We start from the raw sequence: 115,343 nt of genomic DNA on the forward strand, positions 1-115,343 counted from the left end.
CACAGGAGCGCCAGTATGACGGCGGCGCTGACGGCGGCGAACCACTGGTGGCCCGCGATGCCGGGCTTCGCGTACAGCCCGACCAGTACGCCGTTGCCGAGCCGCCCGTTGTCCGTGCCGTAGAACTTCCCGATCAGTCCCATGACTCCGTGGTCACGCACCTGGGGGAGGAAGCACCAGTCGTCCGCGCTGGGGCGGACATGGCGGCCGAGCCAGGCCGCCATGGCCAGGAGGGCGAGGGGCAGCGCCGCGAGCGCGGGCGGTCCGTACGCCGTCCACCCGCGTACGGACCGCCCGTTCGCCCCCTCGGGCCCGGGGACGGATCGCTCGGCGGGCTCTCCGGGGAGGGTGACGCCGGGTGCGCCCGTGGCCATGCGCACCACCGCCTTTCGGGGCTGTAGGGGAGCGGGAACGATGCCGTGCCGTCCAGGGGACTTTCGAAACACGCCTTAGAGGGCGGCCCTGTTCCTCGGTCCGACACCCGTACGGGACTGCTCACCGATACGGGACTGTTCCGTTTCGCGGACCACGTAATGCGGACGGTGTTTCGCCTCGTGGTAGATCCGGCCCACGTATTCGCCGATGATGCCGAGCGTCGCGAGCTGGATTCCGCTGAGCGCAACGACGGAGGTGATCAGCGTGGTGTAACCGGGCGCGTCCACCCCGTTCAGCGCCACATTCGCGATGATCCACAGGGCGTATCCCAGCGCGGAGAGGAAGAGCCACAGCCCGGTGTGGATCGCCAGCCGCAGAGGGCGGCTGTTGAAGGAGAGCAGCCCGTCGATTCCGTAGTTGAGCAGATTCCGCCCGCCCCATTTCGACTTTCCGGCGGCCCGCCGCACATTCCGGTAGGTGAAGCTCGCCGTGTCGAAGCCGATCCACGAGAAGATCCCCTTGGAGAACCGGTTGGACTCGGGCAGCGAGAGCACACTGTCCACCGCGCGGCGCGAGAGCAGCCGGAAGTCACCCGCCCCGTCGACGACTTCGACCTCCATGCAGCGGCGCACCAGCCGGTAGTAGGCGAGGCTGAGCGCGGTGCGCAGGGCGCCCTCGCCCGCGCGGTCGCGCTGGGCGACGACCTGGTCGTAGCCGTGGCGGTGCAGGTCCAGCATCCGGGGGACGAGGTCGGGAGGGTGCTGGAGGTCGGCGTCCATCAGGACCACCGCGTCGCCCCGGGACATCCGCAGCCCCGCGAGCATGGCCGCCTCCTTGCCGAAGTTGCGGCTGAAGGAGGTGTAGCGGACCCGGGGGTCGGCGCCGGCGAGTCCGCTCAGCAGCAGCCTGGTCCCGTCGGTGCTGCCGTCGTCCACGTAACAGATCTCGAAGGTCTGCCGGGTCGGTTCGAGGGCGGCGAGCAGAGCGCTGTGAAAAGACCCGAGCACTTCGCTCTCGTTGAAACACGGTACGACAATGGAAACCTGAAGCATGGTCATCCCACTTCACATGGCTGATTCGGCAGGCGCGCCCGGGAAGGGCGGGGCGGAGGAATCAGCCGGATATGCTGCCGTGGAAAGCGTGGGAATTCACCGTGCGCTACCCGGCTTTCCGGTCGCCGGAATGCTGTCGCCGCATCGTGCCCACGCCGCTTCCTCCGGTCCGTTCCGTATGTCCGTTGCCGGTGGCAACCATAGGATTAATCTATCTTCAGCTCAATGGGACATGCCGGACGGCGCGGAGCTTTCGCACCGCGCCGTCCCGGGAAGCCGTACCGCATTCCGTCAGGTCGGTGTCTCCGGTGTCTCCCGTATCTTCCGCGGGGCGGGGAGGTGGATCGCGGTGACCACCAGGCCGCGCCCCGCGATCCAGCGGCCGGGGAATTCCCCGACCCGCCGGCCACCGACCAGCGGGCCCGGCACCAGCAGTTCGGCGCGGAAGGTCCGTTCGACCGGGTCGATGTCGATCCGCGCCTCGGAGAAGTCCAGTTCGATCCCGGTGAGCGGGTACCAGACCTTGAAGACGCTCTCCTTGGCGCTGAAGAGCATCCGGTCCCAGCTCGTCCCCGGGTGTTGTTCCGTCAGAAACTTGATCCGCTCCGTCTCGTCGGGCAGCCCGATGAGGTCCAGCACCCCGTCCGGCAGCGGCGCGTCAGGCTCCGCGTCGATGCCCACCGACGCCGTCCCGTCCGCCCGCGCCACGGCGGCGGCGCGGTACCCGTCGCAGTGCGTCATGCTGCCGACGATCCCGTCGGGCCACCGGGGCGCGCCCCGGGGGCCCGGCAGCAGCGGTACGGGTGGCTGTCCGATCCGCAGCAGCGCGCGGCGGGCCAGCAGCCGTACGGTCGTGAACTCCCGCTGCCGTTTCGGCACGGCTCTCGCGACCCGCTCCGTCTCCTGCGGGTACATCAGCTCGCCGGGCCCCGGCCCGGGGTCGTCGTACGCCGCCTCGCAGGCGACCGCGGCGGGCAGTACGTCCTCGATCACCACGCGTTCCGGTTGTCCGGGACGGGCAGGATCTCCCGCAGCGGGATCCTCGGCGGCCGTTTGCGCCACTCGCGCGGATAGCCGACCGAGACCTCCTCGAAGCGCACCCCGTCGTGCCAGGTGACCCGGGGGATGTGCAGATGGCCGTAGACGACGGCGGCGGCGCGGAACCGCGTGTGCCAGTCGGCGGTCCGCTCGGTGCCGCACCACTGCGCGAACTCCGGGTGGTGCAGGATGCGGGTGGGGTCCCGTACCAGCGGGAAGTGGTTGACGAGGATCGTTCGCAGCCCGGGATCGACGGCGGACAGCCGCCGCTCGGTCTCCTCGACACGTGCCCAGCACCACGCGTCCCTGCCCGGATACGGGTCCGGGTGCAGGAAGTACTCGTCGGTGCAGACGACGCCCGCCTCGTGGGCCACGCGCAGCGAATCCTCCGTGGTGGAGGTGCCAGGGGCCCGGAACGAGTAGTCGTAGAGCACGAACAGCGGTGCGACGGCGACCGGGCCGCCCGCGCCGCGCCACACCGGGTACGGGTCCTCGGGCGTCGCGATGCCCAACTCCCCGCACAGCTCGACCAGACGCAGATAGCGCTTCTCGCCGCGCAGATCACACGGGTCCTGCGGGTGCGTCCACAGCTCGTGATTGCCGGGCGCCCACACCACCTTGGCGAACCGCTCGCTGAGCAGCCGCAGGGCCCAGGCCACATCGGCGTACTTCTCGGCCACATCGCCCGCGACGATCAGCCAGTCCTCGTCGGAGTCCGGGCGCATGTCCTCGACCAGCGCGCGGTTCTCCTCGTACACGACGTGCAGATCGCTGACGGCCAGGAGTTTTCCGTCGGGCACAGTGCTGTCCTTCCGGGTCGGGCTCGAACGCCGGTCGGGCGCCGGTGTGTTCACCCTTCGAGATTACGGGGAAGCCTGCCCAGAAGTGCGCGATCTCAGGCGCCCGATGCCCTGTCCCCCGTCCCTGGCCCCCGCCCCGGCCGGTGCTCCGCCGGGGCGAGGGGCGGGCCGATCGGCCCTGCTGACGGGCGGCGTACGCCCACAGTAGAGTGACGACGGCCCGGCCCCGCCGGGTGGCCCGGACCGTACGGTCCGTCCCCAGGTACCAGGAGGAGTGCGACACGATGGCGACGTCCACCGAGGAGAGCCTCTGGATCCGGTGCTTCCATCCGGCACCGGAGAGCCCGGGACAACTCTTCTGTTTTCCCCACGCGGGCGGCTCGGCCTCCTTCTACTTCCCGGTCTCCGCGCAACTCTCGTCCGTGACCGAGGTGTTCTCGGTGCAGTACCCGGGACGCCAGGACCGGCGCAAGGAGACCAGCCCCGATGACATCGGGGTGATGGCCGACCGGATCTACGCCGCGGTCCGCGAGCAGCTCAGCGCCCGGCCGACGACGTTCTTCGGGCACAGCATGGGCGCCGTCCTCGCCTTCGAGGTCGCACGGCGCTTCGAGGCCGACGGCGGCGAGATCTCCCGCCTCTTCGCCTCGGGACGGCGCGCCCCGTCGCGCCACCGGGACGAGGACGTGCACCGGCGCAGCGACGACGGGATCGTCGCCGAGCTGAAGTCGATGTCCGGGACGAACACGGCGCTGCTCGGGGACGAGGAGATACTCCGGATGATCCTGCCGGCCATACGCAGTGACTACCGGGCCATCGAGACATACCGGTGCGAACCGGGTATCACGCTCCGTGCCCCCATCTCCGCTCTCACCGGCGACAGCGATCCGAAGACCACACTGGAGGAGGCCGGGGACTGGCGCGGCCACACCACGGGCGGCTTCGACCTGAAGGTGTTCCCCGGCGGTCACTTCTATCTCAGCGCGCAGGCACCCGCGGTGCTCGCGGCGCTGCGGGAACACCTGACGTCCGTCTCCTGAACCGCTGGGCCGGGCCTGCGCGCCGGTACGCGCGGGCCCGGCCCGGACCGGTGGCCGCAAGCCGCCACCGGTCCGTCCAGGGGGCGTGGACGGGCGGACACCGGGTGTGACGCGGTGACCGTCAGGTGGTGGACGCCTGGTACAGACCGCGCCCGGCCCGATGGGCGCGCGAGGTGCCGACCAGCCGGTCGAGGGTGCTCCGTACCGCGTTGATGCTGCCGGGCGTACCGTCGCGCCCCAACTGCGCCGCCACATCACGGGCGCGCACCGGGTCGCCGCCCGCCGCGGCGAGGATGGCCAGGATCTGGTCCGTCAGTCCGGCGCCCTGCTGGTCCTCGGTGGTGGGAGCCGTCTTCTTCGCGGCGGCCTTCGTGGACTTGGCCGGTGAGGTCTTCTTCGCCGGGCGGCGCTTGGTCTCCTTCGGCGCCTTGGCGGCCGTCCCCGCCTTCGCCTTGGCCTCCGAACCGGCCGCGGCCTTCGTGGCCTTGGCGGCACCGCGCGTCTTCGCGCGGGCGGGGGCGGCGGTCTTCTCGGCGGGGGCCTGCTCCTCGGGAGCCTCCTCGACGGCGGTCTCCTCGATGGTGGCCTCATCGGCCGGCGCCGCCTCCGGCGCGGTCCGCTGGGCCACCAGTCGCGGCGCCGGCTCCGGCTCCACCGGCGCGGCCACCGGTGCCACCGCTTCGGCCGCCTCCTGGGCGGGGGAGAGCGCCTGGAGCGCGCCCAGTGCGGTACGCACCGACTCCAACCGCTCGGTGACCGTGGCCAGTTCCTTCTCCAGCGCCTGCTGGTGTGATTCCAACTGAGGGAGTTCCGAGCGGAGAAGCGCCGTGGTCGCCTCGATGGTGCCCGGTGTACGGGATGTGGATGTCATGGTGTCGCCCTCTCGTCCTGGCCGCCGCCGTTGCCCCCGTCGGCCGCCTCATGGGTGCAGCCTAGGCCCTGTGGTGTGTCGTGTTGTGGCGGGAACGTGTGAACGGTCTTCACTCATTTCTTCGGACGGCCCGAACTCGCCCTGTGCGCAGGCTAGTTCACGGACCCCTCGTCACACGGCCGCTGCCGGGCAACCGCAGGTGACAGCGCCGGTGGTGGGACCGGTGGGAGGTGTGTGGCGCGTTGTCGAGGCGAACGGCCGCGCGGACGGACATCTGCCCGTAACGGAACAGCGGCTCGAACGGTCAGGTGTGCTGTTACGGTCGGAGAGGTGCGGTCGTCGCTGCCCGCCGGTCCGCTCACCCGCCCCCGACCGGTCGCCCAGGAGACTTGTGATCGCCTTCCTCCCGCGCCGTCCCCGCTTCGCACGCCGTGCGGTGCCCGCCTGGCTCAGCCACCCGCTGGGCTGGCGCTCCGGCCCCGTTCCGCGGGCAGCCGTGGTCCGCGGCGCGCTGAGCGCCGGCCCGCTGCTCGCGCTCGGTGTGCTGACCGGCGAGGTCGGCCCGGGCGTTCTCGCCGCGCTCGGCGCGATGCTCGCCGGTGTCAACGACCGGCCCGGCACCCGCCGCACCGGAGTCGTCCACATCGGTCTGCCCGCCGCCGGAGCCTTCGGAGTGCTGTGCGGCGGTCTGCTCGCGGACACCGGCGGGCGGTGGGCCGCCGTGCCCGCCCTCTTCGTGGTGGGCTGGCTCTCCGGCGCGCTGAGCGTCGCCGGTCCGGTGTGGTCGGCCGCCGCGATGCAACTGCTCGTCACCGCGTCCATCGGAGCCGGGATGCCGCTGGCGGGCCCCGCCTGGCTCAAGGCGTCCTGCTACCTCGGCGGCGCCGCCTGGCTGCTGCTCCTGCGCTTCCTCCTGCGCGCCCCCAGCCGGCGCCGCGGCGCCCGGTGGGACGGCGAGCGGGAGGCCGTCGCCGCCGTCTTCGACGCGCTCGCCGACGTGCTGCGCGCCGTGGGCGGTCCCGACGCAGGGGCCGCCAGGCGCCGGCTGACCGCCGCGCAGCAGCGCGCGGACGAGTCGGTGCGCCTGATGCGGCTGCTGTCCTGGCCGGCCAGGACGGGCGGCTCGGCCGCGGCGCACCGGATCGTCACCCGCTTCGGCGCGGCGACCGCGCTGTGCGAGGCAGGGATAGCGCTGCTCTGGGAAGGCAGGCCGCTGCCCGCGCAGGTGGCGGAGGGCCCCCGCAGGCTGGCCGCGGCCGTACGCGCGGACGGAGCGCCCGGCGCGCTGCCGAGCCCGGCCTCCGACACCGTTCAGCGCAGTGCGTTCGACCGGGCGCTGCTGGACGCGGCGATCGCCTTCGACCGTACGGAGCCGGACGCCGAGCCCCCGCCGTACGCGACGACTCCCGTCCCGCCCCGCACACCGCGCACCGTCCGCCGGCTGCTGGGCCGTGTGTTCGCGCCCGCGCGGCGGGAGAACGGGCTGCGGGTGGCGCTGTGCGTCGCGGCGAGCACCGCCGTCGCCCTGAGCCTGCACCAGGACCACTGGTACTGGCTGCCCGCCACCGCCGCCTTCCTGGTCAAGCCCGACCTGGGACCGCTCTTCTCCCGGGTGGTGAACCGTGTCGCGGGCACCGCCGCGGGCGTGCTGGTCTTCATCCTGCTCACGGCGGCGACCGCGGGCCTCGGCGGCCCCTGGTGGGTGATCGCCGTGGTGGTGACCGGCGGGGCGCTGATCCCGGTGGCCACACGCCACTTCGGCTTCCAGACCGCCGTCGTCACCCTGCTCGTCCTGTCGTTCCTCTACGCGGCGGGGGACACCGAGGCGACCGTGGCGCGACTGCTGGACACCGCGCTCGCCTGCGCCATCGTGCTGCTCGTCGGGCACCTGCCGCACCTCACCGATCCGCGGCTGCGGGTCGGGCACCGCTTCGCGGTCGCGCTGCGCTGCACGGAGCGGTACCTGAGCCACGTACTGGACACACCGCCCGCCGACGACACGCCCCGGGCCACGGGGGCGCCGTACGGAACGGGGACACCGGCGCCGACGGGCGGCGACGCCGCCGGTGTCGCGCTGCGGCACGCCGCCTACCGCGCGCTCGCCGAGGCGCGGGCCGTTGCGGAGACGGCCGCCGCCGAGCTGCCGGGACCGCACCGTACCCACCGCCACGACTGGCTGGCGGTGGTGGCGCGTACGGAGCGGATCGTGGAGGCCGCGACCGTCTGCGCGGTACGGGTCGAGCAGGGCGTGCCGGCGCCGTCGGCCGCCGAGGCGCGGGAGGTCACCGAGGCGCTGGCCGCGATGGCCGACGCGCTGGAGGAGGGCCGCCCGCTGGCCGCCGCGGCCCTGCCGCCGGTCCCGAGCCGGTGCCGGTCCCTGGGGGACGTGATGACCCACCTCCACGGGATCCAGGCGCTGACCACGGCGGCCTGACCACGCCCTAAGGGGTCTTGCGGCGGGTGAGCGGCCGTTCGATCAGCCGGTACGAGGCGAGGGCCGCCACGAAACTGGCCGCCACCGTCGCGAGCCCCTGCCAGGCACCGAGGCCCAGGTCCGACATGAGCCGGGCCAGCGGATAGTGCCACAGATAGAGGCCGTAGCTGAGATTGCGTCCGATCCACACCAGCGGCGCCAGCGAGAGCGACCGGGACAGCCAGGTGTCGGGACGCAGCTCCAGCGCCGCGACCAGCGTCGCCGACAGGACGCCCGTCACCAGGAACCCGGTGGTGTACCAGGGCACGGTCCAGGCGGTGGCGCCGGTCATCGGCACCTGCCAGACGATCAGGGCGAGCAGCCCCAACGCGGGCCAGGCCAGCCGTCCCGCCCACCGCCCCAGCGCCGCGAGCCGCGGATCGCCCGCGGGCAGCAGGGCGACCAGTACGGCCAGCAGCGCGCCCGCGAGAAGCTGGTCGGCCCGGGTGTCCATGCCGTTGTAGATACGGTGTGCGGCGGTCGGATTCCACAGCACAACGCGCCACACCAGGGGCAGCAGACACACGACAGCGGTGCAGATCAGCACGGTACGGGCCCGGAAGCGGCGCAGGAGCAGCAGCAGGAGCGGCGGCCAGAAGAGGTAGAACTGCTCCTCGACACCGAGCGACCAGGTGTGCGACAGCAGGGAGGTGTCACTGGAGTAGACGCCGGGCTGGGAGGCCCTGACGATGTTGATGAGGAAGGTGGCGGCCAGCACGATCGCCGCCCACGCGCCGTCGAACGAGGGCAGCTCGGTGGTCAGCGCCAGTACGGCGCAGAACGCGCAGACGGCGAGCAGCGCCGGGACCAGCCGCAGCCAGCGCCGCCAGTAGAACGACCGCATCGCGACGTCGCCCGTCCTGGCGAACTCGGCGAGCAGCAGCCGGGTGATCACGAATCCGCTGATGGTGAAGAAGACATCCACCCCGAGCGCCCCGCCGGGCAGCAGATCGGGAGCGAGGTGGTAGACCATGACCAGCACCACGGCCAGCGCCCGCAGTCCGTCCACCCCGCGCACCCGGCCGCCCCGGCGCAGCGCTCCAGGGAAGCCGCGCCCGCCCCGGTCGGGCGCGCCGTTCGCCCGTACCGGAATGAGCCCCAGCGCGAGCACCGACGGCGCGCCGCCGTGACCGGTGCGCCGGGGCAGCTCCAGCGTGCCGCCGCCGGATCCGGCAGGTCTGTGCCGCGCCCGCTCCTCGGCGGCTCCGTCCGCTCGGCCCGTGCGCGTCGCTGTCTCGGTAGGTGTGCTGTCCATCCCGTGCCCGTGCCCGGAAAGTGAACGGCCACGCGGTTGTTCATCGAAATCTCATGAACGCGCGGCCGTTCGGGGGACGGAGGCTACGTGAGGGGAGCGGCGAACAGCGGGACGACCTTCTCCAGCGCGTACGCCACCGAGAGCACCGAGTCCGTCGCGAACGCGTTGCTGAGCGTGTCGTTGTCGAGCATCACCGAGCGGCCCGCCTTGACGGAGGGAACGGCCTGGTAGAGCGGGTCGTCGGTGATCTTCTTCGCGTCCACGCCGATGGGTGCCATCACCGTGAGGTCGGCGTCCAGCAGATCCAGGTTCTCGCGGCTGACGGGGATGGAGAACGACGCGCCGGCCTTGGCGTCGACGGCCGGGTTGTTCTTGAAACCGAGTCGTTCGACGAAGTCGACGCGGCCGGTGCCGTGGACGTACGCGCCGAACTCGGCGGCGGTCCGGGAGCCGAGGGTGATCGTCTTGCCCTTGAACTCGGGGTGGGCGGCGGCGGAGTCCTGGAACTTGCGCTCGGTCTCGGCGATGAGCCGCTCGCCCTTCTCGGGGATACCGAGCGCCGTGGAGATCATCTCGGTCTGCTTGCTCCACGAGATCTTGTACTGGTCGCCGCCCTTCGGTACCCCGATGGTCGGGGCGATCTTGCTCAGGGTGTCGTAACGCCCCTGGTCCCCACTGGACTTGGTGTCCAGGATGAGATCGGGCTGGAGCGCCGCGATCTTCTCGAACTGGGGCTCCAGCGTGCCGATGATCTGCGGGCTCTTCTTGTAGAGGCCCTTCGCCCAGGGGCCGACGCCGTCGCCGCCGAACGCCAGCCAGTCGCTGGCCCCGACGGGCTGCACCCCGAGCGCCAGGGCGGCCTCGGCGTCGCCCCAGCCCAGCGCCACGATGCGCTGGGGGCGCTCGGTGACGGTGACGTCGCCGAACTTGGTCGCGACCTTGGCGGGGAAGGCTCCGTCGCCCTTGGCGGACGAGGAGCCGCCGGAGGTGTCGTCGGACGAGGAGGAACCGCAGGCGGCCAGCGCTCCGACGAGCACCACGGTCAGAGCGGCCGACAGGGCGCCGGGAGCCGACCGCGACCGGCGTCTCGGGGCAGTATGAAGATTCTTTCGAAATGACATGAAATTAGGTTAGCCTAACCTCAGATTATTCCGTACGGGCGGGGGCCGACCGTTCTACCGCCGGTTCCCCGGCGGATTCCCCGGCGATGTGGTGACGGCCCATCGGGACGATCATCGGCGTCAGCGAGGCCGGGTCCTCGGCGACGGAACAGCGCATCCCGAACACCTCGGTCACCAACTCCGCCGACACGATGTCCGCGGGCGCCCCCTCCGCCACGATCCGCCCGTCCTTCATGGCGATGAGATGGTCGGCGTACCGGCAGGCCAGGTTCAGATCGTGCAGCACCACCGCGATGGTCGAGCCGTACGACCGGTTCAGATCGGTCAGCAGATCCAGCACGTCGAGCTGGTGGCTGATGTCGAGGAACGTCGTCGGCTCGTCCAGCAGCAGGATGTCCGTACGCTGCGACAGCGCCATGGCGATCCACACCCGCTGCCGCTGACCGCCCGAGAGTTCGTCCACCGGCCGCGACGCCAGCTCCAGCACGTCCGTCGCCAGCAGCGCCTGCGCCACCGCCGTGTCGTCCTCGGCCGTCCAGCGCCGGAACCACCCCTGGTGCGGATAGCGGCCCCGGCCCACCAGATCGCTCACCGTGATGCCGTCGGGGGCCACCGGGCTCTGCGGCAGGATCCCCAGCACCGAGGCGACCTCCTTGGTGGGCATCGCCTGGATGTCCTTCCCGTCGAGCAGCACACGTCCCGCGGTGGGCGCCAGGAGCCGGGCCATCGAGCGCAGCAGTGTCGACTTCCCGCAGGCGTTCGGGCCGACGATCATCGTGATCCGGCCCGGCGGTATGTCGACGCTCAGCCCGGCGACGACCTCACGCCCGTCGTACCCGAGACGGACGTCCCGCGCCTGGAGTGTGTGCTCCGCACTCATGTGCAGATCCTTCCCTCGTGTCACTCAGCCGCCCCTGCCCGCCCGGTTGGCGCGGGCCAGGAGCCACAGCAGATAGGGCGCGCCGATCACACCCGTCACCACACCCACCGGGAACTGGGTGGAACCCAGCAGATGCTGCGCGGCGAAATCCGCGACCAGCACGATCAGCGACCCGGTCAGCGCGGCGGGCAGCAGGGCGGCGCCCCGGCGCGGGACCAGCCGGCGGGCGATCGGCGCGGAGACGAACGCCACGAACGCCACCGGGCCCGCCGCGGCGGTCGCCACCCCGGCCAGCGCCACCGCGCAGACGATCAGCGCCAGCCGGGCGCGCTCCACCCGGGTGCCGAGCCCCACCGCGGTCTCGTCGCCCAGTTGCAGGGTACGGAGGGGGCGCGCGGCGAGGAACGTCGGTGGTACGAGGAGCGCCAGGGCCACGACGAGCGGCCAGAGCTGGTTCCAGGAACGGCCGTTGAGGCTGCCCGTCAGCCACGCGAGGGCGTTCTGCGCCTCGGACAGGTTCGAACTCGTCAGCAGGTGCGAGATCATGCTGGACAGCGCCGCGCCGATCCCGATGCCGACCAGGACGAGCCGGTACCCGGCGACGCCGCCGCGCCACGCGAGCGCGTAGATCGCCGCCGCGGTCACCAGCGCGCCCAGCAGGGCACTGGCGGAGAGAACGAAACCACTGGCACCGAAGGCCACGCTGGCCAGCACCCCGGCCGCGCCCGCCCCCGAACTGATCCCGATCACATCGGGACTGGCCAGCGGGTTGCGCAGCAGCGTCTGGAACACCGCGCCCGAGAGCCCGAAGGCCGCCCCGACCAGCAGGCCGATCAGCGCGCGCGGCAGCCGCAGTTCGACGATCACGAACCGGGCGCCCCCGTTCCCGCCACCGGCCAGCGTCGCGACGACCTCGTCCAGCGGGACGAACAGGTCGCCGACGGCCAGCGACACGCACAGCGCGGCCAGTACGGCGACGGCCAGCGTCCCGCAGACCACGGCGGACCGGGTCCTCCCGGAGCGCCGCGCCCGTACGACATCGGCGACGGCGGCGGTCAGCCGCGCGTCCGGCCGCTCCCCGGAACGGCCGTCGGAACGGCGGTCGGAACGGCCGCCGGAAGGGCCGTCCGGCACGGTCGGGCTCTCGACGGCTCCAGCGGTCAGGTCCTTCACAGCTCCACCAGATGACGACGGCGCACCAGGATCACGAAGGGGACGGCCCCGACGACCGCGGTCACGATCCCCACCTGCACCTCACCGGGCCGGGCGATCACCCGCCCCACGATGTCGGAGACCAGCATCAGCACGGGCGCCAGCAGCGCGCTGTACGGGAGGATCCAGCGGTAGTCGGGTCCGGTGAACATCCGGGCCGCGTGCGGTACGACCAGGCCGACGAAGCCGATGGGACCGACGACCGCGGTGGCCGTACCGCACAGCAGCATCACCGTCGCCGCCGACACCAGCCGCGCCGCACCCACCCGCTGTCCCAGCGCCCGCGCGATGTCGTCGCCCAGCGACAGGGCGTTGAGCCGCGGCCCCTGCGCCAGCGCGAGCACCACACCCACCGCGATGAACGGGAGGGCCTGCCAGAGCAGTTCGGCGTCCCGGCCGGCGAGCGAGCCGACCTTCCAGAACCGGAACCGGTCGAATACCTGACGATCCGTCAGGAGGATGGCGGTGGTCACCGATCCCAGAATGGCGGTGGTCGCCGCCCCGGCCAGCGCCAGCTTCACCGGTGTGGCGCCGTCCCGGCCCAGCGAGCCGACGCTGTAGACCAGTACGGTCGCGGCGAACGCGCCCAGGAGCGCGAACCAGATGTACGCGGAGGGCGAGCCGAGGCCGAGCAGGCCGATCGCGCCCACCACCGCCACCGAGGCACCGGCGTTGACACCGAGAATGCCCGGGTCGGCCAGTGGGTTACGCGCCACGCCCTGCATGACCGCCCCGGCGAGCCCCAGCGCGACGCCCGTCATCAGCCCGGCGACGGTACGCGGAACGCGCTCCTCCCAGATGATGAGCTGCCCCTTGTCGGACAGATCCCGGTCGAACAGGACCCCCAGCACATCGCCGGTCGCGGCATCGCCGGAACCGAACGCGAGGCTCGCCCAGACCGCCAGCGCCAGCAGCCCCGCGGTCACCAGCAGGCCGGTTCCGAGGAGCGGACGGCCCCTGCGCGCGCCGGGGCCCGCGCGGTCGGCGGGCTCATCGGCGGGCGGGGCGGCGGAGCCGGGCCCGGTCCGGGGCCCGGAGTGTGCCCTCACGCTGCGTGGACCTTCGCGCGGAGCGTCCCACCGTGCATCTGGCATGCCCTCACTGTGCTGCTCCGGGCACGGCCGACCGCACCGCGGAAGCTGGTCAGTTCATAAAGTAAGGTGAGCCTAACATTACCGAACGGCTGTCCTGCCCCGTCCCGCCCGGCCCGTACACGGGAGAAGAACCATGCCCCACCCCGCGACGACGGAACCCGGACCGCTCCCCTTCGACCGGCTCGACGACGACCGGTCGGCCGACCGCGCGGACCACCGCGAACTGCGGTCCGCCGACGAACTGCGCGCCCTGCTCGGCACCCCGCCCCCGATCGTGATCGACAAGGTCAGGGACCGGCTGATCCGCGAGGACCTGGAGCTGCTGGCGCGCTCGCCGTTCTGCCTGCTCTCCACCTCCGACGGCCGGGGCAACTGCGACGCCTCACCGCGCGGCGACGTCCCGGGCTTCGTCCGCGCCCTGGACTCCCGCACCCTGGTCCTGCCGGACCGGCCGGGCAACCGGCGGGCCGACAGCTTCCACAACATCCTGGAGAACCGGCACGTCGGCCTGGTCCATCTCGTGCCCGGCGGCACGGAGGTGCTGCGCGTCAACGGGCGGGCGCGCATCCTCACCGACGCGCCGTTCTTCGACGGGATGACCCTGAAGGGCCAACGCCCGCTGCTCGCCCTGCTGGTGGAGATCGACGAGATCTTCCGGCACTGCCCGGCCGCGCTGCACCGCTCCGGTCTCTGGCGCCCGGAGACCTGGCCGCAGGAGTGACAGCGCGGCCGTGCGCCCACCGCGCGGTGGCGGTCGTGCGCCCACCGTGCGGTGGCGGACCGGGCCCCTCCGCACGGTCTTCGGCGCCGACGGTACGAGGGCTTCACGCCACCGGGACGCGGCCGTAATGTAGAAACCGGTTGCTATCCGGGCGGACCCCGACGCAGCCGTTCCTGCACCACGACTCGACGGGCCGGGTACGGCATGAAGGGGCGGACCATGGCGCGCACCGGCGGCCCCACCGGACCGACCCTCGCGATCGTGGCCAGGGAGGCCCGGGTGTCGGTCCCCACCGCCTCGAAGGTGGTGAACGGGCGCGAGGACGTCGCACCCGAGACCCGGCGCCGCGTCACCGAGGCGCTCGACCGGCTCGGGTACGTGCGCAGGCCCCGGGCCGGCGCCGCCGGGCGGCCCTCCTCCCTGGTGGACGTCGTCCTGCACTCCCTGGACAGCTCCTGGTCGGGCGCGGTGCTGCACGGCGTCGAGGCCGCCGCGGCCGAGGCCGGTCTGGAGATCGTCGTGTCGGCCGGGCTCACCAGGACCCGGGGGTACGGGCCCGGACGCGGCCGGCTGCACCGGCTCGCCGCGCGCGGCTCGGCCGGGGCGCTGTTCAGCCGCGCGAACCTCACCCCGTCCCAGTACGCCTGGCTGGCGCAGCACCGCATCCCGTTCGTCCTGCTCGACCCGCTGGTGGAGCCCCCGCCGGGCGTGGCCTGGGTCGGCGCGGACGACCTCGGCGGCGGTGCCGCCGCGACGGGGCACCTCCTCGCCCTCGGCCACCGGCGGATCGCGGTCGTCGGCGGCCACCGCCACCGGCTCGGCACCGCCGCCCGGATCGCCGGACACCGCGCGGCGCTGGCGGCGGCGGGTCTCCCGTACCGACCCGAGTACGAGAGGTACGCCGGCTTCGCCCCGGCCCGCGCCCGCCGCCACGCGCTGGAACTCCTGGCGCTGCCCGAGCCGCCGACCGCCGTCTCCGTCTGCTCCGACGCGATGGCCCTCGCCGTCTACGAGGCCGCCGCCGAACGCGGTCTGCGCGTCCCCGGCGACCTGTGCGTGGTCGGCTTCGGCGATCTGCCGGAATCACGCTGGGCCGCCCCCGCGCTCACCACCGTCCGCCGGCCGCTCTCCGACATGGCGGGCACCGCGCTGCGCCTGCTGGTCGCGCTCACGGCGGGGGACCCGCCCGCGTCCCTCCGTACCGAACTCGCCACGCGTCTGGTGGTACGCGGCAGCACCGCGCCCGCGCCGAACTGAGCCCCGGGCGCGGGCTCCTCCCTACTCTCCCGCCAGACCGCGGAGACCGCGGAGACCGCGGAGACCGATTTCCGTCCGGTGCGGAAATTTCTGTTATCCCGCGCGGCCCGCGCCGTCTCCCAGGGGTAAGGCATCATCCAGCCGATTCGGAGCACACCCATGGGCCGTGACAACAAGCACAAGATGAGCCGCCGCAGCATGCTGCGGGTGGCGGGAGGACTCGCGGTGGCGGGGGCCGCCGGAGGCGTCGTCGCCTCGATGACCGGCGACCGGGCCGACGCCGCGCCCACGACCTTCGTCCACCCGGGGATGCTGCACGCGTACGGGGAGCTGAACCGGGCCAGGGTCCGGGTGAAGGCGGGCTCCCAGCCGTGGACGGCGGGGTGGGAGCGGCTGGTGGCCAATCCGCGCTCGCAGTCGGCCTGGGCGCCCCGCCCGGCCGCGTCCGTCATCCGCGGCGGCGCCGGGCAGAACTACCCGCAGCTCTACAACGACATCCACGCCGCCTACCAGAACGCGCTGCGCTGGAGGATCGCCGGTACCACCGCACACGGTGACACCGCCCGGGACATCCTCAACGCCTGGTCGGCCACGCTCACTTCGCTGACCGGCAACGCCGACCGTTTCCTGGCGGCCGGGCTCTACGGCTACCAGTTCGCCAACGCCGCCGAACTGATGCGGGACCACCCGGGGTTCGAGCTGAAGCGGTTCCAGGACATGATGGTCCGCGTCTTCCACCCGCTCAACGAGCAGTTCCTCACCGGTCACAACGACGCCTGCGTCACCAACTACTGGGCGAACTGGGACCTGTGCAACATGAACTCCGTCCTGGCGATCGGCATCCTCTGCGACGACCAGGCCATGTTCGACCGGGCGGTGGAGTACTTCAAGAACGGTGAGGGCAACGGCTCGATCAAGAACGCCGTCCCGTTCCTCCACCCCGGCGGACTCGGCCAGTGGCAGGAGAGCGGCCGGGACCAGGGCCACACCGTGATGGGCGTGGGGCAGTTGGGCGCCTTCTGCGAGATGGCCTGGAGCCAGGGCGTCGACCTGTACGGATACGACGACAACCGGCTCATGAAGGGCGCCGAGTACGTGGCCAGGTACAACCTCGGCCTGGACGTCCCCTTCACCCCGTACTCCTGGGGCACCGGCCAGAACTGCGCCCACCGGGAACAGACCGTCGTCTCCGACGCCGGGCGCGGTCAGCTCCGCCCGGTGTGGGAGGTGCTCCACCACCACTACGCGCGGCGCCGCCGGCTCTCCGTCCCCCACATCACGGCCATGGCCGAGAAGGTAAGGGCCGAGGGCGGCGGCGGTGACTACGGGCCGAACAGCGGCGGCTTCGACCAACTCGGCTTCGGCACGCTGCTGTACAGCCGCTGAGCCCCGACTCCCGTGTGCGGTCCGGGCCTTCGGCGGACGAGGCCCGGACCGCAGCGAAAGTTTCGTATTCCGCACCGGCGGGAGACACGGGTGTCATCTCCCCGCACCATAGGTACCGGTTTCCCTCCCCGCTGTGCGAAGCCGTACCCCCTCCCCGTTCCTTGTCCCCGTCCCCCCACCCTGGAGTGAGATCCCGATGAGCCGCACCCGCACCTCCGCGATCAGCCGCCGCGGCATGCTCAAGGCCGCCGGAGGACTCGCCCTCGCCGGCGCCGCGGGCGGTGCCGTACAGGCCACCACCGCGCCCACCGCGCAGGCCGCCCCGGCCGCCTTCGTCCACCCCGGCGCGCTGCACGCGTACGGCGAGCTGAACCGCGCGAAGGTACGGGTCGCCGCCGGCAACGACCCCTGGCTGGCCGGCTGGAACCGGCTGATCGCCAACGGGCACGCCCAGGCGGGCTGGCAGGCCCGTCCGCAGGCCACCGTCGTCCGCGGCGGCACCGGCGAGAACTACGGCACGCTGTACAACGACATCCACGCCGCCTATCAGAACGCGCTGCGCTGGAGGATCGCCGGTACCACCGCCCACGGAGACACCGCCCGGGACATCCTCAACGCCTGGTCGGCCACCCTCACCACCGTCACCGGCAACGCCGACCGGTTCCTCGCCGCCGGGATCTACGGCTACCAGTTCGCCAACGCCGCCGAACTGATGCGCGGCTACGCGGGGTTCGACCTCGACCGCTTCCGCCGGATGATGGCGAATGTGTTCTACCCGCTCAACAACCAGTTCCTCACCGGTCACAACGACGCCTGCATCACCAACTACTGGGCGAACTGGGACCTCTGCAACATGAACTCCATCCTCGCGATCGGCATCCTCAACGACGACGGGGCCAAGTACGACCAGGCCGTCAGCTACTTCAAGAACGGCGCGGGCAACGGAGCGATCGGCAAGGCCGTCCCCTTCGTGTACGAGAGCGAGGGGCTCGCCCAGTGGCAGGAGTCCGGCCGCGACCAGGGCCACACCATGATGGGCATGGGCCAGATGGGCGCCTTCTGCGAGATGGCCTGGAGCCAGGGCGAGGACCTGTACGGCTACGACAACAACCGCTTCATGAAGGCCGCCCAGTACGTCGCCAAGTACAACCTGGGCCAGAGCGTCCCGTTCACCACGTACTCCTGGGGCACCGGCCAGAACTGCGCCTACCGGGAACACACCGTCGTCTCCGACGCGAGCCGGGGCCAGATCCGCCCGGTGTGGGACCTCCTCCACTACCACTACGCGCGGCGCCGGGGCCTCTCCGTCCCGTACATCACGGCCATGGCCGAGAGCGTCCGCCCCGAGGGCGGCGGCGGTGACTACGGGCCGAACAGCGGAGGCTTCGACCAACTGGGCTTCGGCACCCTGCTGTACGCCAAGTAGACCCACCGTCCCGGCGGCTCAGCAGTGGCCCGGGCGGGCGTGGACCGTGATCCGGGCCCGGGTCACGGTCCGGCTGCCGCACTCCTCGAAGTACGTACGCAGCACCGCGCGTTTGACGGCCTCCGGGCCGGTCGTCTCCAGCGGCCGGCCGGGCGGATCGCCCACGGCCACGATCCGGCGCGCCGCCAGCATCCGGGCGCGCACCCGCTCCGCCGGGAGCTCCGTACCGCGCAGGGTGTGCGACGCGAGGGGGGAGCGGTCCAGGGCGAGATCCGTCAGCCCCCGGAACTCCCCGGGCCGCGCGAGCGTCCACGCCCGGCGCCGCGCCGGGACGAACAGCAGACCGTCACCGGGCCGCGCCGACTCCCTTACGGCGCGGGCGACGGCGGTGGCGTCGTTGAGACGGCTCTGCGGGGTCCGCAGATACGCGCCCACCGGGCACAGCGCGGCCAGCACCGCCGCCACCGCCAGCACCGCCACCGCCAGGCGCCGGGCGCGGTCCGCGCACCCCGGGACCCAGCACCGGTCGAGCGCGGCGCCGAGGAGCAGCGCCAGACCGACGGTGTACGAGAGGACGTACCGCTCGACGTAGAACGGCCGCAGCGGGGTGAGCGCCATCAGCAGCGCGGTCGGCAGGATCAGCAGCGGCAGCGCGAGCGCCTCCAGCCGGGGGACCGGTGGCGCGGCGCCGTCCGGGCGGTCGGCGGCGCCGGATCCGCGCGGCGCCGTACGGGCACACACCACACCCACCGCCGTCACCACGGCGAAGCCCAGGACATGCCGGGCGCCCGGGGCGCCGATCCAGTCGACCTGCGCCGACTGCGTCGTACTGAAGAGCGCGAGCGGCAGCAGCCCGGCGCCCACCGCGCACGCGGCGGCGCTCCACGCCCGTACCGTGTGCCGGGACACGGGGGAACACACCACCGTCACCCCGTGGGCGAGCAGCGTCAGCACCGCGAACTCGTGCAGCAGACAGGCGGTCAGCATCACCCCGGCGTACGCGGCCCACCGGCGCCGCCGGGGCCGGCCGAGCGCGCGCACCAGCAGCCAGCTCGCCCAGGTGACCAGGGCGCACACCAGCGCGTAGGACCGGCCCTCCTGCGCGTACCGCTGCACGGCGGGGAGTAGCGGCAGGACCAGTCCGGCCAGCAGCCCGGCGCGCGGACCGGCGAGTTCCCGGCCGAGCAGCGCGACCCCGGCGGACGCCGCCGCCACCGCGAGCACGGACGGCAGCCGCAGCGCCACGAGACCGCCGTCCCAGAGGGCGAAGACCCCGTGCATGACCAGGTAGTACAGGCCGTGGACCGCGTCGATGCGGCCCGCGGTGTGCCAGATCTGCCACGGGGCACGGTGTGCCACCGCGTACGTGACGGCCTCGTCGCCCCACAGCGTCCCGCCGCGCCGGATCCCCCACATCCCGAGCACCAGCGCCAGGGCGGCCGGGGCACACACCGCGAGCGCCCGCGAGGCCGGCAGCCGGGGGAACAGCGGCCGGGCGGGCCGCGGCGTGGGCGCCACCGGCGCCGGAGCGGGCCGCGAAGGCGGCGGGACGAGGGGGATGGCGGGCTCCGTTCCCTCCCGCGCGGGGCCGGTCGGCGTGGCGCGGCGCGTACGGGGTGACCGGCCGCACTATCCCCGATCCGCCCGCGAGGAGTCCGCCGACGCCCCGGGACCGGCCGGACGGTCCCACCGCCGGGCCCCGGTCCGTACGCCGTCCGGGGCTCCCGGCACGGGGTGCCCCGGCGCGTGGTGGCCCGGTGCTAAGCGTCGGGGCGTACGGGCAGGTCGCGGGTGCCGAGGCGAAGATGCTCGATGTGGTAGACGGCCTCGTCGAGCAGCCGCGCGACATGGTTGTCGTACAGGCTGTAGACGATCCGGCGGCCCTGCCGCACCCCGGTGACCAGCCCCAGCGCCCGCAGCAGGCGCAACTGGTGGGAGACGGCGGACTGCTCCATCTCGACGGCCTCGGCCAGCTCCGTCACCCCGCAGGGGCTCTGCCGCAGCCGGGTCAGGATCATCAGCCGGGAGGGGGTGGCCAGTGCCTGGAGTGTGGCGGCGATGGTGGCGGCGGAGTCCGCGTCGAGATGTCCGGTCGGTGTGGCGCGTTCGTCGACTCCGTGTCCCATGGGCTCATCGTATATCCGTCGACACGTGAAGATTTGTTCTTGTGTCGCGGCCGCGACGGCGTGCGCGCTCACCCGGACAGCGCCCGCCGGATGGCGGGCCCCGGCCCCGGCGGCGGACGATGACGGCACCCCTGTGACCGGACAGGGACGTCCACGCGGACGGGACGACGTCCACCGGACGGCACGGAGAGGCGGACGGCATGAGTGATCTGCGGGCGCTGGCGGCCGAGGCGTACGTCTACGGGTATCCGATGGTGTTCAACCTGGACCAGGCCGACCGCTTCACCCACGCCGGCCTCGGCCTGGTACCGCCGGCCCCCTTCAACACCCTCGCCCACGGCACCGAGCCCGCCGGGCCGTGGGACAGCTTCCCCGGCGTCACCGACGACACCGTCCACTCCGTGGCCCAGCTCGACCTCTCCGGCGGCCCGCTGCTGCTGAGCGTGCCCGACACGGCCGATCGCTACTACGTCCTGCGGTTCGTGGACGCCTGGACCAACAACTTCGCCTATGTCGGACGGCGCGCCACCGGCACCGCCGCCGGAAGCTTCCTGCTCACCGGGCCCGGGTGGGAAGGCGAGGTCCCGGCCGGGACCACCCGGATCGCCTGCCCCACCGCGGTGGCCTCGCTCGTCGGCCGCTGGGCGTGCGCGGGCCCCGAGGACCGCGCGGCCACCACCGCGCTCCAGCGGGCCACCCGCCTGGAGCCGTACGCGCCCGGCCCCGGCGGTGAGCGCGCCGCACCCCTCGCCGGTCTGCCGCTCTCGGACCCGGACGTCACCGACGGCACCCTGATGTTCTTCGAGAAACTGCGGGTGCGGATGGCCGCGTTCCCGCCGGCCCCCGTCGACGCCGCGTACCAGCGACGCTTCGCACCCCTCGGCCTGCTGGCCCCTTCGAGCCCCTACCGGTCACCGGAGCCCGAACTGGCCGACGCCCTGCGCGAGGGGTTCACCGAGGGCAGCGAGCGCGTCGAGTACGCCGCCACCCACGCCGAGGGCCCGGAACAGAACGGCTGGCGGCTCGCCTACCACGCCTTCGACCACAACGCGGACTTCTTCGGCACGGGCGTCCTGACCGGACCGGAGTGGACGGTCACCGACCGCGACGCCGCGCGGCTGCTGCGGGCCGCCGCGGCCCGCACCGACCTGTGGGGCGGCCACGGCTACGAGGCCGCCTACGCGATGATCTGGAACGACGCGGACGGCGAGCCGCTGGAGGGCCGCCACACCTACACACTGCGCTTCGAACAGCCGCCGCCCGTCGACGCGTTCTGGTCGCTCACCATGTACGACCTGCCCGAGTACCACCTCGTCGGCAACCCCCTCGACCGGTACGCGATCGGCGACCGCACCCCGGGGCTGCGCCGCGCCGCCGACGGCTCCCTCACCCTCCATCTGCGCACCGGCCGTCCGGAGAGCGAGGAGGCCGCCGCCAACTGGCTGCCCACCCCGCCCGGACGTTTCCGCCCCGTCCTGCGGCTGTACCAGCCGCGCCCCGCGCTTCTCGACGGCGGCTACGTTCTCCCGGCGATCCGCCGCGCGACCTGACGCGGGCGGGCCCTGTCCGAGCCCGTCACTATGATCGTGGGGCTGTCCACCGCACCACGTCTGGAGCCCCGTCGATGACGCCGCCCGCCACCGCCCGCGTCCTGGTCACCCTCGATGAACACCTCGCACGGGCCGCCGCGGACCGGCAGGGCGCGCTGTGGAAACTGGCCGAGCGCGGACGGGCCCTGGACGCGAATGTCGTACGGCTGCCACCGGGCGCGGGCGTCGCCGAGCACAGCGACGACGTGCTCGACGTCCTGCTCGTCGTCCTCGACGGCGAGGGGACACTCGGCACGCCCGCCGGGACCGAGCCGCTCGCCCCGCACGCGGTGGTGTGGCTGCCCAGGACCTCGCGCCGCTCGCTGACCGCGGGGGAACGCGGCCTGGTCTATCTGACCGCGCACCCGCGCCGCCCCGGGCTGACGGTCGCCGCAGCGGCGCCGGCCGCCGCCCCCGTACCGGCGCCGCCGGCCGAGGGCGGGGAGCCACCCTGCGCGCTGAACCGGGTCTGTGCGGGGTGCGGACGCCTCTGCGGGGAGCGCGACGCGCGGTTCTGCGCCCGCTGCGGGGACGCCCTGCCCGGCTGACCGCGGGCCGGGCGTCCGCTGACGCCCCCGGTATCAGGCCGAGTCGCGCCGGACCAGTTCGGTGGGGAGGATGACCGTGGAGGTGTCCTCCCCACCGATCTGGGCGAGCAGCACCCGTACCATCTCCGCGCTGATGCGGTCCCACGGCTGACGGATCGTGGTCAGCGCGGGCCGGCTGTCCAGGGCGGCGGGCGAGTCGTCGAAACCGCCCACCGCGACGTCCTCGGGCACCCGGCGCCCCGCGTCCCGCAGCGCCGTGAGCACGCCCTGCGCCATCAGGTCGGACGCGACGAACACCGCGTCCAGGTCGGGTGCCCGCCGCAGCAGTTCCACGGCGGCGGCCTCCCCGCTCGCCCGGCTGTAGTCACCGGCGGCGACGAGCCGGTCGTCGGCCTCGATACCGGCCTCGGCGAGGATCTCCCGGTAGCCGGCCAGCCGCTCCGTACCGCCGGGGGTGTCCGGCGGACCGGTCACCGTGGCGATCCGCCGGCGCCCGCCGCGCAGGAGATGGCGCACCATCTCGCGCGCGCCGTCCCGGTCGTCGGCCGCCACGTAGCTGACCTTCGAGCTCTGCCCGAGCGGTTTTCCGCAGGCCACCAACGGGACCCGGGCCGCCCGCAGTTGCTCGGCCACCCGGTCGCCGGAGTGGCTGGACACCAGCAGGACGCCGTCGACATGGCCCGAGGTGATGTAGCGGGCGATCCGGCGCCGTTCGTCCTTCGTCCCCGCGATCATCAGCAGCAGCGGGATGTCGTGCGCGGCCAGCGCCTGCGTACAACCCCGCAGCAGCACATTGAAGTTGGGGTCCTCGAAGAACCGCTCCTGCGGCTCGGTGAGCAGGAAGGCGACCGAGTCGGAACGGCCCGTGATGAGACTGCGGGCGTGCCGGTTGACGACGTAACCCGTCCTGCGGATCGCGGCGTTGACGGCTTCCTCCGCGGCCGGGCTCACATAGTGGCCGCCGTTGAGGACACGCGAGACGGTGCCCCGTGAGACTCCCGCCTCCCGTGCCACGTCGTGGATGGTCGGCGGCTTGCGCCGGCCGTTGCTGCCCGTGCGGCTCATACCTGTCGTTCTCTCGTGATCGTGCCTGTCGCGTCAGGACTTTACGGCCCCGGACAGCAGATCCAGGCTCCAGAACCGCTGGATGACCAGGAACAGCGCGATCAGTGGCACCACCGCGAGCAGCGCACCCGTGATGACCAGAGTGTAGAGCGAGGGGGTGTTGGAGCCCTGCTGGAGGAGGGTGTAGAGGCCGAGTGTGACGGGGAACTTCTGGTCGTCGCCGAGCATGATGTAGGGGAGGAGGAAGTTGTTCCAGATGGCCACGAACTGGAAGAGGAACACCGTCACCAGCCCCGGCAGCATCATCGGCAGCGCCACCGACCGGAAGATCCGCCACTCACCGCCGCCGTCCATCCGGCCGGCCTCCACCACATCGGGCGGTACGGACGCCGCCGCGTAGATCCGGGCGAGGTAGACCCCGTACGGGGAGAGGATCACCGGCAGCAGCACGGACAGGTAGCTGTCGGCCATGTCGGCCTTCGCCATCAGCAGGTACTGCGGTACGGCGAGGATGACCGGCGGCATCAGGACGCCGGCGAGCAGCACGTTGAAGATCGTCTCGCGGCCCCGGAAGCGGTAGACGGCGAGGGCGTAGCCGCTGAGCGCGGAGACCGCCGTCGAGAGCAGGGCGCCGGCCCCGGAGTAGAACAGGGAGTTGAGCATCCACCGCCAGTACACGCCCTCCCGGTACGCGGACAGTTCCGCGATGTTGTCCGTGAAGCCCGTGCCGGGCAGGAAGGTGAAGGTGGAGAAGAGCTCGCGGCCCGACTTGGTCGAGGCCACCACGATCCATGCCACGGGCATGAGGCAGTAGAGCGCGCCGGCGAACAGGGCGATCGTGGGCACCCAGGCGATCCGGCGCCGCTGCTTCGGCCGGGCCGGTGGCGGCCCCTGCGCGGTGCCCGGGGTGGTGCCGGCCGCGGGCGCGGTACGGCGGGTGGTGACAGCGTTCACGAGGTCTCTCCCTGGTTCGAACGGGAGTTCGCGGCCTTCAGGAAGCCGAAGGACAGGACGAGGGTGACGGCCGCGATGACCACGGAGGTGGCCGCCGCCGAGTAGATGTCCCCCTTGACGAAGGCGTCCTGATAGACCTTCATCAGCGGGGACCAGGTGGTGGAGAGCGAGTTGGTCAGGGGCTTGAGGGTGGTGGGTTCGCTGAACACCTGGAGGGTCGCGATGATCGAGAAGAAGAACGTCAGCACCAGCGCGGGCGCGACGATCGGGATCTTGATCCGCAGGGCTGTCTGGAGCTGTGAAGCGCCGTCCAGCCGGGCCGCCTCGTAGATCTCGACGGGGATCGAGCGCAGCGACGTATAGATGACGATCATGTTGAAGCCGGTGCCGCCCCACAGGGCGATGTTGGCCAGCGCGATGTACAGCGGCCCGCCGTCCAGCAGATTCGGCTGGGGGAGTCCCGCCTTGTCCAGCAGGTAGTAGAAGGGGCTCACGTCCGGCAGGTAGAGGAAGCCCCACATCAGCGCGGCGATCACACCGGGGACGGCGTACGGCAGGAAGATCGCGAGCCGGGAGAAGCCGCTGAGCCGGGTGCGCTCGGCGTCCAGCATCAGGGCCAGGACCAGCGCGAGGCCGAGCATCGTGGGGACCACGATCGCCCCGTACCCGAGCACGCGCAGCGCGGAGGAGAGCAGTACGGAGTCGGAGAGGGCGTCCGTGTAGTTGGAGAGCCCGGCCCAGACCTCCTGGCGGGCGCCCCTGCCGAGGCCGAGCCCCTTGACCTCGACCTTGCGCAGGCTCAGATAGAGGGCGTACCCGATGGGCAGCGCGAAGAACAGCGCGAACAGCGCGGCGGCGGGCAGCAGGAAGGCGAACGGCGCGTTGCGCACCTGCCGGCTCGCCCGGCTGCGCGGGCGGCGCCCGCCGCGACCGCGCGCGGCGGGCGCCACGGCGTCGGCGACGAGGGCGCCGGTGGCGGCGGTGGTGCCGGTGGTGGTGGCGGAAGCGGTGGCGGTGCCGCCCGGCGCGCGGCCCGGGCCGCCCGCCGGGCGTGGGGTGGCGGCCATCAGCCGGTGACCTCGAAGCCCTGCTTCTTCAGGTCGGCGACGGTGGACTCCTGCATGGTCGTCAGGGCCGCGCCGAAGTCCGACTTGTCCTTGGCCGCGGTGGCGAAGGAGTCACGGAAGGTGGTGTACGCGACGTTCACGTTCGGGCCCCACGCGGAGGGCGCGGTGCTCTTCGCGATCTCGGCGGCCGTGGTGTAGAAGTCCGGCTGGTTCGCGAAGAACCCGGGGGCCTGGCTCAGCGCGCCGCCCGTCTGCGCGGCGGTGGCGGCCGGGTAGATCCCGCCCTCCTTGACCAGCGCGGCCAGGGCGTCGCTGTCGGTGTTCAGCCAGGTGGCGAACTTCGCGGCGGCCTTCTTGTGCCGCGAGTCGTTGGTGACACCGGTGGACGAGCCGCCCCAGCTCCCGGTCGTCGGCTCGGCCGCGTCCCACTGCGGCAGCGGCGCCATGGCCCACTTGTCCTTGGTGTCGGGCGCGGCGGTCGTCAGGGTGCCCGGCGCCCAGACCGCGCTGACCCAGGCGATCTGCTTGCCCGTGTTGAGCGCCTTGTTCCAGGACGGGGTGTACATGGGCTGGTTGTCGATGGCGCCCTCCTTGACGAGACCGCCCCAGAAGTCCGCGACCTTCTTCGTAGCGGCGTCGTCGATCCCCACGTTCCAGGTGTCGCCCTTGGTCGTCCACCACTGGGCGCCGGCCTGCTGGGCGAGACCGGCGAAGAGTCCCGCGTCGTTGCTGGAGAACGTCGTCAGCGCCTTGGACGGGTCCTTCTTCTTCAGCGCGCGGGCCGTCTCGGCGAACGCGTCCCACGTGGTGGGCACGGTGAGCCCGTACTTCTTGAAGAGGTCCGCGCGGTAGTAGAACATCATCGGCCCGGAGTCCTGCGGGACCGCGTAGACGGCGTCCGTCCCGAGCGTGGTCTGCTGCCAGACGCCGGGGGCGAACTCGTCCTTCGCGTCCGCGACATCACCGGAGATGTCCGCGAGGACATCGTTGCTGACGAGCGTCGGCAGCGCCTGGTACTCCGCCTGCACCAGGTCGGGGGCCTTCTTCGCCTTGGCCGCGGTGATGATCTTGGTGACCAGGTCGTCGCCGGACGCCTGCTTCTTCACCGTGACCTTGATGCCGGACTTCTTGCCCTCCGTCGTGTTCCACAGCTCGGCGACCTTGTCCATGCCGGGTGCCCAGGCCCAGTAGGTGAGGTCGGCCGGCCCGTCGGCCCCCGCGTCGTCGTCGCCGGAGCCGGAGCCGCACGCGGCGAGCGCGGTGGCGCCGAGCGCGATGGTGAGGGACGTGGCCACGAGGCGTCTGCGCGTCGTGAATTGCATGGTGTTACTCCCCTGACGAACCCTGACGGAGGTCTCCGCCCCGCGGGCGGTGGACCGGCCCTGCTCTGTGAGCGTTCACAGTAGAGAAACGTCCCGGACACTTGTCAATGGTTGTTCCTGTGCGGTTATGTTGGATCTACTGGACCGTCGCGATGTGTGCACGTTCCCACACCCGACGCACATCATGGCCCGTCCGCTCGCCGGCCGTACCCGCACCACAGGAGGCAATCCATGCCGCACACCGCACCCGAGGGCCTGTCGGGGCTCGCGTTCGGCGGGGACTACAACCCCGAGCAGTGGCCGGAGGCCGTCTGGCAGGAGGACGTCCGCCTCATGCGCGAGGCCGGCGTCAACCTGGTGTCGATCGGTATCTTCTCGTGGGCCCTGCTCGAACCGGAGCCGGGCCGGTACGACTTCGGCTGGCTGGACCGGGTCGTCGACCTGCTCCACGAGAACGGCGTACGGGTGGACCTCGGCACCCCGACCGTCGCCCCGCCCGCCTGGTTCTACCGCGACCACCCCGACGCCCTCCCGGTCAGCCGCGAAGGCGTGCGGTACGCGTTCGGCTCACGCGGCGCGATCTGCCACAGCTCGCCGGCGTACCGCGAGGCCGCCGCCGCCATCACCGAACAGCTCGCCCTGCGCTACGGCTCCCACCCCGCGCTGGCGCTCTGGCACGTGCACAACGAGTACGGCGTCCCCGTCAGCGCCTGCTACTGCGACCACTGCGCCGTCCACTTCCGCGCCTGGCTGCGCGCCACCTACCAGGACCTCGACGCGGTCAACGACGCCTGGGGCACCGCCTTCTGGGGCCAGCGCTACGGCGCCTTCGACGAGATCCAGCCGCCCAGGGCCACCCCCACCGTGTGCAACCCCGCCCACCGCCTCGACTACGCGCGCTTCGCCGACGCGACCATGCGCGAGAACTTCGTACGGGAGCGCGACCTGCTGCACCGGCTCGCCCCCGGTATCCCCGTCACCACCAACTTCATGACCGCCCTCAGCCAGTGCGACTCCGTCGACTACTGGGCCTGGGGCCGCGAGGTCGACCTCGTCACCAACGACCACTACCTCATCACCGACGGCCGCCGCACCCATGTGAACCTCGCCATGGCCGCCGACCTCACCCGGTCCGTGGCCGGCGGCGCCCCCTGGCTGCTGCTCGAACACTCCACCAGCGGCGTCAACTGGCAGCCCCGCAACCCCGCGAAGGCCCCCGGCCAGATGGCCCGCAACAGCCTGGCCCACGTGGCACGCGGCTCGGAGGGCGCGCTGTTCTTCCAGTGGCGCCAGTCCCGGCGCGGCGCCGAGAAGTTCCACTCCTCGATGGTGCCGCACGCCGGCACCGACAGCCGCGTCTGGCGCGAGGTCGTCGGCCTCGGCGCCCACCTGGACAGCCTCGCCACCGTACGCTCCACCCGGACCGTCGCCGACGCCGCCGTCGTGTGGGACTGGCAGTCCTGGTGGGCGCAGCGCCTCGAATGGCGGCCGAGCGAGGACCACGACGCCCGCGAGCGCGCCGACTCCTTCTACGAGACGCTCTACGACCGCCACCTCACCGTGGACTTCGCCCACCCCGAGGCCGACCTCTCCCGCTACCCGCTCGTCGTGGTGCCCGCCCTCTACCTCGCCTCCGAGGAGACGGGCCGCAACCTCCGCGCCTATGTCGAGAACGGCGGCACCCTCGTCGTCTCGTACTTCTCCGGGATCGTCGACGAGCACGACGCCGTCCACCCCGGCGCCTACCCCGGCGTGCTGCGCGACGTCCTCGGCCTGACCGTCGAGGAGTTCTCCCCGCTCGGCGAGGGCGAGCGCGTACGGATCACCGCGGCCGACGGCTCGGAGCTGACCGCCGACGTGTGGAGCGAGTTCGTCGTCCCGCGCGGCGCCGAGACGGTCTGGACCTACGCCGACGGACTCGCCGCGGGCCACCCGGCCGTCACCCGCCACCGCCTCGGCCGCGGCACCGCCTGGTACATCTCCACGCGGCTCGCCCCCGGCGCGCTCGACACGGTCATCGGCGCCGCCGCCGACGACGCCGGGATCGCGCCGCGCTCCGAACTGCCGCACGACGTCGAGGTCGTACGCCGGTCAGGGGAGAGCGGGGAGTACCTGTTCGCCGTCAACCACACCGGTACGGACGCCAAGGTGCCGCTGCCCGGCGCGGGCACCGAACTCCTCACCGGGGAGCGCGCCTCGGGCGGGCTCGCCCTGCCGGCCGGATCCGTACGGGTCGTGAAGCTCGACGCCTGAGCGCCACCGCCCGGCTCCGGCCGCCGCACCCGTACCACCGAGCCGCACCCGCACCCGCACCACCGAGCACCATCCGCACCACAGAGCCGCACACGCACCGCCGAGCACCACCGGGACACACCCGCCTGTCCGTCCATCGGTCGAAGGGACATCGACGATGCACCTCGCACACCGCGCCTGGCGCACCCGACTCGGAGCCACCGCCACCGCCGCACTCGGCGCGCTGCTCCTGACCGCGCTGCCCGCGCAGCAGGCCCAGGCCGCCACGACCCTCACCAACCCCGGCTTCGAGTCCGACGCCACCGGGACCGCCACCCCCACCGGCTGGTCCACCTACTCGGCCGCCGGACAGAACGCCGCCTCGTTCACCGAGAACGGCGGCTCCGGTGGCAACCGCCGCCTCACCCACTGGTCGGCCTCCGCGTACAAGGTCGAGACCTACCAGTACCTGACCGGCCTGGCCGACGGTACGTACACACTCAGCGCCCGCGTCCGCTCCAGCGGCGGCCAGAACTCCACGTACATCGCCCTGCGCAACTGCGGCGGCGCCGAGCAGCGCACGGATCTGCCGACCACCGCCGACGGCGCCTGGATCCGCGTCGTGACCTCGGTCCGGGTGAGCGGTGGCAACTGCACCGTCAGCCTCAACTCCGACGCGCACGCGGGGGAGTGGGCCAACTTCGACGACCTGACGTTCGCGCCGGGCGCCACCGGCCTGAGCATCAAGGGCGGCGACCTCTCCACCCTCCCGAAGAACGAGGCGTTCGGCGCCACCTACAGCGGCGCCGCCGGACAGAGCGGCAACGCGCTGGGTTTGCTGCGCGGCGCGGGCATGAACTACGTACGGCTCAAGGTGTGGGTGAACCCGGCCGACGGCTACAACAACAAGGCACGTGTCCTCGCGATGGCCAAGCGGGCCAAGGCCGAGGGCATGAAGGTGCTGATCGACTTCCACTACTCCGACCGCTGGGCCGACCCGGGCCAGCAGAACAAGCCCGCCGCCTGGGCCTCGCACTCGTACAGCCAGCTCCGTACGGACGTCTACAACCACACCTACGACGTGCTGAACGCCCTCAAGGCGCAGGGCACCACCGCCGACATGGTCCAGATCGGCAACGAGATCAACGGCGGCATGCTCTGGCCCGAGGGCTCCACCGACAACTGGACCCAGCTCGCCGGTCTGCTGACCTCCGGCGCCCAGGCCGCGAAAGCCGTCTCCTCCTCCACCCAGATCGCGCTGCATCTCGCCAAGGGCGGCGACAACGGAGGCACCCGCTGGTGGTTCGACCAGGCGGTGGCCCGGCAGGTGCCCTTCGACGTGATCGCCCTGTCGTACTACGGGTACTGGCACGGCCCGCTCTCCGGGCTCCAGGCCAATCTGGACGATGTGTCCGCCCGCTACGGCAAGCCGGTGCTCGTCGCCGAGACGGCGTACGCCAGCACCCTCGCCAACGGCGACTTCCTGGAGAACAACATCGCGACCAGCGGCCAACTGGCGCCCGGCTACCCGGCGACCCCCGCCGGCCAGGCCGCCAACCTGCGGGACGTGATGAACGTCGTCGAGGCGGTCCCGGGCGGACGCGGACTGGGCATCGTCTACTGGGAACCGGCCTGGACCGCCGTGAAGGGCAGCGGCTGGGACCCGCAGGACCCGGCCTCGGGCAACGCCTGGGAGAACCAGGCGCTCTTCGGGTACGACAAGAAGCTCCTGCCCGCGGCGAGTTGGTTCGCGCACCGGTGACCGTCACGCACCGGTAGGTCCAGGGCGCGGGCCCGCCCCTGGCGTGTACGTGCGAGACGCGCGTACACGCCAGGGGCGCCCGTGCCACCGCGGACGATCACCGAAACGAGCCGAGACGAGCCGAGATGACGCCGACCGAGCTCGGACACATCGCCAACCGGACCGGCATGGCTGATTACTGACGGTGTGTGAGAAAGCAGACCCGAACCGGGCACAGCGGGAGGAGCCTTCGGGCGATCCCGCTGCTACGCTCACGAATCTCGGCGCCGTGACCCGGCCGGCGACCGAGCGGTAAGCAGACAAGGAGCGGCATCGTGGGCACTGTTGTCGACGACCCCACCGCCGCCGAATTCCACGAGTTCTTCGAGCGGCACTACGCTGAACTCTCCCGGCTGGCCTACCTGTTGACAGGTGAGGCCGACACTGCCGACGATCTCGCCTCGGACGCCCTGCTCGCCCTCTGGAACCGCTGGGACCGCGTCAGGGCGGCCGACCACCCCGTCGCGTACGCCCGCGGGGTGGTCACGAACCTGGCCAAGTCCCGTATCCGCAGCGCCGTTCGGGAGCGCCGCCGTGTCGCGCTGTTCTGGTCGCAGCGCGGCGAGCGGTTCGACGGCCCCGACGTGCCCGCCGTGCTCGACGTACGGACGGCGCTGCGCCGGTTACCCTTCCGCAAGCGCGCCTGTGTGGTGCTGCGCCACGCCCTCGACCTCTCCGAACGGGACACGGCGCTCGCCCTCGGCATCTCGGTGGGTACCGTCAAGAGCCAGACCTCCCGGGGTATGGCGGAGCTGCAACGGCTCCTCGGCCCGGGGGCGTCGGCGCAGCGGGTGCATGCCACGGTGGCGGCGGACCGCACCGAAGGAGGGAGGGGCTGATGGTGGACGACGACCTGCCCACGCGGTTGCGGGAGGCGGCGGGTGAACACCGCCCCGACCGGGAGCGCATGCTCGCGCGCGTGGAGCGCGGCATGGCGGACCCGAGGTCGGCGGGGCGGGCCCCGCAGCCGCTGCGCCCGGCGGGCTGGCTGCGGGTGGCCGTGGTGACGGCCGCGGCGGCCGGCGCGCTCGGCGTCGGGGCGCTCGCGCTCGTCTCCACCCAGGGCGCGTCGAACCAGACGGTGGCGGCCTCCCCGGAACCGGCGCGCCCGTCCCTGGAGCCGGGTGCCTCGCCCCCGCACGCCCCCGTGGAGCAGTCGCCGAGCCGGAGTCCGGGAGACCACGCCACGGCCGGGACGTCGCGCCCCGCGGCCCCGCCGGACGCGCACACCTCGCCCGCCGTCCCGGACGATCCCCCGGCCGGCTCCGCCGCGCCGTCCCTGACCCCGGAGAGCGGCTTTCTGCGGTCGGACGGTGTGGTGGACCCGCACAGCAACGCCTACTGGGCGCAGAGCAACATCACCCTCAGGACCGAGCGGCCGCTGACGTCGCTCACCGTGGAACTCCGGATCGCCGCCACCGGCGGGATCGGGGACGCCGGTTCCTGGCGGTCGCTGCCCGAAGAGGACTTCACCGTCTCCGTACGCCCGCGCGACGGCGCGCTGGTCTACCGGTGGACGCTGCGGGGCGGCGCGACCGTCCCGGCCGGCGAGCATGTCTTCGCGGGCCAGTACAACCACGACGAGGGCGGACGCAACGCCGAGGACGACCGCTACACGGTACGGGCGACCTCCTCCGGCGACACGGCCGAGGTGACGGGCGACTTCGCCCCCGGCGGCTGACCGGCCCCGGCGCGCGGCAAACGGGCGCGCGCGATGTCCGGTCATGCTTCGACGTTGTGTGTTCTGTGTCACATCGCGACCGCTTCCGCGTCGGAGGCGGGCTGTGGCGGCGTCCGGTGGAGTTGCCGCCGCGTGGGCATCGGTGCAGGCCGGAGCGGTGTCCGAGGGTGTTCGTACGGTAGCGCGGTGTTGTTGTGCGGGGGCGCGCGTGTGTCTGGATGTAAGGGGAGCGTCGCTTTCCGTATTTTTTCTTGGGGTTCGCGTTGCACGTTTGACCGTCCCGGTCGGAAATCCTGCCTCTTGAGGACACCCAAGTCCTCCGGCACCGGCGGGGGTTGACGGTGCTGTCCAGAAGAAGAAGGACAAGCCGTGACGACCGACGACGTCTTAGCTCTGCTGGTGTTCACCACCGCCGCGCGTGTCTTCGCCCCGGACCTGCGATGCCTGACACGGCGCCTGCTGCGCGCCGGGGTACGCGTGGGAGCCGCCGCGCTGGTGGAGGACCACCACCGCGCCGCGGCCCGGGGCGGGCCCCTCGCGCCCGCGGTCCGTGAAGAGGAGGTCCAGCCGTGAACGCCGAACTCCCCTCCCCGGACGACCGGGACGACCGCGGCGAGTACCTGGCCGAGGTGCAGTACAGCCTGCCTCCCGCCCTGGAGGCGTTCCACGACCTCTATGTGAAGGCATACCTCAACTACGCCCACACGATGCTCGGCGACAAGGAGGCCGCCAGGGCCGTGGTGCGGAGCTGCTTCACACACCTCGCGCTCAACTGGCAGCGCGTCACCCGGAGTCCGAGCCCCGAGGCGTACGCCTGGGCGCTGCTGAAGGCACGGGTGGACACCCATCTGCGGCTGGCCGGCCTGGACCCGCAGATGGTGGAGACCGCCGCGTTCCAGCGCGCCGCCCGCGATGTGCTCGAATCGGTGCGGAGCCGGTTCGAGGTGATGGAGACCGCCCTCGGCCTCTACACCGCCATAGCCTCCCTGCCCGAGCGGCAGTACGACGTGATCGTGCTGCTGTACGTGCTGGGCTACCCGTCCTGCCGGGTCGCCCGGATCATGGGCGTCGAGCGCGACACCGTCCGCTCCCACCGGCGCCTGGCCAAACGGCGGATATCGCAGCGGCTGGGCCTGCCCCGGCACCAGGCCACCGACGAGGAGAAGGAGTAGAGACATGCGGTCACAGTCCCCGCGCACCATCGACGACGTTCTGACGGACGCCGTGATCCCCGACGCGTTCGCCGACTACGACCTGGCCGTCTCCAAGCGGCAGATCGCCAGGACCGTCGCCGACACCCTGATGTACGACGGCGCCGTCGCCCGCAGGGCGGGCATCGCCCGGAGCCGGCCGGCCGCCCCCGGCGGGTTCTTCCCCACCGTCCACGACCAGGCCGGCACGGACCTCCACGCCCTCTCGGCCCGCGCCCTGCACGGCATCGACGCCGCCGGACAGCTCGCCAGGCTCGCCAACACCCGCCGTATCGAACCGGACGGCGCCCTGCACTTCGCCTGCCTGCTCAACCTGGCCGGATGGCACGAAGAGGCCCAGTTCTGGTGGCAGTTCGCGGCGGGCGCCGGCAACTCCACGGCCGCCTACTGCCTCCATCTGCTCCATCTCGCGCGCGGCGAGCGCCGGGACGCGGCGCACTGGGCGGACCAGGCCGCCGACCTCGAAGCCGGCCGGACCCTCCCGCCGGCCGGCCGGCTGACGGTCGGCCGGGCCGCGCCGGACCACCCGCGGCGCCCGCCGAGCCCCGCGCTGCGGGCGGCCGTCCAGCGGCTGACGATCGAGAGGGACGAGGAGTTCGGCAGCGTCCCGCACCCCGACCCTCATCTCGCCGAACACATAGCGGAGTTGGCCGACGCGGTGTGACGCGGGCGCGGGCGCGTCGGGGTCCCGCCGAGGGCCGGGACCCCGACGGTCAGGAGCCGGTGCGCGATTCCAGGTCGCGGCGGGTGTCGTCGCCGTAGACGCCCGTCTCGTCGCCGCGGATGCCGTACCAGAGCTGGAACCGGCCGACGGCCTCGGTGAGCGACGTGTCGTACGTGCCGCTCACACCGCCGCCCTCGTACACGTTGGGGATGCGCAGCAGCCGCTCCTGCAACTCGCTCACCTCCGGGCCGCTGTCGCCCTCCTGGAGTACGGGGGCGGTCCCGCCCGGGTCGGCGGGGCCGGCGGCGGGCGGGGTGCCGGGGGCCGGGCCCGTGGTGGGCTGCTCGGTCGGGGTCGGGGAAGGGGGCGGTTCGGCGGCCTCGCTCGTGTCACGCGTACCGCCCCAGGTGAGCAGCAGTGCGATCCCGAAGCCCACCACCCCGGCGACGGCCACGGCGAGGAAGGCGGTGAACCGGGCGCTGCGCGGCCGGCCCGTCGCGGTGGTCCACACGCCCTCGCCCGCTCGCCCGGGGACGGGCGGCAACTCCTCGGTGTCCGTGGTGTCCGTGGTGTCCTGGAAGGGGTGCGGGGCCGCCCGGCCCCTGCGCGCGTCCCGGGACGCGCCCGGCGGCTTCGGTGAACTCGGCGGCTTCGGCGGCCCGGACGACTTCGGCGGGCCGGACGGTTTCGCGCCCAGCGGGACGTGCTCCCAGCCCTCGCCCCGGCCGTCCTCGGGGCCCTCGGGCCCGGTCTCCTCCGGCCGGAAGAGCTCGGTGAAGTCGGAGAGGGCGCGGGGCCGCCGGCGGCGCATGACATGCGTCGGTTCCAGCACCGTACGACGCCCGGGCCGCGTGTGATCGGATGGCTCCGTCATGCCCGCCTCCTTCACCGCTCGCCTGACTGTCCGTTCGGATCGGGACGCTACCTCTATCGCACGGGGCATGTGTGCGAATGGCGGCAAGTGGCGGGTGAGGCGGGGCACATGGCCGGTGCCGTACGGCCGCAGGGGGTACGCGACAGGGGCGCCCCCGCCATGGCGGGGACGCCCCTGCGCGCTCTCGGCCGGTCAGTGCGTCAGCAGTACTGCGCCTGCTTGCCGATGGACCGGTACATGCAGTCCGCGTTCTCCAGGAGTTGCAGCACCGCGTCGCGGTTCCTGCTCGTCTCCCGGGTGATCACCTCGTCGGGCGGGTAGAAACCGCCGCCCGAACTCGACGACGGATACATCTCGAAGGTGTACGCGAAGACCTTGTGCGTCCCCCACAGCCAGTCGTCGATCGAGCCGTCCGTGATGTACAGATCGCTGGACTGCTCCGGTGTGTAGCCGTTGCTCGCGGCCATCTGCCGTCCCACGGTGGCGAACGCGTTGCGGTCGTCCGCGGTCATCCCGGTCGTGGTGTCCGCGGTGGTGTAGCCGAAGGGCCACAGCACCAGCTCGCTGTAGGTGTGGAAGTCGATGGCGGCCTTGATCTGCTGGGTGCCTCCGACGACCCGGCTCCGTACGAAGTCCGCCACGACCTTCACCTCGGGCGCGGACTCGGCGGCGGCGCCCCGGTAGGTCTCGGACGAGGCGGTGCCGGAGGAGCCCCCGCAGCAGCCCCACCGGTAGGCCCAGTTGCGGTTGAGGTCCGTACCGACCGCGCTGGACGAGGAGTTGGGCTGGCGGTTCTTGCGCCAGCTCCGGTACGCGCCGGTGGCGATGTCGTACTCCCCGCCGTCCGGGTTGAGGTCCGGCACGATCCAGATCTCGCGGCTGTTCAGGATGCTGGTGACGCGCGAGTCGGTGCCGTACCCGGAGGTCAGGTTCTTCAGCAGGTACAGCGCCATCTCGACGGTGAGGTGCTCACGCGCGTGCTGATGGTGGGTGAACAGGACCTCGGGCTCGTTCTCGTCGGTGGCGACATTGTCGCTGATCTTGATGGCGACGATGTTGCGGCCCTGGTACGAGGTGCCGATGACACGCTGGCTCACGAGGCCGGGGTTCGCCGCGATGACGGAGCTGATCTCGCTCGTCATCTCCGCGTAGTTGTGGTACGTCGAGTCGGCCGAGGGGAAGTCGAAGGGCACGGCGTCCCCGTCGGCCGAGCGGTCGGGCACGGCGCCCAGCGGAGTGGGGTCGTAGCCCAGGGCGCGCAGCTTCCGGAGCTCGGCGGCGCGGGCGGAGACGACCACGGTCTCGCTGTCCGCCTCGTCGATGGTCACCCCGGTCGCGGCGAGCGCCGTACGCGTCGCGGAGGTGGTGTGCGCCCGGATCTCGTACTGCTGGAGGTCCTCGGCGGCGGTGGCCCTGGCCGCGGCGGCCGTCGGGGTGTCGCCGGCGCCGCTGGCCGTGGCGCCGGCGCCGAGGGAGAGGGCGAGCGCGAGGGCGGTGAGGGTCACGGTCCGTCTGCGTCGGACGGCGCCGCTTCCGCGGATGCGCAGTCGCATGGGGGCTCCTGGGTGTGGAGGTGTGGGGGAGCGGAGCCGCGAGGCTCCTTGAGCGGTGGGGCGCACGGGCTCGGCCCGTGTGCGGGTCATCCTGGAGGTATGGCATGACCCGGTCAAGAGCGCGAATGAGGCAACCCCGGGAGGGCGCACCGCCGGTCCACCGGGTGCCGGCCCGTCGTCCACCGGATTCCGGCCCGTCCGTCAGGTCACCCCGTCAGTTCACCGGGTTCCAGCCGTCCGTCCCGGCCAGATACGTGGTGGCGGTGTACTCGGCGGCCTGCGCCGCCGTGAGCTGCGGGCGGTTGGCGTTGACCGTCGCACCGGGTCCGGTGTTCGCGTACTCGTGGAAGCGCGCCGACTTCCACGGGAAGCTGCCGAAGTCCGTCCACGGAGCGGCGATCCGCACCGCGGCCGGCAGCGCGGTGTCACGGATCACCAGTTGCCCCACGGCGTCGGCGGTGGGGTGCCAGGGGCGGCCGAGGGAGAAGGTGTTGGCCGCGGCCGAGCTGCTGATCGTCGAGCCGGTGATGAGGAAGCCGTACTTCTTCGCCGCGTTGGTGTTCGGCGCCGACAGATAGCCGTTGTTGCCGCCGGCCGCCGCGCCCCGGTCGCGCAGGGTGATGTTGACCCGGTCGTAGACGGCGGTCGCGTTGCCGAAGATGAAGTCGACGTCACCGCTGATGAAGGAGTTGCGGAAGTACTGACGGTACTGGCCGGTCGCGGACGGCGCCCAGTTGAGGACGGTGTCCTGGTGGGCGATGAACCGGTCGTTGCGGAAGATCTGCCGGTCGCCCTGCGCGTTGACGGCCACCGCCTGTGTGTCGGTGATCTCCGGGTGCTCGGACCGCAGCCAGGTGTTCTGGATCGTCACCCCGGTGACGGTGAGATCGCTCGCGGAGAAGGTCGCGGTGGCGCTGCCCGCCGTGCCGTACGTCGACCCGTCGGGCTTCTTGGTCCCCGAGGCGTTGTCGTAGGTGATCACGACATCCTCGGCGTTGCCGGTGGCGCCCTTGATCGTCAGGCCCTTCTTGCCGGTCGTGACATTGATGACCTCCCGGTACGTGCCCTTGGCGATCGACACCGTGTCACCGGCGGCGGAGGCGTCGACGGCGGCCTGCACGGTGCGGTACTGGGCGGAGCCGTCGGCGGCGACGGTACGTGTCGTGGCCGCCGCGAGGGCGGGCGGCGTCCGGTGCGCCGGATCGGTCGCCGCGCTCGCGGTCACCACCAGGGTGGAGGACCCGAGAGCGGCGGCGGCCACGGCCGTGGCGCAGAAGAGCGCCGTACGGCGCCACGGGCGTGACCCGCGGCGCACGGTGGGGGAGGGGGAAGTGAGGGGAGTGGGCACCGGTGACGTCCTTCGTCCGAGGGGGTTTCCCCTCAGTCGGCGCGGCGCGGGGAATGGTTGCCGCCGGACGGAGGTTTCGCGCGGCCCGGCTGTCAGTGGCCCCGTCTACGCTGACGCCTGTGATTGATTCCGACGATGTTCGCCGTATCGCGCTGTCCCTGCCGGAGACGGTGGAGAAGGAAGCCTGGTCCATGCCGACCTTCCGGGTCGCGGGAAAGATGTTCATCACCGTCCCGGACGACGAGACCTCCTTCGCGGTCCGCTGCCCCCGGTACGAGCGGGTGGAGCTGATCGCCGCCGAGCCGGAGAAGTTCTGGGTGCCGCCCCACGAGGCGGGCTCCGCGTGGGTCCGGGTGCGGCTGCGCGCGCTGGACGATCTCGACGAGCTGTACGACATCCTGGTGGACTCCTGGAAGCAGGCCGCCCCGCCGCGCCTCCTGGAATCCTTTCCCGCCCCGGGATCCGCCCCCGGTCCACAGGCCGGCTGACCCCGGGACCACCGCCCGCCCCGGGGGCCCGGCGTCCGGCGGCCCGGAGTCCTGGCATGATCTGCGGCATGGCTGAACGTGTGATCGCCGCGTGTGACGGCGCGTCGAAAGGAAACCCCGGGCCCGCCGGCTGGGCCTGGGTCATCGCCGACGGTGCGGAGACCCCCGTCCGCTGGGAAGCGGGACCGCTGGGCACGGCGACGAACAACGTCGCCGAGCTCACCGCCCTGGAGCGGCTGCTGACCGCGACGGACCCGGAGGTCGCTCTGGAGGTCCGGATGGACTCCCAGTACGCGATGAAGGCCGTCACGACCTGGCTGCCCGGCTGGAAGCGCAAGGGCTGGAAGACCGCCTCGGGCAAGCCGGTCGCCAACCAGGAACTGGTCGCCCGGATCGACGCCCTGCTCGGCGGCCGGTCCGTGGAGTTCCGGTACGTCCCCGCCCACCAGGTCGACGGCGACCGGCTCAACGACTTCGCCGACCGCGCCGCGAGCCAGGCGGCCCTCGCCCAGCGGGCCGCGGGCACCGAGCACGGCTCCCCGCATCCCCCGGCCGCGCCCGACACCGTACGGTCCGGCGGCGCGCGCGGGACCGGCTCCTCCCGTACCGGAGCGGCGTCCAGGACGGGGTCCAAAGGCGCCTCGAAGTCCGGCTCACGCAGGACCCTCAACGCGAAGTTCCCCGGCCGCTGCCGCTGCGGGCGCTCCTACGCGGCGGGCGAGTCCATCGCCAAGAACCCCGACGGCTGGGGCCACCCGGCCTGCGCCACCGCATCCGCCGCGGCGCCGGGCGACGGGACATAGGCCCCGCCCCCGTACACGTACCCCCGCACCCCACGTCCCGCCCCTCGTACCTCCCAGGTCGCGTCATACCGTGGCCGGTCAGCCCGGCCGGTCCTCCAGCCGCTCCGTCACCCAGTGGTGGAAGGCGCCGATGTGGTGCTCCGAGGGGACGAGCACACCGCCCTCGCGGTAGACCCGGGAGGTCATCCCCGGCTGGGTGCGCTCGCAGGCGTCGAAGTCCTGGACGTTGACCCGGTGGAACAGCTCCACCGACTTGGACAGGTCCTCGCCCCGGGCCACCACCTCCGGCGCGTACAGCCAGTCGCACTCGACGACCGTACGGTCCGCGGCGAGCGGGAACATCCGGTGCAGGATCACATGGTCGGGGACGAGATTGACGAAGACGGCCGGCTTCACGGTGATCGCGTAGTAGCGCCGGTCCTGTTCCTCGGCGATCGAGGGCAGCCGGCCGGGGCCCGCGCTGCCGTCCACCGTGAAGCCCCGCGCCTCCGGCGCGAACTCCGCCCCGTGTCCCACGTAGTACTGGGCGGCGAAGCCCTCCGCGAACTCCGGCAGGATATCGGTGAGTTCGGGGTGGATCGTCGCGCAGTGGTAGCACTCCATGAAGTTCTCGACGATGAGTTTCCAGTTGGCCCGCACGTCGTAGGTGACGCGCTTGCCGAGCGCCAGCTCCTCGGTGCGGTAGCGCTCGATGGACGCGGCGTCGCCCAGCCGCTCCACCGCCGCGCCCATCACCGTGTCCTCGAAGGACGGCGGCTCCTCGGCCAGGCACAGCCACACGTACCCCAGCCACTCCCGCAGCGGGACCGGCCGCAGTCCGTACGCGACCCGGTCGACGTCCGGCATCCTCACCAGGTTGGGCGCCGCGATCAGCTTCCCGTCCAGGTCGTAGGTCCAGGCGTGGTACGGACACTGGAGGTTGCGGCGCACCTCGCCCGACTCCTCGGTGCACAGCCGGGCCCCCCGGTGCCGGCACACATTGAGGAAGGCGCGCAGCTCCCCCTTCCTGTTCCGGGTGACGAGCACCGACTCGCGGCCGATGCGTACGGTCCGGAACGCGCCGGGACCGGCGAGATCGGAGCCGCGCACCGCGCAGAACCAGAGCGACTCGAAGATCCTCTCCTGCTCCAGGGCGAAGATCCCGGGGTCGGTGTAGTAGTGGCCCGGGAGCGTGGAGATCAGGCTCGGAGCGGTGCCGCTCTCCACGGACGGGGGCGTGGTCGTCATGGCGGTTCTGCCTCTCAGACGGCCGGGGCGGAGAGCCGGCGCGGATCGAACAGCTCGATGGGGTGAGCGGTGGAGCCGGTGAGCGCGAGATCCGCGACGATCTCACCCACCACGGGGACGAACTTGAAGCCGTGCCCGGAGAACCCGCAGGCCACGGTCACGGACGCCGGGTGCGCCGGATGCCGGGTGATGACGAAGTGCTCGTCGGGGGTGTTGGAGTACATGCAGGTCGCCGCGTGTTGGAAGGTGCCCGGCAGGGACGGGATGTGGCGGCGCATGTGCGCGGCCATCGCCTCGACCTCCTCCTCGCGCACGGTCCGGTCGATGGTCCGAGGGGTGCACACCGTGCCCTTGCGGAAGAAGGCGACCTTGGCGCCGCCGCCGGGACCGTCGATGGCGGGGAAGCCGTACACCTGCACACCGTCCCCGTCCTCCCAGATGTAGATGGGATGGTTCTCGGGGAGGAAAGGTGTGACGCCACCCTCCGGCCGGAACCAGTACATGACCTGCCGCTCGATGGTGAACGGCACCCCCAGGTCCGCCAGCAGCTCCGGCGCCCACGCGCCGGGGCAGATCACCAACTGGCCCGCCGTGTAGGTGTCCTCGGGCGTGTGGACGCGTACACCCGCGCCGCCCGGCAGCTCCTCCCAGCGGGTCACCGGCTCCTCGAAACGCAGCTCCGCGCCTGCCTGGGTGGCCAGTTGGACATGGGCGGCGACCGTGTTCTCCGGACGGACCAGACCCGCCCGCGCCTCGAACAGCGCCACTTCGTCGTCGCGCGGTGTCAGGGTCGGGAAGCGGCGCCGGATCTCCTTCGCGTCGAGCATCTCGTGCGACAGGTCCCACTGGAGCGCCGAGCGCAGCGACCCCGACACGGTGAGGCTGTCGGGGCGGCCCACCATCACACCGCCGCACAGCGTCGCCACCTCGCGCCCGGTGTCCCGCTCCAGCCGCTCGTACAGCTCGTAACTGCGCAGCAGCAGCGGCACGTACGCCGGGTCCTCGAAGTAGGACTGCCGGGTGATCCGTGAACCGCCGTGGCTGGAGCCCCGGTTGTGGACCGGGCCGAACCTCTCCAGGCCCAGCACCCGGACGCCGCGCGCCGCGAGATGGTAGGCGGCGGCCGAGCCCATACCGCCGAGTCCGAGGACGATCACGTCGTACGTCGGTGCCATGCGTTTCCTCCAGGAAGGACGTCGGGTCAGCGGCGGATGCGGGACATGCCCGGGTCGAACAGCGGCTCCTCGGCCACCGTCGCCGGGACCTTCTCACCGAAGTACTCGACGGACACGGCCGTCCCCGGCACCGCGTGGGCCGCGGGCAGCCAGGCGTACGCCACGGTCCTGCCGATCGTGTAGCCGTACCCGGCGCTGGTGACGTACCCGACGGCCGAACCGTCCACGTACACCGGCTCCTTGCCGAGCACCACCGCCGCCGGGTCGTCCAGCGTCAGACACGTCAGCCTGCGCCCCGGGCTCCCCGCGGAGCGGCCCGCGAGGGCGTCACGGCCGGTGAAGTCGCCCTTGTCCATCCGGACGGCGAAGCCGAGGCCCGCCTCGTACGGGTCGTGTTCGGCGGTCATGTCCTGGCCCCAGGCGCGGTACCCCTTCTCCAGCCGCAGACTGTTGAAGGCGCTGCGCCCGGCGGCGATCACCCCGAGGTCCCGCCCCGCCTCCCACAGGGTGTCCCACAGCCGCAGCCCCGTGTCGGCGCCGGTGTACAGCTCCCAGCCCAGCTCGCCGACGTAACTCAGCCGCATCGCGGTCACCGGCACGTCGCCGATCCAGGTCCGCCCGGCCCGGAAGTAGCCGAACGCCGTGTGCGAGAAGTCGTCGCGGGTCAGCGGCTGCACCAGCGCGCGGGCGAGCGGGCCCCAGACCCCGATACAGCAGGTGCCGGAGGTGGCGTCCCTGACCTGCACGTCCTCCGGTGCGTGGCGCAGCAGCCAGTCGAGGTCCTGGCCGCTGTTGGCGCCGACCTGGAAGTGCCGCTCCCCGAGGCGCGCGACGGTCAGATCGCTGCGGATCCCGCCGGCCTCGTCCAGCAGCAGGGTGTAGGTGACCGCCCCGGGTTTCTTCGCGAGCTGGTTGGTGGTCATGCGCTGGAGGAAGTCCAGGGCCCCGGCGCCGGTGACCTCCAGCCGCCGCAGCGGTGTCATGTCGTACAGGGCGACCCGTTCGCGGGTGGCGCGCGCCTCGGCCGCCGCGATCGGCGACCAGTACCTGGCCGACCAGGGGTCGCGTTCGGGGACGTCCACCGAGGCGGCGAGCGGTGCGTTCGCCTCGTACCAGTGCGGCCGTTCCCACCCGCCGCTCTCCAGGAACACCGCGCCCAGCTCCCGCTGGCGGGCGTGGAAGGGCGAGACGCGCAGCGGCCGGGTCCGCTCGGCGGGCTGGAGCGGATGGACGATGTCGTACACCTCGACGAACTGCTGTGCGCCCCGCTCGGCCACATGGCCGGGGGAGAGCTGGACGTCCTCGAAGCGGTGGAGGTCGCACTCGTGGATGTCGACCGAGGGCCGCCCGTCCGTCAGCCACTCGGCGACGGCCTTCGCCACCCCGGCGGAGTGGGTCACCCACACGGCCTCGGCCAGCCAGAATCCGCGCAGTTCACGGGATTCGCCGAGGACCGGCATCCCGTCGGAGGTGAAGGAGAAGACCCCGTTGAAGCCGTCCTCGACACTGGACTTGGCGAGCGCGGGCAGCAGCCGGGCCGACTGCTCCCAGCCGCGGGCGAAGTCCTCCTCGGTGAAGGCGAGCGAGGACGGCATGACCTCGGCGTCGTCGTACGCGGGCAGCGTGAACGGGTCGACGGGCAGCGGCCGGTGGTCGTACGAGCCGATGCCGATCCGATCGGTGTGTTCGCGGAAGTAGAGATCGGCGTCCTGGAAGCGCAGAATCGGCCGGCCGGCCTCCGTACGCGGATCGTTGACGCCCGCCAGCTCGGGCAGCGGCGCGGTCCTCACATACTGGTGGGCCAGCGGCAGCAGCGGTACGGGCACCCCGGCCAGCCTGCCGATGACCGGCCCCCAGAAGCCCGCCGCCGAGACCACCACATCGGCGGGGAAGGCCCCCCGGTCGGTGACGACCCCGGTGACCCGGCCGTCCGCCCGCTCGATCCCGGTCACGGTGTGCCGCTCCAGGAAGCGCGCACCGCGCTCCTCGGCCCGGCGGGTCTGGGCCCGGCAGGCGAGCACGGCGCGGACCAGACCGTCGCCGGGGGTGTGGAAGCCGCCGAGCACCTGACCGGGATCGAGCAGCGGCCACAGCTCGGCGCACCGTTCGGGGGTGACCAGTTCGCCGTCCACGCCCCAGGAGGCGGCGTAACCGGCCTTGCGGTGCAGATCGGCCCACCGCTCGGCGGTCGTGGCGACCTCCAGACCGCCCACCCGGTGGAAACAGGGCAGCCCGTCCACGTCGAGCCCGGCGAACTTCTCGGCCGTGTACGTGGCGAACCCGGTCATGGTCTTCGAGGGGTTGGTCCGGAACACCAGGCCGGGGGCGTGCGAGGTGGAGCCACCGGGGGCGGGCAGCGGGCCCTGCTCCAGTACGGTGACGTCGCTCCAGCCGCGGGCGGTCAGTTCGTCGGCGAGGGAGCAGCCGACGATGCCGGCCCCGATGATGACGACGCGCGCTGCGGTGGTGGGCGTGCTGGACATACCCCTCCTCGGATCGGTGCGTTCAGGGGTGTGCGGTGTGCGCGGTTCACGAAGGGTGCGCGGTTCACGAGGCGTGCGAGATGTGCGAGGTGGTGCGAGAGGTGCGCGGCGGTGCAAGGTGTGCGCGGTGGTGCGGGGGCACGGCGGGGCCGCGGCCGGACAGCGGGCACCGACCGCACGACCCCGCCTTCTTGTTGCGCGGTGCAGTGCGTGTTGCGCTATGTGAGACATCCTGAGAACGGCGGCAGGGGGTGTCAAGGGCGCCCCGTTAATGACAGGTAAAGGCCCCCCCCGGGGAAGGGCTGCTCACCGCTCCCGGTGCGGCGGCAGGCAAAATATGATGCCCCGTCAGATGCTGGTTTCAGGCGCTGTGGCCCATGCGGCGCGAGAGTTCCTGGGCCGCCTCCACCACCTTCTTGACCGTCGCCGGCAGCGAGTCGCCGGTCATCCGGTAGGCGGGCCCGGACACCCCGATCGCCCCGATGATCGCGCCGTCGTGCCCCCTGACCTCGGCCCCGACCGCGTTCAGCCCGCTCTCCAGCTCCTCCGTCGTGCAGGCGTACCCCTGCTCGGCCACGGCCGCCAACTCCGCCCGCAGAACGGCCTGATCGGTGACCGTCCGCTCGGTGAAGCGGGTGGGCGGGTCCGCGAGCAGCGCCTCGCGCCGCTCCTTGGGGAGATGGGCCATCAGCACCTTGCCGGTGGCCGTCGCGTGCAGCGCGAAGCGCCGCCCCAGCCAGTTGTGCGCGGTGACGGCGGCGGGGCCGCGCGCCTGCATGATGTTGACCGCCGCGTCACTGTCCAGGATCGCGATGTTGGCCGTCTCGCCGGTCTCCTCCGCCAGCGTCCTGATGACCCCGACACCCTCCTGGGAGATGTCCAGCCGCAGCGCCGCCGCACCGGCCAGGCGCAGCACGCCGGCGCCGAGGTAGTACTTCCCGCGGTCCTTCTCCTGGCCGACCAGTCCCCGGTTCTCCAACACCCCGAGCAGCCGGAACGCGGTCGACTTGTGGACGCCCAACTCGTCGGCGATGTCGGTGACTCCGGCCTCGCCGTGCTGGGCGAGGATCTCCAGCACGCTCACCGCCCGGTCGACCGACTGGACGGACCCCGAAGGACCCCGCTTTCCCTCGTTCGTCTCTTCAGTTGTGTCCGCCATGTTTCCGATCCCATCCACCGGCGTTCCGATCCGGCCGTCGTCTTCGGGAAGTTCTGGAAGCCCTTGACGGCCGGGCGTTGGGCCAGGATTCTGTTGCGCATCGCGCCTCGCGATGCGTCATGAACAACCGTACGATATTGATTCGCGTGAGGGGGGCCTGTGATTCCCGTCTGCCGCTGTGAAGATCTGCCTGAGGGCGAAGCCATACGCATCGATACGGAACCACCCATCGCCGTGTTCCACACCGAGGGTGGGTTCTACGCGATCGACGACACCTGCACGCACCAGGATGCCTCCCTTTCCGAGGGCTGGGTCGAGAACTGCCAGGTCGAATGTCCGCTGCACGCCGCCTCGTTCGATCTGCGCACCGGTGCGCCGAGTTGCCTGCCCGCGCGCAGGCCCGTCCGAACCCACCGGGTCGAGATCGTCGACGGTGTCATCTGCGTGCTGCCGACCGTGCCCGCCGTGCCGGCTGTGTCCGCGGTGTCCACCGTGTCCGCCGTTCCGGCCACCGCCGCCGTCCCGGCCGGTGTCGCGGTTCCCGCGGGCGTGGCTGTCGCCGCGGCCGAGGGCAGCGTCGTATGAGGTCGGTCGCCGTGATCGGCGGCTCGCTCTCCGGGCTCCACGCCGTACGGGCGCTGCGCGACCAGGGGTACGACGGGCGGATCACCGTGATCGGCGAGGAGACCCACCTGCCGTACGACCGCCCTCCGCTCTCCAAACGGTTCCTCACCGAGGAGAAGGAGCCCGCCCCCGAGGGGCTGCTCGAACCGGAGGACGAGGACGCGCTCGACGTCGAGTGGATCCTCGGCGAGCGCGCCGCGCACCTCGACCCGCGGGCACGGGAGGTCACCCTGACCGGTGGGCGCCAGGTCAGGGCCGACGGCTTCGTCCTCGCCACCGGCGCCGCCGCGCGCACCCTCCCCGGCTCGACGGGGCGGCCACCGCGCGGCGTTCACACCCTGCGCACCCTCGACGACGCCGTGGCGCTGCGCGCCGATCTGCGCGCGGGACCACGCCGGGTGGTGGTGATCGGCGCGGGCTTCATCGGCGCCGAAGTCGCCTCCTCCTGCCGGGGACTCGGCCATGACGTCACCGTGGTCGAGGCGGCGGCGATGCCGCTCCTGCCCCAGCTCGGCGCGGAGATGGCGGCGGCGCTCGCGGCCCTGCACGGCCTGCGCGGCACGCGACTGCTGTGCGGCGCGGGGGTGGTGGCGCTGCGCGGCGGTACCCGGGTGGAGTCCGTGGAACTGTCCGACGGGCGCACCCTCCCGGCCGAGGTGGTGGTCGTCGGCATCGGTGTCACACCGCGCACCGACTGGCTGGCCGGCTCCGGGCTCGCCGTGGACGACGGTGTGCTCTGCGACGCGGGGTGCGTGACCGGCGCGCCGCATGTCGTCGCCGTCGGTGACGTCGCCCGGGTCCACCGGCCCGAACTGGACGCCCATGTACGGGCCGAACACTGGACCAGCGCGGTCGAGCAGCCCGCCGTGGCCGTCCGTAACCTCCTCGCGGGGCGCACCGTCGACACGTACACGGGGCGGCCCTACTTCTGGTCCGACCAGTACGGCGTACGCGTACAGTTCGCCGGCCGCCGCGCGCCGACCGACACCGTACGCGTCCTGGAGGGCGAGCCGGCGCGGGGCGACTTCCTCGCGGTGTACGAGCGCGACGGCAGACCCACGGCCGTCCTCTCCGTGAACCGGCCCCGTCCCTTCACCCGGCTGCGCCGCGAACTCGCCCGCGAGTGAGGCCGCCCCTGGTGCCGGACCGCCGCCGCGGATACGGTCCTGGGATGCCGGACTTCGACCCTGGGTCTCCCGCGTTCCTCGCCGATCCGTACCCCGCCTACGCCGAACTGCGGGCCCGCGGCCGGGCCCACTACTACGAGCCGAGCGACCAGTGGCTCGTCCCGCACCACGCGGATGTCTCGGCGCTGCTGCGCGACCGGCGGCTGGGCCGCTCCTACGGGCACCGTTTCACGCACGAGGAGTTCGGCAGGAACCCGCCGCCGACCGGACACGAACCGTTCCACGAACTGAACGACCAGGGGATGCTGGAGCTGGAGCCCCCGGACCACACCCGTATCCGACGGCTGGTGTCGAAGGCGTTCACCCCGCGCACCGTCGACCAACTCGCCCCGTACGTACGGCGGCTCGCCCGGGACCTGGTGGAGCGGCTGGTGGCGGAGGGCGGCGGTGATCTGCTGACGGCCGTCGCCGAGCCGCTGCCCGTCGCGGTCATCGCGGAGATGCTGGGCGTGCCCGAGACGGACCGGCCGCTGCTGCGGCCGTGGTCGGCGGCGATCTGCGGGATGTACGAGCTGAATCCGCCGGAGGAGACGGCCCGCCGCGCGGTCACCGCCTCGCTGGAGTTCTCCGCGTATCTGCGGGAACTCATCGCGGCACGACGGGAGAAGCCCGGCGACGATCTGATCTCGGGGCTCATCGCGGCCCACGACGACGGCGAGAAGCTGACCGAGGCCGAGATGGTCGCGACCTGCGCGCTGCTGCTGAACGCCGGACACGAGGCGACGGTGAACGCCACGGTCAACGGCTGGCACGCGCTGTTCCGCGACCCCGGCCAGCTCGCCGCGCTCCGCGCGGACCGGACCCTGCTGCCCACGGCGGTGGAGGAGCTGATGCGGTACGACACACCGCTCCAGCTCTTCGAGCGGTGGGTGCTCGACGAGATCGAGATCGGCACCACCACCGTGCCGCGCGGCGCCGAGGTCGCGCTGCTCTTCGGCTCGGCCAACCACGATCCGGCGGTCTTCGCGGCCCCGGAGAGCCTGGACCTCTCCCGCGCGGAGAACCCGCACATCTCCTTCAGTGCGGGCATCCACTACTGCATCGGCGCCCCGCTGGCCCGTGTCGAACTGGCGGCCTCGCTCTCCGCGTTGCTGGACCTGGCCCCCGGCCTGCGCCCGGCGGGGGAGCCGGTGCGCAAGCCGAACTTCGTGATCCGGGGGCTGGAAGGGCTGCCGGTCACGGTGTGACGGGGCGGCCGGCCGACTACTCGACGACGAGCTCGACCGGGATGTTGCCCCGGGTCGCCTTGGAGTAGGGGCAGACCTCGTGGGCCTGCTTGACCAGGAGTTCACCGGTCTCGCCCGCGAGCGACTCGGGCAGCTCGACCCGCAGGGTGACGGTGAGGCCGAAGCTCGTCCCGTCCTTGCCGATGCCGACCTCGGCGGTCACCGACACGTCGCTCGTGTCGACCTTCGCCTTGCTGCCGACCAGTCCCAGCGCGCTGGCGAAGCAGGCGGCGTAGCCCGCGGCGAAGAGCTGCTCCGGGTTGGTGCCCTCGCCGTTGCCGCCCAGGGCGGGCGGCATGGCCAGCGGGAGGTCCAGGCGGCCGTCGGAGCTGACGGCACGTCCCTCCCGGCCGTTGGCGGTCGCCACAGCGGTGTACAGCGCGTCCATCGAAACCATCCCTCTCGTCGTCGGCGGCCCGGTGTGCCGCCGCCACCATTAGAGTACACAATTCAGTTGTGCACAACCTTATGGTGTGGCCGGTATCCTGAACCCATGACCGTGACGCCGACGCCGAGCCCTTCCGCGTCCGACGGGGGCTTCCTCCGTCTGGACCGGCAGATCTGCTTCTCGCTGAACGCCGCCTCGCGCGCCTTCGGCGGCCTCTACCGGGTGCTGCTGAAGGACCTCGGGCTCACCTACCCGCAATACCTGGTCATGCTCGTGCTGTGGGAGCACGGCACGCTCCCGGTCAAGGAGCTGGGCGCGTATCTGCGGCTCGACTCCGGCACGCTGTCCCCCCTGCTCAAACGGATGGAGGGCGCCGGGCTCGTCCGGCGCGAACGCGATGTCCGTGACGAGCGCTCGGTACGGGTCCACCTCACGGAGCGGGGCGCGGCCCTGCGGGAGGACGCGCTGAGCGTGCCGCGCAGGATCGCCGCGGCCACCGGCTTCGACCTCGACGAGATCGACGGCCTGCGCTCCCGGCTGGACCGGCTCACCCGCGCGCTGGACGCCGCGGAGCTCGACGAAGGACCGGGGTGCGGTACGGAGCCGGAGGGCCGGGGAGCCTCCCGCGCCTGAGTGCGGACGCGGGCGGCCGCCCGAGCCGTACGCGCACGGTCGCCCGGGTCCTTACGCGCACGGCCCCCGGCCCGGTACCGCGAGCACCGTCCGGTCGACCAGCTCCCGCCAGCCCTCCTCGATCCTGGTCCGCGGGAGCCCCCGCCGGACATGGAGATGGTGGAGCAGCGCCGTGTCGAGATAGCCGAGGAGCGCGTGGGTGAGCACCTCGATGTCCCCGCTCGCGCCCGCCTGGCGCAGCAGCGTGCTCACGTGCGTCGCTCTGACCACCGAGGCGGGGATGAGATGGCGCCGCTCGACGCAGGGTTCGGCGGCGAGGTAGAGGTCCAGGTGGTCGAGGGTGTGGCGGATCGTGCTCGTGCCGAACGCGGCCAGCCGCTCGGGGGCCGCTGCGCCCGGTCCGAGCGGGGGAGGCCCGGTCAGGAACGCCCGCTGGTACTCCTGCTCGGCGTGGTCGACCAGCGCCAGCATGAGTCCCTCGCGGTCCCCGAAGCGCCGGAACAGGGTGCCCTTGCCCACCTGGGCGGCCGAGGCCACCGCCTCCATGGTCACGTTCCTCGCGCCCTGCTCGCGCACGAGTGAGGCGGCGGCGTCGAGCAGGCGGGCCCGGTTGTGCGCGGCGTCCGAACGTTCTCGGGGGGGCTGGCCCAGGACGGGCAGTTCCCGCAGCCCTGGTGATCGTCTCTCCGGAGGGGCGCTGTGCGCATTCATGAACCTCACCTTAACGGGGAGACAGAGAAAGTGGACCCCGGTCCGCTTGGAGTGTTAAATGACAGAAGCGAAGCGGACCTCGGTCCGCTTCGAGATTCCTCACCACCCTCAGGAGCTCATCATGTCTGTACGTGTCCTTGCTCTCGTCGGCAGCCTGCGCGCCGGTTCGCACAACCGCCAGCTCGCCCAGGCGGCCGTCAAGCACGCCCCCGAGGGCGTCGAGGTCGTCCTCTTCGACAGTCTCGGAGAGGTCCCCTTCTACAACGAGGACATCGACGTCGAGGGTGCTGTCCCCGCCGGTGCCGCCGCCCTGCGTGAGGCCGCCGGCCAGGCGGACGCGTTCCTGCTGTTCTCGCCCGAGTACAACGGCACCATCCCGGCCGTGCTGAAGAACGCCATCGACTGGCTGTCCCGTCCCTACGGCGCCGGCGCGCTGGTCGGCAAGCCGGCCGCCGTCGTCGGCACCGCCTTCGGCCAGTTCGGCGGCGTCTGGGCCCAGGACGAGACCCGTAAGGCCGTCGGTATCGCGGGCGGCGCTGTCCTGGCCGACGCCAAGTTCTCCATCCCCGGCTCCCTGACCCGCTTCGCCGAGCTGCACCCCCAGGACGATGCCGAGGTCGCCGAGCAGCTCCCCGCGATCCTCACCCAGCTCGCCACCGCCACCGCCGTGGCCGCCTGACCTGACCCCTCGGCACCCGCACTGCCCCGCACCGGATCCCCGGCGCGGGGCAGCGTCGTATCCGCGGAAGGCGCGCGGGCGCGGCTGCCCACGCCCCCCGTCGACACCGTTCGAATGGTCGAACGAAGGGTGGGTTAACATATGAGCGCCGCCTAGCTCGAAAGATGTGCCTGTGACTCTCCATGAGGACTCGTTCACCAACTGGAACAACCGCGAGAGGATCGCGGAGTCGATGATCCCGACCATCGGGAAGCTGCACCGCGAGCGGGACGTCACCGTCCTGCTGCACAGCCGCTCCCTGGTGAACAAGTCGGTCGTCAGCATCCTCAAGACCCACCGGTTCGCCCGGCAGATCGCCGGTGAGGAACTCTCGGTCACCGAGACGCTGCCGTTCCTGGAAGCGCTCACCACGCTCGATCTCGGCCCGTCCCAGATCGACATCGGCATGCTCGCCGCGACGTACCGGACCGACGACCGCGGTCTCTCGGTGGCGGAGTTCACCGCCGAGGCCGTCGCCGGTGCCACGGGCGCCAACAAGATCGAGCGCCGTGCGTCACGCGATGTCGTCCTCTACGGGTTCGGCCGCATCGGCCGACTCCTCGCCCGCCTGCTCATCGAGAAGGCCGGCTCCGGCAACGGCCTGCGACTGCGCGCCGTCGTCGTCCGCAAGGGCTCCGGCCAAGCGGCCGAGGACCTCGTCAAGCGCGCCTCCCTGCTGCGCCGTGACTCCATCCACGGCCAGTTCCAGGGCACGATCAGCGTCGACGAGGCCAACAGCAGGATCATCGCCAACGGCAACGAGATCAAGGTGATCTACTCCGACGACCCGACGTCGGTGGACTACACGGCGTACGGCATCAAGGACGCCATCCTCATCGACAACACCGGCAAGTGGCGCGACCGCGAGGGCCTGTCGAAGCACCTCCGCCCCGGCATCGCCAAGGTCGTCCTGACCGCACCGGGCAAGGGAGACGTCCCCAACATCGTCCACGGCGTCAACCACGACACCATCAAGGACGACGAGCGGATCCTGTCCTGCGCGTCCTGCACCACCAACGCGATCGTCCCGCCGCTGAAGGCGATGGCGGACGAGTACGGCGTCCTGCGCGGCCACGTGGAGACCGTCCACTCGTTCACCAACGACCAGAACCTGCTGGACAACTACCACGGGTCCGACCGCCGGGGCCGCTCGGCGGCGCTCAACATGGTCATCACCGAGACCGGCGCCGCCTCCGCCGTCGCCAAGGCGCTCCCCGACCTCAAGGCGACCATCACCGGCAGCTCGATCCGGGTCCCCGTGCCGGACGTCTCGATCGCGATCCTCAGCCTGCGGCTCGCCCGCGAGACCACCCGCGAGGAGGTGCTCGACCACCTCCGCGACGTCTCGCTGACCTCGCCGCTCAAGCGCCAGATCGACTTCATCAGCGCCCCCGACGCGGTCTCCAGCGACTTCATAGGCTCGCGCCACGCCTCGATCGTCGACGCGGGCGCCACCAAGGTCGACGGCGACAACGCGATCCTCTACCTCTGGTACGACAACGAGTTCGGCTACTCCTGCCAGGTCATCCGGGTCGTCCAGCATGTCTCCGGGGTCGAGTACCCGACCTACCCGGCGCCGGCGGCCTGATCCGCCGGCGGCCCGATCACGAGGAAGGGCCGGTCCCGTACTGGCCCTTCCCCGCGGGGGGAACGAGCGCGCCCGCCGTACCGGAGGGGGTGCGCACCCTGTTCAGGACCGGGCCGGGCGCCGATCCTTGTCACCATGAATGATGCCGTGGTGTGGCTCGTACTGAGCACGAGCGTGCTGCTGGTGGTCCTGAACCTGGGCATCGGCGTCCTGGCTCTGTGGAGTCACCGCGCCGGCCTGTCGGTGACGGAGCGTCTGATCACCTCGGGCGAGCTGGATGTGTACCACGCGACCTGGCTGACCCGGTGCGGATACGGCAGGACGCCCACAGCGACCTGGTTCCGGGAACGGGTCGCCTCGGAGCTGGCCCTCCGGTCGCTGACCACGGCGGGGCTGGTCCACATCGACGCGCGGCAAGCGCTCGTACCACCACCCGGCGCGACGGAGCACACGGACGAAACGGTGGCTCCGGACCATCCGCTGACGCGGGAGGCGTGGCGGTTCGTCCGCGACTCCTGGTCCGCCGGACATCCGGTGACGGTACGGGGGCTCGCCGAACACCCCGCGTTCAAGGCGGCATGCACGGCCCACCGGAGACGGCTGGCCGGCCACCTGCCGCTCCGCCGTATCCGGCTCGACAACCACGCCGGGCGCGCGCCACGGGCCGCGGGGTGGACCGCCACGGGATGGATCACCCTCAACACCTGCGTGCTGATGGGGCGGCACACCTTCGGCCCTCCCGACGCCGGGCCCGACGGGATGTTCGAGAAGGTGTTCGCGATCTTCGCGCTGGCCGTGGGCACCGTCTTCCTCGCCGCGCTCCTCCTGGTCACCCCGCACGTCCTCATCTGGCAGGCGTGGCAGGACCGCTGGCCCCGACGGCTGCGCGCGCACTGCGAGGCCCTGCTCCAGCGGGAATCCGGCACCTGGATCCCGCTGTCACAGCTCCCTGTGGCGTGACCCCGGGGCCCTGGATCAGGCCCGCAGATAGGCGAGGACGGCCAGCACCCTGCGGTGGGTCTCGTCCGCCGGAGGCAGGTCCAGCTTGGTGAGGATGCCGCTGATGTGCTTGCCGATCGCGGCCTCGGAGACCACCAGCTCCCTGGCGATCGACCCGTTGGACCTGCCCTCCGCGATCAGCGCCAGCACCTCGCGCTCGCGGGGGGTGAGCCGCTCCAGCGGATCACGGCGGCGGCGCAGGAGTTGGCGTACCACTTCGGGATCCACCACCGTTGCGCCGTTCGCTACCTCGTGCAGCGCGTCGACGAACTCCTCGACCTGACCGACGCGGTCCTTCAGCAGATAGCCGACCCCCGTACCGTCACCGGAGTCCAGGAGCTCGGAGGCGTACGTCCGTTGCACGTACTGGCTGAGGACCAGGACCGGCAGTGTGGGCCGCTTCTCGCGCAGCCGTACCGCCGTGCGCAGCCCCTCGTCCTGGAAACCGGGCGGCATACGCACATCCGTCACCACGACGTCGGGGGTGTGCTCGTCGACCGCGACGACCAGCGCCTGCGCGTCCCCGACGGCCGCCACCACCTCGTGACCGCAGCGGCCGAGCAGACCGACGAGCCCTTCCCGCAACAGCACGCTGTCCTCGGCCAGCACTACGCGGAGCGATCGGCGGCCGCGGTCAACTCGCAAGGAAACTCCACATGCAGCAGGGTCGGTCCGCCCGGCGGACTGGACAGGGCAAGTCTGCCATCCAGGACCGACACCCGGTCGGCGAGACCGGTGAGTCCGCTGCCCGCCGAGGGGTCCGCACCGCCCCGGCCGTCGTCGCACACCTGGAGGAACAGACGGCCGTCACGGTGAGCGCCGCTCACCCGGGCGCGGTCGGCCCCACTGTGCCTGGCGACATTGGCGAGCGCCTCGCACACCACGAAATACGCGGCTGACTCGACCGACCGGGGCAGCCGGCCCGGCAGTTCGAGATCGACGTCGACCGGGACCGGGGAGCGGTCCGCGGCGTCGGTGACCGCGGCGGGCAGACCGTAGTCCGCGAGGACCTTGGGGTGGATGCCGTGGATGAGCTCACGCAGCTCGGCGAGCGCCCTGCCCGCCTCCTCGTGCGCCTTGGCGAGTTGGCCGGCGAGCGGTCCCGGCGGTGCGTCCAGCCGGGCCAGGCCGAGGACCATCGTCAGGGCCACCAGCCGCTGTTGGGCGCCGTCGTGCAGATCGCGCTCGATTCGGCGCCGCTCCGCCTCGAAGGCGTCCACCAACCGGACGCGGGAGCTGGCCAGTTCGACCACCCTGGCGCCGAGTTCGCCCTCCCGGGAGGCGATCAGCAGCCGGGTCAGCGCGGCGCGCGCACCTGCCGCCACACCGAGCACGTAACAGCACAGGCCCATGAGGAGCAGACCCAGCACGGCGACACCGAACGCGGTCGGCCAGGTGGTGACCGTCCACTGCTTGAGCACCTTCGCCTCCTGCCCCTCACCGACCGTGGCCATCAGCAGCGGGGTGGCGACCACGGACAGCGGCAGGAACAGGGCGACCGTGACCGCCAGGGCGTCGACGGGCCACAACAGCACGGCGAACAGCAGCGCGTACCCCAGCTCCCGCCAGGTCGCCTGCTCACGCAACCGAGTGGTCAGCCAGGGCCACAGCCCCGGCACGGCCGGCTCCTGGTGCGGCCCTGGCGCCGGACCGTCGTCGACCAGGCGCAGCCTCCACCGCTCCACCCAGGCCACCGGGATCCCGCCGAGAGCGACCACGGCGAACAGGGGAAGCCCCACCACGACCAGGGCGAGCACCCCGCAGACCGCCACCGCCGCCACGGTCACCACCAGGACCACCGCGCCGGTCACCGCACCGGTGAGCAGGTACGCGACGGAGCGCCAGGGCCAGACGGACAGCAGGAAACCCGGCCGGGACATGGCCTGCCACACATTCGGAGGGTGCATGGGGATCACCGTAGGAGGACGAAGGTGTGCGGTGCCATCGGGCCAGGGCGCGGATCCGAGGTAGGTCCGGCCCTACCCCAGGTCTCGCCCCTGCCGTACTGCGCCGTGCGGTGCTCCCGCGGTTTCGTGGAGCCTTCCCGCCCGTCCAGGCGGTGCGGGAGGAACGACACCGACACGACGGGACAACACATGACCGACAACGCGGTCCAACTGCGCTCCGTGACCCGGCGCTACGGCACGGGCGACACGTCCGTCACCGCCCTCGACCAGGTATCGCTCGCCTTCCCGAAGGGGACGTTCACCGCCGTGATGGGACCGTCCGGCTCCGGCAAGTCGACCCTGCTGCAGTGCGCCGCGGGCCTCGACCGCCCCACCTCGGGCCTGGTCACCATCGGCGGGACCGAGTTGACCGAGCTGACGGAGACCGAGCTGACCCTGCTGCGCCGCGAACGTATCGGCTTCGTGTTCCAGGCGTTCAACCTGCTGCCCTCACTGACCGCCGAGCAGAACGTGGCCCTGCCGCTGCGACTGGCCGGCCGGCGTCCCCCGAAGGCCCGGGTCCGCGAGGTACTCGAACAGGTCGGACTGGGCGGGCGGACCCGGCACCGGCCGGCGGAGATGTCCGGCGGCCAGCAGCAACGGGTCGCCCTGGCGCGCGCCCTGATCACCCGCCCCGAAGTGCTCTTCGGCGACGAGCCGACCGGCGCGCTCGACTCGGTGACCAGCCGCGACGTGCTCACCCTGCTGCGCGGCATGGTAGACCGCGACGGCCGGACGATCATCATGGTCACCCACGACCCGGTCGCCGCCTCCTACGCCGACCGCGTCGTCCTCCTCGTCGACGGCGGCGTCAACGGCGAACTGACCGGCGCCGGCGCCGAGGACATCGCCGCGCGCCTGACCACGCTGGAGGCCCTGCCGTGCTGAGCACCGCCCTGCGCACCCTGCGCACCCGCTGGGCCACCTTCGTCGGCAGCTTCGTCGCCCTCGCGCTGGGTGTGGCGCTGATCGCCGTCATGGGGCTGGCCCTGGCGTCCTCGCTGGAGGCACCCGACCGCGAGCCCGAACGGTTCGCCGCCGCGCCGGTCGTCGTCAAGGGCAGGGACACCCTGCGCGTGACCACCCCGACCGGCGACCGCACTCGGAAGCTCGCGCGGCCCCGCGCCGTACCCGCCGACGTCATCGCCGCGCTGAAGAACCTCGGAACCGTCGTCGAGGACCGGTCGTTCACCGTACGGGCGCGGGGCGGCCCCGGCGACCTGGTGGGCCACCCCTGGTCCGTCGCCGCCTTCACGCCGTACCGGCTCGACGCGGGCCGTGCGCCGAAGGCGGCGGACGAGATCGTCGTCAGCGGCGACTGGGCCCGGCCGGGCACCCGGGTGCGGACCGACACCGGCACCGTACGGGTCGTCGGCACCGTGACAGGACCCGGCTTCGAGAACGCCGTCTTCCACACCGACGCCCGCGCCGCCCAACTGGCGCCCCGCAGCGTCCAACTCGTGGTCGACGCGGACGCGGCGGCCGTCCGCGAGGCGGTGAGCGACAGCGACGGCGTCCAGGTCCTCACCGGCGACGCCCGCCGGTACGCCGACGCCGATCCCGACCGGGACAGCGAGGCCCTCACCGCGATGAACGCCCTGTTCGGCACGGCCGGCGGGGTCACCGGGTTCGTGTCGGTGTTCGTGGTGGCGTCGACCTTCGCGTTCGCGGTCGCCCAGCGCCGCCGCGAGTTCGGGCTGCTGCGCACGGCCGGGGCGACCCCGGGGCAGCTACGCCGCATGGTCGTCGCCGAGGCGCTCCTGATCGGTGTGCTCGCCTCCGCGACCGGCTGCCTGCTCGGCTCCCACGGGGCGCCGAAGCTCGCCCGGTGGGCGGTCGACGAGAACCTCGCGCCCCGCTGGTTCACCATCGGCGACCACATGTGGCCGTACCACATGGCCTTCTGGACAGGGCTGCTCGTGGCGTTGTCCGGGGTGCTGGCCGCGGCCTGGCGGGCCGGCCGCACCGGCCCCGCCGAGGCGCTGCGCGAGGCGTCCGTGGACACCCGGGCGATGACACGGGGCCGTTGGCTGTGCGGCGCGGCCCTGCTGCTGACCGCTGTCGTGACACTGGTCCTGGCCCTGATGACGGATCCGGGCGACCTGCTGCACCGTAAGACCTATGTGAGCCGGCCGATGCTGCTGATCACCGCCGTGGCGCTGCTCGCGCCGGTGCTGGTGCGCCCGCTGACCCGGCTCATCGCCTGGCTGCCGTCCCGACTGCCGGGCGCCACCGGGATGCTGGTACGGGAGAACGCCGCCACCGGCGTCCGGCGCACCGCCGCCGTCGCGGCGCCCGTCCTGGTCACGGTCGCGCTGGCGGGCTCACTGCTCGGCGCCACCGCCACCCTCAACGGGGCGAAGGCGACAGAGGTCCGCGAACGGACGGCCGCCGACTTCGTGGTCACCCCCGCGAGCGACACGGGCTTCGACGCCGCGACGCTGGCGAAGCTGCGCGCCGTACCCGGAGCCGAGGTCTCCGCGACCTCGGCGAGCGCCGTGTACGTACGGGAGGAGGGCGTGGCGCTCGCCATGTCCGAGGCCCGCGCGGCCGACCCCGGCCCGCTCGCCGCCACCGCCCGTCTCCCTCTCGCCGCCGGGAAGGCGGGCGACCTGGACGACGACTCGATCATCGTCAACGAGGAGTGGGAGCGGCACACCGTGGGGCAGCGGGTGGACGTGTGGCTCGGCGACAGCACACGGAAGTCCCTGACGATCGCCGCCGTCATGACGGTCGGCACCGGGAACAACGGCGTCTACGTCACGCCGCGCAACGCTCCGGACGCCCCCGTCGACCGGGTCGACGTACGCCTCACGGACGGCGCCGACCCCTCCGCGGTGGCCGCCGGACTGCGGGACGCGGTTCGGGCATCGGGCGGGCAGGTGCTCACCGACGGGCAGTGGGTACGGGCGACGTACCCCGAGACCAACCGGACGACGCGGACGGGCCTCCTGCTGGTCCTCGGCATCGCCCTGCTGTACACCGGTATCTCGCTGGCCAACACCATGGTCATGGCCACCTCCGACCGGGTCAGCGACCTGGCCGTGCTGCGGCTGGCCGGAGCCACCCGGTGGCAGGCGCTGCGGCTGGTGGGCGCCGAGGCGCTGATGGTGGTCGTGGTCGGTGCGGTGCTGGGAGCGCTGGTCGCCGGGCTCAATCTGCTGGGCATGTGGAGCGCGCTGGGCCTGCTCTCGGTGTGGACGCCGATCCGGATCCCGTGGGCGACGCTCGGCGCGACCGTGAGCGCCTGCGCGCTGCTCGCCGTGGCCTCGGCGGTCGCCCCGGCCGGCCTTCACCTGCGGCGCGGGGCGGTGGAGTTGGCGGGCGTACGGGAGTGATGCCGGACCCCGGGCTGGTCAGCAGCGGCCCGGCGCACCGGACGGACGCGTGCGCGGGTGGGGAGCAGTGGAGCACGCGGACCGTCGCTTCGGGCGCGCCGGTGGGCTGGCGGAGCGCCGCCGCCACCAGTCCGTGGATCTCCTGGGCCGACACGGTTCCGCCGCCCACCAGGCGGTCGAAGACCGGTCCGTCCACACAGGTCAGCAGCGTGACCGTACGGTCCTCGGCGTCCGCCACACCGTGCGCGGCCAGGAAGTCGCGTACGACGTGGCGGCCCGCGTTCCGCCGTGGCACGAGGATCTCCCGCAGCTCGGGGTGGTGCACGCTCTCGACGGCGCACGCGTAGCGCGCGAGGGAGCGCCGCCGCCCGTCCCCCGTGAGCCGCTGCCCGACGAAGGCGGCGATCCCGGCCACACACCGCCGAGCTGGGCTGACGGCGCCGGAGCCGGGCCGCCGGAGCCGGGTCAGGACACCAGGGTCTGCTCCTCCAGCTCCGTCAGCTTTACGGTGCACAGACCGCCGCGCTCGACCTTGACATCGGTGACCTTGAGCTGGGTGCCCGGCAGGAGAATGAACTCCTCCTCGCCGGTGAACGCGGAGAAGTCACGGATGCCCACGGCCCGCGCGGGGACCACCTCGAACAGCGTCCGCTTGCCACGGCTGCCGAGGAACCCCTTGGCCACACCGAGCTCGGACGTGCACGAGGAGACGCCCCACCAGGCCACGGTCCGTCCGAGCGGGTACTGCGCACGCAGGTCCAGCGACACCCCGCGCCACAACGACCCGGTCCGGTAGGGGAGATGCGCCACCGCCGAGAACAGCAGCCGCAGATACGACAGGTACGGGACGAGCCTGGTCCGGTCCGGGGAGCGCAGGATGGTGTTGATCTCCCGGTAGAACACGGACTCGCAGGTGTAGAGATGGAGGGCGGCGATCGCGTCGGCGGACAGGCCGCCGGACACCTCGTCCGCCCGCCGCTTGCCGAACTCGTACGACCGGTCGACGTGCCGGCCCAGCCCGGACAGCAGCGCGGCCACCGGGGCGACGGCCTCACGGAAGTCCATGAGCGGGGTGTCGAACACACCCGTGATCGCGGGAAGGACGAGCCCCTCGTCCTTCACACCGGAGAGCCGGTCGAGGTAGAGCTGGTGCAGCTCCATGGTGGACGCGATGAACGCGCCCATGCGGTCGGAGACGTCGCCCGCGGACCCGCCGGTCTCCTCCGCGCGCTTGTTCCAGCCGGTGCTGGGCAGCCAGTCGATCTCGTCGGCGCCCAGCGACGCGAGGGCCTCGTTCACCGTCCCGAAGTGGTCGCCGTCGCAGAAGAGGTCGCCCTGCGCCGCGGGGTTGGCGTGGTCGATGTGCCGGACCTCGACGTCGGGGTACTTCTTCTGGATCTCGAGAACGACCTTCTTCAGGCTACGCGCGTGCGCCCCCCACCACGCGAAGACGACTCCGCGGTCCTCCTCGTCGGCACTCTGCTTGGCCTTCAGGATCTCCTCGACGATCCGCTCGGCGACCGGCCGCCAGAACCTGGTGTGCTGGTTCGTGTCGATCGCCCCGTCGCCACTGGCCGTCAGCGCCGCGTTCAGCAGCAGCACGCCCTGCGTGAGCATCGCCTGGAACCACTCCGGCGGCTGCACGGTGTCCTGCTTCTTCAGCAGCGCGCGAATATCGGCTATCGGGGTCTTCTTGGGAATGCCGTACTTCCACATCGCCGCCGCCTTGATGATGCAGCGGACACTGACGACCCTGCCGAACTGGCTGTCCTGCCAGCCGTGGAAGGTGTTGTCGAACATGGCGATGCCGGTGGCGCTCTCCGGCCGCGGGTACGGGTTCTGACCGAAGACGACGACCTTCCATTGGTGCGGCGCGTTGGGCTTGAGCGCCTGGAAGGTCAGTTCGCGGACGGGGACGACCTCCGGACTGCGGCCCGGGCCGATGAACGAGGCCGCCTCCGGCTGCGCCTCGATGACCGGCTTCAGCAGCGGAAGCCACGGTTCGCCGCCCCCCTTGAACAGCTCCGCCAGAGCCAGCGGGTCGTTCGGTCCTGGCGTGGCGGGGGTGTGGGCATCGCTCATGGCGGAGAGCTCCAAAAGATCGGACGGTGCTGGTGGAATGCCTGATCGGCGAAGTGATCCTGAGGATAGGTCAGCCCACTGACAACGCCCTCCGGATCGCGGGGCGCCGGGCCGGGGCCGACCGCGTTGTCAGTGGGACGCGGTAGCGTTCCCGGCAGTTGAGTGACCGTTCTCGATCGGAGTGAACCATGACCGTGGACCCTGTACTGCCGCCGCTCAGGGTGGTGCTGACCGACATCAACACCCCGGTGGTGGAGGCGTGGCGGGCTGCCTTCGCCGACACCCCCGAGGTCGAGATCCGCAAGGGATCGATCCTCGGCCAGGACGTCGACGCCTGGGTCAGCCCCACCAACTCCCGCGGCCGGATGGACGGCGGGGCCGACGCGGTCATCAAGCGGCACCTCGGCGCGGGCATCCAGCTACGGGTGCAGAAGGAGATCCGGAGCCGGTTCGAGGGTGTACTCCCGGTGGGCAGCACGGTGTGCGTTCCCTCCGGGGCGGTCACACCGAGGTTCCTGATCTCGACGCCGACCATGGAGACGTCCTCGCAGAACGTCAGCGAGACCCTGAACGTGGCCCTGGCCTGCGCCGCCGCGTTCCAGGCGATCCACCGGCAGAACAACAGGGCGCCGGGCAGCATCCGGTCGGTCGCCCTGGTCGGCATGGGCGCGCAGACCGGCCAGGTGCCGGCGCGGGTGTGCGCCAACCTGATGTGGACGGGCTACACCCTCTTCAACGACCACTCCTTCGAGGACTACGACGACCTGCGGACCACGATCGTCACTCAGCTCGACGACCTCGAGAGCGCGCCCGTGGACAAGCGGGTCCGCATAACGCCGCCCAAGCGCCCCCGCTCACGCCGCTGACCTGCCGCCGGCCACGCCTCCGCCGTACCCGCGGCATGGGCGACCCCCGCGGTCCCGCGACGAACATCCGGTTACTCCCCTGACGGTGCGGTCAGTGTGACGCCGAGGGCCACCGGGGTACCGAAGTTCGGTGTGCCGTCGGCGTTCCAGGTGAACTTCTGCGCTCTGGTGGTGCGGTTCATGTCGCAGCCACCACCGGCCGAGGCGTTGGCGTGGTAGACGATCCAGTCCTCGGTCCCGTCGGGGGACTTGAAGAAGCCGTTGTGGCCGGGGCCGTACACACCGTTGGCGTTGGACCTCTGGAAGACCGGGTTCGGTGTCTTGACCCAGGAGGCGGAGTTGAGCGGGTCGCCACCGTTGTAGGTGAGCATCCCCAGCTTGTAGTCGGGCGTGGAGCAGTGGCTGGCGGAGTAGACGATGAAGGTCCTGCCGCCCCGCTGGAGGACCTCGGCGCCCTCGTTGACCGCGCCGCCCACCGTCTCCCAGCCGTAGGTCGGGGTGGACAACACCCTGCGGGTGCCACTGGCGGTCCACGGGTTTGACAGCGGTCGGATGAACATCGGCTGCGAGCCGTTGTAGTAGGTGCCGAGGAGGTAGAGCTTGCCGCCCAGTTGCAGGATGCCCGGGTCCAGCTCCCAGGTGTTGTCCTGCGTCGGGTCGAGCAGATCGGCCTTGAAGGTGTAGGGCCCCATCGGGTCCTGGCCGGCGCTTTCGAGCACGTGGATCCGCTGGGTGCCCAGGTTGTACGGCTCCCGCCCGGCCGTGTAGTAGAAGTACCACCGCTTCCCGTTGGGGCCGTCGAGCAGATGGAACTCCGGGGCCCACATCGTGCCGGCGCCGTTGGGCCGGGTGAGGTTGAAGATCACCTGGTCGGTGGCGGTGGCCAGCCCCGCCAGGGTGGCGGCCTTGCGCAGGGTGACCGTCGAGTTCCAGGTCGTGGTGGCGAGGTAGTAGAAGCCGTTGTGGTAGGTGAGCCAGGGGTCGGGCCCGTGCTGGGAGAGCGGGTTGGTGAACGTGCCCTGGATCGCCCCGCCACGGGCGGCACCGGGCAGGCCGGCGGTCCCGGTGAGCGCGGGGGAGGCGGGCGAGGCGGGCGGCGCCGCCAGGAAGGCGACCACCAGGGTGAGCACGGCGACGAGCGCCGACAGACATCGGGAACGAGTCACAGTCACTGGCACGTCCTTCATCGGTGGGTGGGCGCGTACGCCGTCGCTTCGAGGGGGCCGGCCGATGGCTGGACGCCGCTCCGGTGATGGACCTTGACCTCGGTGAGGCCCGTCCTGGCCCCGGAGGCGTGGGTGGCCAGGACCCGTATGCGCTGGGCGCTGATCGCCGGGAACCGCACCAGGTTGTAGTTGGCCCGCGGCGCCTCCGGGCTCCTGGTCTGGCCGGGCACGTTCACCCAGGAACTGCCGTTGTGGTACTGGACGGTGTACGCGGACGGCGCCCGGTAGGCGGCGCTCGCCGGGCGGCTGTCCTTGAAGTACAGCCGCACCTCGTCGAGGGTGCGGGCGGTGCCGAAGTTCAGCTCGTACCAGTCCTGGCTGTCGGGGGAACCGCCGGCGCCCCAGAACGGCTCGTTGGTGGGGTACCCGTCGACCGCGCCGGAGGCGTTGGCGCCGGACCCGGTGTGGGAGGCGGACACCGTCGCCCCGGAGGCAAGGTTGGGCAGGTCGGCGGTCAGGTCGACGCCGGCCTTGGCGAGCATGTCGACCATCCGGGGGCTGTTCTGCACGACCTGGTGGGGGGCCCGCAGACCGGTGACCGCCGTGCGGTAGGTGACCGTGCCGCTGGTGGTGACGTCGCCGGTGGCGGGGTCCCAGGTGAAGGGCACCAGCGAGCTGACAGTGGCGGCGCGGTTGCCGTTGACGTAGATCGAGTAGCCCTCCGGGATGCCGGGGTAACGCTGCACCCCGTCGGCCGGGTCGTCCCAGACGACGGACAGATCGGCGCCCCGGTAGCGGAGGTTGTTGACGGTGAAGTGACTCCATCCGATGTTGATCGGGGAGAGTTCGACCTTGGCGTCGTTACGGGGCCGCAGTCCCGCGACGTCCTCGATCACGGTCCAGTTGCCGCTGCCGAGGATGTTGTGGTGGATCCAGGAGCGGTAGTTGATGCCGCTGCCGTTCCAGTCGGCCCAGAACTCGTTGGCATCCGGCCACTGGGTGTTGCCGCCGGCGTACTGCGCCCAGGTGTTCCAGTAGAGGAGCTTCTTGTAGTCGGTCGCGTCCATCCAGGAGTTGGGGTAGTTGCGCAGCACCGAGGAGTAGAGGCGGAACTGCACGGTGGAGTTGATGGTGGAGAAGTTGTTGGAGCCCGGGTTCCCGGCGTCGGCCGCCGCCTTCTTGTCCGTCTGGTTGGCCGTGTAGAAGGGGAAGACGGGGTACTGGGCCGGATCGTCGAACAGACGCAGGGCCTGCTTGTACGTCGTGGTGTCGGGCACGGCTCCGACCGAGAACGGGTAGTAGTTGTTGATCTCCTTCCAGGGCACCCACTCGTTGGTCGACTTCAACCGGTGCTCGAACAACTGCCGGTTCGGGTTCCAGAGCACGTTGACGATGGCGTCCTTGATCTGCGTCGCGAGCGTGCGCATCTCGGTGGCCTTGGCCGTGTTGCCGGTCGCCTCGTACGCCTGCGCGGCGGCGAGCGCGCCGCTGTACTGGTAGGCGGACTCGGCGCGGTCCATGGCGCCGGGCTTCCAGTGGAAGGAGACGGCGTCGGCGTCGTTGCCGGTCAGGGCGCCCCAGTCGTACTCGATGAGCTTGTTGTTGTCGCGGTCGTAGTAGGCGAGTTGACCCTTGACGTCACCCTCCGCGTAGCGGGCCAGGTTGGCGGCGATGGCCGGCTGGCCGCCGTGGATCTGGTAGCTCTTCCACGCGGCCTCGGCGATGTACTGGGTGTAGCTGTTGGACCAGTTCTCCGGGTCACCCGGGTTGTCGAGGAATCGGCCGCCCTTGGAGACCTGGCCGACGCTGAGCCAGTCCCCGTACGCGTAGGACGGGTCACGCAGGTACTTGAGGTCGTCGATGTGCATGGGCTGGGTGAGCGCGATCGCGTTGTTGTACCCGAGGACGCCTTCGGTGGAGGTCGGGAACTGGTAGGTCTGCCCGGGGATGTCGGCGTCGAGGTTGTTGAAGCGCATCAGCCACCAGCGGTAGTAGATGTTCTTCTTGATCGCGGCTTCGGGCACGTCGATGTAGGGCACGTTCTGTGCCCACCACAGGTTGTAGGCCCTGACATGGGTGGCGAACGCGGTCGTGTCGGAGTAGCCCGCGTAGGCGCGGTACTCGGTGAGCGATGCGGGGATCTCGTCGGTGACGAAGCCCATCACGACCTTGGCGGTCGCTGTGGCCCCGGCCGCGATCGTCACGGACCGGTTGAGCCCGCCGCCCGAGGCGGCGAAGCCGTCGCCGGTGAGCCGCGGGCGGATGGTCGTGAGGTTGTTGTAGGCGTTGACCTGCCCGGTCAGCTCGTTGCCGCTGCCCGTCGTGGCGTACGGCGAGGCCGCCCGTAACTGCAGCGTGGTGGAGCCGGCACCGTTGTTCCTGATGGACAGGTTGGTCACCGCGACGTTGTTGTCGGTGATGAACTTGGTCTGGCTGACGGTGACCGAGCCGCTGGTGTGCACGCTCTTCCAGTGGCTGGGCACCTGCCGGCGCTGGGAGACCTGCTCCGTGAAGGTGCCCGGACCGATCGCGACGGTATAGGCGTTGTTGTCGTTGACGCTCTCCCAGTAGGCGACATGGCCGCCGAAGCCGAACACCGCGGGGTCATGGGTCTTCATGAAGAGCGCGCGGCCACGGCTCATCAGCCAGGGGCCGGTCGGGTCGTTGCCGGAGCGGGCCAGCAGGCGGTCCATCCAGAAGTCGGTCCCCGAGCTCTCCGCGTCGTAGATGGTCCGCATCATGTCGCCCGGTGTGTGGGCGACCGGCGGGGCCGGGATCGCGGGTCCGCCGAAGGTGGGGAACCCGATGGTCTGGTCGGCGTGGGCCGACGGTGCGGCGAGGACGGAACAGGCGATGAGCACCAGTGCGACGACGAGGCGCTTCATGACAGGGCCCGCCGTTCCCGGGTGCCCTTCGCGGCGCCGCCCGGCCCGGCCGGCCCCGGGTGAGGCGAAGTGGCTCAGGGTGGTGCCGACGCCCCCTCCCGGGGGCTCCGTCCGTCGTCTTCTCATCGGATGCTCCCTGTCCAGTTGACCGCGAGCGTCCGCTCGCGACGACGCCGGCGTGCTCACCGCCGGCCGTGTGGTGCTCCTGACAAAGCCGCACGTGGAAGCGGAGGAGAGCGAGGAAGCGGTACGAACGGGGGAGGGCTTCGCCGCGTCTCCGAGACGTACTGAACCTGAAACTGAACCTGAAACCGGAACGGAAACCGGGACTGAGTCCGGAACCGGAACCGGAACCGGAACCGGGTCCGGAACCGGGTCCGGAACTGAATCCGGGGCTGAGACTGAAACGACCTGAAAGGTTTTCGCAACGTAGGTCCGGGATCTTGAGGTGTCAAGAGGGATGCCCCGGGCCCGGCGTCCCCGACCGCGGCTTTCAGGACAACGGCGCCGTGGACCCCCTGATCACCACCCGGCAGGGCAGCGTCTCGGTGCCCGAGCGCCGCGTTCCGGCGATCGCGCCGAACAGGGCGTGCGCGGCGGCCCGCCCGACCTGTTCGAGGTTCAGGTCGATGCTGGTCAGCGGCGGGCGGGAGGCGGAGGTCAGGACCCGCCAGTTGTCGAAGCCCATGACCGCCACGTCCTCGGGCACCCGGTGGCCGCGCTCGCGCAGGACATCCATGACGCCGCGGGCGATCTGGTCGCTGCCGCACAGGACGGCGTCCACGTCCGGGTGCCGGTCGAGCAGCATCGCGGTGGCCGCCCGTCCCCAGCCCTCCGACCACACCCCGAACCGTGGCTCGCCGACCGGGGACAGGCCCGCGTCGGCGAGCGCGGCCAGGGCGCCTTCGGCCCGCTCCCGCGCGGCGAGGTACCCGGGGTCGCCGGTGATGTGCGCGATCCGGGTACGGCCGCAGGCGAGCAGATGCTCCACCGCGATCCGGCCGCCGCCCACGCCGTCCGGGACGATGGACAGATCCGCCGGATCGTCCGACGGCGCGTACGCGTAGACGACAGGGACGGGCAGCTCACGGCCCAGGGACGGACGCGGGTCGGTCCGGCTGCCCACCACGATGAGCCCGTCGACCCGGCGGCCGAGCAGCGCGCGGACGTGATGCTGCTCGCGGATCGCGTCACCGCGGGCGTCACAGAGGAACACCGCGACCTCGCCCGCCCCGAAGGCGTCCTCGGCCCCCATGAGGATCGGGATGCTGAACCGGCCCTCCAGGTCACTGGTGAGCAGCCCGACGGTGCCCGAGCGCCCGGCCAGCAGGCCCCGCGCCAACTGGTTGGGCCGGAACGACAGACGCTCGGCCGCGTCGATCACCCGCTGCCGTGTCTCGGCGCGCACCTGGCTACGGCCGTTGAGGGCCTTCGACGCGGTGGCGACGGACACGCCCGCCAGCCGGGCGACATCGCTGAGCGTGGCGGGCCGCGAACGAGAGGGGCCGGTGACCTGTGCCATGGATGTTCTCCTGTCTCGCGTCGCGTGCCGAGGCCGTCGGGGTGGCACGTCGGGCGTAGAACCGTACGCGAGAAGTTTCGGTCAAGGTGCGCTCAGGGTGCCTCCCCAGGTTTCGGCGCACCACGACTGCCGTTGCCCGCAAGGGGATTGACGGGCGGCAGGCCGAGTCCTAGCTTTCTGAAAGCCTTTTCGTTCGGCCCGCCGCCACCCAAGGGGGATCGACATGAGAAGCACGGCCGGACCACCTGGACGGATCCACCGCCTCGTCATCCGCGCTGTCGCGCTGCTGGCCGCCGCGAGCCTGGTCACGGCATGCGGCTCCGGAGACGACGGCACGGACGGCAAAGGGGGCGGAACGGCGGACGCCCAGGGCGCCGACGACGGCACCACGCTGACGATGTGGACGCGCGCGGCGACCCGGCCGCAGAGCGAGGGCCTGGTCGAGGCGTACAACGCGAGCCACCGGAACAAGATCGAACTGACCGTGATCCCCACCGACGACTACCAGGCGAAGGTCGGCGCGGCCGCGGGATCCCGGGACCTTCCCGACCTGTTCGCCTCCGACGTGGTGTTCGTCCCCAACTACACCTCCAGCGGGCTCTTCGCCGACCTCACCGAACGCGTCGACGCCCTGCCCTTCGCCGAGCACCTGGCCCGGTCGCACCTCAAGGCCGGCACGTACGAGGGCAGGAAGTACGTCGTACCGCACACCCTCGACCTATCGGTGCTCTTCTACAACAAGGAGCTCTACCGGCGGGCCGGACTCGACCCCGACGCCCCGCCCACCACCCTGGGCGAGTGGGACCGGCAGGCGCGCGCCGTGGACGCGCTCGGCGGCGGCGTCAACGGCACGTTCTTCGGCGGCAACTGCGGCGGCTGCGGCGTCTTCACCTGGTGGCCGTCGATCTGGGCCGCGGGGGAGGAGGTGCTGAACAAGGAGGGAACCGAGGCGTCCCTCGCCTCCGGCACCGCGAAGAAGGTCTACGCGACCTACCGCGGGTGGGTGAAGGACGACATCGTGGCCCCCGGCGCACGCGAGGAGACCGGCACCACCTGGACGGGGCTCTTCCCGAAAGGCCGGATCGGCGTCATGCCCATGCCGTCCACCACTCTGGGTCTGATGCCCGGGAACCTCGACCTCGGCGTCGCGCCCATCCCCGGACCCGACGGCGGCACATCCACCTTCGTCGGCGGTGACGCCCTCGGCATCTCCGCCACCAGCGACTCGGCCGACCAGGCATGGAACTTCCTCGCCTGGTCCCTGGGCGACACGGCGCAGGTCGATGTGGTCGCCGCACACAAGGACGTCGTGGCACGCACCGATCTCGCGTCCAACCAGCACTCCGCCGCGGATCCGCGGCTGGTGACGATCAACAGACTCGTGGCGGACGGGCGGACCCCGTACGCGCCGAAGTTCGGCCAGACCTTCAACGACCCCAACGGCCCCTGGCTGACCCTGATGCGCCATGCCGTCTTCGGCGACGGATCGTCCGTCGACCAGGACAACGAGGCGGTCACCGCGTCGCTGGCCGACTGAGCGGCCCACCCGGACCCGGGCGTCCGCCCCTCCCACGTCACGCGGCAGAGGAGAGCCATGCATCTGAAGGCGGCCGAGCCGGCGGTGGCCGAAGCCCGGGCCCGGCCCGCGGTACGGGCCCGCCCGGCCCGCACGACCGCGCCCCGGTGGCGGTCCCGCAGGGTGAAGGGCCTTGTCTACGCGGCCCCCACGGCCGTGTTCGTCGCGGTCCTCTTCCTGCTGCCGCTGCTGCTCGTCGGGCGGATGTCGCTCAGCGACTGGCCACTGCTCGCCGGGGACCGGGGTCTCAACGCCCCCGAGAACTACACCGACGTCATCGACAGCGCCCTGTTCTGGCCCGCGGTCCGCTTCACCCTCCTCTACACGGTGATCGTCACCGTCGTCCTCCTCGGGCTGGCCCTCCTCCTCGCCCTGCTGGTGCAGGAGTCCCGGCCCGGTGCGGGCTTCTTCCGTACGGTCTACTTCCTGCCCAGTGTCCTGGGACTCGCGTCCGCGTCACTGCTGTTCTGGGGTTTGTACAGCCCGACCACCGGCCCGCTCGGCCGCGTCCCGGAAAGGCTCGGCCTCGTCGACGACCCGGTGTCCTTCCTCGCCACACCGACCTCGGCCCTGCTGTCGACGGTGTTCCTCATCGTCTGGAAGTTCGCCGGCTTCTACATGCTGATCCTCCTCGTGGGCCTCCAGCGCATCCCCCAGGAGGTGTTCGAGGCGGCGCGGATGGACGGCGCGGGCCGCGGCCAGATCTTCCGCGGCATCACGCTGCCGCTGCTGCGGCCGTCCCTCGCCCTGACCCTGCTGCTGTGTGTGACCGGATCGCTGCTCGCCTTCGACCAGTTCTTCCTCCTCACCAAGGGCGGACCCGACAACAGCACCGTCACCGTTGTCCAGTTGATCTACCGCGAGGCGTTCCAGCGGCTGAATCTCGGTACCGCGGCGGCCCTTTCTCTCATCGTGCTGGCCGTGCTGCTCCTGCTCAACGTCCTTCAGTTCCGCGGTCTGCGCCACGCGGACCCGTCATGAGCCGTACCTCAGGGGAAGGGAGACCACGGTGCTGACCCGCGCCCTGGGACGGACGCCCTACTACGTCGTCGCCGGAGGTCTGGCCGTCATCTTCCTCTTCCCCCTGCTGTGGAACGCCTGGGCGTCCATCAGCGGACAGCCCGGCACCGCGCAGGAATCCGGCCACGGCCTCGGCAACTACCGCACGCTGCTGGAGTACGACGCGGGCCTGTGGCGGTACCTCCTCAACAGCACCGTCGTCTCGGCCCTGACCGTCGCCCTGACCCTGGGGGTGTCGCTGCTGGGCGGCTACGCCTTCGCCCGTTTCGAATTCCCCGGCAGGAACGCGCTGTTCCTGCTCACCCTGGCCATCCTCATGGTCCCGTACGCCACCCTCCTCATCCCGCTCTACGTACTCCTCGGCAGACTCCATCTGCAGAACTCGCTGCTCGGACTGAGCCTGGTACTGGCCATGTTCCAACTGCCGTTCGCCACCTTCATGATGCGGATCTCCTTCGAGGCGGTGCCCCGCGAACTGGAGGAGTCGGCGCTCGTCGACGGCTGCGGCACGGCGGGCGCGTTGCGCCGCGTCCTCCTCCCGGCGGTACGGCCGGGGCTGATCACCGTCGGCCTCTTCGCGTTCCTCGCTGCCTGGAACGACTTCATCGCACCGCTGATCCTCATCTCGGACAGTGCGAAGGCACCGCTGCCGCTGGCCGTCGCGAACCTGCGGCAGCAGAGCATGGGCGCCGTCGACTACGGCGCCACCGAGGCGGGCGTGGTGGTCCTCGCCGTGCCCTGTCTCCTGCTCTTCCTGCTGCTCCAACGGCACTACGTACGGGGCTTCATGTCCGGCGCGCTCAAGGGCTGAGGCTCCGACCGAGCGCCGAACGCCGTGCGCCCAGGTCCGAGCGCCGTACCTCCCGGTCCGGGCGCCGTACACCACGACCGAAGGGACGAACCGAAGGCATGGACGCGTGAAGGAGAACCCGGCACGGCCGGCCGCCCTGCCGGTGGCGCCGACCCGTGGCCGGCTGCGACCGCTCGGGCTCGACGAGGTCAGGATCACCGGCGGCTTCTGGGCCCGGCGCCGGCACACCAACGAGACCGCCACCCTCGGGCACTGCCGCGACTGGATGGAACGCGTCGGCTGGACCGGCAACTTCCGGGCGGCGGCCGAGGGACGGATCCAACGGGACCGGCGCGGACGGGAGTTCGCCGACTCCGAGCTCTACAAACTCCTCGAAGCCATCGCCTGGCAGACCGGCACCGGCACCGACTCCGGCACCACACCCGACGCGGAGACCGCCGCACTCACGGAGCTCCTCGCAGCCGCCCAGGAACCGGACGGCTACCTGAACACCGCCTTCGGCCGACCCGGTCAGCGGCCCCGCCACAGCGACCTCGCCTGGGGCCACGAGCTCTACTGCGCAGGCCACCTGATCCAGGCGGGCGTCGCCCAGGCCCGCACCCGGGGCGAGGGCGAACTGACGAAGATCGCCCGGCGCGCCGCCGACCACGTGTGCGCCACCTTCGGCCCGGGCGGCATCGAGGGCGTCTGCGGACATCCGCAGATCGAGACGGCCCTGGTGGAACTGGCCAGGCTGACGGGGGAGGGGCGCTACCTCGACCAGGCCGCGCTCTTCGTCGACCGCCGCGGCCACGGCACGCTCCCCGACGGCGAGTTCGGCCGCGCCTACCACCAGGACGACCTGCCCGTACGGGAGGCCACGGTGCTGCGCGGCCACGCCGTCCGTGCCCTCTACCTCGCGGCCGGCGCCGTCGACGTGGCCGTGGAGACCGGGGACGACGCCCTGCTCGCCGCGGTCGTACGGCAGTGGGAGGCCACCGTCGCCCGGCGCACCTATCTGACCGGCGGCATGGGCGCGCACCACCGGGACGAGGCGTTCGGCGACGACTTCGTCCTCCCGCCGGACCGCGCCTACTCGGAGACCTGCGCCGGCGTCGCCTCCGTCATGCTCAGTTGGCGGCTGCTGCTGGCCACCGGGGAGCCACGCTACGCCGACCTGGCCGAGCGCACCCTGTTCAACGTGGTCGCCACCTCCCCGGCGGAGGACGGCCGGTCCTTCTTCTACGCCAACACCCTGCACCGGCGCCACCGGGGCGCCGCGCCCGCCACGGACACCGTGAGCCCGCGCGCCGAATCGAGCCTGCGCGCCCCCTGGTTCGCGGTGTCCTGCTGCCCGACCAATGTGGCGCGGACCCTGGCCCAACTGCCGGCCCACCTCGCGACGGCGGACGACCAGGGCGTCCAACTGCACCAGTACGCGGACGCGGAGATCGCCACCACCCTCACCGGCGGCTACCGTGTGGCCCTGCGGGTCCGCACCGACTACCCGTCCGGCGGGACCGTGACCGTACGCGTCGACCGGTCGCCGGGCCACCCGTGGACCCTGACCCTGCGCGTCCCCGCGTGGACGGCGCACGCCACCACCTGGCTGACCGACCCGGACGGACGCCGCCGTACCGTCGCCCCGGGCACGGCCGGGACCACCCGGGTCTTCCGGCCGGGTGACGAGATACGGCTCGAACTGCCCGTACGGGCGCGCTGGATCCGCGCCGATCCGCGCGTCGACGCGGTACGCGGCACGGTGGCCGTGCAGCGCGGACCGCTGGTGTACTGCGCCGAATCCGTGGACCTGCCGGAAGGACACGAGGTCGACGCGGTACGGGTGGACCCCGCCGCCGAACCGGAGGGCGGGCCGGACGGGCCGGACGGCGCGGGCGGCACGGTCGTGGTCGCCGGGGAGGTCGCCGCGCACGACGCGCGGCACGGCGAGAGCTGGCCGTACCGGCCGCTGGACGCCCCGGCGCGCCTGCGGGCCGCCGACCGCGCGGGGATCGTCCTGGTCCCGTACCACTCCTGGGCGAACCGCGGACCCTCCACCATGCGGGTATGGCTGCCGACCGTGGAACCGGACCGCCTCGCCCCGCCGACGTAGCCGTGCACCGCCCGCCGACCACTCACGATCGGAGTTCGAGAACATGCCCCAACCCCCCACCCGACGCGCCCTGTTGAGGATCGCCGCCGGGACCGCGGCCACCGCCCCGCTCGCCCACGCCGCCCGGCCGGCGCACGCCGCGCCCACCGGCACGGCTCTGTCCGCGGCGGCCGCCCGGGCCGCCGTGGCGCCGGTGCCCGTACCGTCCACCTGGGCGGTCCACCCCTTCCCTCTGGACCGGGTGACGCTCGGCGACGGCGTCTTCCGGCGCAAGCGCGACCTGATGCTCGACTACGCGAGGTCCTGTCCGGCCGACCGCATCCTGGCCGTCTTCCGGGCCAACGCCGGGCTCGACACCCGTGGCGCCCGGCCACCCGGCGGGTGGGAGACCTTCGACGGCAATCTGCGCGGCCACTACGGCGGCCACTTCCTCACCCTCGTCTCCCAGGCGTACGCCGACACGGGGGAGGCGGCGCTCAAGGCCAAGCTGGACCACCTGGTCGGCGCGCTCGCCGAATGCCGGCAGGCCCTGGCGGAGCACGGCTCGCCGAGACCCAGTCACCCCGGCTACCTGGCGGCATACCCGGAGACGCAGTTCATCCTGCTGGAGAGCTACACGACGTACCCCACCATCTGGGCGCCGTACTACACCTGCCACAAGATCATGCGCGGCCTCCTCGACGCGCACACCCTGGCCGGCAACGCACAGGCCCTGGACCTCGCCTCGCAGATGGGCGACTGGGTGCACCACCGGCTCGGCCGCCTGCCGAAGGCACAGTTGGAACGTATGTGGTCGATCCACATCGCCGGTGAGTACGGCGGGATGAACGAGGTGCTCGCCGACCTCCACGCCCTCACCGGCCGGGCGGAACACCTCGCCGCCGCCCGCTGCTTCGACAACACCGCGCTGCTGGCCGCCTGTGCCGAGGACCGCGACACCCTGGAGGGCCTCCACGCCAATCAGCACATCCCCCAGTTCACCGGGTATCTGCGGCTGTTCGACCACACGGGGGAGGAGGAGTACGCCGCCGCGGCCCGCAACTTCTGGGGCATGGTCGCAGGCCCCCGCATGTACAGCCTGGGCGGCACGGGCCAGGGCGAGATGTTCCGGGCCCGGGGAGCCGTCGCGGCCACGCTCGACGACAAGAACGCCGAGACGTGCGCGACGTACAACATGCTCAAGCTGAGCCGGCAGCTCTTCTTCCACGAGCAGGACCCCGCCTGCATGGACTACTACGAGCGGGGCCTGACCAACCACATCCTCGCCTCCCGCAGGGACGCCCGGAGCACGGACAGTCCGGAGGTCACCTACTTCGTCGGCATGGGCCCGGGTGTGGCGCGCGCGTACGGCAACACCGGCACGTGCTGCGGCGGCACCGGCATGGAGAACCACACCAAGTACCAGGACTCGGTCTACTTCCGCTCCGCCGACGGCAACGCGCTGTACGTCAACCTCTACCTCGCCTCGACCCTGCGGTGGCCGGAGCGGGGTCTCGTCATCGAGCAGACGAGCGACTATCCGGCCGAGGGCGTCCGCACCCTGACCTTCCGTGAGGGCGGTGGCAGGCTCGATCTCAGACTCCGGGTTCCGGCCTGGGCCACGGGTGGCTTCACCGTCACGGTCAACGGGGTCCCGCAGCGAGCCGAGGCGGAGCCCGGCAGCTACCTCACCCTGAGCGGAAACTGGCAGCGCGGCGACCGGATCGGGATCTCCGCCCCCTACCGTCTGCGCGTCGAGAGAGCCCTGGACGATCCCGCCGTCCAGTCCGTGTTCCACGGGCCGCTCCTGCTGGTCGCGCGGAGCCAGGAGACGGGGTTCCGCGCGTTCTCCTTCTACAAGGACTTCACGCTCCGGGGCGACCTCGCCGACGCGATCGCCCCCGAGGGCCGCCCGATGCACTTCACCACCCACGGCCTGACCCTGGCCCCGTTCCACATCGCGGACACCACCCGCTATCACGCCTACTTCAGGCGCGCCGAACCCGTCGTCGTGTTCGGCGCGACCGACTCCGGCGTGGCGAACCGCGCCCGCGGTGACGGGCTGACCTTCCTCGACGTCCTCTGGGCGCAGGCCCCCTTCGCGGCCTCCGGCCCCTTCGTGACGGCGGTGCGCACCCTCGCCGAAAGCTGGCTGTCCGAAGGGCTGTTCACCCGCACCGAGCGGGACCGCGTCGTGGCGGCCGCGGTCGGCGCGGACCTGAGACGCTGAGCGGAGCGCCGGCGTGCGCCGGAGTGTGCCGGCGTGCCTGGGAGCGGCGACCGCCCCCAGGCACCGGCCCCCGGGGACCGGGGTCAGAGACCGTCGCGCACCATGGCCACGACGATCTGGACGTGGCGATCGCCCGCCGTGTTCGAGAACTCGTTCTCGTAGTTCAGGCCGTAGGGCCAGAAGTGTCCCCCACCGGCGGACAGCGTGGCACCCGACCCGTCGAACCGTTGGACGAGCGCCGTGGCCTGCGCGCCGCGCCAGGTCCCCCCACTGGTGAGGGAGGACCAACTCCCACTGGTGCCCACGCCGATGGTGTGGGCGATCTCGTGCAGAGCGGTCCTCTCGGTCATGTAACCGCGGTTGCCGAACCGGATGGTCCCGTTGATGTTGCCGTCGGCGGTGGGCACGCCCGGGTCGTACCGGACGGTGATGCTCTTGCCCAGATCGCTGAGGTTGTTGTACCGGGCCACCGCGGCGTTCATGGCCGTCGTGATGAGGCCGTACGCCGTCAACTGGTCCTGGGTGGGGTTGCTCGACCGTTCCAGGGTCCAGGTGATGTCGGCCGCAGCCACCTGCCCCTGTGCGGCCCGCGGTACGGCCTGAGGAGCGGCCTGCGCGACGCCGGGAGCTGCCAGTACGGCGGCTGCGAGCGCGATGGCCGCGAGTGCGGAGCCGGCCGTCCTCGTGCGCTGAACGCGCCAGGATATGGCCGCTCGCTCGGTGCGCTCCGGGGTCCGTCGTGGACTCATGTGAGGGATCCTCCTGTGGGGGGTGGGCCGTCGGGTGCGGGGGCGACGGCATGATCGGAGGCTCCGCCGAGGACACGGGGCGGATCACCGACGTCCGTAAGTATCCAGCCGGGAAATAGGGCGTCAAGAGGCACCGCACCGGTGACATCGCACGGCGGGTGCGAGAGGGAGGCCCACGTCACATCCGCGCATGTCACATCTCGCCGGGCTGCTCCGTCACAGAGGTGTAAGCGCCAACAACGGCAAGGAGTGCACCATGAACGCCCGTATCAACCCCCTCTCCAGCCCGGCCTCGGCCAAGGCCCTCAAGCACGTCATCGCGGCGAGCAAGGCGCTCGCGGACTCGACGCTGCCGAACGCGACGAAGGAGCTGGTGAGGCTCCGGGCCAGTCAGATCAACGGCTGCGCCGGCTGCATCGACATGCACACCAAGGAGGCCGCGCACGCCGGGGAGACCTCGGTGCGCCTCCACCTGGTCGCGGCCTGGCGGGAGGCCACGGTCTTCACCGACGCCGAGCGCGCCGCCCTGGAGCTGGCGGAGCAGGGCACCCGCATCGCCGACGCGGCGGGTGGCGTCACCGACGAAGCGTGGGCGAACGCAGCCAAGCACTACAACGAGGAGGAGCTCGCCGCCCTGGTGTGCGACATCGCCATCATCAACGCCTTCAACCGTCTGAACGTCATCACCCAGCAGCCCGCCGGCGACTACCAGCCCGGCCAGCACGGATAACCAGCGGTTCCTGGCGGGCGCCCACCTCACACCGGCACCCGCCCCGGTTACCCCTCGTCGGGGTCCGGGGCGGGTGCCGGTCCGGCGTGGGCGGAAGGCCCGGACACGGTCGACCGGACGTCGTTCAGCCGGTCGCCCGGGAGCAGATCACGTATCCCGTCGAGGGCCGCTTCGGTCCGGCCGCGGACACCGGTGCCGTTCACCGGGCCGAGCCACGCACGGTGCTGACCGGTACTCATGAGGCGATCGGCGGCAAGTTCTGGTCAGCGCACGCCAGTTGAGCCAGGTCCCGGTGACCTCTGAACTAACTTGGTGCACGTCAGCTCTGTTCATGACTCAACCATCTCGAACGGAGTACGTGTGCCCAGACATCGCGTCGCAAGGTTATGGACGGGCAGCGCCCTCGTGGCCGGACTGCTCGTCACCCCCCTGACCGATCCGGCCGGCGCCACCCCGGCATCGGCCCCCTCCCCGACCTCCTCCGCCTCTCCCGTCGGCGACGACACCGTTCCCCGCGCCCTCCGGGGCAAGCGGTTCACCCTCGTCACCGGGGATCGCGTCACCCTCGACGACTCCCGGGGGGTGACCCGCATCGATTTCGAACCGGCCGAGGGCCGTGAAGGCGTCGGGTTCTTCCGCACCGCAACGGGCCGGGACATCAACGTCATCCCCACGGATGTCGCCCCCCTGGTGGCCTCCGGCCAGGTGGACGAAGTGCTCTTCAATCTCAGCGCGTTGGAACGCCTCGGTCTCGACGACGGGGCCGACGAAGGCAAGGAGAAGGACAACCACCGGTCGCTGTCGCTGATCATTCGGCACGGCGGTGACCGGCTGCCCCCCGATCTCCGCGCCGCGGCCGACCGGAAGGGGACCGTACCGCTCGAATCCATCGGCGCCACCGCCGTCCCCCTGCCCGACGGGGATCGCGGCGAGTTCTGGAAGTCTCTGTCGGCTCCCGCGAGCGCGGCGGAAACAGCCGAAGCCGCGAAGGCCGGGAATCCACGGCTCCGCCCCGCCGTCCAGAAGGTCTGGCTGGACACCCCCGTCCAGCTCACCGACGCGGAATCCGCCGACCCCGGTCCCGCTCCCGTCACCGCCGCCGCTGACGACGTTCCCGTCGACGACCTGATCGGTCAGATCAACGCGACCGCCCCCAAGTCCCGCGGCCTGGACGGCACCGGCGTCAAGGTCGCGGTCCTCGACACCGGTGTGCGCACCACCCACCCCGATCTCGTCGATCGTGTGTCGAAGTCCGTGAACCATGTCCCGTGGGACAGCGAGACCGGCGACGTCGACGGCCACGGCACCCATGTCGCCGGGATCATCGGCGGTACCGGGGCGGCCTCCGGCGGGAAGTACGAGGGCGTGGCACCCGGTGTCGAGATCGTCAGCGGACGAGTTCTGTCCGGCCCTCTCGGGCAGCTCTCGCACATCATCAACGGCATGGAGTGGGCGGCCGATGAGGGCGTCGACATCGTCAACATGAGCCTCGGCTCGACCGTCCCGACCGACGGCACCGACCCCTGGTCGCTCGCCACCGACGCCCTGCTCGACCAGGGCGTCCTCCCCGTCGTCTCCGCCGGCAACAGCGGACCCGGCTCCTTCACCGTCACCCCGCCCTCCGCGGCCGCGGGCGCCCTCGCGGTCGGTGCCGCCGGGGGCGACGACGCGGTCGCCTCGTTCTCCAGCCGCGGCCCGCTCTTCGGCAACTACATCGTCAAACCCAACGTCAAGGCCCCGGGCGTCGCCGTCACCGCCGCCCGCGCGGCGGGAACCGACATCGGCGACGTCGACCCGGAGGGCCCGCAGGGCCCGGTCGACGAGAACTACACCCGCCTCTCGGGTACGTCGATGGCCGCCCCCGCGGTCGCCGGGGCCGCCGCCCTCGTCATGCAGGCCCACCCCGACTGGACACCCCGTCAGATCAGCCAGGCCCTGGTCTCCAGCGCCGAGCCCAGCCCCGGCGAGTCGGTGTACGACCAGGGCTCGGGCCTGATCGACGTGGAGCGCGCCGTCACCCAGGACGTCCGGGCCGACGCCCACGCGGTCGACTTCGGCCACCTCACCTGGCCTCGCGACCCGGACACCGCACGCAAGGTCACCTTCACCAACACCTCCGACAGCCCCGTCACCCTCGGCCTCGGCCTCGACGTCACCGTGACGCGAGGCGACCTGCCCGCCGGCCTGCTGGGACTCTCCGGGACCCGGCTGACCGTCCCCGCCCACGGCACGGCGTCCGTGGCCGTCGAACTCCGGGACAGCGGCATCCGTACCGGCGGCACGCTCTCCGCGCTGCTCACCGCCACCGATACCGACACCGCCGGGGGGACGGTGGTGCGGGTCCCGGTCGGACTCACCCTGGAACCCGAGAGCTACGACCTGACCGTCCACCTCCGCGATCAGCTCGGCGCCCCGGCGAGCGACATCTCCCTCGTCAGCCTCGTGCCGCTGGACCGCGCCCTGGTCCCGTTCGAGCGGCCGATCGTGGCAACCGCGGGCGCCACCGTGACACTGCGGGCGCCCGCGGGGACGTACGGCATCTCCGCGATCATCAGCCGCTACGGGCCCGACAGCCACTGGTTCGCCAGCGACCATGTCCTCGCCGGTGAACCCTTCCTCCGGGTGAAGGAGCCGGCCGACATCACCCTGGGCGGCACCGCGGCCCGCAAGCTCGGCAACACGGTCGACAACGAGAAGGCCGAACGGATCTACCAGGCGTCCGGCATCCTCCAGCGGCAGACCAGGATCCCGAACGAGCAGACCGGGCCGACGAGCACCCAGATCTCCGTCGAGTACTCCCACCTGCCTCCGGACTACTGGGCGGTCCCCTCCACGACCCGTCCCGACGGCTCGACCTACACGACGTACTACCGCGAGGACCTGGCCGAGGGCTACCGGGTCGGCGAGATCCCCGACGGCGCGCCCGGCGACGGGTACGACTACCCCACCGCCACCGGTCCGGTCTACTACCTGGCCAACATCCGCGAGGGCGGCATCCCTTCCGACCTCACGGGCCGCGTCGGCGACTCCGCGCTCGCGCGGACCGAGGCCCGTTACGGCGCCTCCGAGCAGGCCGGACGGTACGACCGGCCCTTCCCGCTGAAGTCCAAGCTGGCCACGGCGACGCTGAAGGGCATCGCGCTCGACGGCCGTCGCGTCAACGTGCCCTCGCCGGGCACCCGCACCGAGTACTACACCGCGTCCAAGGACATCACCTGGTCCCAGGAACTGCGCTGGTCCTGGCAGAACGCCGACAGCGTCGACCCGCTCCGGGCCCGGGCCCTGTTCACCGAGCCCGAGGCGTTCCGGCCCGGACGCCGCGTCGAGCACTGGAACCACCCGGTGGGCGCCCCCGCCCTCGCCGCCGACGGCCGCCAGTTGGTCCGGAGCGGCGACACCGTCACCGTCGACCTGCCGCTGGGCGGGGACTCCGAGGCGCGGCATCTGTTCACGTCCGACGATGTCTACGCCACGTACGACTACACCCTCAGCCGGGACGGCAGGGCGATCGCCAAGAGCCGGGACGGCGCCAAGGAGTTCCCGCGGAACACCGCGCTCGCCGCGTGGACCGTCCCGGCCGACACCGGTACGTACACGCTCAAGGCCCGCGCCGACCGCTCCCAGTGGAATGGTCTGTCCACCGGGGTCGAGGCCGCCTGGACCTTCCGCTCCGGTCCGGCGACGGACGGCGAGCAAGCCGCCCTGCCGCTGTCCAGCGTCCGGTTCGAGCCGCCGGTCGACGAGTGGTCGCGGGCCGGGGACCACCAGGTCCTCGCCGTCCCCTTCGAGGTACGGCGCACGGGTGACCAGCCGCGGGGCACGCTGCGCGGCCTGACCGTCGAGGCGTCCTTCGACGACGGCACGACCTGGGAACGGGTGCCGGTCGTGAAGAACCGGGCGCTGATCACGCACCCGGCGCTCTCCGCGCTCCCCGCCGAGCACATCGACCGCAACGGGCACGGCTACGTCAGCCTGCGGGCCAAGGGGTCCGACCGCGCCTCTTCCTTCGAGGTGACGGTCAAGAAGGCGTACAAGATCAGGAAGTCCTGACGGTTCGTCGGAGGGGCCGCGCGCATCCGGCGACCCCTCCGACGAACCTTCGGCGGCCCCTCCGACGACAGCCCGTACGGCCACGGCGGGAAGCACTTCTCCGGCGTCTCGCGCCGCCACGTCCCGGTGTGCGCACCCGGTCTGTTTGAAAAGTCGCGTAACCATGTGTGAATTCAGTGTGGAAAGCGCGTGAACCCTGAGGGGTGTGTCGGTGGTTCCAGCCGTTCTGGGGCGCTGTCCGGGGTCGTTGTCGCGTGGTGGCCGGGTCGGGGCCGGCCGATCCGCCTGTCGTCGGAGTGGCGATGTGGTGATGGTACATACCTGAGGAGTACAAGCGGCACTTGCCTATAAAGGCGTCCTAATCTCCGATGGTGTCGTGCATGCGTTCGATGTCGATTTGCGGGGTGAGGGGTGTGCGGTGCTTTTCTTGGACTGTTCGTGATGTGGGGCACAGGGAGTCCCGGGGTAAGTGGTGTATAGCGGGGGTGTGGCTCGGCGGGCGTCTGCCGCGAGTGTCGCCATAGGGCTTGGCATATGCCCCCGAGGGTGGCTGCTTTGACGCGATCTCGCGGTGCGGCATGGGCCCGTGCTTTACTCTTCAAGCACTGTTTGCTGTTCACTCGCAGCCGTTTCCGGACGCGCTGGAACGAAGGGGTAGTTGTGCCTATCGCTGTTAATGATGTGGAAACATTTAATAGGGCCCTGCTGATGCAATCAGGAATCAGTGTGGCTGTGATTGATGCGGCCGGCGGAATACTGTGGGCGAGCCCCAGCTTTCTTCACTATTTTTCGGGGGCGGGAGAAAAGGTCGTCGGTGAGTGCCTTTCCGGTTTCTTTCACCCGGGGGTGAAAGGGCGTTTGGATTATTTACTGAACGAGGTTCTGGAGGGCCGGCGGATTCGTTTTTCCGAGGAGGTCACCATGGTCCGGGAAAACGGTGGCTGCGTCGGTGGGAATCTGGTGGGTGTGGCAGTGGGTGGTTTTGAGGGAGGTCCTGGTCTTCTGGCTTTATGGCAGCCGGATCGCAGTTGGGCGGTGGGTGTGAACGACGGGGACAAGAAGGTCACTGTGAGCGACATGGGCCGCAGGATTCTTGAGGGTGTGGCGTGCGGTCTGTCCACCGCGAAACTGGCGTCCCGGCTCTACATGAGCAAGAACGGTGTTTCGTACCACCTGGGCGAGCTGATGAGGGAATTCCAGGCGGACAACCGGACCGAGCTGGTCTCCAGGGCCTACTCGGTGGGTCTGCTGAAGGTCGGAACGTGGCCGCCGGCCACGTGACAGGATTTCTCTCCGGTGTGAAGGGTGATGTGTTCCATGTCCATGTCTGTGTCGTACCACGGCCTTCCGGGGGCCGATGCCCCGGTCCGGTTGATCGCTTTTCATCACGCAGGGGGGTCCGCCTCCTCGTTCCTGCCGGTGGTGAAGGAGCTCCCGGACGGCTGTGGCGGGTTCCTCTTCGAGCTCGGCGGGCGGTTCGGTGAGACGGGGAGCGCTCCGGCCGCCGACTTCCGTGCGGCGCACGAACGTTTCCTTCCGGACTTTCTCCAACTGGTCGACCGGCCGGCCCTGGTGATCGGGCACAGCCTCGGTGCCCTGTTCGCGCACAATCTCGTCGCGGCGCTGCCGCCGGAGCGGGCGGCCCTGGTCAGGACGCTCGTGGTCTCCGCGTCCAAGGGGCCGGCCGTGGCCGCGGAGGAGGCCCCGATGCCCGCCGCCCCCTTCCTCGTACGGTCCGCTTCCAGCGTCATGGAGGACCTGCGTACGTTCGGCGGGACCGATCCGGAGTTCCTGGAGGACCCGGACTTCGCCCAGGCCGCGGTCGGCCAGCTCGGGCACGATCTGCATCTGGCCGATACCTACACCCTGCCGCCCGGTCCGCCGTCGGCCGTCCCGCACCTGGTCTGGTACGGGCAGGACGACGTCACCCTGGCGGAGGCGGACCGGCTGGCCTGGTCCGGGGCGTGCGCGCGGCCGCCGGAACACGAGGGGTTCCCCGGCGGCCATTTCTATCTCTTCGAAAGGCCGGAACCGGCCGCCCGGCTCCGGGAACTGACCGGTGCTCTCACCGCGGAGGGTTTCCGGTGATCGGATATTTGGTAGGTTCCGAAGATCTTCGGGCCATTGCAGAAAGGGGACACCGAGTGACTGGGAACACCGGCGGGCAGCCGCTGACACCCTGGCTGTTCACCCCCGGAACGTCGTCGTTCACGGAGTTCATGGCGAGGTACGAACCGGACCTGATGCCCGGCGGCGCACAGCGTGCCGCCGGAACCCCGAGGCTGACGGAGGATCAGATTCCGCACGGCACCACCGTGCTGGCCCTCACCTATGCGGACGGCGTCATGATGGCCGGTGACCGGCGCGCGACGATGGGAAATCTCATCGCCCAGCGTGACCTGGAAAAGGTGTATCCCGCGGACGAGCACACGGCGGTGGCATTCGCCGGCACCGTCGGGATAGCGCTCGACATGGTGCGGCTCTACCAGGTCGAGCTGGCCCACTTCGAAAAGGTCGAGGGCACGGCGATGACCCTGGACGGTAAGGCGAACCGGCTCGCCACCATGATCCGGAAGAACCTGGGCCAGGCCATGCAGGGCCTCACCGTGGTACCCATGCTCGCCGGGTACGACCTGCTCGCCCCGGAGGGCGAGGCGGGCCGGATCTTCAGCTATGACGTGACCGGCGGCCCGTACGAGATGCGGGACTTCTACACGGTGGGTTCCGGTTCCCCCTATGCCCGGGGGGCGTTGAAGAAGCTCTACCGGCCGGGGCTCTCGCGCCGGGAAGCCGCGCTGGCCGCGCTCCAGGCGCTCTACGACGCGGCGGACGACGACTCGGCGACCGGCGGCCCGGACGTCTCCCGGCGGATCTTCCCGATCGTCGCGTCGATCACCGAGGAGGGCTACGAGCGGATGGACGAGGCGCAGACCGAGGAGCTGAGCCGACTGGTGGTCGAGCAGCGACTGCGCCAGCCGGAAGGGCCCACCGTCACCTTGTGACCTGCGGTCCTCGCCACACCGTCCCGGAGGGGCGGGCCCGGATCGGGCCCGCCCCTCCGGCGTTGCCACGTCCACTCCTTTCCGTGCCCGGAGTTCCCGCACTCCGGGTATTTCCATGTCCGGGTGTTTCCACTCTCCGGACGTTTCCGTGTCCGGGTGTTTCCGTTCATGTCCGCCTGCTGCTGCGGTGTTCTCTTCGCCGCCGTCGCCCCTCCCCTCGGCACCGCCGCGGGGCTCTGCTACTGCAAACGGCCCGGCGGCCGGAGCGCGTCGCAATTCCCTCCCCGTCCCGTTCTAAACACCCGGAGTGTACATAGGTGGACACGAACTCGTCGGAAATCTCTGGATAGGGTCGTGGGTAATTGAGGTGACTGCGGGTTCTCCGGTGCACGGAGCCGGAAATGAGCGACGAGGAGTCGGCGAATTATTTCGTCGGCAAGGCTTCCCAGGATTGCCTGGGATACCGGGCGGCTGTCGGCCGGTCCTGGCTCGGACAGGATCCGGTCAGTGGTTTTCGTCGCGTGGAGTTCCGCGGAAACCCGGGCGGGACATCCGCTTCGCGACCGGTGGTGCCGGTGCGATGTATGTGTGCGCGGTGCCCGGTGACGGCATCGGCCGATGGCGAAGGAGGTTGTGCATGCCGGTGAGGCACGAGGACAAGGGCCGGGCGGCGGTGGTGACGGGTGTCGGCGGGTGGGTGCCTCCGGACGTCGTCACCAACGACGACCTGTCCGCCCGTCTCGACACGTCGGACGAGTGGATCCGTACCCGTACCGGCATCAGAACCCGGCATGTGATCTCTCCCGGTATGGCCACGTCGGATCTCGCCTTCGAGGCGGGCCGCAGGGCCCTGGAATCCGCGGGCGACCCGGAGGTGGAGGCGGTCGTGCTCGCCACGACCACCCCCGACCGGCTCTGCCCGGCCACCGCGCCGGAGGTCGCCGCCCGTCTCGGGCTCGTGGGTGTGCCGGCCTTCGACATCTCGGCGGTCTGCGCCGGTTTCCTCTACGGCCTGGCGACGGCGGCGGGGCTGATCGCCTCGGGGACGGCACGGCAGGTTCTGCTGATCGGCGCGGACGCCTTCACCACCATCGTCGACCCCAAGGACCGTGCCACGGCGGTGATCTTCGCGGACGGGGCCGGTGCCGTGGTGCTGCGGGCGGGCCGGGCCGACGAGCCCGGTGCGGTGGGCCCCGTGGTCCTCGGCAGCGACGGCAGGTTCGCGGACCTCATCCAGGTGCCGGCCGGCGGTTCACGCCAGCGCTCCCACAGCCGGTCCTGCGGCCCGGGTGAAGAGTTCTTCCGGATGGACGGACGCGGCACGTTCCGGCAGGCCGTGGAGCGGATGTCGACGGCGTCCCGGCAGGCGGTCGAGGCCGCCGGCTGGCGTGTGGAGGACGTCGACCGGCTCGCCGCCCACCAGGCCAACGCCCGGATCCTCAAAGCCGTGGCGGACGAGCTGGCCGTACCGGCGGGACGCCAGTTGTCGAACATCTCCCGGGTCGGGAACACCGGCGCCGCCTCCATCCCGCTGCTGCTCGCCCAGGCAGCCGGGGACGGGAGTCTCGCCGAGGGGCACCGGACCCTGCTCACCGCCTTCGGCGGCGGACTGTCCTGGGGCGCGGCCACGCTCACCTGGCCGGCGCTCCCCACCGCCTGACGTCAACTCACCCCCCCCACAAAGGAATCTGCCCCCCATGTTCGAGACGCTCAAAGAAGTACTGGTCGACAAACTCGAAGCGGATCCCGAGGAGATCACTCCGGAGGCCACCGTCGAGGACGCCGGACTGGACTCGCTGTCCATCGTCGAACTCTCCATCATCCTGGAGAAGGACCACGCGATCGCGATCACCGACGACGAACTGCTGGCCGCCCCCACGATCGGCGACATGGCGAGACTGATGGAGGAGAGGAACGCGGCGCTCTGACGCCGGTACGGCGGTGTAGTCGGGACGGCGATACGGCGGTAGCCGGTACGGCGGTACGGGTGCGGGAAGACCCCTGCCGTACGGGCGCACCGCGAAAAGCGGCGCCGGTCGCCCCGGTGTCCTGAGCCGCCCCACCACCGCGGCGGCGGGACGCGGGGCGACCCGCTCCGTCCCGCCGCCCGCGTGACCCCACGGCCCGTTCGCCGGGACTCCCCGGCGGCCCCGGTGTGAGTACGCCGCCGGCGCCCCCGGGTCCGCGAGAACCCCCAGGTCCGCGAGCCCCCGGTCGTCCGCGATAACCCCCCAGGTCCGCGAGAAACCCCGGGCGGGGCCGTGTCGCCCCTCACACTTTTCCCCGCCCGAGTCGCCCGTTCCGCCGGTGCTGTTCGACCGGCCGTATGGGCGGCGAGAATTGCGGAACCCTCGATTCCCCTTCCCTCCCGTTCTAAACACCCGGAGTGTACATAGGTGGACACGAAGTGCTTGAAAATCTCTGAGTAGGGTCATGTGTAATTGGCCTGTCGATAGGCGTCGTCCTTCGTATGCGGAGTCCGGAGTGAGTGAAAGTAAAACGGTTAACCTTTTTCATCGGCCCGGTTTTCCGAGCTTCTTGGAAGGGATCTATCAAGGCCGGTTCGAATGGGACGTGATAAGTGATTTCGTTGCGCAGGATTCCGCCGACGAAAAGGCGGGGGACGCGGTGGTGGAACGCCTGGCGGATATCCTCAGGGACCGGGTGAACCCCACCGCCGTCGACGCCACCCGGGAGCTCCCGGAAGGGCTGCTGGAGGAACTGCGCCGCGACGGGTTCCTGAATCTCCAGGACTCCCCGGACGTCGGCGGCCTGGGTCTCTCCGCCTACAACACCTTCCGGGTCGTCCAGGCGGCGGCGAGCTGGTCGGTACCGGTCGCGCTGGTCCTCGGCATCCAGACGGCCGTCGGTTCCGGAACGTACCTGCGGGCGCTGCCGCCCGGTGACCTGTACTCCTACGTCGAACAGCGGCTGCTGGACGGCATCATCTCCGGTTCCGCCGACACGGAGCCCGCCGGCGCCTCGAACAGCGCCCGGCAGACCCGCGCCGTCCCCACCGACGATGGAGAAACGTTTCTCCTGACCGGTGAGAAGATCCATATCGGCAACGGCCCGATCGCGGACGTCGTGACCGTCTCGGCGATGCTGGACGAGGACGGGCAGGACCGTCCCCGGCTGTTCTTCGTGGAGACCTCCGACCCGGGGTTCCGTATCCGTTCCCGCCACGAGTTCATGGGGGTCAAGGGCTTCCCCAACGCGGCACTGGTCCTGGACGGCGTCCGGGTACCGCGCGCACGCATGATCGTCGAGGTCGACCCGGAGACCGAGGTGCGCATCACCCCGGAACTCACCATGGCCGTGGTCCGGGGCAGGCTGCATCTGATCACCGCCCCCGGACTCGCCATCTCCAAACTCTGCCTGGAATGGTCCCGGAACTTCCTCAACCGGCGTACGGTCGACGGCCGTCCACTGGGGGACCGGGAGGAAATCCAGCACATGGTGTCCTCCACCATGGCCGATGTCTTCGCCATCCAGGCGCTCGCCGAATGGAGTCTGCTCCCCGCGGACCAACCCGGCCTCGGCATCAATGTGGCATTCGAACAGAACGTCACCAAGGCGATCAGCGCGGAGATCTGCTGGCGGGTCGCCGACCGCACCATGGACCTGCTCGCCGGAGAAGGCTTCGAGACGGCGCCCAGCAAAGCGCGGCGCGGCGTGCCGGCCCTTCCGCTGGAGCGCTTCTACCGGGACGCCAGAAACCTCCGGATATCCGGCGGGGTTTCCTTCCTCCTCCAATTCTGGGCCGCCCGCATGAGCCAGTTCACGTATTACGGACCGGACCGCGCCCGGCCGACGGACGCGCCCCCGCCGGATCCGGGCCGGCCGGCCGCTCCCGTACAGGAGCCGCGTACCGACGGCCTCGACCCCGTGAACGCCGGGCATCTGCGCTTCGCCGCCGCCGAAACCCGGCGCCTCGGCGCCGCCTGCGAGGAGTTCACCGCCGACCACCCCGCGCCCGGGCTCTTCGACCATCAGCACCGCCTCATCGCCTACAGCCGGATCGCCGACGAGATCCTGACCATGTCGGTCGTGCTGGCCCGGGCGGCCCGCCTGCACCGCGAGGGCGGCACCGGGGCCCAGGACCTCGCCCACATCCACTGCGCGCGGGCCAGGGACCGGCTCGCCGGGCTGTGGCGGCAGGCCGAGCCCGAGACGGCCGGCCCCGGCCACGCGGCCGTGAGCGACGCCTGGCTCGGCGGCGACGACCGGTACGCCTCCCTCACCGACGGCGTGATCACCGACATACCGCCCACCGCCGACACCCACCCGGGGGAGCGATGAAGAAGGACAAGAACCGCAGCGGGGCGAGCGCGCCGCGCGAAGCCTCCCCGGTCGCCTCGTCCCCGACCGGGGCGACCGAGGCGACCGGGGCAGCGACCGGGGCAGCCACCGCCCCCGCACGCGGGCTCCCGCTCTCCGTCGACCAGCAGGCCATCTGGGTGCACTGGCAGGTCGACCCGGACCGGACCAGCCACATCCTCCACATGCCGCTGCTGGCCGAGGAGGGCGAGCTCGACCTCGTACGGGTCCGGGCGGCGACCAGGGCGGTCGGGGAACGCTTCCCGATGCTCCGCGCCAGGGTCGTGGAGAGCGGCGAGGAGGCCGCACTGCTGTGGGACGACGCCCCCGGCATCCCGGTCACCGAGGTACGGACGGACCGCCCGCGCGCCGAGACGGTCGCCCACCACGGCGCGTTCCCCTTCGACCTGCGCCAGGGGCCGCTGGCCCGGGTCCAGGTGCTGCACGGACCCGACGGCACGGTCCTGCTCATCGACGTCCACCACCTGGTCTTCGACGGAGCCGCCTGCGGGCCGTTCCTGGCCGCCTTCCGGGACGCCTACGCGGGCAAGGACCTCGGCCCCGCCGACGACACCACGGCCCACGCCGAGTTCGCCCGCCGCCAGCACGAACTGACCCACGGCCCCCAGGGCGACACGCACCGGGAACACTGGCGCCGCACCCTCGGCGAGGACCTGCCCGATCCGCTCCGGATGCCGGGCCGCCCCGGCGAGCCCGCCTTCCACGAGGCCGTCCTCGACCCGGACCTGCTCGCCGCCACCCGCACCGCGGCCGCCGCCGCCCGCGTGCATCCGATGATCCCGCTGTACGCGGCCTTCTGCCTGCTCCTGCGTGCCCGTACCGGCCAGGATGACCTGATCGTCCCCACGCCGTACCACGGCAGGTCCCGCGAACTGGGCGAACGCGTCGGCTACTTCTCCAACGTGCTGCCGCTGCGCCACCGGCTGCCCGCCGGTGTCAGCCACCGCCGGATCCTGCGCGACCTGCACCACACCCTGCGCGAGGGCGTCCGGCACGGCGCCCTGCCCTACCCCGCTCTGCTGCGTGCCGCGGGTCTCACCGGGCAGCTCGCCCGCACCCACGCCGGACAGGTCAACTTCCAGTACTGGCCCGCCCCTCCCGGGGACATCGACCTGACCGCCATCGCACTGGACAGCCCGGACAGTCCGGGCGGCACCGCGGTGCTGCGGCTGCTGGCGATGGAGGACTACGCCGACCACACGCTCACCGTGATGCTGCGGGAGGACCCCCGCGGCTCCAGCCTGATCTGGAAGGACCCCACCGGGGCCGTCGGACGCGCCACCGTGGAGGAACTGGCCGCCGCCTACCCGGTGGTGCTGGCCGCGCTGATCGCGGACCTCGACGCCACGCTCGGCGAACCCGTCCCGGAAGCCGCCGTAGCCCTTGACCGGCCGTCGCCCGAGGCGTCGCCGATGGACGAGCGGGCGTGGAACACGGGCACCGACGCCGGCTTCCCCGACGTGTCCCTGCCCGGGCTGCTGCGCACCCGCGCCACCGCCACCCCGGACGCCGTCGCCCTCTCGCACGGCGCGCGGCGGCTGACCTACGCCGAGCTGACCGACCGCGCCGCCACCCTCGCCCGGGGACTCGCCGCCCGGGGGGTGCGCCCCGGCGACCTGGTCGCACTCCTGCTGCCGCGCGGTGTCGCCCAGGTGGAAGCGGTCCTCGCCACCCTGTTCGCCGGAGCGGTGTACGTACCGCTGGACGTGGCGGTGCCCGCCGAGCGCCACCGGCTGATCCTTGAGGACAGCCAGGCGGTCTGCCTGGTCACCGACGGGCGGCGCGGCGTCCCCGGCTTCACCGGTCCGGTGATCGCACTGGACGAGCTGCGGGACGTACCCGAGGGGGACCTGCCGGAGACCGACCCCGGCTCTCCCGCCTACGTGATCTTCACCTCCGGCACCACCGGACGCCCCAAGGGTGTGGTGATCACCCACCGCAACGTGGTGCGGCTCGTGGTCAACGACAAGCTGCCCTACACCTTCGGCCCCGGCGATGTGTGGACGATGTTCCACTCCTACGCCTTCGACGTCTCCGTCTGGGAGATGTTCGGCTGCTTCGCCCACGGCGGACGACTGGTGGTGGTGGGCAGCGACGAGGCCCAGGACCCGCAGCGCCTCCTCGCCCTGCTGCGCTCCGAGAACGTCACGGTGCTCAGCCAGACCCCCAGCGCCTTCGCCCAGCTCACCGGCGTGCACACGAGCGGACAGGACCCGCTGGACGCCCTGCGCTACGTGATCTTCGCGGGCGAGAAACTCGACCCGGGATCCCTCGCCGGGTTCGCGGCCCGCCACCCGCGCACGGCCCTGGTCAACATGTACGGGATCACCGAGGTCACCGTCCACACCACCTTCCGCGAGGTCACCGCGCAGGACATCGGGACCGGCCGCAGCAACATCGGCGAACCCCTGCCGACGACCACCCTCTTCATCCTCGGCCCCGACCGGGAGCCGCTCCCGGCCGGCGAGACCGGAGAGATCTGGGTGGGCGGCCTCGGCGTCGCCGTCGGCTACCTCAACCGGCCCGAACTCACCGCCGAGCGCTTCCTCCCCAACCCGTTCGGCGAGGGAACCCTGTACCGCAGCGGCGACCTGGCCCGCCGCCTGCCCGACGGCACCGTCGAATACGTCGGACGGGCCGACCAGCAGGTCAAGATACGCGGCTACCGGATCGAACCCGGCGAGATCGAGAACCGGCTCCTCGAACACCCGGCCGTCGAGGGCGCCGTCGTGCTGGCCGAGGCCGGACCCGGCGGCGAGGCGCGACTCGTCGCCTACCTGCTGCCGCACGGCACCCCGCCCACCACCGCTTCCCTCCGGACCGCTTCCCTCCGGGGCCACCTCGCGGCGCGCCTTCCCGCCTACATGGTCCCGGCACGGTTCCTCACCGTGGCGGCCTTCCCCCTGACGGTCAACGGGAAGACCGACACCAGGCGGCTGCGGGAGACCGGAACACCGCTGGAGACCGGCCAGGACACCGACCCGCCGCGCACCGCGACCGCCCGCGCCGTGGCCGAGGTCTGGTCGGATCTGCTGAAGGTCCGCGATCCGGGCGCCGGCCAGTCCTTCTTCGAACTCGGCGGCCACTCCCTGCTCGCCGCCCGCACCCTGCGGGAGACCGCCGAACGCCTCGGCGGGCCCGTACCGCCGCTGCGGACGCTCTTCGACCACCCGGTGCTCCAGGACTTCGCCGACGCCCTCGACCGGCTCACGGACCGGCCCGGGCTTGCACCGGCCCCCGCACCCGTCCGGACCGGGGGACCGCTGCCCGCCTCCGGCTTCCAGCAGCGGATCTGGTTCGACGAACAGTTCCTCGAAGGCGGAGCCCTTTACCAGGTGCCCATGGTGTGGCGGGTCCGCGGACGCCTGGACCCGGCCGTCCTGCGCACGGCACTGCACCGGATGACCGAACGCAACGAGATCCTCAGGACCGCCTTCGTCCAGCGGGACGGCGCCCTGTGGCAGGAACCCGGCGCCCCCTGGCAGCCGGAGGTCGACCACCAGGACCTGACCGCGACCACCGGCCACGACCGCGACCACAGCCACGACCAGGACCACAGCCACGACCACGACCAGGAGGTGACCGAGCGGCTGCGGGCCGCCGCCCGGCAGCCCGTCGACCCGGCCTCCGGCAGGCTCCTGCGCGTCACCCTGTTCGACCTGCCAGGGGAGGAACAGCTCCTCCTCCTCAACACCCATCACCTGGTCTGGGACGGCGGCTCCGCACAGCCCTTCCTGTGTGAACTCGCCGACTGCTACGCCCAGGCGCTCGACCCCCACGCGCCGCCGCCCGCGCCCCGCCCCCAGTTCCGGGACGCGCTGAGCGGCCGGGCCGCCGCCGACGTCTCCACCGGTCTCGGCCACTGGGCCGCCCGGCTGGACGGCGCCCCAGCCCACCCCGCCTTCGAACCGCCCGCCACCCCGGGCCCCCACGGCAGGGTCCCCGTCCCGCTCCCCGCCGAACTGCCCCGCCTCCTCGGCGAACTGGGGACACAACACGGGGTGAGCCCGGCCATGGTCTTCGCCGCCGCGCTCGCCGCCGCCCTGCACGGCTGGACCGGCCAGGACGACGTGACCTTCGGAACCCCGGTCGCCGGACGGACCGACGAGGAACACGCCGAGGTCATCGGACCGCTGCTGAACACCGCCGTCCTGCGCTCCACCACCCACCGGGGGGAGACCCTCGGCGAGCTGCTCGGCCGGCTGCGCGACACCGTCCTCGACGCGATCGACCACCAGGACGTCCCCTTCGAGGACGTGGTGGAGCGCCTCAACCCACCGCGCCTGCCCGGCCGGAGCCCCTACGTCGAGGTCATGCTCGCGGTGGAGTCCGAGCCGCCGGCCCCGGTGCTGGTGGGCCCCGGGCAGATGACCCCGTACCTCTTCGAGGACCCGGAGACGGACGCGCACGCCAAGTTCGCCCTGACCGTCGACTTCCGCGAACAGGACGGTCGGTTCACCGGACACCTCGCCCACCGCGGCGACCGGATCTCCGCCGAGGTGGCCCGGGCCTTCGCGGGCCTGCTGGGCCGCACGGTCGAGGCGCTCTGCGGCCCGCGGACCCAGCGCGTGGACGAGGTGCCGACGGCAGGCCCCGGGGAACTCGCCCGGATCACCGCCTTCGAGAAGGGCGCACCGGCCCACCCGGCCACCACCCTGCCCGCGCTGCTCGCCGAGCGGATCTCCCAGCGGCCCGGCGCGCCCGCCGTCGAGTCCTCCCGGGGCGTCCTCCACTACGGCGAACTGCACACACGGGCCCTGCGGTTGTCCGCCCGTATCCGCACCGCCGTCCAGGACCGCGAACCGATCGTGGCCGTGGTCCTGGGCCGCGGCCCCGACCTGGTGACGGCCATGCTCGCCACCTGGTACGCCGGGTGCGCGTTCTGCCCGATCGACCCGGACTACCCGGACGAACGCGTCCGGCTGACCCTGAAGGACGTCGCCGCCGGAGCCGTCGTCACGGAGCCGGGCCGGTCCTCCGCCACCGGCGACGTCCCGGTCCTGGAAGTCGGCGACCCGTCCGCGTACCCGGTGGACGGCCCGCTGCCCGAGCCGCACACGCCCACCCCCGAGAGCCCCGCCTATGTGCTCTACACCTCGGGGACGACCGGACGGCCCAAGGGAGCGGTCCTCAGCCACCACGGCCTGGCCCAGCTCGCGCTGTGGCACATGGAGGCGTACGACATCACGCCCGAGGACCGGGCGAGTCATCTGTCCAGTGTGGGCTTCGACGCCACCCAGTGGGAGATCTGGCCCTATCTGGCCGCCGGAGCCTGTGTGGTCGCCCATGACCGGCGTGTCGTGGTGCCCGAACTGGCGCCGTGGCTCGCCAAGCACCGCATCACCATGACCTATCTGTCCACCCCGGTCGCCGAAGCGGTGTGGGGCACCGGAGCGGACCTCCCCGCGCTGCGCTGGATGCTGTTCGCCGCCGCCGCCCAGACCCGGCGCCCGCCCACCGGCCTCGGCTACCGGGTCGCCAACAACTACGGGCCCACCGAAGGCAGCGTCGTCGCCACCTGGCAGCCGGGACCGATGCCCCAGGACGCCCCGCTGAACGTCGTAGGCCGCCCGATCACCGGCAAATCGGTGTACGTGGTGGACCCGGCAGGGCGCCGCTGCCCGATCGGGGTGACCGGCGAACTCCTCATCGGCGGGGTCGGTATCGCCCTGGAGTACCGGGGCAACCCGGAGCTGACCCGGGAGCGGTTCCTGCCGGCCGGCCCCGGCGGAGCCCCCGGCCCCGTCTACCGGACCGGTGACCGGGCCCGCTGGCGGGAGGACGGCACCCTGGAGTTCCTCGGCCGCGTCGACCGCCAGCTCAAGGTACGCGGCCACCGCATCGAACCCCAGGAGGTCGAGGCGGGACTCCTCGCCGACCCCCGGGTCCTGCGGGCCTATGTGTCCGGGGACGCGACGACCCTGGTCGCCCATGTGGTGCCCGCCGCCCCGGACGCCCGGGACAGCCGGCGCGTCCTGGAGGCGCTCGCCGCCCGCCTGCCGGCCCATCTGGTGCCCGACGCCCTGATGTGGCTCGACGAACTGCCCACGACCGCCCACGGAAAGGTCGACGTCGCCCGGCTGCCCCGGCCCGGCCGCGACGACCTGGCGGGCACCCAGAGCTGGGTGGAGCCCGCCGACCGCCTGGAACAGCGGATCGCCGCCGTCTGGGCCACCGTCCTGGACCTCGAACGGGTCGGCGCCGCCGACAACTTCTTCGACCTGGGCGGCAACTCCCTGAAACTCGCCACCCTCCATGCCCGCCTGCTGAAGGAACTGGACCGGGAGATCCCCGTACACCGGCTCTTCGAATTCCCGACGGTACGCCGGCTCGCCCGCTTCCTCGCCCCGGAGGACGACGGCCCGGCCACGCCCTCACCGGCCGCCCGCGACGACATCGACGCACGGGCCGCCCGCTGGCGAACCCCCGCGCCGCGGCAGTCGCCCGCCGCCCATGGAACTCCCCGGAGGAACCGCAACTCATGACGACGAATCAGCAGATCGCGGTCATCGGCATGGCCGCCCGCATGCCCGGGTCCACCGGCATCCCCGGTTTCTGGGCGGACCTGCGGGCGGGCCGGGAAGGACTGACCCGCTTCACTACCGAGCAGTCCCTCGCCGCCGGGGTGGACCCCGCACTGAGCCGGCACCCCGACTACATACCCGTACGCGGCACCATCGACGGCGGCGACCGGTTCGACCACTCCTTCTTCGGCTACAGCCCGGCCGAGGCCGCCACCATCGACCCGCAGCAGCGCGTCTTCCTGGAAGTGGCCTCCACCGCCCTCGACGACGCCGGTATCGACCCGGCCCGGCTCAACGGCTGGATCGGCGTCTACGCCGGAAGCGACATCACCCCCGACCGCACCCCCGGCGAAGGGGAACTGCTGAGCCAGGTGATCGGCGCGGAGAAGGACTTCGTCGCCACCAGGGTCGCGTACAAGCTCGGACTGCGCGGCCCCGCGCTGGCCGTCCAGACCGCCTGCTCCACCTCCCTGGTCGCCGTCCACCAGGCATGCAACGCCCTCCTGTCCCACGACTGCGACGTGGCCCTGGCCGGCGGTGTGTCCCTGCGCCTGCCCCAGTGGACGGGGTACCAGTACAGCGAGGGCCACATCATGTCCCGCGACGGACACTGCCGCCCCTTCGACGCCGACGGCTCCGGCACCGTCCCCAGCAGCGGGGCCGGCGTGGTCGCCCTGCGCCGCCTGGAGGACGCGCTGGCCAGCGGGGACCGCGTCCTCGCGGTGATCCGCGGCTGGGCGCTCAACAACGACGGCGGCAGCAAGGTCGGCTACACCGCCCCCTCGGTCACCGGGCAGCGCGACGTCATCAGGCTGGCCCTGGCCCGGGCCGGCGCCGACCCCGCCGACATCGGCTGCGTCGAGGCGCACGGCACCGCCACCAGGATCGGCGACCCGATCGAGATGGCCGCACTCACCTCGGCGTTCCGGGACAGCACCGACCATGTGGGCACCACCTGGCTCGGCGCGGTGAAGAGCAACATCGGCCACACCGGGGCCGCCGCCGGCGTCGCCGGACTGATCAAGACCGTGCTCCAGCTCCACCACCGCGAGATCGCCCCGACCGTGCACTACCGGTCGCCCAACCCCGCCCTCAACCTGGCGGAGAGCCCCTTCAGGATCGCCACCGAGGTACAGCCCTGGGACACCGAAGGGCCGCTGCTCGCCGGTGTCAGCTCCTTCGGCATCGGCGGCACCAACGCCCATGTGGTCCTGGAGAGCGCGCCACGCCTCACCCGGACCGCCCAGACCGCCCGGCCCCGCGTCTTCCCGCTCTCCGCGCACAGCCCCTGGGCGCTGGAGAAGCTGCGCACCTCGGTCGCCGACGCGCTCACCGCCCCGGCCCTCGGCTCCACATCCGCCCCCGCCTCCGCCTCCGCCTCCGCCTCCGACGACGGGACCGCAGACAGGCTCGGTGACGTGGCCTTCACCCTCGCCGAAGGACGCCGCAGGCTCCCGTACCGCACGGCGGTCGTCGCCGGTGACCGGGAGAGCCTCGCCGCCGCCCTGCGCGCCCCCGCCGACCCGGTCGAGCACCGCGGCGCCACCCCCGCCGTCGCCTTCGTCTTCCCCGGCCACGGCACCCTCCACCAGGGCGCAGGAGCCGCCGCCCACCGGCTGCTGCCCGAGTTCCGCAGGGTCTTCGACGAAGCCGCCCTGATCGTCCGGGAGCGGTACGGCCTCGACCTGAGCGCCCTGGTCACCGGCCGGGACGCCCCCGTCGAGGAGATCACCTTCCAGCAACTCGCCCTGTTCACCCTCGGCTACGCGCTCGGCCGCCAGTTGCGCGTCTGGGGAGTGCGGCCCGCGTCGATGATGGGCAACAGCGTCGGCGAGTACGTCGTCGCCGCCCTCGCCGGGGTCTGGAACCTGGAGGACGCCCTGTCCCTGGTCCATCTGCGGGGCCGGGGGATGCTGTCCGCCGCCCCGGGCCGGATGGTCGCCGTCGTCCGCAGGCCCGGCAGGGAACTCGGGATCCCCGACGGCGTCACCCTCGCCATCGACGCCCCGCACCAACTCGTGCTCTCCGGCGAGGCGGAACCGGTGATGAAGGCGCACCGGACCTGGGAGGCCGAGGGCTGGTCCTGCCGGATCCTGGAGATCGACCGCGCCTCGCACTCCCCGATGATGGACGCGCCCGCCGCGGAACTGCGGGCCGTCGCCGCCACCACCCCCACGGGCGGCACGGATCTCGGGGACACCGTCGTCGTCTCCACCCTCACCGGCGAAGCGGTCGAACCCGGGCAGCTCACCGACCCCGGACACTGGGGCGACCATCTGCGCGGCACCGTCCAGCTCCGGCGCGCCATCGGCACCCTCCTGGACGCCCCCCACGACCTCGTCGTCGAACTCGGCCCCGGGCAGAGCACGTTGCGCGGGCTGCGGATGCACCCCGACTGGAACACCGCCACCCCGGCGATCCCCGCGCTGGGCCGCTCCGCCGACCAGGAGACCGAGAGCGTCCTCGAACTCTGCGCCACCCTCTGGGAGCACGGCGTCGCGGTCGACCTGGCCGGACTCCTCGACGCCGACGAGCCGTCCATCACCGAACTGCCCGCCCACCCCTACGAGCCCAAGCCCCTCCCGGCCCGCCCCACCACCGCTGCCGCCGCCGCGCCGGAGGCGCCCGGACACCCCGAGCCCGCCGCTCTCGCCGCGCCGGAGACGCACCCGACCCTCACCACCGACGCCTGGACCTCCATCTCCCGGCGCCTGTCCGCGCACAGCGCCGCCGCGGTCGGCGAGCGCCTCGCCGCCGAACTGGGCCTGCCGGCCACCGACGACCGGTTCACCGGGCTCACCGCCTCCGTCGTCGTCGCCGAACTGCCGGACGACGACGACCGGGCCGCACCGAGCGCCCTCGCCGACCGGGCCCGTACCGCCGGAGTCCAGCTCCTGCTGCTGGGCCGCGAAGTCTTCGACGTCCTGGACGACAGCATCGAAGCGGCCGCCCTCCCCTCGCCGGCCGCCGAGTGGCTCGGCCACCGGGAGACCGCCGGCGACCGGACCACCCTCCTCGACATCGGCCCCGCCGGACGCCCGGACTGGCTCCCCGCCCCGTGGCCGGGCGCCACCCGCTACGCCTGGCGAGGCAGCGGCTGGTGGGCGCTGCTGCCCCGGCCCGTCCCTGTCGAGCCGGTGACCGACGCCCCCCGGGTGGCCCTGGTCACCGACGACCCCGACGCCACCGTGCTCGCCGCCGACCTCGCCGCGGCCGGCGTCCACGTCGCCTCCCTGACCGGCGACGGCCCTCCGCCCGCCCGGCCGACGGCCGGCACGATCGCCGCCACCCAGACCTGGCGGGCCGGATCGGCCCGGCTCTCCCAGCGGCCCGAGCTGAACACCCGCGTCGACCGCTACAGCGCCGGTCTCATCGCCCGCTTCGCCCTGGAGCGCGCCGGACTGCGCCCCGGCGACCGGATCGCCGCGTCCGAGCTGCGCCACCGGCTCAACCCCGGTGAACGGCTGACCCGTTTCTTCGACTTCCTGCTGCGCTCCCTCGTCGAGGAGGACGTCCTGCGGCCCGGACAGGTGGACGGCGCCGACGGCTACCTCGTCGCCGCCGGCCCCCAGGACCTGCTCGCGGCCGGCGCAGGACTCGGCGAGGTGGACGGCCTGCACCGGCTGCTCGACAGCATCGCCGCCGAACTGTCCGCGGTCTTCGACGGCGAGAAGGAACCGGTCGCCGTGCTCTGGCCCGACGGCGACGACAGCATGCTGCGCTCCTGGCTGCCGGACAACCGGCTGGAGATCTACGACGGAGGGTTCTGCCTCGACGCCCTGGAGGAGACGATACGTTCCCTCCACCGGACCTGGGGCGACCGCCCGCTGCGCATCCTGGAGGTCGGCGGCGGGCACGGCCTGTTCACCTGGCAGCTCCTCGAAGGCTGGCAGGACCGGGACAACGTCGACTACCACTTCACCGACATCAGCACCCTGCTGGTGCGCAGGGCCGCCAAGTACGCCCGTACCAACGGTGTCCGCGGAGTGCGCTTCTCCACCTACGACATGACCCGCGACCCGGTGGAACAGGGCCTCGCCGCGGGCAGCTTCGACCTGGTCATCGCGTACAACGTCATCCACGTCGCGCCCTCGGTGCACACGGCCCTGGGACATCTGCGCAGCCTGCTCTCCCCGTCCGGCGCGGTCTCCCTCGTGGAGGTCACCGACGTCACCCGGTGGAGCCATCTGCTGTGGGGTCTGGCACCGGGCTGGTGGGACTTCGACGACGAGCTGCGCAGCGACTCGATCGTCCTGGACGCGGCGACCTGGCGGCGGGCGCTCGCGGAGTCGGGGCTGCCGGAGATCACCGTGGTCCCGGACGGTGTCCCCTCGGACCACACCCTGATGATCGCGGCGCCGTCCCGCGCGACGGACGGGGCCCCCGCCGCACCGCCGTCCCCGGACGTCGACCTGGTGCTGTCCGTGCTGCGCTCGCCCGACGAGCGGACGGCACACGAGGCCACCGCCCGCTGGAAGTCCGTACGGTCCGAAGGGCCGCTCGCGGCCACCCCGGGCGTGCTGCTGAGCACCGGCCCGCTGGACGGGGCGACCCGTGCTCTGCTGGACTCCCCGGCGGACGCGGACTGGACACATCTGCACGCCGACCGGTTCGGTGCGGCGGTGCTCGACGCGCTGCCCGAGGTACTGGGCCAGCCCTGGCTGCCGCGTACGGTCCGGCTGCGGGCACCGGAGATCCCGGACACCGTGCCGGCCTCCGCCGCCCCCGCGCCCATGGCCCCGGCGGATGTCCCGGAGACCCTGCGCCCCGCGCCGGCCCCCGCCCCCGCGGGCCCGGACGCCCGCCTCGAACAAGCCCCGCCTGCCCCGCCTGCCGTCCCGGCCGCACCGGCCGCCGCTCCGGTGGCCGAACCGGTGGCGCCGGTTCCGGCCGTCGCCGGCCCGAGCGGCGCCCTCGCCGCCCTGGACGAGCTGTGGCGTTACGAACTGGGCGTGCCGCGCTCCCGGGCCGAGGACGACTTCTTCGCCCTCGGCGGCGAGTCGCTCGCCGCGGTCCACCTGCTGGCCCGGGTGCGGGACGTGTGCGGGATCAAGGTGCCGATGTCCGATTTCACCCGCGACCCCACCTACGGGTTCCTGGCGGGCCTGGTCGGCTCCGTACCGCAGCCGCGACAGCAGGCACAGCCCGAGCCGCAGCAACACGTACAGCACCAGCAGCACGCACAGCCACAGCTACAGCAGCAGGCACAGCAGCAGTCGCAGCGCCGGGCCGGGACGCGGACACCGGCCGACAGCCCGAACCTCATGACGCTGAACGACGCCGGTGAGGGCACCCCGCTCTTCCTCTCGGCCCCGGCTGCGGGCAGCGCGCTGTGCTACCGCGGACTCGCCAAGCACCTCGGCGACCGCCCCCTCTACGGCCTGGAGACCCCAGGTCTGCACGACGGACGCGCGCCGCTGAGTCGGCTGGAAGACATCGCGAACCACCATGTCGAGCTGATCCGGAGCATCCAACCGGACGGCCCGTACCTGCTCGGCGGATGGTCGTTCGGCATGATGCTCAGCCACGAGATCGCCCGTCAGATCATCGCCGACGGCGGGGCAGTGGCCCTGCTGTCGGGTGTGGACGGCTATCTCCCGAACACCGGTGGAATGCCCATGGTCACCCAGCCCGGCTTCCTCCTCGGCGGCCTGGTCTACAAGACCCAGGCGGTGCTCGGACTCGGCGGCGCGCAGCCGGCGGGAGCGAACGGACCGGAGCCGGACGACCGGATCCTGCGGATCGCGGACGTGACGCGCTGGCGCAGGCAGCGCGCCAGGGCCGGACGGCAGGAGAAGACGGCCGCCGACTTCGTCTCCGTGCACAACCACAGCATCGACGCGATGTTCCGCTACGTCCCCCAGCCCGTGAACTGCCCCGCCGTGATCCTCAAGGCCGGGCTGAACGAGCGCGGCCGGCTACGGCTGGAACGCGGGCTGCGCGGCCTCTACACCGCCGTGGAGGTCCGCTCGGTCGCCGGTGACCACTGGACCGTGATGGACCGCCGCAACGCCCCGGGTCTCGCCACACAGCTCAACCAGGCGCTGCGGCAGCACGACCCCCTGACACAGGAAGAGAACCACTGATGGTGACGATCGACCCGAACACGTTCAACACCGACCCCTTCCCACTGCTGCACCGCCTCCGGGAGGAAGCCCCGGTGCACCAGGTCGAGGTTCTGGACGGTCTGGGCCGGCCCCGCTGGCTGATCACCCGGTACGAGGACGCGCTCAAGGCGCTCAACGACCTGCGGTTCAGCAACGAGCTGTTCGCCGGCATGGGCCCGGCCGACGACGCGGGGGAGGCGGAGCCGAGCCTGGTCGCACAGGCGATCAAGAAGGCCGAGGCCGTGCAGGGCCGGGCGATGGCCAACCTCGACCCGCCGGACCACACCCGGCTGCGCAAGCTGGTCGTCAGATCGTTCAGCGCCAAGCGCATGGAGGCCCTGCGGCCCCAGGTCCAGGAGGTCACCGACGCCCTGCTGGACACGGTGGCCGGGCAGGACGAGTTCGACCTCCTGGAGACGCTCGCCTACCCCCTCTCGATCCGTATGGTGTGCACCCTGCTGGGCGTGCCGGCGGACGGCGTCGACGTGTTCCGCGGCGCCGCCGCGGTCCTCGCGGGCTTCATGAACGACGACGACTGGGCCCGGGAGACCCTCCGGAGCCTGGAGGGATTCGACGTCTACGTACGGCAGTTGGTGGCCGACAAGCGCGACGATCCCCGCGACGACATGCTCAGCGACCTCATCCACTCCACCGAGGAAGGCGGCAGGCTCACGGAGGAGGAGCTGGTCGCGATGGCCGGCCTGATGATCTTCGCCGGGCACGAGACCACCGTCCAGCTCATCACCAACGCGGTCCTCGCCCTGCACCAGAACCCCCGTCAGATGGCCGCCCTGCGCGCCGATCACGGGCTGCTGTCCGCCATGACCGACGAGGTGATGCGCTACGACGGGCCGATCAACCCGGGCATCAACAGGGTGGCCCGGGAGGACATCGAGATCGGCGGGGTGACCATCCCCAAGGGCGCCTCCGTCGTCATCGCCACCGCCGCAGCCAACCGCGACCCGCGGGCGTTCACCGACCCGGACCGCTTCGACATCACCCGCTCGCCCGACACCGTCCATCTGGGCTTCGGCCACGGCATCCACTACTGCCTCGGAGCCAGGCTGGCCAAGATCGAGGCGGAGTGCGCCATCGGGACCCTGCTGCGCCGCTACCCGCGCATCGCCCTCGCCACGGAGCCGGAGAACCTGCGGTGGCGCCCCGGATTCCTCCGTATGGCGGAGGAGTTCCGGATCCGGGTCGACGCCCCGTCCCCGCCGGCGGACGTGCCGGCCCATTCCCCCCACCGAGCAGGAGAGAACGCCCATGTCTGACAGCGGCTCCGCGAGCCACGCGCTCGTCGAGAACACCGAGGGCGACCTCGGCGTCTGGCCCGCGACCCGTCCGGTCCCACCGGGCTGGCGGCCGGCCGGCCATCAGGGCAGCCACACCTCCTGCCTGACGGAGGCCGACCGGCGCGGCCGCGAACGACCCGCGGACGCCCCCACCCCGCCGGAGGGCGACGCGGGCACCCTGCTGGAACTCTTCCGCCGTACGGTCGAGAACCACCCGGCCAGGCCCGCGGTCTCCGACCGCGAACACACCTACACGTACACCGCGCTCAACCGGCACTCCGACGGGCTCGCCCAGGCGCTCCTCGCCCGCGGCGTCCGCCCCGGCGACCACATCGCCTACCTGCTGCCCCGCGGCGTCGCCCCGTTCGTCGTCCTGCTGGCCACTCTCAAGGCCGGGGCCGCGTACGTACCGCTGGATCCGACGGCCCCCGACGACCGGCTGCGCCTGCTGATCGACCACAGCGGCGCCACCACGGTGATCACCCACCCGGAGATGGCCGGCCGGCTGGACGGCCTGGCCACGGCACGGCTCATGGAGTACGCGCCGGGCGACCACGCCGATCCCAAGCCGGGCCCCGCCACCGCGGCCGCACCCCGGCAGGGCGCGAGCGTCCTGTTCACCTCCGGATCCACCGGAGTGCCGAAGGCGGTGCTCCTGGAACACCGCAACCTGGTCCAGTTCGCCGAGAACCCGGCGCTGCCCGCCCTCACCCCGCAGGACCGGGTCGGCCACGTCTCCAACCTCGCCTTCGACGCCTTCCACTGGGAGACCTGGTGCGCCTTCGCCGCGGGCGCCGAGGTGGTCACCCTGCCCACCATGCCCGACCTGATCGGCGGCGACATGCGGCGCGAACTGAAACAGCGCCGGATCACCGCCATGCTCGTCCCCACCCTGGCCTTCAACCACCTGGCCCATGAGCAGCCGGAGACCTTCTCCTCGCTGCGGATCCTCGCCACCGGCGGCGACGTGGTGTCACCGGGCGCCTGCCGCGACCTGCTCGCGGCGGGCTTCGCCGGACAACTGGTCAACCTCTACGGCCCCACCGAGGCGGCCACCGCCTGCTCGGCCCACCCGGTCACCGACGCCGATCACCACGGCAGTGTGCCGATCGGCCGCGCCCTGGAAGGGATCGGCCTGCACATCCTGGACGAAACCCTGACCGAGGTGGCACCGGGTTCCGTCGGCCAGCTCCACATCGGGGGACCGGGCGTGGCCCGCGGCTACCACGGCCGGCCGGGACTGACGGCAGAACGGTTCCTTCCCGACCCCCACGGCGCTCCGGGCGGCCGACTCTACGCCACCGGGGACCTGGCGGTACGGGGCGAGGACGGGCTGCTGCGCTACGTCGGCAGGACGGACGACCAGGTCAAGGTACGCGGCTACCGGATCGAACCGCGCGAGGTCGAACGCGAGCTGGCCCGCCATCACCAGGTGCGCGACGTGGCCGTGGTCGTGGGCGGAGAGGGCGTCGACCGCTACCTCGCCGCACTCGTGGTGCTGTACGGCGACAGCTCCTTCGCCGCCCTGCGCGAGGCGGCCGCCTCCTCGATGCCCGACTACATGGTTCCCAGCGCCTTCATCAGCATCCCCGAGATGCCCTCCAACGACCGCGGCAAGCGGGACCTGGCACGGCTCCGGGAGATCGTGACGGACCACCAGAAACACCGCGCCGACCGGGTCGCGCCGAGCGATCCGGTGGAGATCCGGCTCGCCGACTTCTGGAAGGACCTGATCTCGGTCGACGAGGTGGGCCTCACCGACGACTTCTTCGCCCTGGGCGGCAACTCCCTCCAGGCGTTCCGGCTCCGACGGCGCATCGTCAAGGAGCTCGGCGTGGAGGTGAGCAACCGGGAGATCCTGGTGACCAGTGAGCTGGGGGCGCTCGCCGACCTGGTCCGCTCCAAAACCGGCCTCGTACCCTCCCGGAAGGAGGACGATCTCGTATGACGACTCCGACGATCGACCTCACCGACCCCGAACTGTTCCTCGGCGAGGACGCCGGGCCGATCTTCCGTCAGTTACGGCACAACGACCCGGTGCACCGGCACCCCCTCCCCGACGGCGGCGGCTTCTGGGCGCTCACCAGGTACGCGGACGTCGAGACCGCGTACAACGACCACACCTCGCTCAGCTCCGAGGGCGGGCCCATGCTCGGCGGATCGTTCCGCAGCGCCGCCGACCCGTCCGCCGGCCGGATGCTCGTCGCCTCCGACCTGCCCCGCCAGCGCCACATCCGCCAGCAGGTGCACCGTGCCTTCAGCAACGGGATGCTGCGACGGATCGCCACCCAGGTGACCACCCTGGTGGACACCGCGGTGCGCCGTGCCGTGGCCGACGGCGGCTGCGACTTCGCCACCGACATCGCCCCCGAGCTCCCGGCCGGCGCGATCATGGCGATGATGGGCGTCTCCCACACCGAAGCCCATGAGCTCATCGGCATGACCCGCCGCATGATCGGCTTCCGTGACCCGGTCTTCGCGGACCCCGGCGAGGACGAGCGGATCGGGCTCGCGGTGGTCCAGGCCGAGATCTTCGAGTTCTTCGCGGAGCTGCTGGCGGACCGCAGGAAGAACCCGAAGGACGACCTCGTCAGCATGCTGCTGCAGGCCCGGCGCAACGGACGCCCCTGGCCGGAGGAGGACATCCTCTTCAACTGCATGAACGTCGCCGTCGGCGGTAACGAGACCTCCTCGTACACAGCCTGCGCGGGCATCCTCGCGCTGCACCGGAACCCCGCGCAGAAGGCGCTCCTCCAGGCCGACCCGGAACTCACGGACGGCGCGGTCAACGAGATGCTCCGCTGGAGCTCGACCAACGCCTACGTCATGCGCCAGGCCGTCCGCGACTTCAAGATCGGCGGCCGGCTGATCCAGGACGGTGACACCGTGACCCTGTGGAACGCCTCGGCGAACTTCGACGAGACCCGCTTCCCCGATCCGGACACCTTCGACATCACCCGTACGCCGAACCGGCACCTGTCGTTCGGCATCGGTATCCATCGCTGCATCGGTGCGATGCTGGCCCAGATCGAACTCGGCATCCTGGTACGGCACATGACCGACAGCCGGGTCTCCTTCACCGTCTCCGGCCCGGTACGACGCCTGCGGTCGAACTTCATCCGGGGCACCACCAGCCTCCCCCTCACCATGACGGCCACGTCCGGCCTGTAGCCCCGCACACCAGGGGCCGGCAGCCGCCGACGCGGGCCCCTCCGGAACGCCCCGACCCACCTCGCAGGAGGGTCGGGGCGTTTCCTTGCGAGGTGGGCCGGGTGGCGCCGGATGGCATCGGGTGGCGCCTTGGTGGTGCTATCCGGTGCCATTCTGTGCGCCTGGACGCGCTTGAGCATGCATGGCGCCACCATTGCTCACCTAGGTGCCAGTGCATTTTGGCAGGTCAGAGAGGTTTCGGTCGGCGCGACGCCGAAGAGGTGGCATCACGGCTTGCGCATGGCGTCATTATGGTGCCATGATGGCGTCATGGACCTCACCCCGTATGTCGACACCCTCCGCCGCGAACTCGCGGTGGCCGCCGAAGCCGGCGGCGACGAAGCCCGCGAGCTGGCCGAGAGGCTCACCGCCCCCCTGGAGTCGGCGACCCGGTTGGCCATGCTCAACGTGCTCTCCGCCGCGACGGACGAGATCACCCGCGAACTCGCCCCCGGTTCGGTCGACGTACGGCTGCGCGGACTCGACCCCGACTTCGTGGTGACACCGCCGCCCACCGACAGTGCTCCCGCGGCGCCGGCCGCGCCCGCCGAACCGTTCAAGGCGTCGGCCCCGGCCGACGGCGACGAGGGCGGCACCGCCCGCGTCAATCTGCGTCTGCCGGCCCACCTCAAGACCCGCGCCGAGGAGGCCGCGAACCGCGAGGGCCTGTCGGTCAACGCGTGGCTCGTGCGGGCCGTGTCGTCCGCGGTCGACGGCGGCACCCGGCCGCGTGCGACGGAGAAGACCCAGACCTTCGGACAGAGCTTCACGGGCTGGGTGCGCTAGCCGCGCCCCACCCGTACCACTTCACCCACACCACGTCCCACCAGCGGGGACGCCCCGAAGACCCAAGAGGACGAGACAGCCATGCCTTCTTTCGACACACCCGAACCGATCTCGGTCACCGCACATGTGGAGGCCGGTTCCATCCAGTTCACCGCGGGTGACCGCCTCGACACCGTCGCCGACGTACGGCCCCGCGACCCGAAGCGGGACCAGGACGTACGGGCGGCCGACCAGACCGAGATCACGTACGCGAGCGGCGTACTGACCGTCAGGACGCCCAAGTCCAGCCTGTTCGGCCGCACCGGCGCCGTCGACGTGACGGTCGAACTGCCCGCGGGTTCGCGCATCGACATGACCGGCGCCTGGGCCCAGGTGTTCGGCGAGGGCCGGCTCGGCGAGGTCCGCGTGAAGATCTCGTCCGGCGACGTCCGCCTCGACGCCACCGGCCCGCTGAAGCTGACCGCGTCACACGGCTCGATCACCGTGGACCGGGTCGACGGCACGGCCGAGATCACCACCAGCTCCGGCAGCCTGCGCCTCGGCCTGGTCGACGGCGCCGCCGTCCTGAAGAACTCGCACGGCACCACGACCGTCGACGCCGCCACCGGCGAGCTGCGGGTGAGCGGTGCCAACGGCGACATCGAGATCCGGCGCGCCGAGGACTCGGTCACCGCCACCACCGCCCACGGCGCCCTGCGTGTGAGCGAAGTGGCCCACGGCACCGTCCAGTTGGAGACCTCCTTCGGCGCCATCGAGGTCGGCGTCCGCGAGGGCACGGCCGCCTGGCTCGATGTCAGCTCGGGCTCCGGCCAGGTACGCAACACGCTCACCGTGTCCGAGACCCCGGAGCGGACCGAGGACGCCGTCAAGATCCGGGCCCGCACCCGGCACGGCAACATCGACATCCGCCGCGCCAAGGTCTGAGCGCCGCATTCCCCACCGGCCCCACGCTCCGTCGGCCCCTAACGCGCGGCCCCCGCTCCACCGGCCCCCACGCCCCACCGGTCTCATCTTTCATCCACTTCAGCCTTCGAACGGAGGGCACCATGCCTTCTTCTGTCATGCCCACATCAAAGTCAGGTGACGGTCACTCGTCACCGACCGCCGTCTCCGCGGTAGGTCTGCGCAAGTCCTACGGGGACAAGACCGTCCTCGACGGGATCGATCTGCGTATCCCTGCGGGGTCCGTGTTCGCGCTGCTCGGCCCGAACGGCGCCGGCAAGACCACCGCCGTCAAGATCCTCTCCACGCTCATCACCGCCGACGGCGGGCAGGCCCAGGTCGCGGGCCACGACGTCGCCACGTCACCGGACGGGGTGCGTGCCGCGATCGGTGTCACCGGGCAGTTCTCCGCCGTCGACGGGCTGATCACCGGTGAGGAGAACATGCTCCTCATGGCGGACCTGCACCATCTGTCCCGGCGCGAGGGGCGGCGGGTCACCGCCGAACTGCTGGAGCGCTTCGACCTGGTGGAAGCAGCCAAGAAGCCGGCCGCCGGTTACTCGGGTGGCATGAGGCGCCGTCTCGACATCGCGATGACGCTGGTGGGCGGTCCGCGGATCATCTTTCTCGACGAGCCGACCACGGGGCTCGATCCGCGCAGCCGTCACACCATGTGGGGGATCATCCGCGAGCTGGTCTCGGGCGGCGTCACGGTCTTCCTCACCACCCAGTACCTGGAGGAGGCCGATGAACTCGCCGACCGTATCGCGGTGCTGAACAACGGGAAGATCGCCGCCGAGGGCAGCGCCGACGAGCTGAAGCGCCTCATCCCCGGCGGACACGTACGCCTCCGCTTCACCGACCCGTCCGCCTACCGCAGCGCCGCCGCCGCGCTGACCGAGGTCCAACGGGACGACGAGGCACTGGCGTTGCAGATCCCGAGCGACGGCAGTCAGCGTGATCTGCGTTCTGTTCTGGACCGGTTGGACTCGGCCGGTGTCGAGGCGGACGAGCTGACCGTGCACACCCCCGACCTCGACGACGTGTTCTTCGCCCTGACCGGCTCCGCCCACATCCCCGCCCACATCCCCGACCAGTCCAAGGAGACCGTCCGATGAGCGCCCTCTCCCTCGCCGTACGCGACGCGAACACCATGCTCCGCCGCAACCTGCTGCACGTGCGGCGCTACCCGTCCCTCACCCTCAACCTCCTGCTCACCCCGGTCGTCCTGCTGCTGCTCTTCGTCTACATCTTCGGCGACGTGATGAGCGCCGGAATCGGTGGCGGCGGGGCGGACCGGTCCGAGTACCTGGCGTATCTCGTCCCGGGTGTCCTGCTCCTGACCATCGGTGGCACCACGATCGGCAGCGCGGTGTCCGTCACCATGGACATGACCGAGGGGATCATCGCCCGTTTCCGTACGATGGCGATCCACCGCGGATCGGTGCTCATCGGGCATGTCGTCGGCAGCGTGCTGCAGTGCGTGATGAGCGTGGTCCTCGTCGGCGCCGTCGCGGTGGCCATCGGGTTCCGGTCCGCGGATGCCACCGCCCTGGAGTGGCTGGCGGCGTTCGGGCTGCTCACGCTGGTCGCCCTGGCGCTCACCTGGATCGCGGTCGGGATGGGGCTGTCCAGCCCGACGGTCGAGGCGGCCAGCAACAACGCCATGCCGCTGATGGTCCTGCCGCTTCTCTCCAGCGCCTTCGTCCCGATCGACGCGATGCCGGGCTGGTTCCGGCCGATCGCCGAGTACCAGCCGTTCACCCCCGCCATCGAAACCCTGCGCGGCCTGCTCCTCGGCACCGAGATCGGCCACAACGGCTGGCTGGCCGTCGCCTGGTGCCTCGCCCTGGCCGCACTCGGCTACTTCTGGTCCACGTCGCTGTTCAACCGCGACCCGAAGTAGCAGGAGGAGTGCCGGCCCGCAGCTTCGGGGCCGCGCCCGCAGCTCGTCCCGCCCCGGGGCGGCGTACGCCGACACCGCGTCGGCGTGCGCCGCCCCGCGCGTGGTTCAGAGGAGCGGCGTCCGGCTGTCCGCCGGGACCGTGTCGGTGCCCCAGCTCGCGAGGAGGCGCAGAGCCTCCGCCGACGCGGATCCCGGCTCCGCGTGGTACACGCACAGGAACTGTTCGGGGTCGTCCGGGAGGTGCATGGTCTCGTACGCGAGGGTGAGGTCGCCGACCAGCGGATGCCGCATCCGCTTCACGCCGTGGCCCTTCTCCTTCACGTCGTGCGTGGCCCACAGCCGCCTGAACTCGTCGCTCTTGACGGAGAGCTCACCCACCAGCGCCGACAGGTCCGGATCCTGCGGGTGCTGGCCCGCGTACAGCCGCAGATAGCTGACCATGTCGGACGCCTTGGAGTCCCAGTCCAGGAACAGCTCGCGGTAGGCGGGGGAGAGGAAGGTCAGCCGCGCCCAGTTGCGCTCCGCGGACGGCAGCTTGCCCCAGTCGCCGAACAGCGCCGCCGCCATCCGGTTCCAGGCGAGGATCTGCGAGCGCGCCCCGGCGATGTACGCGGGCGTGCCCTCCATCGACTCCAGCAGATGCTGCAGCGCCACCCGCACCTGCTGCCGCTTGTGCACCCGGTACTTCCTGCGCTGCTGCTTCGGCTTGGCGAGGTGGGTGAGGTGCGCGTGCTCGGCGTCGCTCAGGCGCAGGGCGCGCGCGATCGAGTCGAGCACCTCCGCCGACACGTTGCGCCCGTTGCCCTGCTCCAGACGTGTGTAGTACGCCACCGAGACCCCGGCCAGTTGTGCCAGCTCCTCGCGCCGCAGCCCCGGCACCCGCCGGTGCCGCCCGTGCGAGGGGATACCCACGTCCTCCGGCTTGAGCCGGGCCCGCCGGGTGCGCAGGAACTCGCTGAGCTCGGCCCGGCCGTCGAGGCCCTCGGGGAAGGCCGCCTGTCCGTCGTCCGTGGCGGGGGTGTCATCCATGCCTCCCAGTATTCCCGGTCGTACGACCAGGAGCCTGACCCCGTCAGTAGTAGGACCACTGGACGTACGCAAAGCGGTGACCTGGGTGATCACGGTGCGAGGAGGCACGCTGGAGACATGACCACGACTGTTGCCGCATACGCCGCCCCCAGCGCCAAGGCCCCGCTGGAGCGCACCACCATCGAACGCCGTCCGGTCGGCGAGTTCGACGTTCTGATCGACATCAAGTTCGCCGGCATCTGCCACTCCGACATCCACCAGGCCCGCGAAGGCTGGGGTGAGGCCATCTTCCCGATGGTGCCCGGCCACGAGATCGCCGGCGTCGTCGCCGAGGTCGGCTCCGGCGTGACGAAGTTCAAGGCCGGCGACCGGGTCGGTGTCGGCTGCATGGTCGACTCCTGCCGCGAGTGCGAGAACTGCAAGGCCGGACAGGAGCAGCACTGCGTGCGGGGGAACGTCGGCACGTACAACGCCGTCGGCCGCGACGGTGAGCCCACCTACGGCGGCTACTCGCAGAAGGTCGTCGTCGACGAGAACTTCACCGTCCGCATCCCGGACGGCCTCTCGCTGGACGTGGCCGCACCGCTGCTCTGCGCCGGCATCACCACGTACGCCCCGCTCAAGCACTGGGGCGCGGCCCCCGGCAAGAAGGTCGCCGTGGTCGGCCTGGGCGGCCTCGGCCACATGGCCGTCAAGATCGCGCACGCCCTCGGCGCCGAGGTCACGGTCCTCTCCCAGTCGCTGCGCAAGAAGGACGACGGCCTGAAGCTGGGCGCCGACCACTACTACGCCACCAGCGACGCGGCCACCTTCGAGAACCTGGCCGGCACCTTCGACATCATCCTCTCCACGGTGTCGGCGCCCCTGGACTTCGGCGCGTACCTGAGCCTGCTGAAGACGGGCGGCGCCCTGGTGAACGTCGGCGCCCCCGAGGAGCCCGTCGCCCTCAACCTGTTCTCCTTGATCGGCGGCAACAAGACCCTCGCCGGTTCGATGATCGGCGGCATCGCCGAGACCCAGGACATGCTCGACTTCTGCGCCGAGCACAACCTCGGCGCCGAGATCGAGCTGATCGAGGCGAACCGGATCAACGAGGCATACGAGCGCGTGCTCGCCTCGGACGTGCGCTACCGCTTCGTGATCGACACGGCGACGATCTGAGCCGCACGGCTGTGCCGAGCGCGTAACCCACCACGCCCTCCCCGGGCTCCGACGGGATCCCCCGTATCCACCGGAGCCCGGGGAGGGTTTTCCCGTGACCGCCTGCCGCCGAGCAGGCGCTCTCCTCGGCCTCGGCCTCGGCCGCGATCAGGACGTTCGCTAAAACGAACGTGGGGTTCACTACTTCGATGGTTCGGTATAGTGAACGTATGGTTCATTCAATCGGAGAGGGTGCGGAGAAGGTCACGAAGGACCGCATCCGTGTGTCCTGCACCGCGCCGCACAGGAGCCGCCGATGAGGCCCCCACCCTCCGGCCGCCGACCGGTGAGCAGCACCGCGGCCGCGGTCGGTGCGAAGATCCGCCTGCGCCGTCAGCAGCGCGGCATGAGCGCCGCTGAGATGGCCCGGCGCGCCGGGCTGAGCAAAGCCACGCTGTCACAACTGGAGGCCGGCAACGGCAATCCGACGATCGACACCCTGGACGCGATCGCGATCGCCCTGCGCATCCCGATCGCCGACCTGCTGGCGCGTGACGCCGACACCGGGCCGGTCTTCCGGCCGGGCACGGACATCGAGCCCGGCGAGGTCTCGCGGGAACTGCTGCGCCGCATCAGCAGCGGCAACAGCCTGGAGATCTGGCGGCTGCGCATCCCGCCCGAGACGGAGCTGCCCGGCGTCCCGCACGCCACCGGCACGATCGAGCACCTGCTCGTCGCCACCGGGCACGTCACCGCGGGCCCCGTGGACGCCCCGCGTGATCTGGGCCCCGGCGACATGCTCGCCTTCGCCGGGGACGCCCCGCACTTCTACCGCACCGGCGCCGAGGAAGTGGACATCACCGTCGTCTTCGCCTCGCCCATCAGCACCTGAGACCCCGGCGCCTGAGACCTCGCGCCTGAGACCTCGCGCCTGAGACCTCGCACCTGAGACCTCGCCCCCGAGACCCGGCGCCTGAGACCTCGCACCTGAGACCAAGGAAGACCCCTCATGGGCACCACCATCGCCATCACCCCCTCCAGCCGTGCCTTCATCAGCGACAACATGGCCGGGGCATCCCCGCAGATAGCCCAGGCGGTCGCGGACGCGGCCACCGGGCAAGTCCTGCCGTACGGCAACGACCCCTTCACCGACAGCGCCCGCCGTAAACTCGGTGAGGTCTTCGAGCGGGACGTCGATGTCTTCCCGGTCTCCACCGGATCCGCCGCCAACGGCCTGAGCCTGGCCGCCCTCACCCCGCCGTGGGGCAGCGTGCTCTCTCACCCCGACAGCCACATCAACCACGACGAATGCGGCGCTCCGGAGTTCTTCACCAACGGCGCCAAGCTCGTCGCCGTCCCGGGCCCCGACAGCAAGATCGACGCCGAAGCGCTGCAGGCGGTGGTGCGCCGCCGGGCCGGTGACGTGCACAGCGTGCAACCGTCCGCGGTGAGCATCAGCCAGGCCACCGAGAGCGGCAGCGTCCACACCCTGGAGGAGATCCGCCGCCTGTCCGCCATCGCCGAAGACGCGGGACTGCGCGTCCACATGGACGGTGCGCGCTTCGCCAACGCCCTGGACCATCTCGGCGCCACCCCGGCGGAGATGACCTGGAAGGCCGGCGTCGACATCCTGTCCTTCGGCGCCACCAAGAACGGCGCGATGACCGCCGACGTCATCGTCTCCTTCGACCCCGCGCTCGCCACCGAACTCGCCTTCCGCGCCAAGCGCGCCGGTCAGCTCGCCTCCAAGATGCGCTTCCACGCGGCCCAGATCGACGCGTATCTCACCGACGGCCTGTGGCTGCGCAACGCCCGCCAGGCCAACGCGATGGCCACCCGGCTCGGCGACGGCCTCAAGGCCATCCCCGGCACCGGCCTGCTGGCCACGCCGCAGGCCAACATCCTCTTCTGCCGCCTGCCCCGGCACGTCACCGAAGGACTCCTCGCCGAGGGCTACGCCTTCTACCACGACCGCTGGGAACCGGGCATCGTCCGGTTCGTCACCGCCTTCTCCCACAGCGCCGACGACATCGACCAGCTCCTCGAAGCGGTCCGGCGCCACACCCGCTGACCGCCGGTCGGGGGAACGCCCTGACCCACATGGCTCGAACCCACCACCCCATGGTGAAGTATGGGCGCCGACCATATCGGTGGGGCTTAAAGCTCTCCTTAGGGTGCGGAACATGACCGCGCCCACCACACCAGGTTCTGCCCCGCGTACGCCGGGCTCCCGCACCGCGGACAGCCCGGCCGCCCGTGGCCCCGCCACCGCCGACCTCGCCGCCGCTCCCCGGGGGCTCGCTTCCCTCGCGCTCGATCTCGAGGGCCGCACCGCGCTGGTCACCGGCGCCGCGAGCGGCATCGGCCGCGCCTGCGCGCTGCGGCTCGCCGCGGCCGGGGCCAGGGTCAGAGCGGTGGACCGGAACGGCGAAGAGCTGGCGTCCCTGGCCCGGGAAGCCGAAGACGCCGGGGCCGTGGGGGCCTTGGACGCGCGGGTCCTCGACCTGACCGACCTCGACGCGGCGGGGAAGGCCGCCGAGGGCGCGGACATCCTGGTCAACAGCGCCGGGCTGCAACTGGTTCGCCCCATCGAGGACTTCCCGCCCGACGTGTTCCACACCGTCCTCACCGTCATGCTGGAGGCGCCCTTCCGGCTGATCCGGGGAGCGCTTCCCCACATGTATGCCGAGGGATGGGGTCGGATCGTCAATATCTCCTCCGTACATGGGCTGCGCGCCTCCCCTTACAAGTCGGCGTATGTGGCCGCCAAACACGGCCTCGAAGGACTCTCCAAGACCGCCGCCCTCGAAGGCGCCTCGCACGGGGTCACCTCCAACTGCGTCAACCCCGGCTATGTGCGTACGCCACTGGTCGAGAAGCAGATCGCGGACCAGGCACAGACACACGGGATCCCGGAGGACAGGGTCGTCGTGGACATCCTGCTCCAGGACTCCGCCCTGAAGCGTCTCCTCGAACCGGAGGAGGTCGCCGAGGCGGTCGCCTATCTCTGCACCCCACAGGCATCCTTCATCACGGGCACGTCGCTCACGCTCGACGGGGGCTGGACCGCGCACTAGGACCTGTCGACGGGATCCTGCCGGGCCCGCGACGCCTGGCGCGCACGCTCGCGGCGTCGCCGGAGCCAAGTTGTCCATGTCGCGTCCGTTGTCCACAGGCCGGCGCGACCGACCGAACGGTGGGTAATGCTGTGTCCATGTTCCAGCCGCAGCCCGACTCCCACGCCCACTCCCACTCCCACGTCGCCCACCACGATCAGCTCGCCTACCTGGAGCTCCTCGCGCGCGGTGCGGCGGCGGAGGCATTCGACCGGCCCGCGCTGCTGGCCCGCGCCGACGGCAGAGGACCGGAGGCGCTGGCCGCACTGGAGCACGCCAAGCGGCTCGCCCTGAGAGTGCGGGCCGAGCTGGCGGAACGACGGCGCCGGGAGGCCGAGCTGTCGGCCCTCTTCGAGACCGCGCACGACCTCGCGGGGCTGCGTGATCTCGACGCCGTGCTCCGGGCGATCGTGCAGCGCGCGCGTTCCCTGCTCGGCACCGAGGTCGCCTATCTGTGTCTGAACGACCCCGCCGCGGGTGACACCTACATGAGAGTCACCGAGGGGTCGGTGGCCGCCCGCTTCCAGCAGTTGCGGCTCGGGATGGGGGAGGGGCTCGGCGGGCTCGTCGCCCAGACCGCGCGGCCGTACGTCACCGACAGCTACTTCGACGACCCGCGTTTCCAGCACACCAGGGCCATCGACTCCGGCGTACGCGACGAAGGGCTGGTCGCCATCCTCGGTGTGCCGCTGATGCTCGGCAGCCAGGTCATCGGCGTGCTCTTCGCCGCGGACCGCCACGCCCGGGTCTTCGAGCGTGAACAGATCTCACTACTGGCCTCGTTCGCCGCCCACGCGGCGGTCGCCATCGACACCGCGAACCTGCTCGGGGAGACCCGCTCGGCGCTCGCGGAACTGGAGAAGGCCAACGAGATCATCAAGGAACACAGCGCGGCCATCGAGCGCGCCTCGGACGTGCACGACCGGCTGACCGAACTGGTCCTGGGCGGAGGCGGTGTCCAGGACGTGACGAGCGCGCTCTCCGAAGTGCTGGACGGCACGGTGGAGTTCGCCGGGCCCGACTCCCCTTCCGTGACCGCGCTGGACCTGACCGGCACCGAAGGACGTGCCACACGCCACGGCGAGGTCTGGGGAGCCGCGGTCTGGGCCGGCGGCGAACTGCTCGGCGCGCTCGTCCTGCGTGGCCATCCCGCTCTCGACTCCGTCGACCAGCGCACCCTGGAGCGGGCCGCCATGGTCACCTCTCTGCTGTTGCTGGCCCGCCGCTCCGCCGGAGAGGCCGAGCAGCGGGTACGGGGCGAGTTGCTGGACGACCTCCTCGACGCCCCCGACCGCGACCCCCGCCTGCTGCGCGAGCGGGCCGTCCGGCTCCACGCGGACCTCGACGCGCCGCATGTGGTGCTGGCCGCCCGGATCGACGGCCCCGACCCCGGCGCGCCCGGAGCCACCGAACGGGAGACGGCCGATCGGCGCCGCCTGTGGTCCGCCGCGTCCCATC

87 protein-coding genes and 2 pseudogenes (2 of these 89 only partly in view) are annotated in these 115,343 nt (G+C 71.8%); 54 read left to right on the top strand and 35 right to left on the bottom strand.

What is annotated here, in order from left to right; genetic code table 11:
• From ACIO3P_RS26910 to ACIO3P_RS26925, 4 genes are all read right to left on the bottom strand, one after another.
• A protein-coding gene (locus ACIO3P_RS26910; RefSeq protein WP_401853703.1) for a DUF6056 family protein crosses the window boundary here: on the bottom strand, positions 1-374 show its beginning. Its footprint begins 1,138 nt before the window's first position; only the first 374 of its 1,512 coding nucleotides appear in the window; its start codon is at positions 372-374; its stop codon lies off the left edge, out of view.
• Positions 375-449: 75 nt separating this feature from the next.
• Complete coding sequence (locus ACIO3P_RS26915; protein WP_401790652.1) at positions 450-1,433, bottom strand: glycosyltransferase family 2 protein; 984 nt, start codon at positions 1,431-1,433, stop codon at positions 450-452.
• Between the two features lie 285 nt (positions 1,434-1,718).
• Positions 1,719-2,420 (bottom strand): 4'-phosphopantetheinyl transferase, encoded by a 702-nt coding sequence (locus tag ACIO3P_RS26920; protein WP_401853698.1) that lies wholly within the window; start codon positions 2,418-2,420, stop codon positions 1,719-1,721.
• Complete coding sequence (locus tag ACIO3P_RS26925) at positions 2,417-3,265, bottom strand: metallophosphoesterase (protein WP_329825316.1); 849 nt, start codon at positions 3,263-3,265, stop codon at positions 2,417-2,419. Before ACIO3P_RS26925 ends, ACIO3P_RS26920 begins: the two co-directional genes overlap by 4 nt.
• A 284-nt stretch (positions 3,266-3,549) precedes the next feature.
• Here ACIO3P_RS26925 and ACIO3P_RS26930 point away from each other — a divergent pair, with 284 nt between their 5' ends.
• The gene (locus tag ACIO3P_RS26930) at positions 3,550-4,305 is read left to right on the top strand and encodes a thioesterase II family protein (RefSeq protein WP_401853695.1); all 756 of its coding nucleotides are present in this window, start codon (positions 3,550-3,552) and stop codon (positions 4,303-4,305) included.
• Positions 4,306-4,426: 121 nt separating this feature from the next.
• Here ACIO3P_RS26930 and ACIO3P_RS26935 read toward each other — a convergent pair whose 3' ends face one another.
• Positions 4,427-5,176 carry a hypothetical protein gene (locus ACIO3P_RS26935; RefSeq protein WP_401853693.1) on the bottom strand — a complete coding sequence of 250 codons (750 nt, stop codon included), beginning with the start codon at positions 5,174-5,176 and terminating at the stop codon, positions 4,427-4,429.
• A gap of 391 nt (positions 5,177-5,567) precedes the next feature.
• Here ACIO3P_RS26935 and ACIO3P_RS26940 point away from each other — a divergent pair, with 391 nt between their 5' ends.
• Positions 5,568-7,610: an FUSC family protein gene (locus ACIO3P_RS26940; RefSeq protein WP_401853692.1), complete on the top strand. Its 2,043-nt coding sequence runs from the start codon at positions 5,568-5,570 to the stop codon at positions 7,608-7,610.
• A 7-nt stretch (positions 7,611-7,617) separates the two neighbouring features.
• On the opposite strand, the gene ACIO3P_RS26945 is transcribed toward ACIO3P_RS26940, so the two are convergent.
• From ACIO3P_RS26945 to ACIO3P_RS26965, 5 genes are all read right to left on the bottom strand, one after another.
• A complete protein-coding gene (locus tag ACIO3P_RS26945; RefSeq protein WP_329825320.1) occupies positions 7,618-8,904 on the bottom strand; it encodes an acyltransferase in 1,287 nt (428 codons plus the stop codon).
• Between the two features lie 83 nt (positions 8,905-8,987).
• Entirely contained in the window at positions 8,988-10,025 is a 1,038-nt protein-coding gene (locus tag ACIO3P_RS26950; RefSeq protein WP_401853689.1) for an iron-siderophore ABC transporter substrate-binding protein, read from the bottom strand.
• Positions 10,026-10,050: 25 nt separating this feature from the next.
• A complete protein-coding gene (locus ACIO3P_RS26955; protein ID WP_401853687.1) occupies positions 10,051-10,905 on the bottom strand; it encodes an ABC transporter ATP-binding protein in 855 nt (284 codons plus the stop codon).
• Between the two features lie 24 nt (positions 10,906-10,929).
• Positions 10,930-11,964 carry an iron chelate uptake ABC transporter family permease subunit gene (locus ACIO3P_RS26960; RefSeq protein ID WP_329825399.1) on the bottom strand — a complete coding sequence of 345 codons (1,035 nt, stop codon included), beginning with the start codon at positions 11,962-11,964 and terminating at the stop codon, positions 10,930-10,932.
• A gap of 110 nt (positions 11,965-12,074) precedes the next feature.
• Positions 12,075-13,211 carry a FecCD family ABC transporter permease gene (locus tag ACIO3P_RS26965; RefSeq protein WP_401853685.1) on the bottom strand — a complete coding sequence of 379 codons (1,137 nt, stop codon included), beginning with the start codon at positions 13,209-13,211 and terminating at the stop codon, positions 12,075-12,077.
• Positions 13,212-13,344: 133 nt separating this feature from the next.
• On the opposite strand from ACIO3P_RS26965, the gene ACIO3P_RS26970 reads away from it, so the two are divergent.
• From ACIO3P_RS26970 to ACIO3P_RS26985, 4 genes are all read left to right on the top strand, one after another.
• On the top strand, positions 13,345-13,932 hold the full coding sequence (locus tag ACIO3P_RS26970; protein WP_401853683.1) for an MSMEG_1061 family FMN-dependent PPOX-type flavoprotein: 588 nt from the start codon (positions 13,345-13,347) through the stop codon (positions 13,930-13,932).
• 219 nt (positions 13,933-14,151) lie between these two features.
• A complete protein-coding gene (locus ACIO3P_RS26975; protein WP_329825325.1) occupies positions 14,152-15,189 on the top strand; it encodes a substrate-binding domain-containing protein in 1,038 nt (345 codons plus the stop codon).
• A 159-nt stretch (positions 15,190-15,348) separates the two neighbouring features.
• A complete protein-coding gene (locus tag ACIO3P_RS26980; protein ID WP_401853679.1) occupies positions 15,349-16,575 on the top strand; it encodes an alginate lyase family protein in 1,227 nt (408 codons plus the stop codon).
• Between the two features lie 196 nt (positions 16,576-16,771).
• Positions 16,772-18,001 (top strand): alginate lyase family protein, encoded by a 1,230-nt coding sequence (locus ACIO3P_RS26985; protein ID WP_401853677.1) that lies wholly within the window; start codon positions 16,772-16,774, stop codon positions 17,999-18,001.
• An 18-nt stretch (positions 18,002-18,019) separates the two neighbouring features.
• On the opposite strand, the gene ACIO3P_RS26990 is transcribed toward ACIO3P_RS26985, so the two are convergent.
• Positions 18,020-19,417, bottom strand: a complete 1,398-nt coding sequence (locus ACIO3P_RS26990) for a glycosyltransferase family 39 protein (RefSeq protein ID WP_401854024.1) — start codon at positions 19,415-19,417, stop codon at positions 18,020-18,022.
• A 344-nt stretch (positions 19,418-19,761) separates the two neighbouring features.
• Positions 19,762-20,127: a metalloregulator ArsR/SmtB family transcription factor gene (locus ACIO3P_RS26995; RefSeq protein WP_329825329.1), complete on the bottom strand. Its 366-nt coding sequence runs from the start codon at positions 20,125-20,127 to the stop codon at positions 19,762-19,764.
• Between the two features lie 200 nt (positions 20,128-20,327).
• Between ACIO3P_RS26995 and ACIO3P_RS27000 the strand changes: the two genes are divergently transcribed.
• Both ACIO3P_RS27000 and ACIO3P_RS27005 read left to right on the top strand, forming a co-directional pair.
• Positions 20,328-21,677, top strand: a complete 1,350-nt coding sequence (locus ACIO3P_RS27000; RefSeq protein WP_329825330.1) for a DUF1254 domain-containing protein — start codon at positions 20,328-20,330, stop codon at positions 21,675-21,677.
• Positions 21,678-21,751: 74 nt separating this feature from the next.
• Positions 21,752-22,264, top strand: coding sequence for a hypothetical protein (locus ACIO3P_RS27005; protein ID WP_329825331.1), 513 nt, complete (start codon positions 21,752-21,754; stop codon positions 22,262-22,264).
• Between the two features lie 33 nt (positions 22,265-22,297).
• On the opposite strand, the gene ACIO3P_RS27010 is transcribed toward ACIO3P_RS27005, so the two are convergent.
• Genes ACIO3P_RS27010 through ACIO3P_RS27025 form a run of 4 tightly spaced genes read right to left on the bottom strand, consistent with a single transcriptional unit; the run spans position 22,298 to position 26,672 of the window.
• Complete coding sequence (locus ACIO3P_RS27010; protein ID WP_329825332.1) at positions 22,298-23,329, bottom strand: LacI family DNA-binding transcriptional regulator; 1,032 nt, start codon at positions 23,327-23,329, stop codon at positions 22,298-22,300.
• A 33-nt stretch (positions 23,330-23,362) separates the two neighbouring features.
• Positions 23,363-24,283, bottom strand: coding sequence for a carbohydrate ABC transporter permease (locus ACIO3P_RS27015; protein WP_329825333.1), 921 nt, complete (start codon positions 24,281-24,283; stop codon positions 23,363-23,365).
• Entirely contained in the window at positions 24,280-25,350 is a 1,071-nt protein-coding gene (locus tag ACIO3P_RS27020; RefSeq protein ID WP_401853676.1) for a carbohydrate ABC transporter permease, read from the bottom strand. Before ACIO3P_RS27020 ends, ACIO3P_RS27015 begins: the two co-directional genes overlap by 4 nt.
• Positions 25,350-26,672 carry an ABC transporter substrate-binding protein gene (locus ACIO3P_RS27025; RefSeq protein WP_401853674.1) on the bottom strand — a complete coding sequence of 441 codons (1,323 nt, stop codon included), beginning with the start codon at positions 26,670-26,672 and terminating at the stop codon, positions 25,350-25,352. Before ACIO3P_RS27025 ends, ACIO3P_RS27020 begins: the two co-directional genes overlap by 1 nt.
• A gap of 231 nt (positions 26,673-26,903) precedes the next feature.
• On the opposite strand from ACIO3P_RS27025, the gene ACIO3P_RS27030 reads away from it, so the two are divergent.
• The 7 genes from ACIO3P_RS27030 to ACIO3P_RS27060 all read left to right on the top strand — a co-directional run bounded on the left by ACIO3P_RS27030 (position 26,904) and on the right by ACIO3P_RS27060 (position 34,261).
• Entirely contained in the window at positions 26,904-28,925 is a 2,022-nt protein-coding gene (locus tag ACIO3P_RS27030) for a beta-galactosidase (RefSeq protein WP_401853672.1), read from the top strand.
• Between the two features lie 157 nt (positions 28,926-29,082).
• Positions 29,083-30,666 (top strand): arabinogalactan endo-beta-1,4-galactanase, encoded by a 1,584-nt coding sequence (locus ACIO3P_RS27035; protein WP_401853671.1) that lies wholly within the window; start codon positions 29,083-29,085, stop codon positions 30,664-30,666.
• A gap of 314 nt (positions 30,667-30,980) precedes the next feature.
• Positions 30,981-31,544 (top strand): SigE family RNA polymerase sigma factor, encoded by a 564-nt coding sequence (locus ACIO3P_RS27040; RefSeq protein WP_329825338.1) that lies wholly within the window; start codon positions 30,981-30,983, stop codon positions 31,542-31,544.
• Complete coding sequence (locus ACIO3P_RS27045; protein ID WP_401853670.1) at positions 31,544-32,386, top strand: hypothetical protein; 843 nt, start codon at positions 31,544-31,546, stop codon at positions 32,384-32,386. The genes ACIO3P_RS27040 and ACIO3P_RS27045 overlap by 1 nt, the downstream gene beginning before the upstream one ends.
• Positions 32,387-32,755: 369 nt before the next feature.
• Entirely contained in the window at positions 32,756-32,959 is a 204-nt protein-coding gene (locus ACIO3P_RS27050; protein ID WP_401853669.1) for a hypothetical protein, read from the top strand.
• Positions 32,956-33,558 (top strand): sigma-70 family RNA polymerase sigma factor, encoded by a 603-nt coding sequence (locus ACIO3P_RS27055; RefSeq protein WP_329825341.1) that lies wholly within the window; start codon positions 32,956-32,958, stop codon positions 33,556-33,558. Before ACIO3P_RS27050 ends, ACIO3P_RS27055 begins: the two co-directional genes overlap by 4 nt.
• 4 nt (positions 33,559-33,562) lie before the next feature.
• Positions 33,563-34,261: a hypothetical protein gene (locus tag ACIO3P_RS27060; RefSeq protein ID WP_401853666.1), complete on the top strand. Its 699-nt coding sequence runs from the start codon at positions 33,563-33,565 to the stop codon at positions 34,259-34,261.
• A gap of 49 nt (positions 34,262-34,310) precedes the next feature.
• On the opposite strand, the gene ACIO3P_RS27065 is transcribed toward ACIO3P_RS27060, so the two are convergent.
• From ACIO3P_RS27065 to ACIO3P_RS27075, 3 genes are all read right to left on the bottom strand, one after another.
• Positions 34,311-35,135, bottom strand: a complete 825-nt coding sequence (locus tag ACIO3P_RS27065; RefSeq protein ID WP_401853663.1) for a peptidoglycan-binding protein — start codon at positions 35,133-35,135, stop codon at positions 34,311-34,313.
• 200 nt (positions 35,136-35,335) lie between these two features.
• Positions 35,336-36,688: a M14 family metallopeptidase gene (locus ACIO3P_RS27070; protein WP_329825344.1), complete on the bottom strand. Its 1,353-nt coding sequence runs from the start codon at positions 36,686-36,688 to the stop codon at positions 35,336-35,338.
• 214 nt (positions 36,689-36,902) lie between these two features.
• On the bottom strand, positions 36,903-38,036 hold the full coding sequence (locus ACIO3P_RS27075) for a pectinesterase family protein (RefSeq protein WP_329825345.1): 1,134 nt from the start codon (positions 38,034-38,036) through the stop codon (positions 36,903-36,905).
• Positions 38,037-38,155: 119 nt separating this feature from the next.
• Between ACIO3P_RS27075 and ACIO3P_RS27080 the strand changes: the two genes are divergently transcribed.
• A complete protein-coding gene (locus ACIO3P_RS27080) occupies positions 38,156-38,524 on the top strand; it encodes an MmcQ/YjbR family DNA-binding protein (protein WP_329825346.1) in 369 nt (122 codons plus the stop codon).
• A gap of 56 nt (positions 38,525-38,580) precedes the next feature.
• Positions 38,581-39,327, top strand: a complete 747-nt coding sequence (locus ACIO3P_RS27085) for a ribonuclease H (RefSeq protein WP_329825347.1) — start codon at positions 38,581-38,583, stop codon at positions 39,325-39,327.
• Between the two features lie 78 nt (positions 39,328-39,405).
• Here ACIO3P_RS27085 and ACIO3P_RS27090 read toward each other — a convergent pair whose 3' ends face one another.
• The 4 genes from ACIO3P_RS27090 to ACIO3P_RS27105 all read right to left on the bottom strand — a co-directional run bounded on the left by ACIO3P_RS27090 (position 39,406) and on the right by ACIO3P_RS27105 (position 45,371).
• Positions 39,406-40,554, bottom strand: coding sequence for an aromatic ring-hydroxylating dioxygenase subunit alpha (locus ACIO3P_RS27090; RefSeq protein WP_329825348.1), 1,149 nt, complete (start codon positions 40,552-40,554; stop codon positions 39,406-39,408).
• Positions 40,555-40,568: 14 nt separating this feature from the next.
• Positions 40,569-41,729, bottom strand: a complete 1,161-nt coding sequence (solA, locus tag ACIO3P_RS27095; RefSeq protein WP_401853660.1) for an N-methyl-L-tryptophan oxidase — start codon at positions 41,727-41,729, stop codon at positions 40,569-40,571.
• Between the two features lie 26 nt (positions 41,730-41,755).
• On the bottom strand, positions 41,756-44,212 hold the full coding sequence (locus ACIO3P_RS27100; protein WP_329825350.1) for an FAD-dependent oxidoreductase: 2,457 nt from the start codon (positions 44,210-44,212) through the stop codon (positions 41,756-41,758).
• 361 nt (positions 44,213-44,573) lie between these two features.
• A complete protein-coding gene (locus ACIO3P_RS27105; protein WP_329825351.1) occupies positions 44,574-45,371 on the bottom strand; it encodes an IclR family transcriptional regulator in 798 nt (265 codons plus the stop codon).
• Between the two features lie 159 nt (positions 45,372-45,530).
• Between ACIO3P_RS27105 and ACIO3P_RS27110 the strand changes: the two are divergent.
• From ACIO3P_RS27110 to ACIO3P_RS27120, 3 genes and pseudogenes are all read left to right on the top strand, one after another.
• Positions 45,531-45,818 (top strand): annotated as a pseudogene (locus ACIO3P_RS27110) (bifunctional 3-phenylpropionate/cinnamic acid dioxygenase ferredoxin subunit); the annotation flags it as partial.
• 134 nt (positions 45,819-45,952) lie between these two features.
• Complete coding sequence (locus ACIO3P_RS27115) at positions 45,953-47,122, top strand: NAD(P)/FAD-dependent oxidoreductase (RefSeq protein WP_401853659.1); 1,170 nt, start codon at positions 45,953-45,955, stop codon at positions 47,120-47,122.
• A gap of 44 nt (positions 47,123-47,166) precedes the next feature.
• Positions 47,167-48,369: a cytochrome P450 gene (locus ACIO3P_RS27120; RefSeq protein WP_401853657.1), complete on the top strand. Its 1,203-nt coding sequence runs from the start codon at positions 47,167-47,169 to the stop codon at positions 48,367-48,369.
• A gap of 16 nt (positions 48,370-48,385) precedes the next feature.
• Here ACIO3P_RS27120 and ACIO3P_RS27125 read toward each other — a convergent pair whose 3' ends face one another.
• Positions 48,386-48,796, bottom strand: a complete 411-nt coding sequence (locus tag ACIO3P_RS27125) for an organic hydroperoxide resistance protein (RefSeq protein WP_329825354.1) — start codon at positions 48,794-48,796, stop codon at positions 48,386-48,388.
• A gap of 105 nt (positions 48,797-48,901) precedes the next feature.
• Here ACIO3P_RS27125 and ACIO3P_RS27130 point away from each other — a divergent pair, with 105 nt between their 5' ends.
• Complete coding sequence (locus ACIO3P_RS27130; RefSeq protein ID WP_401853654.1) at positions 48,902-49,429, top strand: MarR family winged helix-turn-helix transcriptional regulator; 528 nt, start codon at positions 48,902-48,904, stop codon at positions 49,427-49,429.
• 51 nt (positions 49,430-49,480) lie between these two features.
• Here the strand turns inward: ACIO3P_RS27130 and ACIO3P_RS27135 are convergent, their stop codons facing one another.
• Positions 49,481-50,140 (bottom strand): TetR/AcrR family transcriptional regulator, encoded by a 660-nt coding sequence (locus ACIO3P_RS27135; protein ID WP_329825356.1) that lies wholly within the window; start codon positions 50,138-50,140, stop codon positions 49,481-49,483.
• Between the two features lie 121 nt (positions 50,141-50,261).
• On the opposite strand from ACIO3P_RS27135, the gene ACIO3P_RS27140 reads away from it, so the two are divergent.
• The 3 genes from ACIO3P_RS27140 (at position 50,262) to ACIO3P_RS27150 (ending at position 53,406) form a co-directional block, all read left to right on the top strand.
• Positions 50,262-50,819 (top strand): NAD(P)H-dependent oxidoreductase, encoded by a 558-nt coding sequence (locus ACIO3P_RS27140; protein ID WP_329825357.1) that lies wholly within the window; start codon positions 50,262-50,264, stop codon positions 50,817-50,819.
• Between the two features lie 172 nt (positions 50,820-50,991).
• Positions 50,992-52,446, top strand: coding sequence for a glyceraldehyde-3-phosphate dehydrogenase (locus ACIO3P_RS27145; RefSeq protein WP_329825358.1), 1,455 nt, complete (start codon positions 50,992-50,994; stop codon positions 52,444-52,446).
• Positions 52,447-52,581: 135 nt separating this feature from the next.
• Positions 52,582-53,406 carry a hypothetical protein gene (locus tag ACIO3P_RS27150; protein WP_401853651.1) on the top strand — a complete coding sequence of 275 codons (825 nt, stop codon included), beginning with the start codon at positions 52,582-52,584 and terminating at the stop codon, positions 53,404-53,406.
• Positions 53,407-53,421: 15 nt separating this feature from the next.
• On the opposite strand, the gene ACIO3P_RS27155 is transcribed toward ACIO3P_RS27150, so the two are convergent.
• Both ACIO3P_RS27155 and ACIO3P_RS27160 read right to left on the bottom strand, forming a co-directional pair.
• Positions 53,422-54,054 carry a response regulator transcription factor gene (locus tag ACIO3P_RS27155; RefSeq protein ID WP_329825400.1) on the bottom strand — a complete coding sequence of 211 codons (633 nt, stop codon included), beginning with the start codon at positions 54,052-54,054 and terminating at the stop codon, positions 53,422-53,424.
• Positions 54,054-55,325, bottom strand: a complete 1,272-nt coding sequence (locus ACIO3P_RS27160; protein WP_329825401.1) for a sensor domain-containing protein — start codon at positions 55,323-55,325, stop codon at positions 54,054-54,056. Before ACIO3P_RS27160 ends, ACIO3P_RS27155 begins: the two co-directional genes overlap by 1 nt.
• A 216-nt stretch (positions 55,326-55,541) precedes the next feature.
• On the opposite strand from ACIO3P_RS27160, the gene ACIO3P_RS27165 reads away from it, so the two are divergent.
• Positions 55,542-56,279, top strand: a complete 738-nt coding sequence (locus ACIO3P_RS27165; RefSeq protein ID WP_329825360.1) for an ABC transporter ATP-binding protein — start codon at positions 55,542-55,544, stop codon at positions 56,277-56,279.
• On the top strand, positions 56,273-58,729 hold the full coding sequence (locus tag ACIO3P_RS27170) for an FtsX-like permease family protein (RefSeq protein ID WP_401853648.1): 2,457 nt from the start codon (positions 56,273-56,275) through the stop codon (positions 58,727-58,729). Before ACIO3P_RS27165 ends, ACIO3P_RS27170 begins: the two co-directional genes overlap by 7 nt.
• A gap of 109 nt (positions 58,730-58,838) precedes the next feature.
• On the opposite strand, the pseudogene ACIO3P_RS27175 reads toward ACIO3P_RS27170, so the two are convergent.
• Together ACIO3P_RS27175 and ACIO3P_RS27180 are read right to left on the bottom strand one after the other, a co-directional pair.
• Positions 58,839-59,144 (bottom strand): annotated as a pseudogene (locus ACIO3P_RS27175) (TetR family transcriptional regulator C-terminal domain-containing protein); the annotation flags it as partial.
• Between the two features lie 50 nt (positions 59,145-59,194).
• On the bottom strand, positions 59,195-60,811 hold the full coding sequence (locus ACIO3P_RS27180) for an ADP-ribosyltransferase domain-containing protein (RefSeq protein ID WP_401853646.1): 1,617 nt from the start codon (positions 60,809-60,811) through the stop codon (positions 59,195-59,197).
• A 188-nt stretch (positions 60,812-60,999) separates the two neighbouring features.
• Here ACIO3P_RS27180 and ACIO3P_RS27185 point away from each other — a divergent pair, with 188 nt between their 5' ends.
• Positions 61,000-61,677 (top strand): macro domain-containing protein, encoded by a 678-nt coding sequence (locus tag ACIO3P_RS27185; RefSeq protein WP_401853643.1) that lies wholly within the window; start codon positions 61,000-61,002, stop codon positions 61,675-61,677.
• A gap of 71 nt (positions 61,678-61,748) precedes the next feature.
• On the opposite strand, the gene ACIO3P_RS27190 is transcribed toward ACIO3P_RS27185, so the two are convergent.
• From ACIO3P_RS27190 to ACIO3P_RS27200, 3 genes are all read right to left on the bottom strand, one after another.
• Positions 61,749-62,849 (bottom strand): glycoside hydrolase family 43 protein, encoded by a 1,101-nt coding sequence (locus tag ACIO3P_RS27190; protein WP_329825364.1) that lies wholly within the window; start codon positions 62,847-62,849, stop codon positions 61,749-61,751.
• 11 nt (positions 62,850-62,860) lie between these two features.
• On the bottom strand, positions 62,861-65,728 hold the full coding sequence (locus tag ACIO3P_RS27195; protein ID WP_401854021.1) for a discoidin domain-containing protein: 2,868 nt from the start codon (positions 65,726-65,728) through the stop codon (positions 62,861-62,863).
• Between the two features lie 493 nt (positions 65,729-66,221).
• Positions 66,222-67,250 (bottom strand): LacI family DNA-binding transcriptional regulator, encoded by a 1,029-nt coding sequence (locus ACIO3P_RS27200; RefSeq protein ID WP_401853640.1) that lies wholly within the window; start codon positions 67,248-67,250, stop codon positions 66,222-66,224.
• 223 nt (positions 67,251-67,473) lie between these two features.
• Here ACIO3P_RS27200 and ACIO3P_RS27205 point away from each other — a divergent pair, with 223 nt between their 5' ends.
• The 5 genes from ACIO3P_RS27205 (at position 67,474) to ACIO3P_RS27225 (ending at position 74,958) form a co-directional block, all read left to right on the top strand.
• Positions 67,474-68,787: a sugar ABC transporter substrate-binding protein gene (locus tag ACIO3P_RS27205; RefSeq protein ID WP_329825367.1), complete on the top strand. Its 1,314-nt coding sequence runs from the start codon at positions 67,474-67,476 to the stop codon at positions 68,785-68,787.
• Positions 68,788-68,844: 57 nt separating this feature from the next.
• A complete protein-coding gene (locus tag ACIO3P_RS27210) occupies positions 68,845-69,807 on the top strand; it encodes a carbohydrate ABC transporter permease (RefSeq protein WP_401853638.1) in 963 nt (320 codons plus the stop codon).
• A 28-nt stretch (positions 69,808-69,835) separates the two neighbouring features.
• Positions 69,836-70,657, top strand: a complete 822-nt coding sequence (locus ACIO3P_RS27215) for a carbohydrate ABC transporter permease (RefSeq protein WP_329825369.1) — start codon at positions 69,836-69,838, stop codon at positions 70,655-70,657.
• A 106-nt stretch (positions 70,658-70,763) separates the two neighbouring features.
• Positions 70,764-72,749, top strand: coding sequence for a glycoside hydrolase family 127 protein (locus ACIO3P_RS27220; protein WP_401853635.1), 1,986 nt, complete (start codon positions 70,764-70,766; stop codon positions 72,747-72,749).
• A gap of 43 nt (positions 72,750-72,792) precedes the next feature.
• Positions 72,793-74,958 (top strand): glycoside hydrolase family 127 protein, encoded by a 2,166-nt coding sequence (locus ACIO3P_RS27225; protein ID WP_401853633.1) that lies wholly within the window; start codon positions 72,793-72,795, stop codon positions 74,956-74,958.
• 83 nt (positions 74,959-75,041) lie between these two features.
• Here the strand turns inward: ACIO3P_RS27225 and ACIO3P_RS27230 are convergent, their stop codons facing one another.
• On the bottom strand, positions 75,042-75,707 hold the full coding sequence (locus ACIO3P_RS27230; protein ID WP_401853631.1) for a hypothetical protein: 666 nt from the start codon (positions 75,705-75,707) through the stop codon (positions 75,042-75,044).
• A 256-nt stretch (positions 75,708-75,963) separates the two neighbouring features.
• On the opposite strand from ACIO3P_RS27230, the gene ACIO3P_RS27235 reads away from it, so the two are divergent.
• Entirely contained in the window at positions 75,964-76,437 is a 474-nt protein-coding gene (locus ACIO3P_RS27235) for a carboxymuconolactone decarboxylase family protein (RefSeq protein ID WP_401790729.1), read from the top strand.
• A 47-nt stretch (positions 76,438-76,484) separates the two neighbouring features.
• On the opposite strand, the gene ACIO3P_RS27240 is transcribed toward ACIO3P_RS27235, so the two are convergent.
• Positions 76,485-76,676 carry a hypothetical protein gene (locus ACIO3P_RS27240; protein WP_401853629.1) on the bottom strand — a complete coding sequence of 64 codons (192 nt, stop codon included), beginning with the start codon at positions 76,674-76,676 and terminating at the stop codon, positions 76,485-76,487.
• 166 nt (positions 76,677-76,842) lie between these two features.
• On the opposite strand from ACIO3P_RS27240, the gene ACIO3P_RS27245 reads away from it, so the two are divergent.
• The 16 genes from ACIO3P_RS27245 to ACIO3P_RS27320 all read left to right on the top strand — a co-directional run bounded on the left by ACIO3P_RS27245 (position 76,843) and on the right by ACIO3P_RS27320 (position 108,600).
• Positions 76,843-80,487 carry a S8 family peptidase gene (locus ACIO3P_RS27245; protein ID WP_401853627.1) on the top strand — a complete coding sequence of 1,215 codons (3,645 nt, stop codon included), beginning with the start codon at positions 76,843-76,845 and terminating at the stop codon, positions 80,485-80,487.
• A 660-nt stretch (positions 80,488-81,147) separates the two neighbouring features.
• Positions 81,148-81,768, top strand: a complete 621-nt coding sequence (locus ACIO3P_RS27250; RefSeq protein WP_401853625.1) for a LuxR C-terminal-related transcriptional regulator — start codon at positions 81,148-81,150, stop codon at positions 81,766-81,768.
• 42 nt (positions 81,769-81,810) lie between these two features.
• On the top strand, positions 81,811-82,575 hold the full coding sequence (locus ACIO3P_RS27255; protein WP_329825402.1) for an alpha/beta fold hydrolase: 765 nt from the start codon (positions 81,811-81,813) through the stop codon (positions 82,573-82,575).
• A gap of 56 nt (positions 82,576-82,631) precedes the next feature.
• The gene (gene prcB / locus ACIO3P_RS27260) at positions 82,632-83,489 is read left to right on the top strand and encodes a proteasome subunit beta (RefSeq protein WP_401853622.1); all 858 of its coding nucleotides are present in this window, start codon (positions 82,632-82,634) and stop codon (positions 83,487-83,489) included.
• Between the two features lie 637 nt (positions 83,490-84,126).
• The gene (locus tag ACIO3P_RS27265; protein WP_329825376.1) at positions 84,127-85,149 is read left to right on the top strand and encodes a beta-ketoacyl-ACP synthase III; all 1,023 of its coding nucleotides are present in this window, start codon (positions 84,127-84,129) and stop codon (positions 85,147-85,149) included.
• A gap of 37 nt (positions 85,150-85,186) precedes the next feature.
• Positions 85,187-85,417, top strand: coding sequence for an acyl carrier protein (locus tag ACIO3P_RS27270; RefSeq protein WP_329825377.1), 231 nt, complete (start codon positions 85,187-85,189; stop codon positions 85,415-85,417).
• Positions 85,418-85,922: 505 nt separating this feature from the next.
• On the top strand, positions 85,923-87,791 hold the full coding sequence (locus tag ACIO3P_RS27275) for an acyl-CoA dehydrogenase family protein (protein WP_329825378.1): 1,869 nt from the start codon (positions 85,923-85,925) through the stop codon (positions 87,789-87,791).
• Positions 87,788-94,315: an amino acid adenylation domain-containing protein gene (locus ACIO3P_RS27280; RefSeq protein ID WP_401853619.1), complete on the top strand. Its 6,528-nt coding sequence runs from the start codon at positions 87,788-87,790 to the stop codon at positions 94,313-94,315. Before ACIO3P_RS27275 ends, ACIO3P_RS27280 begins: the two co-directional genes overlap by 4 nt.
• Positions 94,312-100,440, top strand: a complete 6,129-nt coding sequence (locus ACIO3P_RS27285) for a type I polyketide synthase (protein WP_401853616.1) — start codon at positions 94,312-94,314, stop codon at positions 100,438-100,440. Before ACIO3P_RS27280 ends, ACIO3P_RS27285 begins: the two co-directional genes overlap by 4 nt.
• Positions 100,440-101,735, top strand: a complete 1,296-nt coding sequence (locus tag ACIO3P_RS27290) for a cytochrome P450 (RefSeq protein WP_329825381.1) — start codon at positions 100,440-100,442, stop codon at positions 101,733-101,735. The genes ACIO3P_RS27285 and ACIO3P_RS27290 overlap by 1 nt, the downstream gene beginning before the upstream one ends.
• A complete protein-coding gene (locus ACIO3P_RS27295) occupies positions 101,728-103,704 on the top strand; it encodes an amino acid adenylation domain-containing protein (protein WP_401853614.1) in 1,977 nt (658 codons plus the stop codon). The genes ACIO3P_RS27290 and ACIO3P_RS27295 overlap by 8 nt, the downstream gene beginning before the upstream one ends.
• The gene (locus tag ACIO3P_RS27300; RefSeq protein WP_401853610.1) at positions 103,701-104,927 is read left to right on the top strand and encodes a cytochrome P450; all 1,227 of its coding nucleotides are present in this window, start codon (positions 103,701-103,703) and stop codon (positions 104,925-104,927) included. The genes ACIO3P_RS27295 and ACIO3P_RS27300 overlap by 4 nt, the downstream gene beginning before the upstream one ends.
• Before the next feature lie 309 nt (positions 104,928-105,236).
• Positions 105,237-105,752, top strand: coding sequence for a hypothetical protein (locus ACIO3P_RS27305; protein ID WP_329825384.1), 516 nt, complete (start codon positions 105,237-105,239; stop codon positions 105,750-105,752).
• A gap of 81 nt (positions 105,753-105,833) precedes the next feature.
• On the top strand, positions 105,834-106,676 hold the full coding sequence (locus tag ACIO3P_RS27310) for a DUF4097 family beta strand repeat-containing protein (protein WP_329825385.1): 843 nt from the start codon (positions 105,834-105,836) through the stop codon (positions 106,674-106,676).
• Positions 106,677-106,798: 122 nt separating this feature from the next.
• The gene (locus ACIO3P_RS27315) at positions 106,799-107,812 is read left to right on the top strand and encodes an ATP-binding cassette domain-containing protein (protein WP_401853606.1); all 1,014 of its coding nucleotides are present in this window, start codon (positions 106,799-106,801) and stop codon (positions 107,810-107,812) included.
• Complete coding sequence (locus ACIO3P_RS27320; protein ID WP_401853604.1) at positions 107,809-108,600, top strand: ABC transporter permease; 792 nt, start codon at positions 107,809-107,811, stop codon at positions 108,598-108,600. The genes ACIO3P_RS27315 and ACIO3P_RS27320 overlap by 4 nt, the downstream gene beginning before the upstream one ends.
• A 105-nt stretch (positions 108,601-108,705) precedes the next feature.
• Here the strand turns inward: ACIO3P_RS27320 and ACIO3P_RS27325 are convergent, their stop codons facing one another.
• Positions 108,706-109,629, bottom strand: a complete 924-nt coding sequence (locus ACIO3P_RS27325) for a helix-turn-helix domain-containing protein (protein WP_401853601.1) — start codon at positions 109,627-109,629, stop codon at positions 108,706-108,708.
• Positions 109,630-109,746: 117 nt separating this feature from the next.
• Between ACIO3P_RS27325 and ACIO3P_RS27330 the strand changes: the two genes are divergently transcribed.
• The 5 genes from ACIO3P_RS27330 to ACIO3P_RS27350 form a co-directional block, all read left to right on the top strand.
• The gene (locus ACIO3P_RS27330; RefSeq protein ID WP_329826713.1) at positions 109,747-110,790 is read left to right on the top strand and encodes an NAD(P)-dependent alcohol dehydrogenase; all 1,044 of its coding nucleotides are present in this window, start codon (positions 109,747-109,749) and stop codon (positions 110,788-110,790) included.
• A 295-nt stretch (positions 110,791-111,085) separates the two neighbouring features.
• Positions 111,086-111,661: an XRE family transcriptional regulator gene (locus ACIO3P_RS27335; protein ID WP_329826714.1), complete on the top strand. Its 576-nt coding sequence runs from the start codon at positions 111,086-111,088 to the stop codon at positions 111,659-111,661.
• A 117-nt stretch (positions 111,662-111,778) separates the two neighbouring features.
• A complete protein-coding gene (locus ACIO3P_RS27340; protein WP_401853597.1) occupies positions 111,779-112,840 on the top strand; it encodes a threonine aldolase family protein in 1,062 nt (353 codons plus the stop codon).
• Between the two features lie 112 nt (positions 112,841-112,952).
• Positions 112,953-113,846, top strand: a complete 894-nt coding sequence (locus ACIO3P_RS27345; RefSeq protein ID WP_401853595.1) for a 3-hydroxybutyrate dehydrogenase — start codon at positions 112,953-112,955, stop codon at positions 113,844-113,846.
• Between the two features lie 137 nt (positions 113,847-113,983).
• A protein-coding gene (locus ACIO3P_RS27350) for a helix-turn-helix domain-containing protein (protein WP_401853593.1) crosses the window boundary here: on the top strand, positions 113,984-115,343 show its 5' portion. 590 nt of this gene lie beyond the right edge of the window; only the first 1,360 of its 1,950 coding nucleotides appear in the window; it begins with the start codon at positions 113,984-113,986; its stop codon lies off the right edge, out of view.

Source organism: Streptomyces sp. NPDC087310 (assembly GCF_044744405.1).
In the GTDB taxonomy this organism is placed as follows: domain Bacteria; phylum Actinomycetota; class Actinomycetes; order Streptomycetales; family Streptomycetaceae; genus Streptomyces.

Coding starts and splice junctions, on each gene's coding strand:
- ACIO3P_RS27320 (WP_401853604.1), top strand. CDS start 107,809: ATGAGCGCCCTCTCCCTCGCCGTACGCGACGCGAACACCATGCTCCGC.
- ACIO3P_RS27195 (WP_401854021.1), bottom strand. CDS start 65,728: ATGAAGCGCCTCGTCGTCGCACTGGTGCTCATCGCCTGTTCCGTCCTC.
- ACIO3P_RS27270 (WP_329825377.1), top strand. CDS start 85,187: ATGTTCGAGACGCTCAAAGAAGTACTGGTCGACAAACTCGAAGCGGAT.
- ACIO3P_RS27330 (WP_329826713.1), top strand. CDS start 109,747: ATGACCACGACTGTTGCCGCATACGCCGCCCCCAGCGCCAAGGCCCCG.
- ACIO3P_RS26980 (WP_401853679.1), top strand. CDS start 15,349: ATGGGCCGTGACAACAAGCACAAGATGAGCCGCCGCAGCATGCTGCGG.
- ACIO3P_RS26995 (WP_329825329.1), bottom strand. CDS start 20,127: ATGGGACACGGAGTCGACGAACGCGCCACACCGACCGGACATCTCGAC.
- ACIO3P_RS27105 (WP_329825351.1), bottom strand. CDS start 45,371: ATGGCGGACACAACTGAAGAGACGAACGAGGGAAAGCGGGGTCCTTCG.
- ACIO3P_RS27265 (WP_329825376.1), top strand. CDS start 84,127: ATGCCGGTGAGGCACGAGGACAAGGGCCGGGCGGCGGTGGTGACGGGT.
- ACIO3P_RS27140 (WP_329825357.1), top strand. CDS start 50,262: ATGTCTGTACGTGTCCTTGCTCTCGTCGGCAGCCTGCGCGCCGGTTCG.
- ACIO3P_RS27025 (WP_401853674.1), bottom strand. CDS start 26,672: ATGCAATTCACGACGCGCAGACGCCTCGTGGCCACGTCCCTCACCATC.
- ACIO3P_RS27060 (WP_401853666.1), top strand. CDS start 33,563: ATGCGGTCACAGTCCCCGCGCACCATCGACGACGTTCTGACGGACGCC.
- ACIO3P_RS27205 (WP_329825367.1), top strand. CDS start 67,474: ATGAGAAGCACGGCCGGACCACCTGGACGGATCCACCGCCTCGTCATC.
- ACIO3P_RS27340 (WP_401853597.1), top strand. CDS start 111,779: ATGGGCACCACCATCGCCATCACCCCCTCCAGCCGTGCCTTCATCAGC.
- ACIO3P_RS27280 (WP_401853619.1), top strand. CDS start 87,788: ATGAAGAAGGACAAGAACCGCAGCGGGGCGAGCGCGCCGCGCGAAGCC.
- ACIO3P_RS26990 (WP_401854024.1), bottom strand. CDS start 19,417: ATGTGGGGGATCCGGCGCGGCGGGACGCTGTGGGGCGACGAGGCCGTC.
- ACIO3P_RS27045 (WP_401853670.1), top strand. CDS start 31,544: ATGGTGGACGACGACCTGCCCACGCGGTTGCGGGAGGCGGCGGGTGAA.
- ACIO3P_RS26965 (WP_401853685.1), bottom strand. CDS start 13,211: ATGCCAGATGCACGGTGGGACGCTCCGCGCGAAGGTCCACGCAGCGTG.
- ACIO3P_RS26975 (WP_329825325.1), top strand. CDS start 14,152: ATGGCGCGCACCGGCGGCCCCACCGGACCGACCCTCGCGATCGTGGCC.
- ACIO3P_RS27285 (WP_401853616.1), top strand. CDS start 94,312: ATGACGACGAATCAGCAGATCGCGGTCATCGGCATGGCCGCCCGCATG.
- ACIO3P_RS27225 (WP_401853633.1), top strand. CDS start 72,793: ATGCCCCAACCCCCCACCCGACGCGCCCTGTTGAGGATCGCCGCCGGG.
- ACIO3P_RS27005 (WP_329825331.1), top strand. CDS start 21,752: ATGACGCCGCCCGCCACCGCCCGCGTCCTGGTCACCCTCGATGAACAC.
- ACIO3P_RS26970 (WP_401853683.1), top strand. CDS start 13,345: ATGCCCCACCCCGCGACGACGGAACCCGGACCGCTCCCCTTCGACCGG.
- ACIO3P_RS27240 (WP_401853629.1), bottom strand. CDS start 76,676: ATGAGTACCGGTCAGCACCGTGCGTGGCTCGGCCCGGTGAACGGCACC.
- ACIO3P_RS27325 (WP_401853601.1), bottom strand. CDS start 109,629: ATGGATGACACCCCCGCCACGGACGACGGACAGGCGGCCTTCCCCGAG.
- ACIO3P_RS27185 (WP_401853643.1), top strand. CDS start 61,000: ATGACCGTGGACCCTGTACTGCCGCCGCTCAGGGTGGTGCTGACCGAC.
- ACIO3P_RS27300 (WP_401853610.1), top strand. CDS start 103,701: ATGACGACTCCGACGATCGACCTCACCGACCCCGAACTGTTCCTCGGC.
- ACIO3P_RS27120 (WP_401853657.1), top strand. CDS start 47,167: ATGCCGGACTTCGACCCTGGGTCTCCCGCGTTCCTCGCCGATCCGTAC.
- ACIO3P_RS27130 (WP_401853654.1), top strand. CDS start 48,902: ATGACCGTGACGCCGACGCCGAGCCCTTCCGCGTCCGACGGGGGCTTC.
- ACIO3P_RS27030 (WP_401853672.1), top strand. CDS start 26,904: ATGCCGCACACCGCACCCGAGGGCCTGTCGGGGCTCGCGTTCGGCGGG.
- ACIO3P_RS27020 (WP_401853676.1), bottom strand. CDS start 25,350: ATGGCCGCCACCCCACGCCCGGCGGGCGGCCCGGGCCGCGCGCCGGGC.
- ACIO3P_RS26930 (WP_401853695.1), top strand. CDS start 3,550: ATGGCGACGTCCACCGAGGAGAGCCTCTGGATCCGGTGCTTCCATCCG.
- ACIO3P_RS27085 (WP_329825347.1), top strand. CDS start 38,581: ATGATCTGCGGCATGGCTGAACGTGTGATCGCCGCGTGTGACGGCGCG.
- ACIO3P_RS27165 (WP_329825360.1), top strand. CDS start 55,542: ATGACCGACAACGCGGTCCAACTGCGCTCCGTGACCCGGCGCTACGGC.
- ACIO3P_RS27090 (WP_329825348.1), bottom strand. CDS start 40,554: ATGACGACCACGCCCCCGTCCGTGGAGAGCGGCACCGCTCCGAGCCTG.
- ACIO3P_RS26985 (WP_401853677.1), top strand. CDS start 16,772: ATGAGCCGCACCCGCACCTCCGCGATCAGCCGCCGCGGCATGCTCAAG.
- ACIO3P_RS27305 (WP_329825384.1), top strand. CDS start 105,237: ATGGACCTCACCCCGTATGTCGACACCCTCCGCCGCGAACTCGCGGTG.
- ACIO3P_RS27230 (WP_401853631.1), bottom strand. CDS start 75,707: ATGAGTCCACGACGGACCCCGGAGCGCACCGAGCGAGCGGCCATATCC.
- ACIO3P_RS27160 (WP_329825401.1), bottom strand. CDS start 55,325: ATGTCCCGGCCGGGTTTCCTGCTGTCCGTCTGGCCCTGGCGCTCCGTC.
- ACIO3P_RS27010 (WP_329825332.1), bottom strand. CDS start 23,329: ATGAGCCGCACGGGCAGCAACGGCCGGCGCAAGCCGCCGACCATCCAC.
- ACIO3P_RS27235 (WP_401790729.1), top strand. CDS start 75,964: ATGAACGCCCGTATCAACCCCCTCTCCAGCCCGGCCTCGGCCAAGGCC.
- ACIO3P_RS27335 (WP_329826714.1), top strand. CDS start 111,086: ATGAGGCCCCCACCCTCCGGCCGCCGACCGGTGAGCAGCACCGCGGCC.
- ACIO3P_RS27000 (WP_329825330.1), top strand. CDS start 20,328: ATGAGTGATCTGCGGGCGCTGGCGGCCGAGGCGTACGTCTACGGGTAT.
- ACIO3P_RS27295 (WP_401853614.1), top strand. CDS start 101,728: ATGTCTGACAGCGGCTCCGCGAGCCACGCGCTCGTCGAGAACACCGAG.
- ACIO3P_RS27035 (WP_401853671.1), top strand. CDS start 29,083: ATGCACCTCGCACACCGCGCCTGGCGCACCCGACTCGGAGCCACCGCC.
- ACIO3P_RS27125 (WP_329825354.1), bottom strand. CDS start 48,796: ATGGACGCGCTGTACACCGCTGTGGCGACCGCCAACGGCCGGGAGGGA.
- ACIO3P_RS27115 (WP_401853659.1), top strand. CDS start 45,953: ATGAGGTCGGTCGCCGTGATCGGCGGCTCGCTCTCCGGGCTCCACGCC.
- ACIO3P_RS27070 (WP_329825344.1), bottom strand. CDS start 36,688: ATGCGACTGCGCATCCGCGGAAGCGGCGCCGTCCGACGCAGACGGACC.
- ACIO3P_RS27065 (WP_401853663.1), bottom strand. CDS start 35,135: ATGACGGAGCCATCCGATCACACGCGGCCCGGGCGTCGTACGGTGCTG.
- ACIO3P_RS26915 (WP_401790652.1), bottom strand. CDS start 1,433: ATGACCATGCTTCAGGTTTCCATTGTCGTACCGTGTTTCAACGAGAGC.
- ACIO3P_RS27100 (WP_329825350.1), bottom strand. CDS start 44,212: ATGTCCAGCACGCCCACCACCGCAGCGCGCGTCGTCATCATCGGGGCC.
- ACIO3P_RS26955 (WP_401853687.1), bottom strand. CDS start 10,905: ATGAGTGCGGAGCACACACTCCAGGCGCGGGACGTCCGTCTCGGGTAC.
- ACIO3P_RS27275 (WP_329825378.1), top strand. CDS start 85,923: ATGTGTAATTGGCCTGTCGATAGGCGTCGTCCTTCGTATGCGGAGTCC.
- ACIO3P_RS27290 (WP_329825381.1), top strand. CDS start 100,440: ATGGTGACGATCGACCCGAACACGTTCAACACCGACCCCTTCCCACTG.
- solA (WP_401853660.1), bottom strand. CDS start 41,729: ATGGCACCGACGTACGACGTGATCGTCCTCGGACTCGGCGGTATGGGC.
- ACIO3P_RS26945 (WP_329825320.1), bottom strand. CDS start 8,904: ATGGACAGCACACCTACCGAGACAGCGACGCGCACGGGCCGAGCGGAC.
- ACIO3P_RS27150 (WP_401853651.1), top strand. CDS start 52,582: ATGAATGATGCCGTGGTGTGGCTCGTACTGAGCACGAGCGTGCTGCTG.
- ACIO3P_RS27200 (WP_401853640.1), bottom strand. CDS start 67,250: ATGGCACAGGTCACCGGCCCCTCTCGTTCGCGGCCCGCCACGCTCAGC.
- ACIO3P_RS27315 (WP_401853606.1), top strand. CDS start 106,799: ATGCCTTCTTCTGTCATGCCCACATCAAAGTCAGGTGACGGTCACTCG.
- ACIO3P_RS27180 (WP_401853646.1), bottom strand. CDS start 60,811: ATGAGCGATGCCCACACCCCCGCCACGCCAGGACCGAACGACCCGCTG.
- ACIO3P_RS26950 (WP_401853689.1), bottom strand. CDS start 10,025: ATGTCATTTCGAAAGAATCTTCATACTGCCCCGAGACGCCGGTCGCGG.
- ACIO3P_RS26935 (WP_401853693.1), bottom strand. CDS start 5,176: ATGACATCCACATCCCGTACACCGGGCACCATCGAGGCGACCACGGCG.
- ACIO3P_RS27310 (WP_329825385.1), top strand. CDS start 105,834: ATGCCTTCTTTCGACACACCCGAACCGATCTCGGTCACCGCACATGTG.
- ACIO3P_RS27210 (WP_401853638.1), top strand. CDS start 68,845: ATGCATCTGAAGGCGGCCGAGCCGGCGGTGGCCGAAGCCCGGGCCCGG.
- ACIO3P_RS27345 (WP_401853595.1), top strand. CDS start 112,953: ATGACCGCGCCCACCACACCAGGTTCTGCCCCGCGTACGCCGGGCTCC.
- ACIO3P_RS27135 (WP_329825356.1), bottom strand. CDS start 50,140: ATGAATGCGCACAGCGCCCCTCCGGAGAGACGATCACCAGGGCTGCGG.
- ACIO3P_RS27255 (WP_329825402.1), top strand. CDS start 81,811: ATGTCTGTGTCGTACCACGGCCTTCCGGGGGCCGATGCCCCGGTCCGG.